This window comes from Pseudomonas sp. FW215-R2 (genome assembly GCF_058789255.1).
Genome location: NZ_JBYTBO010000005.1, coordinates 57,305 through 170,607 on the forward strand (window position 1 = coordinate 57,305; position 113,303 = coordinate 170,607).

The following is a 113,303-nucleotide window of genomic DNA, read 5'->3' on the forward strand; positions in this document are numbered from 1 at the left end:
TGGGTGTCATCAGCGATTTCGATGCAGCGCAGACCGCTTACAACAAGCTACTTGGGCCGGAGAACGTGCACCGATATACCGATCGCATATGGCTGAACTTCGGGGAAGGAGCGGATATAGAGTTGATCACAGCCGAGGAGGCTGAATCGCGCGGTGACGCTCATCCAATCAGAGGTGATGCCTATTTCGCCGCTGCCACATTATTGGTCAAAGACGTGGCTGAAACCGCCCGCGTGTTTGAAGAGAATGGTGTCGAGTTCACGCAGGTAGCGGAGGGAATACTTAAAGTGAACCCAAAAGATGCCTGTGGGGCAAATCTCTATTTCCAGCAGGCCTGACTTCCTGAGATGTCCAAAGAGTACCGCCCGGGAACTGCAGGCCATCGAGCAGGTTGTGCCAGGCGACGATTAGCAAGCACAGAGCAAACAGGATTGGCCTCGGCAGCCTGACTAAAGGGCAATCATGCTGACGCCAATGGCCCAGATCACCTGCATGTAAATCACAGTGGGTGGGAGCTGGAATGTCTAGGCAAAACTCACCAAGGTGAACTCCAGCAGTACCAGGAAGAGGGTGCTCAGCGACAACCTTTAGCGTCTCCATAATTGCTACACCCCGAGGTGCTCTACGCAACAAGGCGTGGTATCGAAGATGATATTGCTGCAATCTGTGCATTAGTGATCTGCAGTCAACCCGTCTTGTTCATCAGGGGGTCAGTTCTCACACTAGCGGTACTTATGTGAAGGCAGCTTCTGACCGAAGGGGAAATGACCATGGTATCTGCGATCCGCTTTAACCAGTTCGGTAAGCCTGACGTATTGAACCTGGAGACACTGAGCGAACAATCGCCAGGGCCAGGCGAGGTCTGGCTTGAGCAGGAAGCCATTGGTGTCAACTTCCTCGACGTCACCCAACGTAAGGGCGCAGTCCCCATTGCGTTGCCATCCGGACTTGGGCTGGAAGGAGCTGGGCGTGTCGCCGTTGTGGGTGCCGGTGTCAGCAATGTGCAAGTTGGGGATCGCGTCGCTTATGCCACCGGCCCTATTGGCTCGTATGCTTCGGCCCGGCCTTATCCAGCCGAGCGGCTGGTCAAAATTCCGGATGCACTGTCGTTCGATGATGCCGCGTCTGTCATGTTCAAGGGCATCACTGCACAGTACCTTTTGAAGGCCACCTACCCCGTAGGGCAGGGCACAACCATTCTCCTCTACGGTGTAGCTGGGGGGCTGGGGGAAATCATGGTGCCGTGGGCCAAGCACTTGGGGGCCAAGGTGATAGGCGTGGTTTCAAGGCAAGCCAGTGTCGAAAAAGCTCAGGCGTTGGGCTGCGATGAAGTTCTGGTGTTCGATGCTGACAGCCTGGCGTCGGATGTCGCTCGTATTACCGAAGGCAAAAAAGTCGACGTAGTCTATGACCCTATAGGACGTGTGTCTTTCCAAGCATCCCTGGATAGCTTGCGACCCCGTGGCCTAATGGTATCGTTCGGAGCTTCATCTGGTGCGCCGTCCGCCGTTGAGCTGTCGACGCTCAACGCCAAAGGTTCGCTGTTTCTGACACGCCCTTCGTTGGCAGCTCATACAGCGGGTGTCCCCGAGTACCAGGAACGTGCACTGGATGTTTTGGCAGCTATAGGTGCCGGTATTATCAGACCCCGGATCTGGGCTAGCTATTCGCTGGCTGACGCAGCATTGGCGCATGCTGACCTAGAGTCGGGGCGTTCATCGGGGGCGATCATTCTAAAACCATGAATCTTGATGTTCTGAATAATCAGCACAGTGACGAAATCGCTGCGTTCTTGGCCGTGGCCTCTCAAGGTTCGTTTGTGGGGGCCGGCCGACTATTGCAGCGACACCCGACTGTCGTCTCAAAGCGGCTCGCGGCCATGGAAAAGCGCCTAGGCGTCCGGCTCGTGGAGCGCTCAACCCGCCAGGTGCGCATCACTGACGTCGGCACCAAGCTGGAGCGGCGCCTTCGCTCTGCCATCGAGTTGATGAATGAAGCGCAGCAGCAGGCAGCCGAAGGTGCCAGCGAAATTCGCGGTACATTGCGGCTTGCATTGCCCGCCGCCATGGGCAGGCGCTGGCTGGGCCCGATGCTGCCCGAATTTCTCGACGCTCATCCCCATGTCTCGATCCTTGCCGACTATAGCGAACGTCTGGTCGATATCATTGATGAAGGTTTTGATGCCGCCATCCGGATTGGAGAGTTGGAAGACAACAGGTTGATCGCCAGGAAGCTCAGCGACCATCGACGGATTCTGTGCGCCTCGCCGGGTTACATCGAAAAGAACGGCATACCTGAAACGCCACAGGCATTGATTAATCACAATTGCCTTCGCTTCAGCGGACTGGCGTCATTTCCTCAGTGGAGACTTCATCGCGGCAACGAGCTTGAGACTGTCTCCCCAAAAGGAAACCTGACGGCCAATGACAGTGAATCATTACTGGCAGCGGCCCGTGCCGGTGCAGGAATACTGGGCGCCGGTGACTGGTTGATGAGTCGAGATATCGCTGCCGGGCGGCTGGTGCATGTCCTTCCTGACTGGCAACTGGATACCGCAGGCGGGGTTTATTTGGTCAGACCATCGGCAAAATTTCCTAGCGCCGTGGTCGTCGCCTTCAAACAGTGGATCGAGTCAAAGTTCATCCCTGCACCTCCCTGGGCCGTTTAACCGGCTGATCTTTAATTCTCCCCAAATAAATGGAGGCCCCTTGTTCAAAGGTGTCGCTCTTTCTATTGTCTCATCCTGCCTTTTTGCAACCCTGTATTACTACGCGACCTTGCTTGCCCCACTGGGCGGAGAGGAAATTTTCGGATGGCGGATGCTGCTGATGTTGCCTTGCATTACCGCTTTTTTGGTACTCAGAGGAGAATGGCGACATGTAAATGCAGTCTGGAAACACCTTAGGCGAAAACCTCAGATGTTTGTATTACTTTGCCTGAGCAGCGCTTTGCTGGGCATGCAGCAGTGGCTGTTCATGTGGGCACCGTTAAACGGTCATGGGCTCGATGTTTCTCTAGGCTATTTCCTTCTACCGCTCGTAATGCTCCTCGTCGGTAGGATTTTGTATGGTGACCGCCTAACACCCATACAAAAAATTGCAGCCCTTTGCGCTGCAACGGGTGCGGTTAACGAGCTTTACCAAGTCGGACGTCTTTCATGGTCGACGCTTTTGGTAGCCTTAGGATTTCCCTTGTATTTCGTGTTGCGACGTAAACTCGCTACGGCACATCTCGGCGGCCTTTGGTTTGACATACTGCTTACGTTTCCGGTTGCTGCCTATTTTGTTATGGGGCATGAACCAGCCGTGGATGTCTTCTCCCGGGCGCCGAGCTTGTATTTTCTACTTGTTCTGTTGGCGGTCATCAGTTCGGCTGCGTTTATGGCCACACCGTTGCAGGTAAGCTCCTTCCCTTCAGCCTGTTTGGTTTACTAGGTTATGTTGAACCGATATTGATGGTCGCAGTGGCCCTAGCCTTGGGTGAGCAGATCAGAGCAGAGCAGTGGATGACGTACCTCCCAATCTGGGTAGCGGTGGGCTTGCTTGTTTTTGACGGTGGTCGTTATTTATGGCGCTCGCGGGGGTTAGCAGATAGACAAAATGCGGCGAGGATTAGGGCTAATTTGAGGGCATCCGCTTGATAGTCACGAACGTCCACTTCTGGCCGATGCTGTTGAAAAAGTCGACCTGGGCTGACTACCCTGCATTGAGTGCTGAAAACGCCAATTTTCAGGTTGCTACGAAAAATCTGAGCCATGAAACTTGTGCGCAACGCACAAATTTAAATCTCAGACGCGTACTTTTCTGCGGTGGAAATTGAAGCCGGCTTTTTCATCAGAATCGACCACAAGCATCCACTCAAACGCTGGTTTGTGGGGTGTTTGTAAAATTGAGTCACCTGATGGTCGATGACTCAGCGCTTATAAAGCAACGCATCGACCACAACCCCAAACGCTGACGAATGCTCACGGCGATTGGGGTAGTAAAGATGGTAACCGGCAAAGGGTTGGCACCAATCCTCCAACACTCGAATAAGGCTTCCGTCGGCAAGTTCCTTCGCAACCATATCTTCGGGCAGGAAACCCAAGCCGCATCCCGCAACGGCAGCGCGCAGAATCGGCACACTACTGTTGAACGTCCATTGCCCTTCGACGCGTGCCTTGAGTTCGTGACCGTCCTTTTCAAAATCCCACTGCATCAAACTCCCATGGGTGGGCAGGCGCAAATTGATGCAATTGTGTGCGGCCAGATCACCCGGCTCCTTCGGGAAAGGCCGATGTTTGAAATACTCAGGTGATCCCACGACGGCGATGCGCAACGGCGGGCCAATCGGAACTGCGATCATGTCCTTGGCCACCTGATCACCCAGACGCACGCCGGCGTCGTAACGCTGGGCGACGATGTCGGAAAGGGCGTAGTCGACGGTGATTTCGACCTTGATATCCGGATAGTCCGGAAGCACCTTCAGCAGCTTGGGCCAGAGGATGTTGTTCGCCGCATGTTCGGAAGCTTGAATCCGCACGTTGCCGGCAGGGGTGTCGCGAAACTCGCTGACCGCCGCGAGTTCAAGTTCAATCTCGTCGAACCGCGGCGCCATGGACTGATACAACCGTTGTCCGGCCTCGGTAGGGGAGACGCTGCGGGTGGTTCGTGTCAGCAGCCGAACGCCGAGCCGTGTCTCTAGAGCACGCATGGTGTGGCTCAGCGCGGACTGCGAGACGCCCAACTGTGCAGCCGCGCGAGTGAAGCTGCCTTCGCGGGTAATGACCACGAAGGCTTGCAGATCGTTAAGATTGGCGCGGGACATTGATGAGAGCCTCTCATGCAGAGCGCGGGATTATCCTATGTAATCAGGTTCCGCATGGATGCGCGACCCCAACGAGCCAATCACAAGGTTCTTGCGTAGAACGGCGTCAACTTACCGAGTGCAGCATCCACATACTTGGGAACCCAGTAGGTTTCGATGTGCGTGGCGCCGTCGATAATGAACAGCTCTTTGTCCTTGGTGCCGGTAGCCTTGGGTAACGCATCCTGGGTCATGTACAGACTGTCAGCCTTGCTGCCCGCGATCATCAGCAACGGTTGATTGATCAGCTCGATCTGGTTGGTGGCATCGAAACGCATTAGGTCGAGCAAGCTGCTGGTGGTGTATTTGAAGGTTGAATTTGGATGCGCGTGGGTTTTCCAGTAGTACTCGTACCCTTGGCGATACAACTCGAACGGCAATTTGGCGATCTGTTCATCGGTGAGGTTGGCATCCCCCGAATAAAGCACCTCGCCGCCGGCAGCTTCCTGAGCACGGGCAGCGGAAGCCTGTTGCAGACGTTGCTGGACGGTGTCCAGTTGCGAGTCGTTGTAGCCATTGCGACGCACCCGCCCGGAATTAAACATGCTGATCGTCGCGACCGACTTGAAGCGCTTGTCGGTTTGCGCGGCGGCCAACGAGTAGCCACCGCCGCCGCAGATGCCGAGCAGGCCCAAACGGTTACCATCGACGCCCGCGTACTGAGTGATGAAGTCGGCCATGCTGTGGATGTCTTCGATGCGGTACGCAGGCTTGTCGATGCTGCGCGGCTGTCCACCACTTGCACCCTGATAGGCGGCATCGGCGGTGATCGTGATATAGCCTTGTTCGGCCAGGCGCTGGGCATACAAACCGGCCACTTGCTCTTTCACACCACCATTGGGGTGCGCCACCACTACAGTCGGATAGTGCTTCTTTTCATCGTAGTTGGCAGGGGTGTAGACGTTGGCGGCGATGTCCAGGCCATTGAGCTTGTAGCTGACCGGGTGGATGTTGACCTTGCCGGGCTCGTTCTTGGTAATGGCGCCATCGTAAGCCAGCGTAAACGGGTTCTTTTTGTAGTCCGCAGCCCCGGCTTCGCCAGCCGAAAGGCCGACCAGCGCCGACATGAGTGTGGCTTTTAGAATGATGTTTTTCACTTCAAACTCCTGAGTAATCAAAAGGGGGCAGTTCAAAAAAATTCGCGTGTGCTCTGGTCAGTCCAGATGTTTTTCTTTGAGGAACTCTGACACCAGATCCGCGATCTGCACGTTGTTCAAGTCCGACATGGGGAAGTGGGTGTTGCCCTTGATGCCAATCTCCGGCAAGTGGATCAGCCTCACGTCGCCGCCGTGCTGATTGACGGCATCGCGCCATAGCCGGGCCATCTTGAGGCGAGCGCGCCAACTGTCCTGGGCGGGCAGGTCGACGGCTTGTTCCGGGATGTTGTCGCCGTAGAGGATCAGGATCGGAAGACGCGTGAGCGCCATGAACTGAGCCATTGGCACCGCAGCTCCCTGCACCGTGTCGAACGCGCTGGGAATTGGTGCGGGGACTTCACCCTGCGGGAAGACGAAGCTGCTTCCAGGTTCGAAAGCCACAATGGCTTTAACCTTGTCGTTCTTGATCGCCGTCAACCAACCCGGCCCGCCACCCTGCGAGTGAGTGAACAGGATGCCGGGGCCGATTTTGTCGAAGACTGCCGACACGCCATCGGAAACCACACCCATGTCGAACGGCCCGGTGTTCGGCGTCATCGCACGGAAGAACTGGTCGCGGGTTTGCGCATCCTGAGCCACCTGCACACCTTCGAAATAGTTGGGCCACAGGCCGATGCGGAACTGATTGAACCAAAGTTGCTCGTCCGGAATGGGCTTGATCGTCGTCTCGACCATGCTGCGCCCGGCATCGCCACGACGCGGCTGGTCGATCAGGTACACACCGAAGTGGCGGCGCAGGAAAATGTTCTGGAAGCCTTCGCGGCCATCGGCGGTGGTTTCCCAGGTCTTGGAGAACTGGCCGGCGCCGTGCCACATGACGATGGGCAGTTTTCGCGCATCGACCGGGATTTGGTAGAAGGTATAGGCATGGTCACCGTGGTAGGTCTGGCCATCCGGTGTCATGGGCTTGTGCGGATTGAACGTGCCTGGTGCGGTAGTCATCGTCCCGCCGGCGGTGAAGCTGCCTTGCTTCTGAATCATCAACGGGGCGGCAGCATTGTTCGAACTGCCGGGATGGTTCGCACAGGCGGCAAGCACGCTCAGCAAAGCGATGCTCAGCAGAATTTTTCCAAGTGTCATATCAACCTCCCGAAGCAGTGAGGGCCAGTGTCAATGCCGTGTTCGCACGTTTGGCGACCTGTTCATCGCCGGCTGCCGCCAGCACCTCAATGACCTGATGCAACTGTGCCGCGCTGAGCCCCACCCGCAGGCTCGCCTGCATGTGTGAGCGCAATTGCGATTCCACACCTGGTGTAGCCGCCAACGCCCCGACGGTGGCCAGTTCGCGACTTTGCCAGTCGAGGTTGTCGCGCTCGAAGATGTCGCCGAACAAATGGGTTTGCAGAAACCGGTTGATGACCGGGGCAAAATCGAACACCGGCCCCTTGACCGGGCCACCCGAAATTTTGGTTTGATTGGCTGTGCCTGCCGCTAGCAAATCGTCACCGACCGCAATGGCGCGGGAGGGCTCCTGGCCCGGTGCGTCCTGAATGCCGCGTTGTTTGCGTGACTGCACCACCGCCATCAGTTCATTCAATGCATTGAGGCTGCGCGGGAAGCCGACGTAGGCGTAAAGCTGCACCAGAATTTCCCGGGCCTCACTGATTGTCAGGCCAGCGTCCAGGCCCTGGTTCAAGGCAGTGGTGAGCCCGGGCATGTCACTGGTCGCCATAAACGCGGCGATCAGTGGAATGGCCTGTTGCCGAGCCGACAGTGTTTCTGTCGCAAGCTGGTTGTTGGTCATGGGTTGCGATGCCTCGGCGTTGTGATTGGCAAAACCCGCCACCAGACCGAGGCTCAGACACAGAGCCGTCAGCGCGGGGAGGGCACTGGTCTTGCGAGGTTCGATCGGTGTGTCAGTGGTCATCGGGTAAGGCTCCTTCCATTGCTCATCACGGTGATGTCGCTGGATCGTACGGAGGATGGTTGTGTCGATTAACCCCAATATTGCGCAAGCACTCTTGAGCAGGGTTCATGAGTCAAACGATCAATCGCCGGTGAAAACCCGACGCTGAGCCGAAGAGCCGGGGGCTTCAGGTTTCGAGGTGCGACATTGCAGGGGTGTCGGGCGCGAGGCTTCGACACATCCCGTTACTTCATTTGCACGCCTTGAGCGGGCGTTTCACCGTCGTATTGCGCCTGCGAGACTTTTTCCGCCCAGGTGACCGTCTTGCCATCCTCGGCTTCAGCAATCGCGATGTGGGTCATGCCATTGGTGGCCGTAGCACCATGCCAGTGACGGGTTTGCGGCGGGATCCAGACGATGTCGCCCGGACGGATTTCCTGACGTGGCCCGCCCTCTTGCTGCACGTAGCCAACACCAGCGGTGACGATTAGCGTTTGCCCCAGTGGATGGGTATGCCAAGCCGTGCGTGCACCGGGTTCGAAGGTCACCGTGCCACCGCTGATGCGCGCCGGGAGATCACCTTTGAACAGGCCATCGACCCGTGCCGTCCCGGTGAAGTTTTCAGCTGCGCCTTTGATTGAAGGCTGAGACCCGTTATGGGTGATGCGGATTTCGCTGGAGGCTTGGGCTTGCGCAGTCAAGAGCGATAAGGCAACCAGCGGGGTAATCAGACGCTTCATCAAACGAACTCCTGTCAATCGGTGAGGTGACCGTGGGGCTGCTCCGCGCGCGGAGCAGCAGTAAGAGAAAATCAGAGTCCGGTCATCTTCAATGCAGGCTCGGGCAGACGTTCGCCCTGCACCTGGATTTGCGACATCTGCTCGTTGATCACACGCAGATCCTCGCCGGTCAGTGCCAGTTCGACAGCGCCCAGGTTCTCTTCCAGTCGATGTTGTTTGGTCGTGCCGGGGATCGGCACAATCCATGGTTTTTGTGCCAGTAACCAGGCCAACGCCACTTGAGCAGGCGTGGCGTCCTTGCGGTCGGCGACGGCTTTGACCACTTCAACCAGCGCCAGGTTGGCCTTGCGCGCCTCAGGGGAGAAACGGGGGACGAAGTTACGGAAGTCGCCGGCGTCGAACTGGGTGTGCTCATCAATTTTGCCGGTGAGGAAACCGGCACCGAGTGGGCTGAACGGTACGAAGCCGATACCCAGTTCTTCCAGCACGGCCAGGAGTTCGATCTCCGGGCCACGCCAGAACAGCGAATACTCGCTCTGTACTGCGGTCACCGGTTGAACGGCATGGGCCCGGCGAATGGTTTGCACGCCAGCCTCGGACAGCCCGAAGTGCTTCACCTTGCCCTCGGCGATCAGATCCTTGACGGTGCCGGCGACGTCTTCGATAGGCACCTGCGGATCAACACGATGCTGGTAAAACAGATCGATACAGTCGGTTCGCAAACGCTTCAACGAATCTTCTGCCACCGCCCGGATATGTTCTGGTCGGCTGTTGGTTCCGCCGCTACGCTCGCCGGTGATCAGGTCAATATCAAAGCCGAATTTGGTGGCGATGATGACCTGCTGGCGGATCGGTTGCAGGGCCTCACCCAACAACTCTTCGTTGCTGAAGGGGCCGTACGCCTCAGCAGTATCGAACAAGGTGATGCCTTGATCATGCGCGGAGTGAATCAGCTTGATCATGCTTTGCTTGTCTGCAGCCGGCCCGTAGGCCGACGTCATGCTCATGCATCCAAGGCCCAGGGCGGACACTTCCAGGCTGTTGCCCAGCTTGCGGGTTTTCATCGGTCTACTCCCATTCAGAAATTGATTAACGTGCGAGCTGGCTGTCGCTTAGCCAGGCGGTAACGCGTTCCATGGTCTTGCGTTCCTGTTCACCCTCCATCACAAAGCCCTCCATCACCTTAGACTTCGGCGCATGTTTTTCGACAACGCTGCGGCTATTGCCTAACCCGTAGCCGCCATGGGTGTTGAAGGGGATGATGGTTTTCCCGCTGAGATCGTGGGTCGACAGGAACGACCGCACGACCGGCGGGGCGGTTTCGCCCCAGATCGGGAAACCGAGCAGTACAACGTCGTAGTCGGCTATTGCGCGAACCTTGCTTTCGAGGGCTGGCTCGAAGCCGCTGTCGCGCTCCTGTCGAGCCTGCTCTACCGTTTCCAGGTAATCCTCGGGATAGGGACTGGCCGGGCGGATCTCGAAGAGGTCTGCACGAAGTCCTCGCTGGATGAGCCCGGCGACAACGCGGGTATTGCCCGAGCGCGAGAAGTACGCCACCAGGGTGCGCGACCCGGAACGAGGGGGGTCGTTGCTGGATTGCGTGTCGGCAAGCGACAGAAGCGGGGCGCTCGCGAGTGCGGCGATGACCGTGCGGCGAATCGGGTCGTGATCGTTGCTCATGGCAATGCTCCGTTAACGCCCGACGCGAGCCTTGAGGGCCTCGGGGTAACGCTCGCCTTCAATGGGAATCTGCGCCAGTGCCGCATCGATTGTTTTGAGCTCTACCTTGGAAAGCGTAATGTTGGCACCGCCGAGATTTTCTTCCAGACGATGTAGCTTGGTCGTTCCGGGAATAGGCACAATCCACGGTGCTTGTGCGAGCAACCAGGCCAGAGCGATCTGCGCCGGTGTCGCTTCTTTTTGCGCCGCGATCTCGCGGATCAACACCACCAGCCCTTGATTGGCTTGCAGTGCTTGGTGACTGAAACGGGGGACGATGCTCCGGAAGTCGTCGCTGCCAAAGGAGGCATCTGCCGACACGGTTCCGGTGAGAAAACCCTTGCCCAGCGGACTGAAGGGCACGAAACCGATACCCAACTCTTCGAGCGTCGGAAGAATCTCCTGCTCAGGTTCTCGCCACCACAGCGAGTACTCGCTTTGCAGCGCCGCCACAGGCTGGACGGCGTGAGCCCGTCGAATGGTTAGGGCTCCTGCTTCCGACAGGCCAAAGTGCTTGACCTTGCCTTCCCGGATGAGCTCTTTCACCACGCCAGCGACATCCTCGATAGGCACATCTGGATCAACCCGATGCTGGTAAAGCAAATCAATGAAGTCTGTCTTCAGCCTGCGCAGCGAGCCCTCGACGGCGACCCTGATGTGCTCCGGGCGACTGTTGAGAATCTGCTGTTTATTATCGGCGCCGAAGGTAAAGCCGAACTTGGTGGCAATGACCACTTGATCGCGCACCGGCGCCAGGGCTTCACCCACCACTTGTTCATTCAGGTAGGGGCCGTAAACTTCGGCGGTGTCGAAGAAGGTGACGCCTCGGTCAACGGCCGAGCGGATCAACGAGACGGCTTGTTGGGTATCGGTAGCCGGGCCATAGCCATGGCTCAAGCCCATGCACCCTAAGCCGAGGGCAGACACTTCAAGTGAGCTTTTCCCGAGTTTGCGCTTGTGCATTTCGTTCTCCCGCTTGGCTTTCAGCATTGAGCTGGTGGTTGGACTGCACGGTACCGCTGGGAAAACAGTAAGTGAGCTAACGGATGAGCACTAGATGGGTAAATCGGCAAGGGTTTATGAGGTGTGCTCATCAGTCCGGTAACAGCGGGTTGCCGGATGTTTAAGGCAGTGTGGGAGACTCATGAGCACAGCTCATTTCCCTTAGCGCAATTAAGGGATTAATCGATAGGCCAGCAATCTCTACGATGCCTGAATCCGCCACTATCAGGCTCTGCACCCATGTCTTCACTTCAACGCCCCGCAAAGGCAGCCCTAACTGCCGGCACTGAAACGCTGCGCAGAACCTCCGATCTGCGATTGCTGCTTAATCTCAGCGCACTGATGTCGTTCGCATCAATCTCCACCGATATATACCTGCCAGCACTGCCGACCATTACGCGGGCGCTTCACACCGACACGGCCAGTGTTGAGCTGACTTTTTCTGCCTTCCTGATCGGATTCAGCTCCGGGCAATTGATCTGGGGGCCGATCAGCGACCGTTACGGACGCAAGTTACCCATCGCCATCGGGATGATTCTGTTCATCATCGGCTCAGTCGGCTGTGCGCTCTCCATCAATGTCAGCCAAATGATGTTGTGGCGAGTGATTCAGGCGCTGGGGGCCTGTGTCGGCCCAGTGCTTTCGCGCGCCATGGTGCGTGACCTTTATGGACGGGAACAGTCGGCGAAGATGCTCTCGACGCTGATTCTGATCATGGGAGTGGCGCCCTTAGCGGGCCCGCTGATTGGCGGCCAGGTGCTACGTTTATGGACTTGGCAAGGCATCTTCTGGTCGTTGGCCCTGGTGGGATTGGTAACGCTCGTTTCATTCCGCCGATTGCCGGAAAGCCTGCCTCGCGAGCAGAGAACCTCCGAGCCACTCAAGCAGACTTTTATCAGCTACCTGCAACTGGTGCGTGATCCACGGTTGATCGGGTATGCGCTGTCGGGAGGTTTTTTCTATGCTGGCGCCTACGCGTTCATCGTCGGAACGCCCTTTGCCTACATCGACTATTACCACGTCTCACCACAGGCCTACGGCTGCCTGTTCGGGATCAACATTCTCGGGATGATGATCGCCAACTTCATTAATGGGCGATTATTGAACCGTATGGGTAGCGAGCGAATTTTTCATCGAGGCGCCTGGGCCCTGGCGTTCTTTGGCCTGATTCTCAGCTTGTGCGCGTGGTTTGGCCTGGGCGGAATCTGGGGGCTGGTCGTGCCGGTGTTTTTCTACATGTCCATGAACGGATTCATTGTCGCCAACTCCGTGGCCGGGGCTCTGGCTCACTTCCCGCAGCGCGCAGGCTCTGCGTCTTCGTTACTTGGCGCGATGCACTATGGGAGCGGCATTCTCAGTGCTGCGCTGGTCAGTTGGCTATCGGATGGAACACCGAGGGGAATGGCGCTTGTGATGGGACTGGCGGGCGTAGGGAGTCTGGCAACAGTACTGCTTTCTAATGCCAAAGACAGCTCTCGTTAGGTGCTGCGTAGAGAGAGCAGCCAAACATACAGATGGGTGTCCCTACCGCCCGTGCTCTCGCACTTCAACGCCTTCGCTTGTTCTGCGACGAAGGTTGAGTTCTTTTGTAGTAATGGCACAGGGCGGCCCAAAACGAACAATATTGCCAATCGGGTAAAGGAGAACACTACGTGTCTGCGCATTCTGATACCAGAATGGAATTTTTGTTGGTAAGGATGGCGTTATTGGTGAAGTTACTGGGAAGTCTCCTCAGACCGTTGCTGATTTTGTTCGTGCGAACAAGCAGGCGTTCGAGCCTTGATGTTGATTGGCGTGGGAGTGGTGACTCGCGGTATGGACGCTTGCGATGAATAGACCGCTGGCGCTCTGTATTGGTCTAAATATCGACATCGCAGTTGCACCGCTAGCCCGTCTGGCAGGTCAACTGAAAACGTCATCAGCTGATGTGAAACTGGTCATTCGACGCGTGGACTCCCTGCAAATGCCTGGTTTATTAATGTCGGGGGAGATTTCTGTTGGAGTAGGGCGTGTTCTGGAGGGCGCTCCTGATCTCGAAATGACGGCGCTCGGTAAAACGGCACTCATTGTTGTCTGGCGGCGAGCCAATGAGTCTGATTCCTTTCAGACGTGGTTCAGAAATGAACTACTGAAGTGCTTCAACGTAATGGCCCCATCCTCCAATTGTATGTAGCAAACTGCGACCAGGTCAGCACCTGGTCGCTGCATTCATATCAAGCGTTTTCTTCCTTAGGAACATCGCTCACGACCTCCGTGAGTTCGCCGGTATCAATGTTGTAGAAGAACCCGTAGATTTCCACGTGTCGGGGCACTCCCGGATGGGCACGGACAATACCAACGTCATATTTGAGTGAACTCTCGAAGTCCGAAATACAGATGCTGTCGTGGTCGAACGCGGACGAAATATCGCTGCCGTGCTCATGTTTGAACGCATCAATGATGCCATCGGTGGTGAAGGATGTGGCGCCGCAGAAAGAGTGGTGCACCACAACGACTCTCTCTATGCCGAACAGATGCACCATGGTCGCGATCGATTGTACCCCCGCGACAGCCCGCCCCCCGGCAACGGATACCGGGAACAGGGTAGTCGTATGGCCCACCCGGTTACCGGCTTCATCAAGCACGTTTTCTCCCGGGTAGACCTCGCCAAAATGCTGGGCGACAACGGCCGGAACCTCCGACGCACGTGGATCGAAACAGTGAATCAGCACGGTTCGTAGATTGACTGCCTTGGCGAAGAGAGGGCGGAACTCCGATTCGTTAAACCGTGGTTGCGCTCTGAACGAGAAATCATTGAGGTTGGGCATTTTTTGTCTCCGGTATCCTGGACGGTTCTTGTGGCCGGGCTGAGCCCGCACGCCAAAAGTACACAGATCTGTCTACCTGTTCAATAGAAAAGTAGACAGATCTGTGTACTTGCAATAGGCTGCACGCTGGAGAATTCTTATGACTATTGATGCTTCGGGTTTCAAAGACCTGCGCCTTGAGGAAATGGCCTCTCTCAAGCCCCGCGATCGTATTTTGAAAACGGCGATTACCCTGTTTAACGAAGGGGGCGTACACACGATCGGGATTGATCGAATCATTGCCGAAAGCGGTGTTTCCAAGAGGACTTTCTATAACTACTTCCCCTCGAAGTCCGATCTTGTTGCTGCCTATCTGGATTTTTCGCACTGGCTTCGGTTCACGAGCCTGAACAAGTACACCGCGCAGGCGGGTGGGGATGCGAGAGCTGAACTTCTGGCGGTTTTTGACTTCCTCGAATACTGGTTTTCCGAAGAGGATTTTCGAGGGTGTGCCTTTGCTCGTGGCCTGAATGACTTCAGCGACGAAGCTTCAAGTAACTTGCGTGCAAAGGTCAGTTTGCATTTTGACGAGTGGGCCAGTTTCATTGGCACTCGCTTGTCCCGGATCATGGAGCCGGGCAGGGCAGAGGTCATTCTTCCGCAATTTTTAAGCCTTATCACGGGCACGACCGTTGTTGCGCACGCCTCTGGTGATACCAGGATCGCGCAACTCAACAAGCGAGTTGCCGAGTTCTTGTTGAATTCTCAGGGCTGAGTCGGCTCGGAGCTCTTGTCAAAGCGGTGGGCGTATTCCAAAGGGGTTATACCGAAGTGGCGTGTAAAGGCCTTCCGTAGCACCTCGACGCTGCTATAGCCGTAGCGACGACAGATGTCGTGCATCGATTTCTCGCCAAACGCAAGTGAACGGCAGACCGCCTCCAGCCGAACGTTTTCGACGTATTTCGCGGGCGTGGTTTGCAGCTCCCGTTGAAACATCCGAATCAATGTCCTGATGCTGGTTGAGGCTCTGGCAGCCATTATCTCGACTGTGAGTTCCATATGCAGATGCTCGCTGATCCAGAGGCATAGCTCGTTCAGGTTTGAATCGCGTGCGCGTTGTGACTGCAATGCGAAGCTGAACTGCGCCTGTCCGGCTGGACGACGTAAAAACAGAACAAGGTTCTTCGCTATTTCCAGGGCAAGGTCATTTCCCAGATCCTCGGCGACAAGCGAAAGCGCCAAGTCAATTCCTGAGGAGATACCGGCGGACGTATAGACGTTGCCGTCTTTTATCCAGATGGGGGTTGGGTCAACTTTGATTTTGGGATAACGCTCAGCCAGGCGTCGAGCGACTCCCCAATGTGTCGTCGCGCTGCGCCCGTCCAGGAGACCTGCTGCCGCCAGGGCAAATGCTCCAACGCAGATGGAGCAGACGCGACGCACTGTCGGCGAGCGGGTTCGAATCCAGTCTATGGCGACTTGATCGATTTGTTCGAAGGTCATGGCGCCCGCGGTCACCAGCAGGGTGTCGATGGGTTTGTTAGAACGACACTCCTGCTCAAGTGTAACGTGCCCTTTGAGTCCAATGCCTGTTTCGCTCTCCAGGTGCACGTCAGGAGATGAGCAGACCAGTTCAAGTACGTATGGGGTCATTCCTCCGTCAGCCATTTGGTTCGCCCAAGCGAATACTTCTGCCGGCCCGATCACGTCGAGCGCGTCCACCGGTGGCAGGCCCAATATGACAACCCGCTTCTGCCCGGCATCTGTAGGCGGGGCGACTGGTTTCGTGTGCTTTGCCATTGGAATTGCGTCCGCGTATCCGGAGACAGGAAAAATATATCGGCAGAAGTCACCCGTGATTGGCAAATGAACTTCCCTCCATCCGCTGAACGGTCATCCACACACGTTGACAGTAGGAGCATGTGCTCGTAAATTAAATCACATAGGGGCATATGCTCTTATGTAAATTTTCCAGGGGCATTTGCTCCAGCTAATCGAGAGAGCCAAGATCATGAGCGCAGCTGAAATTCTTGTAAGTGGTGCAACGGGGCGTACCGGTGGGGCTACCATCGATGAGCTGCTCAAATTGGGAAAACGTGTCCGCGCTTATGTGCGCACGGACGATGAGCGAGCCGCAGCCCTTAGGGCGCGTGGCGTTGAAATTGCCATCGGCGACTTCACCAACATCGATGACATTCGCGCGGCGATGGAAGGCATCCGTTCGGCCTATTTCCTTTATCCGCTGGCATCGGGAATCATCGAAGGTGCAGCGTATTTTGCCCAGGCCGCAAAAGAGGCCGGGGTAGAGGCCATCGTGAACATGTCGCAGATTTCCGCGCGGCGTGAGTCCAAGAGTCATCTGGCACAGGATCACTGGATCTCTGAGCGTGTCTTCGACTGGTCGGGCATACCGACAACGCACCTGCGTCCCACGTTCTTCGCGGACTGGCTCGCTTACCCTCACTTCGCCAAGGAGATCTGGGCCAACAAAAAAATCGAATTCCCCTTTGCGAATGGTCGTCACGCTCCCATCGCTACCGACGATCAAGGGCGCGTTATCGCCCACATCCTGGCCAACCCGGCGGGGCACGGAGGTAAAATTTACAGCCTTCACGGCCCTGTCGAGATGAATCACACCGAAATCGCGGCGGCCATGAGCGAGGTGCTGGGTGCGAAAATCGAGTACGCCCCGACATCAATCGAAGAGTTCGAGCGTAAAATGACGCAGGAGTACAAGTTCCCGGCCGCCTTGACACAACATTTGGTTGAAGTCGCGCAGGATTACCAACAGGGAGTCTTTGCCGGTGTGAATGACATCGTGGAGAAGATCACCGGTACGGCTGCGCTGACCGTGCAGGCGTTTATCGAAAAGTACCGGGATGTCTATGCGTAAGCAGCCCGCTGGGCACTTGAAATAATCATCAGTAGTCACGAGGAAATATGCAGATGTTGCCGGTTAGCCAACCGTTAGGGATCGACCAGTGCAATTGTTCCGCGATAAGGAAGGCGAGCCGGCAGATCACTCGCTTTTACGATGCGCAGCTTGAGCCATCGGGTCTTCGAATCACCCAATACCTCACATTGGCAGCGCTCTATGAAATGGAGACTGCCGCGATCAATACGCTTGCTGAGCGTCTCGACATCGAGCGCACGGCGATGGGGAAAATGGCGGGCTTCCTGGAAAAAGGGGGATTGATCTCAATCAGTCCCTCACCCTCCGACGGTAGAAGTCGCCTCGCAGCACTAACCGAGGAGGGCAGGAACTTGTTCAAAAGAACCGCTCCACTCTGGCAAGAAGCCCAGCGTCAGTTTGAGCAATTGAATGGCACTGAAAACGTGGCTTCACTCCGGCAGGATCTGGCCCAAGTGAAAGTCGGTGATGTGAGTGGGATATCTGATGAGTGAAATGCTCCAGGGCGAGCCGGGATCCAGCGTTTACACCGTGCAAGTAGCAAGGCGGCCGATCCAGCTCACAGAGACAGTGAGCTGAATTTTTTTTGATACCAGGCGCTACCCAATTCAGGCGTCCCTCGATTCGAGAACTTCAGGATCAATGTACCCCGGTACTTTGGAGGAGAGCGATTGCTTCAATGCGCGAGTCCCCGCGTCCGCCAGAACCTCACTTTCCCCAGTTTCAATGGCGTCATAGGCTTGGCGAACTACTTCTATCGGGCTCGCCTTCGGCACATCAAAGTCCTTGGTGAGGTCAGTATCCACGAAGCCAACATGCAAGCCGACAACCTGGATGCTCCTTTCTTTGAGAGACAAACGTATGTTGTTGGTATAGCTCCATGCGGCTGCCTTCGATGCTGAATAAGGCGCAAGTATTGGCACGCTTCTCCAGGTGACATCGGACAGAACATTGATGATGCCACCGCTACCATTGTTGGGAAGGGAGGCCTGGAACGCGCCAGTCACGCGCATCAGGCCATAAAAGTTCGTCTCGAAAATACGCCGTGCCTGATCCTCTGCGTCTTCGGAAAATGGCGACTCGGTTATTTCCGCAATCCCGGCGTTGTTCACCAGCAGAGTCACATCGCAAGCGATCCGTGCCGCAGCAATGACGGACGCGGGATCGGTGACGTCGAGTTTGACTGGAACGATGCCAGGCTCGATGAAGCCTTCCGGATTACGGACGCCTGCATAGACTTTTGCAGCACCGCGAGCCAGCGCTTCACGGGCAAATGCCAGGCCGAGTCCGCGACTGGCTCCAGTCACGAACACGACTGAATCTTTGATCTTCATTTTTAAATACTCATCAGGAACCAGGAAGGAAAGGTCGTATCGCAGCAGCGGAGATATCTGGCGGCGTCAGTTGCCGATTCGTCGTTGAGCCGCCTATGTAGCGCTCGGCGATCATCCAGCCGTTATCGGTCTCGCGCAGTCGGTCAAGCATCGGCGAGTACATCCAGATCATCGGCAGGTAGTCACTCTCGGTCAGCTCGCCGTCGCTCATTTTCGGAGCGTCTTCAGGCACCGCATAGCGTACGAGCAGGTTGTGGTATCGGACTGCAACGAGCCCGTTTTCTTCTTCATCCACGATATGGCCCGAGCCGCAACGACTGACTCCAGGAACCAGATAGGGATAGATCTCAGTGAGGAAATGGCGGATGTTGGCTTCACCGCTGACTTCACCCTTGAAGTGGAAGACCTTGGCGTCGGCCGTAAACGAGTTGATCATTTCTTCGAGATCCCATGTCTCGAACAGCCAGTTCACTCGGTTGACGAAATCGATGGCACTTGCTCGCTTATCAGGATCAATCTTGCGAGCAGCAATCACTTTCGGAAAGAAGCGCATCATTACCTCCTAAACAGAACAACCAGCACTGACATCGCACAAAGCGAATGCTCGATTCGCTCATTCCGTCTTTCTCCCAATGAGGTAAACGCTCTTTATCGTGCCTGGAGCTATGTCCGCAGTTCCTGCATGAATTCATGAGTAGCTGCCGCAACCTCATTGGGATTTTCCAGGGGGGACAAGTGTCCGGTACCGGGCAGCACCTGCATTCGTGCGCCGGCTATTCGTGGCAATAATTCACTTTGAAGCGTAGCGGGTGGATCGACCTGATCGAACTCGCCTGCGATCACCAGAACGGGTACGTTGATGGACAAGACGTCTGCGGTAATGTCCTCAACCATACCGCCCAGTGGCCATGCAGCTTTGGCCTGCGGAGCGCCCCGAAGGCTGTCGACGATAACCTGCTCGTACAGCTCCGGAGTCAGGCTTTTTGCCGTGAGTACGTTATCGAGAGCCCAACTGATCGATTCCCGGCTGTCGTAGATCCTGGCCATTTCAGCCCGTTGTTCCGGTGAAAAGTTCATTGGTGACGGAGGCGACGGCGATACGAGGATCAGGCCCTGAAGTCCTGACGGCTGACCGGACGCAAATAGCTGCGCGACCTTTCCGCTCATTGAGTGGCCGACAATCACGTAGCGATCGAGGTTGAGGGTTTCAATGACGTCTTGCACGTCGTTTGCAAGATCACCCAGGGTGTAACCCTGCACGGGTGCATCCGACTCGCCCCAGCCTCGGTGATCCATGACAATCGACCGATACTGGCTATCAAGGTCACGGATCACACCGTCCCACGTCCGACTCGAACCGCCGTAGTAATGGAGAAACAGGAGCGCAGGCTCGCCGCTTCCGCTCTCGTTCACATATATCCGAGCACCTCGGGTCTTCACATGCATTTTGCTTCTCCGCGCTCAACGACGAACTCACAAACGCTGGACGTTGCGAGTCATGCAAGGTGTCAGCGAACATCAGTCTATGCCGCCTGAAGTGGGGGCAAGTGACATAACCCAGACGATTTCTGCCACTTTCTCTTTGTAGCGGCAGACGACATCCATCACGCGTGTTGGGCGACTGGTTTCTTATCCCGCTGTCTGATCGTCAATAGGGTCAAGGCCGCGATCAGGCAGAGCACGCCGCCGGTAAAGAACGCCGGTAAATAGCTAAGCAGTGCCACCCTTGACCATCCTGCCCCGAAGGCTGCGACAGCGGCCCCAATTTGATGACCGGCAAAGATCCAGCCGAACACCAGTCCCACGCGCTCTGCACCGAAGCGGGAAGCGGCAAGCCTCACCGTTGGGGGAACGGTCGCGATCCAGTCGAGTCCGTAGAACACGGCGAATAACGAAAGGCCGTAGATCGAGAAGTCAGTAAAAGGGAGCGCGATCAATGACAGGCCACGAAGGGCGTAATACCAGAACAGCAGCCGACGGTTGTCGAAGCGGTCGGAGAGCCAGCCGGACGCGACTGTTCCCATAAGGTCAAAAACACCCATCGCCGCCAACAGCCCGGCTGCTTTGACTTGCGAAATACCGAAATCGCCGCACATCGGGATCAAATGAACCTGAACCAGGCCATTGGTCGTTGCGCCGCAGATAAAGAATGTTCCGAACAGAATCCAGAAAATCCTGGTTCTCGCCGCGTCACGGAGGGCATCCAGAGAGGCCGTGATGATCGATGCGCCACTCGAAGTAACGGCAGGGATCGGGCCGGTGCCAACGTCGCCATAAGGTCGCAAGCCCATATCACTCGGACGATCCCTCATCACCAGCAGCACCGCCAGTGCAGCGATCACCAGCATGATGCACATCAAACCGAGTGCCCAGCGCCATCCGGAGTGATCGGTGATGTTCGCGAGGATTGGCAAGAAGATAAGCTGGCCTGTTGCCGTACTGGCGGTGAGAACACCGACGACAAGCCCTCGACGAGCACTGAACCATCGCGATGCGACGGTGGCACTGAGGGTCAGCGCAGTCATACCTGCGCCTATGCCGACCGCTATGCCCCACAGGATGAAAAGCTGCCAGATCTCGGTCATGCCCAGTGACAGCAAGAGGCTGATCACGATGACCAGCAGTGCCGTGAGGCTGACATTTCGTAAGCCGTATCTGTTCATCAGCGCAGCGGAGAAAGGAGCCATCAGACCGAAGAGCACGAAACGGATCGACAGCGCTGATGAGATTTCTACGGTGTTCCAGCCAAACTCCATTTGCATCGGAACGATGAAGACACCAGGTGCGCCGACCGACGCGGCGCTGATCAGGGCAGTAAAAAAGGTGACCGCGATCATGGCCCAGCCATAGTGAATATTACGGCGAGCGAGAGCAGTTGAGAGCCATCCGGAAATCATATGTTTTCTTCTTGGGGGAAGGGGATAGTGGAAAAACCGGCAGCCCTAAGCAGGTAAGCCTAAGTAATCCTCAACGATAAAAATTGACTGTTTCTGGATGATTTTTGCCAGATCTCGAAGCTGCTCACATCTGAGTGCCTGATCGTTGGGGGAGTGAAAACTGAAAATTGCGATTACGGATTCTGGAAAGCTCTCAATCCCTGTTGCACGGCAGGTCTGGCACTGACCGTGTTGAACCAGCGTGACAGGCGAGGGAGCGTCGTCCAATCCAGTTGTTCTCGTACTGATGTAGCAATGGTGAGCGCTGATATGTCTGCCATGGAGAAATGGTCGCCGGCCATGTAGGCATGGGTCAGAAAACTTTCCGAGTAGACCAGTTGTTCAATGACGCGCAGCTCGATTTTTGCGGCTGCCTCGTCCAGTCCATTTTGGCGCAAGAAGAAAGCGGCGTGGCTAGGCGCTATGACGTCAGTTACGAAAAAGAAATACCGATCGAAAACCCGATCACGTTCTGGCCCTGGTTGCACGGGAGCGAGCCGGCCGGGAACGCTGGCATCGGCGAACTGAATGATTGCGTTTGATTGGTTGATGATCCGTGCGGGTACCGATGTGTTATCAACCAGTGTCGGTACTTTCCCCGCAGGGTTGAGCGCCAGGTAAGCCGGATCGCGATGCTCCCGCGCCAACAAATCCAGTCTTCGCGCAGTGTAGCGTACACCAGCCTCTTCCAGTGCTATTGCAGCCCTCTGGCTATTGCCTGTTTGGGCGCCATACAGTTCGATGGTGGTATCCATTTGGTACTCCGTTGCTCGGAGGTGCTCGCCGAACACCATTTAGAGGAAGAGCAAACACCAACGCTATCAAGCCATGAATGCCTGCTTATTCATTCGCACGAACTCGCTGACCGTTTGAGGTGGTGTTCCGGTTACCTCGCTGATAATCTCGTCTTTGCCTTCGAAAACTCCATTTTGGTAGTCAATCGCCACTGCCATGAAGTGCTGGATCAAAAAGGCCGGCAGATTGTAGGTTTTCAAGTGTTCGCGATACTCCATCATGGTCGAGGGTGAGTAGGTGATAGTTCGACCTACAACGCTGCTGATTTCTGCAGCAATTTGCGCGTGGCCCAATTCGACAGGGCCGTGGAGTAAGTAGGTCTTCCCGACATGATCAGAAGGCTGCGTGAGCAGCGCCGCAATCAGGCGCGCCTGATCTTCTGCAGCGATTGGTGCATGTCTTCCCGTTCCATGTGGAAAGGTGATCTTGTTCTCTTTGACGATCTGATCCAACACCCATGGGAGCGTCAGCAATTCAGAAAAGAACGTCGGGCGTAAGTGGACAGTCGGGACATTTGACCAGTCGAAAATACGCTCTGCGACCCAGTGGTTGCGCGCGGCATGGCTCAACGAGTCTTCGCGAGCTGAAATCTGCGACATTTTAACGACGACTTCGAGGTTTGCTCTTTTAGCCGCATGCGCAAAGTAAGCAGCCGCCTCGACGTAGTCCGGGCGTACCGGGTAATACAGATAGGCGCCCGAAACGCCTTTCATCGCACGACTGACGTCGTCCCTGTCCAGGAGGTCACCCACAAAGATCTCAGCGCCATCGTCCTTCAGTATTTCACTGCGCTCATCTTCCTGTTGGATGAAAGCACGAACTGCGTGCCCCTCATTCAGGAGGTGGCGAATGGCACAGGTTCCTGTTTTTCCCGTGGCACCTGTGACGAGATACTTGCGTCCTTGCATGATGAAAACTCCGTAGTGATGGCGCACCGGTTGCGCGCCACACTGCACTGTCGCCCGATCTGTTGTATATCCGTCTACGGTCGCGATGTGTCAGTTGTCAAAACACAGTTTAAATACTGTTATCTGCAATAATTGACAATTTACAGGCGATTAGTGCCACGGCATCTCTTATTAGTCGCTGATTGGAGAAAAGCGGTGTGCATACTCTTTCGGACTCACACCAAGACGTCGTATGAATGCTTTCCTCAATACGTCTACGCTTTGGTATCCACTGCGACGTGCAACTTCTTCCATCGATCGAACCCCTAGCTCTATCGATCGACAGGCGGCCTCCAACCGGACGTTTTCGACGTATTTTGCAGGTGTGGTCTGCAGTTCTCGCTGGAACAGACGTATCAACGTTCTGACGCTTGTGGACAACCGGTCTGCCAGTATCTCGACTGTGAGTTCCGAAGTCAGATGCTCATTGATCCAGACACATAACTCATCCAGAGTCGAGCCAGACACATGCTGCGATTGAAGGGCGACACTGAATTGTGCCTGCCCTCCGGGGCGTCGTAGGAACAAGACGAGGTTTTTTGCCACTTCCATGGCAAAGCCATCGCCCAAGTCTTCACTGACCAACGCAAGCGCCAGATCAATCCCGGCAGAGACGCCGGCCGAGGTGTACACATTGCCGTCTTTGACCCAGATTGGATTCGGATCGACCTGCACAAGGGGATAGCGCTCGGCCAGGCTGCGTGTCATACGCCAATGAGTCGTTGCCCGTCGACCATTCAAAAGTCCCGCCTTGGCCAGGGCAAATGCACCAACGCAGATGGAACATACTCGCCGGATATTTTCGGATCTTGTCCTGATCCAGTCGATGGCGGCTTCGTCCAGCTGATCCTGCGCTTCCCAGCCTGAAACCACGATTAAGGTATCAATCGCTGCACTTTCATCACGCTCTTGCTGGAGTGTCTTGTGCGCCATAAGCGTAATGCCGGTGCAGCTTTCCAAGCGTAAGTCGGGGCCTATCCCCACCAACTCGAGGATGTAGGGCTCGTCGTCACTGCGGTGCAACTTATTCGCAAAGGCGAATACTTCTGCCGGCCCGGTGACGTCGAGAGAGTCCACGGGGGGCAGTCCCAAAATCACCACGCGCTTCTGCGCCCGACCTGAAAGCGGAGGTTTTGCTTTCGTTGTTCTGCTCAAAGCTATTTCTCACTGGAATGTGATGAATATGTTGGCATAAATCATCCGTAAATAGTCAATTGTGCCGGATGGCGATGTTTAAACTGAATGTCGAACCAACGTCATTCACAGGAAAGCAACCATGAACACTCCTATCATCATTGGCGGCTTCGGTGCCCCCGACTCTGAACTTGCCCGCAAGGCCTCCACTCTCGTCGAGCGCGTCCACCCACCGGCGCTGTTGCACCATGTACACCGGACATGGTGGTTTGCCGAATTCATCGGACAGAAGCGAGGCCTGAAATATGACCGCGAGGTGGTCTACCTCGCTGCGCTATTGCATGATTTGGGACTGACGAATGAGTTTGCTGCCGATCAGCGCTTTGAAGTCGACGGGGCCGATGCTGCTAGCCGCTTTCTGCTGGCGAACGGCTATTCGGAGTCGAAAGCTGAGCTTGTCTGGGACGCCATTGCCCTTCATTCCAGTGCAGGTATTGCTGATCGCAAGCAGTCGGAAATTGCACTTGTTTACATGGGCGCGCACGTCGATGTGATGGGGCTCTTCATTGAAGAGATCACACCTTCACTGATTGACGACACTCTTGCGCTGTACCCCCGTGTCGGGATGAAAGCGGCATTCACTGCTGCGGTCGCCGAAGTCGCTCGCAAGAAGCCCCACACGGCTATTGGCACTGGCCTTGGGGATGTCGGGCGCCGCCACATCCATGGTTTCGATTGCCCGAACGTGTGCGACCTGATCGATAACGCTCCATTCGATAGTTGAGGCGACGTTTTGCTTGCAGTGGCCAGTGACTTGCCGGCGCCATTGCTGACAAGTCAATGCACATGGGACACGCTCATGGAGGGAAGCAAAGGATTTTTAAGAAGCGGTAGTGTGTCCGGTGATATCGCGATCCACATTCCTGTCACCACCAGGAACACTGCGATCGGAGTCGCCAGCTTCTGGCCATTGGGCAGTACCTTCTCAGCGAACATCAACAGCGTCAGCAGCGCCATCCAGGTGGGGCTCATGACGCCGACAGCGAACATCACCGCCATCAGCGCCCAGCAGCAGCCGACGCAAACCATGCCGTGCCGCGCGCCCATCAGAACGGCGCCGACATTGCCGCCTCGCCAATAGCGAGCGAAAAACGAGAAAGGCGACCGACATCCCGTCAGACACACATTTTTCAGGGATGAGAGCTGAAATGCGCCGGCAACGATAAGTACAGCTCCTGCCCAGTACGGGCCCATACGGTTCCATGCAAGGAATTCCAGGCCGAATGACCGGATGGCGGAGTCCAGGAGATAGGCGGCCAGGCCGTAGCTCACCCAAGCGACACCATAGCCAGCGATGAAGCAGGTCATGCGCTGCGTTTGTGTGATGGGATTACTTCCCCGGGACTTCAGCATGCCCGCGAAGGCCGTAATGTAGTTGAGTTCTGACGGCAGCATCATTGCTGTCAGCATGACAACCCAGCCAGTAAGGTAAGTTGGCAGGTCGTGCAGTGGCGTTCCTGGCCCCTCGTCCATGTCGCCCATGACCGCGAGCATCTCGAACCAGGTTGCCAGGCTGAGCGCAACGACAACTATCGTCCATCCCAGCCCTTGTTGACCTCGTCCGAGGACTGAAGCCACCGCTCGTGAAGCGGATATGACGGTTTTCATCATGGTGCGTCCGGCCCATGCCAGTCGAAAGGAATGTGCTTGCTCGCTTGGCCGGCCGGAATATTTTGATCAAACCCGAAAGCTTTCCAGCGTCCGGCAACGCTCTTGCCCCAGGTAACAGGTGCGTCGGTCGGGCCGACTTCGCTGCCGGGAGGGTTGAAGCTCTGCAACAGCTTCGTCGGGTCGGAGGTCGGCCCCTTCAAGGCCTGGCCGCTCGCTTCGACCTTGTCATCGACCGTCACCCGCCAGCGCTCAAGTGTGCTCTCGATATCGACGGAAATATTCGCAAACTCGACGCCTCTGAGCTCACGTACATGTGTGGGCACAAACTGCGTCATCCAGCCACCGGCCGCTCCGGTGAAAATCGCTGCCAAAGCCGCTCTTTGGGCTTCATCGGCGTCTGCGTCGAGGAAAACCCCCGCATCCAGCCAGGCGCCATCCCAGAGATTGCCGGTGAAGTTGGCAAGCAGGACAACCTTCAGGCCTGCCATGGGAGTCGGGCCATAGTGACCCTCATTGATTCGGTACGCCCAAAGCACCTCGCAGTGATTGCCTGTAGGAGGCTGAGCGAATGTGCAGGGGCACGGCGAATTGCACGAACAGACATCCAGCCACTCACCTGAGATTCGCCACCGCGGAGTTTCAATTGCACCTACTTGATTTGCCATCTGCCAGCCCTTTTATTAGTCGGTAAATCTTTTGAGGATCATGGGCTGGAGAGCTGAAGGTGTCCCGTGGCGATTTCGACATAGATAGGGTTAATATCGACAAATGACATTACCTTCCAGCATTGAGATCGGCATCGTCCGATTTCCCGGCGTACAGCTCGCCGCCATCTACGGTTTGATCGATCTCTTCAAGGTTGCCGATCGCTTTGCCGTGCAGCATCACAACAAATCCTCAGCGTTCCTGCGGGTGAGCCAGTGGCATATTGAAGAAGCGAACGGGACGCCTGTCAGTGTCGATGAGGAAAGCGAGGAGGGGGATGGAGCGCCTTCCGTGTTGCTGATGCCACCTCGACTTGGTGGGCCGATATCGACACAGGAGGCCGCGCCCTTCGTTGAGTGGCTACTCAGCCATCATCGTGCAGGGACAACGTTGTGTTCCGTCTGTGGAGGCGCATTCCTGTTGGCTGAAACGGGGCTTCTATCCGGTCGGTCGGTCACTACACATTGGGATCATGCCGATCTGTTTCGGCAACGGTTTCCCGATGTGCATCTCGATACAGACAGATTGGTCATCGACGACGGCGATATCATCAGCGCGGGTGGATTGATGGCGTGGATTGATCTTGGCTTGAAGTTGGTCGACCGTTTTCTCGGGCCTGTCATCATGGCGCAAACCGCGCGCTATTTATTGGTAGATCCTCCTGGGCGAGAACAACGCTACTACAGCGCGTTTTCCCCGAACCTGACCCATGGCGATGCCGCGGTGCTCAAAACTCAACACTGGCTGCAGGCAAGTGGAGCGAAGGATGCGGCGCTTGCTTCGCTCGTAGCGCGTTCAGGGCTGGAAGAAAGAACCTTCCTTCGGCGCTTTCGAAAGGCAACGGGTTTTACGGCTATCGATTATTGTCAGAGACTGCGCGTTGGGCGGGCGCGTGAAATGCTGCAATTCAGCAACTTGAATGTGGAGTCTATTGCGTGGGATGTCGGTTACAGCGACACCAGTGCGTTCCGAAAGATCTTTATCAGGATTACGGGGCTGACGCCTGGTGAATATCGACAACGATTCAACGTGAGCCGACAGTGATTTTTGAGTCTGTGGACAGCGTTGAAATTTCAAGGCTTCAGGGTTTGCTGTTCTCCAGTGTGTGGTCACTGGTGCCGAACATGGTGTTGAGTCTGCCTTCAGTCGTCTCTACAGCACCCCCGCTTTCGCTTGCTTCGCAAAGCCAATCCTGATTGCCACCATTACAGGGGCAGCCAACGCAGCAGCAGTGTCACCGCCATGAATGCACTGTCAAAGGCAATCACCATCGACTGCTCCGACATCGCTCTCCCCCAGTAGATTCGTTGCTGCCCGATCAGCCGCTGAAGCATCCATTCCTTGGCCAGTCAGCAAAGCCGTGGCCGTTGCAGATTTCGCTCAATGACTGGCTGCTAGTTCTTGTCATGGTGAGTGTGCCCAGCACAACGTCCTTCAGTAGACCTCGTGGGCTGTGAGAGGGGTGGTTGCGTTCAAGTCGTTGTTCGAGTCATGGCGCGTCCAGAGTCTGGTTAAGGTGCTGATAGGTGCGCGTCCACCAGGAGGTACATGGACATGGCGACAACTGGTCTTATTTTCCGCTGCTGCACTACTTGATGACCGTTTTTGGGGAGAAAAAAATAAAGGAAAAAATACTAAGGACGACCGTCATAATTTCCGTACTTGAGCTCCGGCACATCATTGATGTGTGGCTTCCTGCCGCTGTCTTGTAGATGCACCGTGAATCCCGATGGATCTCTAATGATCAAGGTGTTCGCGCCATCCTCTGGTCAAGTGGAATTGCTGGTCACCGGCGTGTCGACTGCGAATCTCACATCGAGTCGAGCCATTGCTGATCTGATTGGCGAGCTTCACTCGGAGATGGCCGCGACGAGGGTTTCTTTTGCTCAGCTGGCTCGGAGCACAATCAGCAAGCGCACATTCTCAGTCACTCAATAGGTCGACAGGATCGGTACCGCGCCCAACAGGCTTCTTTCGATGCATAGGGGAATTACTCCGATGTCATCAACACAGCAAGTGTCATGTTGATGAACTCTTCATTTGTTCTGATCGTGTCCAGCGCACCACGCACGTTGCCTCCAACCTCACCCGATCCACGCTGCTCGACCCAGAGCGTCAGTTCCATGATGGCGGCTTCAAGGGCTTGCTGGTTTTCGTTGATCTTGAATAGCAGGGAAGGGAGTAGGTCAGAGTTTGGCATCGCGATTCCTCCGTGGAAAAAGGACAGCGTAGCAGTAGAAGAATTTGGTGGGATCTTTCGCTCGACTATTGATGACACACATAGTCAGAGCGTGTTTAGCAGACGCCCAAGCTGCGCGCACTCCCAGCCACTTAATAGTATGACTGGATCTTTGCCATAGCATTGCCAGTTTTCAACAGTCCCGACACGACCGTCAGGAGACCTGCAATCCCCGCAGTAATCCAAGGTGCCGCCGTCATTGAAAAGCGTGAGACGCCAGCCATCGATCTCAACAGGCATAAGGCCGTGATAGATCTCACTCCTGGACTGTCTGCTGGCCTTTGTCATGATGCGTGTGCTCTGCGCGACGTCCTTTAGTACCTGGTAGACATCGCGGGCGTTGAGAGCAGGTTTTGTGTTCAAATTTTCCATCGTCTTGATTGCCGATACTCGTCTTGAGGTGTCCTAAATTATTAGGCCAGTTCAATGAACTTCGCCGAAGTGCACTTCAGGTGCAAGGAGCTACGGGATGAAATCACAACCCAATATCGAGTTGCATACGCCATTCAAGCACGTCCTCTGGCAGTACTTCCGGCGGCAAAGTTTGGACGATGCCTCGCAGCAGATGACCGGAATGACAGTGAAGTATCGCGACTTTACTCGGGTCATCCCGAAAAAAAGCTAGCTCTGCTCCCGCCCGGCGCTGGCCCTTGCGCAGGGCTTCTAATGCCTCCTGACCGAGCCATTCGAGGCGTAGAAATCCATACATGTTCACCGCGCGTGCCCTCACATGACTCTTTAGCAGTTCAGCCACCAACTGCTCCAAGCCTTGCGCGCCGAGCGTGGCCACAGCCAATTGCCAAAGCTGCCCTTCGAGAGGGGTCGTGATCTTCATACGCACGCCAGGATGATGATGTGCTTGAGCTCCCGTTTCGACCTAAATCCGTCGCTCTGGTTTAGGGGCGACTGGAGTGCTGGCGTCTTCCAGATGCGACACCAAAGCTTCTTTCAATTCCAGCAACGCTTCTCGGAGTCGGGCGTCTTCGCGTGGGTCGTCTGAGCTCGGCTTGAATTCTTCAACGTGCCTGAACAGGGCTTCGCTGTCGTTTCTGTTGAGATCAAAAACAATCATGGTGAGTCCGGGGTATTGGAAGATGGGCTCGTGTTAGCACGCGTATCCGTGGCTGAGTTTTTCGAGTTCAGCCTTCACGAGTTCGTATCCCGCTTCAGTGAAAGCGAGCTCCAATGGAGTGACTCCACCGTAAGCAGTTTTCGGTTGAGTCAGCCAGGTGTCGGCTTTGGATTTGTTGCCAAAGACTTGCTCGGCTTGACGTTGGATCAGCTCAACGTGATTCATTTTGGGCTCTCATGAGGTTGTCGGTGAGCACACGGTTTTAGCCTATTGCTATGGTGGGGACTGACATTCAGCGCCGAGGCGCTGTGTGTATCTTGAGATCAATCTCCTGGCCTACAGTATTTCGAAGTACCAGTCGCCAAGTTCAGCTTCGGGGACTACAGATGGATGCACCAGATGATCCGTATTGATGTAACCATTCTCGCGATTGACTTTGTGCTGCATTTGGTAGGTTTTGAGTAAAATCAGGTACTCATCTGGAGGAGCGCCGCTTTTTTGTAACGCCTGATATCTCATTAGCAGCGCGAGATTGTCCCTTGCAGCTTTCGTCCTTTTTTCAATTATAGCCCTGCAGACTTCTACGAAGTTTGGATCATTGTGACCGTGTTGATGGAACGAAGTGGCCATTTCCTGAAAGATACCGAACTGTTTAGCATTAAACGTACGAATGCATCCCGTGCTGAATTTGAAGCGGTAGCTTGCGAACATAGAAATTGCAAATTCCTGCAAGCAGCAGGCGGTGGGGGAGCGCCCGGTAAGCAGTAATTTCCGATGCTGCTTGTAAGGGGATTCGTCCATAGGCGCCTCGTTGATCCTCTATATATGTTTGTAGGTCAATTCGATCGGGCGATATTTGTGAAACTTTTAACTGGGCGTAGTAAGAGATGGACTAATATGGTTGAGGGAATTATGTTGAGATTGAGGCGGCGGCATCTAAAGCGGAAAGTCATCATCGAAAAAGTCAAATGCTGACTGGCCATCTTTGGAGCCAGACTCATCAGGTTCACCTTCGGGCCCGTCGAAATCGGATTCATCCCATTCATTATCGAAAAGAGAATGCGCACTTCTGTAGTCCAGAATGTCGAGTATCTCAGTAGCGATGATACTTTTCACTTGATCATGGAGTAGGCGCCCGTCGTTATAGAGACGGTTATCTTTTTCATACATGCAGCGCAGCTCCAAATTATCGTAAGCCGCATTAAGTGCGATTTCTTGCCATGCATCGACGAAGTCATTTGGGTGTCGACGAAAAGCAGGATTAAGAATGATAGTGAGGAGGCCATTGGAATGATGAATCAGCTGAACAGGAGACAATACGGACTCAATTATGCCTTTTTCAACGATTCTGATAAGTCGACTGTCGAAGCCGTTTTGCCCCCAAAGGATTGCAAACGTCTGAATTCCTGCTTGCTCTCGGAACCCAAAATTGGCTTCCAAGGCTTGATATGTGGAGTAGATCGAGGCGACAAGATTTCCGTCCTTACGGTCAATCAGATCATGCTCAGCAAAGAACAGGCGCGAGCAGCGAGCACGTTCGGGTTCTTTGCGCTGCAGGCTGACTGATTCCACCTTTGTCATGATTACTTGCTCAATGACCGCCTTGTTCATCGATAATAATAGTTTGTTTCTTGTTTGCAAGCCAAAAATTTGGTCATTTTCATAATTGTCTTAAAGGTAGTACTTATGGTGCGTTAACCATAAATAAAGGTCTTTAAAATCAATGGCGTGCATGTTCTGGTTGACGATTTAAATATATATTGATTATGAGGTTTTCCGACGGTTGGTAGTTCGCGCTTAGTGCGCTTGGCAGCCATTGATACAAATTATCCAGTGGGGTCAAGTGGCGTGGTAATTGATGTACCTGGCTTAAATGTGGGTATGTAGATCCAAGGAATGAATCGCACCTGACTCTCTAGATATCTTGCAAGCTAATCTTGGCTCTGCGCCAAAAGCGACGAAAGGTAGTTTGGATTAAGTTGGTGTTTGCCAAACATGTCTAAACTTCAGAAAACCGCCATCCACCAAAAAAAGAGTACTAGTTCATGAATCAATCACCGTATGAGCAGTACAGCGACGTCCTCCTCAACGATAACTACGGCACCGCGCGTATTCTTCAGAGCTACGTGCTCTATCAATTCAGGAGCGGTCAGTTTCCGTTTGATATTAATCAGCATCTTGGTGGATTCGATACCCGGCATTTGAGGATTTATAACGAGCTAAAACAGTGGTACTGGGAGAACGGCCCGGGCCCAGGATTTCACGAAATCGTGGATGTCATCATAGCCAAACGAAATGCCGCTGCGCTGGACTGTGTTTGCGAGCTTGCGAAACTGCGATCCATGGATCCTGATTCTTATCCAGGTGAGGATGGGCAAGCACCTGCCGAGGCATACAAGTCCGCGCTGCGCCTTTGTGAGATATATCGAAGGGAATGGGTCGCGAAGGGTTTTCCGTTAGAGTGAGCACGCTGCTGGTTTGCAGTCCCCTCGTTACACCGCCGCAACGTCCAGATCACGGCAGCGTGTAGCCGAGGAAGCTTATTGTCAACGTCCAATTCGTTACGTAACGCGAGAGAGGTCGCATTCGCAATCAGGTGCCTCTTAGCCTGCTCCGCGCTCTTTACAGCTTCGTCGTACTGTCTTGCTGCTTCTGTTCCGCGCATGTGGTGTGGTACGGCGGTCTGGATCTGGGTCTTCTTGAATTCAAGCTGGCCGTCTACGATTTTCATTTCCTGTATTGAAAGGATCTTCTCCCTGGCAAGTCGTCGTGTGTGATTTCAAATAGATGTCATCGACTTAAAGCTAAGTAAGTCTTAGCAAACGGTCAAAAAAAATCTAAGATTCTCTTAGTCTTTAGGCGATGAGAAATGAGCACATTCACCGAGCGCTTGAAAGATGCGCGCAAGTCAGCAGGATTGTCCCAAGAACGCTTAGGCATAGAGGCGGGACTGGAGCCAGCCTCGGCCTCGGCGCGGATGAATCAGTACGAGAAAGGTGTTCACCATCCAGGTGAAAGTACAGTGCAGCAAATTGCAGCGGTGTTGAATTTGCCAGCGGCGTTTTTCTATTGCGAGGACGATGACACCGCATATTTGCTTCAATGCTTTCACTGCCTGAAAAACGATGACAGAAAACAGGTGATTGAATTGGCAGAGAGCCTTGCTTTACGCCACTGATAGCCTCGGCAATTTAGTTGACGCTTTTGTTAGATGAAGAGCTGATATGTGGGAGCACGGCCCCAGGAAACCTCACCGGCATGGACGGTAACCAATGGTGGCCTAGGCATGTATTGGCTTGGGCCAGGATAGCGCTTGGCTAGTCGAGGTTGGAATGGGGTCTGAGGTGGTTTAGCAGTCGCTCCAGCTTTGGATGGTTCAAGTGAAAGCAACGCGATTGGGCCGGTATCGTATTTCATAAGGTGCGGTAGAGACCCAGTCGTGCGCTTACCAGCGTTTTTCAATGTTGGTTCCGCTGTGGCTCGATCTGGTTCGCTTTTGGCGCAACAGCCGCCTGGTGGCCGTTTTCTGCCCCGCTGCTATATTTAATTGCCATCAACCTATGCGACTGGCCACCTAAAGACTCAGTGTGTTAGGCGACGTAGTGCCAAAGACTGATTGCGCTCATACGCTTGATGAGGTGGCGAAGATGCTGCATATCCCCAACAACAATGGCACGGCTTTAATTAACGTCTTGTCCTCCTATCCTGATCTTGATGAGCTGGAGCGAGATTTCGATATCTTGTACTTCCTCGACCTGTGTGCCGGGATCGACGCTGCCGTGATTCAGGATGAGTTGGCATATGTCGGTAAAATTAAAAGTTTCAACAGTGCGCAAGTAAACCCCATTATCAGAGCCTTGCTGGATTCAGGAACGCTGAAGCGCTACTACCCAACTGATCCTGACCCTGTGCTATATGGACGCAACCTCATAGCCTCGCCAATCGCTCAAGAAGTGCTCTCGGTACTCCCTACACGCGTCCCTTTTGGCAGTGAGCACGAGTTCATCTCATTGATGGCGTGCGGCAGTGAACTTGCTGCCGATATGGCAATGGAAAAGGAAACCGGTATTTCCCTTGTGCTGACGGCACATTCTTTGCCCTTGTATGCAAAAATACCAAGTGAAATAGAGCGAAGAGCCTCTTATCAACAGCTTAAGTATACCTTGGCTGCCACTTATCCAGGGTTTCGAGATATTTTGTGCTCTATGGGTAATTCACTCGCTCCAAAAGAGATAATAAGAATTCCACCTATTGCCTTAGAAGTATTGGAGCTCGCTGACAGCAAAGAGGACTTGGGTCAAGCAGTACTAGAGGTAAGGGGAAGATATGAAAAAATGCGTAAAAATCTAATTGAACTACAGGATTTACTCGACTCCAATGATGCTTCTTCTTCTCTAAAGTTAAGGGAGGTGGAGCGGTACAAAAAATCCCTGTCTAAACTTTTTTCGAGTTCTGAGTTGGACGGAGTAACAGTAGTGACGACCTTTACCGATGATATTAGCGAAGCAGTAGACCTTTCTGATTTCTCGACTGATGGGGTAGAAATCGACTGGCCAAAAATGCTGAGTTTTCTCGTGAAGTACGCCTACGACATCAATTGGAAATTGCGTTTTCGGCCGCTTCACGCGAGTAAGCAGCGGTATCTTGAACTTTCAACAAATAGAGTGGCAGGCATTGTCAGGAACAAATTTGGTCATCAGCTAAATAGTGCCGATGTGATCGCAGTCAATAAGTACGCTCAAGCAGTTAGAACGATATAAGGAAGTTTGGCCGAAGTCTGGCTTACGGGGGGCGTACGTCGGCTTCTTTCGCCCGTTCGAGTGCGCGGCTAAGGACATCAAATAGCAGGTATTTTGTTGGCACTACCCATCTGGCCCACCTCAGGATAGATAGGGCATGGGGAAAAATGTGCTACCGCGCTACTGAATATCACGGCTTATAAATTTGGCTATTTCTGTTTGCGAATGGGGGTGACATTTCCTGTCTCTAAAAGCGCTTTCTTAAGCTCGTCAATTTGGCGCAGTAACATCAACTCTCTGGCAATGGCGTCCTTATATAATCCTTCAAATGTTTTACTTTTCAAACGTGCTTTCTGGGCGGAAAGCTTTGCTTCCGTTAACGCTTTCGAGCTAGGTGATTTTTGACCATCGACTTGGCCCGCGCGAATTCGGATTTCTTCTATAAGTTTTGCGTAGACAGGCCTTCCGCGCTTGATGCTGCCTTTACCCCGTCCAGCCTCCAGTGCCACATTATCAAGATTCAAATTTGCGCCTTTTGGCACTATGTTGGGAATGCCACTGACAATTCGGTGTATCGCCTCGTAGTAGTCAGTCAGTGTCCCGGTCGAGTCTTGAGATACCTCGCCTATATCGACTGCATTTCCTATTTCGCCTGTGTTGCCGATATCGTCTAGCAGTTTGGTCATGGCTTTAGCTTCCAATTTTAATTTTTGCTTTGTTTGGCTTTTTGTTTTTTAATACGTACCACAAAGTTTTCCAGGTCTTGCAGATTTGCGAGTTCAGCCCGATATTCGATCGTATCTGGATTCAATGTTTTTAAGTGCATTTGCGCGACGCTAATAATATTTGAAACAGCACTCATTTTTATGACGGATTCGGAGCAAGTGTCGCAGGTCAAGAAGTTTCCGTGTGCTCTCTTGTTACACGGGGTAACTGACCCGCACCCACCTACCGGTGTCTCCTGGTAGGCTTGAAAGCCTTTTTCGACGTTAATTTTTGTTTGCTCGATAGATGTTTTCATAATGATATTGTTTCTCTTGTTATCGATCAGCATGCCATGAATGCCGTAGAGTTCTTCTTTGCTTTTTAGTACCTCTTTAATGTACATCGCTGCGTCAGCAGCTTTTTTATTTCTAAGGAAATAAGCGATGGCAAACGGGTTGTCTTCCATAAAAATAACATTGCCTGCACTGCAGCCCTTTGCGTAGTAAAGTGACATCTCTTTGGTTAAGTGTTGGAGTAAACGCTTTAACGCGGGCAGGGTAACGAGCCCGCTTTGTGCTGCGTAGACGGCAATGGAACGACGGAACTGATGGGAGGTGATCTTCCAAGGTTGACCAATTTTAAATTGCTTGTCAGCGCGCCAATCTCTGAAGGGGTCAATGGCCTCCAATTCACGCATATCGTCTTCGGTGATGAGTACCTGAGGCAGTTTTTGTTCTACTCTTGACGCGAATCCTGACGCTGATCGGCCCTTATTTTTCTTGCTTGGAGCCCCTGGTGAAAATGGCAGTTTTGCGACGGCAGCAAACAGTAAATCTTTTAATTCGTTATTGGGCTGAGCACTGTTGCAAACGATATCTTTTCTGATTTGTTCAAGTGCACTCAATGGTATGGCAATCTCTGGACAGCTGATCCATTTCGATTTCACAGCTCGGCCTTTCATTTTTGTCGTAACGCTGAGCACATAAACAGTTTTTTTATTCCAGCCTATGACTGGTTCCAAGCATTCAGGCTGTAGCGCAAGTGCTTCCTCATCTCGCATTGTAGTGAATATATGAATCATGCACTTGGAACAATATTGGACAGTGGTTAAGAAAGATGCGATTTCGGTAACGCTTGTCCAGTTATATTTATTTGACAGTTTGGTCAAATCATGGCGTTGAATGGCGGTATCAAAATCAACATGTTCCGCCATAATCAATCTGCGATGGTGGTGCGAACTGAAAGGATTTGATTTCTCGTATGGGTGATATTTTGAAAAGGTACCGCCATCTAAGGCTCTTGCGTATGAATGGTTTTCGCATATGAGTGCTAACAGGTTGCTTAGTTTGTCTTTGTTTTCAAGATAGTCATTTATTTTCTCCATGTAGTGTTGGTATTTTGTGAAAAGAATTCGCGACGGGATAATGGGGGTTTGTTTGCCCTCGGGCCTTGTTTTGGCTATTTTTTTGATCTGAGGCCTAATAGCCCCGTCAATGCAAAATCCTACCTCTTTCTCTGATAGGTGCAAAAGCTTTCGTGATAGTGAGACTAGTGACTTAAGCGAGCTCTCTCCATGATAAGTGTCAATGAATTTTTTAAAAGTTGAGCTTGATCCAAATATATTTGTTGGGGAGATATTTTGTTCGGTTGAGAATGTTTTCATTGCACTTAGGAGGAACTCTACAGAAGCTAAAGTGGTGATTCGCAGCGGCTTTCCGGTCTTGTTGGGGGAAAACATGGCAATCAATAACATTCTTTTGTAAAAATTGGCTTCTCCAATTTCAAGGTCTATCTCTCGATCCTCGATTAGTTTTAGATAGGTCTTGTCTTTATTGGTCAGACAATAGGGCTCCACATCCCAGAAAGGATCCTCAAATCTGGACAGTACGTTACCTTTTGCATCTCGGCTAATGATTAAATCAGGCGGAATATCAATAAATGACATTCCGTAATAAACTTCAGGTTCGGGTGCGAATGGAGTAAAGCTCTGAGCTTCTTCAAAGGTTGGCACGCTTTTCATTTGATAACCCCTATTTTTATATACCGATCCAATTGCTTCTGCCAGTAGTCGCTGAGTTGATTCTCTTCGTACACCTCGCGGGTGATTTTCTCCACATCATCACTTGCTGCTGGCGATGTCGCAGAAATTTCGTCTAGATGTTGATCGATACGCTGTATTGCTAGACCGTGTACTTCGTTAAAGTGTTGCGCCGAATTGCAGCTGCTAATCAACTCGCCAATGGTGTATTTCATACTCACCAGTTTTCTAATCTGTTTCGGCTCGGTATTGGTACGAAACTCATCACAAAAAATACACCCCTCCAGATTTTTGCAGTTAGGTTCATAACCTTCTGGGGGTGTTTTTTTTGTTGACGGCTTATCTGGAGATGAACATCCTCCTGCAGGTGTGGCAGAATCAATGAATACATTGGCTCTATCGGTCAATACACTAAAGAACGATGCAATCTCATCAATGGCTTGTTTTTCTTCCGCCTCAGTATAACTGTTTCTAACAGACGTCTCGCTCGTTTGTAAAACGTTGGCGACGGTTGATATTTTATGTTTTTTTGACAGTAGGTAACTGCTTTTGTATAGGCGCAATTCTCGATAATTTAATGGCTCGTGACCCGGGTCAATGAAATTGGCTATTTGAGTATTGATGTGTTGAATGGTACTGGGCTGCAACCTGGTGATTTGTTTTGACGGATTACTGCTCATGCCGATAAAAAGGTAGGGGTGTAGCGCATCTCGCACAATGTATTTTCGCAGTTTCAAGAATTTTTCAAACGTCGGCACAAATGAGGACAATATTTCGAATTCGACGGGCAAGCCGTGAGCGCGCCATTTTATTGTTCTGAAACCGTGGCGATCTTTAGAAATTGTGTATTTTTCACTCCATAACAAGTCGCGTACGGGTGTTTCATTCATAGCGGTATTTGCTACGAACAGGTATACAAAGGAGTCGTGGGCCCATTTAGCTAATCTGACTCTTGCCGGGTGATGTGTTTGATTGTTGGACGCTGTGAGGAGGTCTAGTGTTTCTTGGCGTTGACGCCTGACTTGATGAGGCGCTTGATTCGCTCTTTCCATGCACTCATCCAATGGCCTGACTTCTCCCTTAGCATAGTTCCAAAAAATGCATTCTTCGATGTAACGTTTTTTAAGGCTCAAGATCTTCTGAGTGACAAATGGGTATTGCGCAGGCAATAACCAGATGTGTTCACGTTGAAAGGGCATTTGATATGGGAATAGCTCTTGTTTGAGCAGGAAATCAGTAAACCCATCAAAAATATAATCGCATAAAGTTAGATTGGTTACGTATTTTTTGAGTTCCGGAACTTTTGTTTTATTTTTTATGTGTCCTTGAGAGCTGATGGGAGGTATATGAGCTGTGAAGTTGTAGATGGCATCTGGGAAAAACGTCGTTGCGTTATTAATCACAAATGCTTGCAAGCGATTGGCGGTGAATTGTTTAAATTCATGTTTTTCTAGTCTCTTGTTAAGATTTTGAGAATACTCATACAAGGCTCTGTGATAGTCAGGCGGGCTCTCAAAGCAGTTTTCATGGTTGGTAGCATCGCTCCAATCCGTAAAAGCCGATAATTCTCTGAGCGTTGTGGTCGCGGATTTCGGTCGGGTTCGACCGACTTTGATTTCGGTAATCTTCTCTACGACAAGCTCTCGAAAGGCCTTTTCCCTCCCAGGTCTTAAGGAGGAAATGTCTACCTGTTTGACCAAGGAACGGATGGCCTTTTTTCGTATGGAATAACAAAGCGCGCCGATATCAAATGGCGTCTCATCGTCAAAGCAAATCACAAGATCAACAATGGAAATGCCGGACAGTAAGTTCTGGCAATCAACCAATGAGTGATTAGCAATATTTAGTGTCTTCGGTTGGCGAATATGCATTGGCATGTGCAGTCTCGACTTTGTTGAGTTTTAAACGATGAGATGCCATCTCGCGGCGAAACGCTCGCAGTGCTTAATTGGTCGCGTGCAAACATTCTAGGTCGAGATAACGATGTTGAATTTGCGGCTCTTGAATGAACTCGGTTTTGCGAATGCAAGTTGATGAATGGACAGACAAAGTTAACACCTCCCTAAAGTAAGGGCGCGCCGTTCATATCATTTCTTGCGAGATCTTCGACTATTGCGCTTAGTCGAAGGGTATCGGCAACGATACTGGTGGTGCATTGGTTTCGTAGTAACCGTAACGTTATTTGTCGTCTGGGTGTTTACGAGCCTGATCATCGGAGAATCTCCTGTCATCGAGTAGGCCTTTCAGATGTACTTCGAAATCTGTTTGTGCCTGGGCAATTTCTTGTTCGTTTCGTCTGAAATTTAAGTAACTCATCGTTGTCTCGACACTGGTGTGGTTTAAACGTTTTCTAACGTAGTCCAATAGATCAACCATGTTTATTTTTCCTTCATCAATGTCTTTAGTTTTTTCTTCAATGAGGTTCATACCAAAGGTTGCTCTGAGGTCGTGGAAGCTAAACTGGAAGCCTTCCGAAGCTTCATTAATTAGCGGAAGAATGCGATCTTTGATGAACGCCCTTATAGCTGAACCATTCTCCGCTGCCGTATATCGAGTGTCAGACTTGTCACTGTTCGCTAGATAGTAGGGCTTTCCTGTGCGAGTTAAGAATATGTACTGTTCTCCCTTGGGCTTGCTACAAGCACGATCCTTCCTCGCCTGGTATTTTGGCGAAGCTAAGTAAGCTGCAAGTTTTGCGTGTACCCAGTCGGGGCATAGCACGTCTTGGTGTGTTTGGTTTTTTGTATCCACAAGAGTACCATCGCCAACTGAGATCTTAATCAACCGCCCCTCATCCTTCGCTAACATGTCAATGCAATGTTCACGCAATGTTAGAATGGTTTGAATCCTCATGCCTGTTGTCAGAGCGAGAATAAAGATAAAAAGCATCTCGATGTTATCAAGCCTGTACAGTGCATCGATAAGGAGTTCCTGTTCCTGAAGATCGAGTGGGCGCAGTTTGCCGCCATCTTGAATAAAAGCTCTGGCATGCTCCGGAGGTCGCTTGAAGGACAGATCAGTTGTAATGACTTCCTTTGTGCTTGGGAAACCAAATTTGTCGGTATAGCGGATTTGAATCTTTTCCTCTTTCCACATTTGAAATCTAGGAGTGAAGTTTCTTTCTCTCTTCATCCACCGGTAGATCCCAATCGCGCTGCTCATCTTACGTTTCGCAGTAGCCCACTTGATTGCGTCCGTAGCGACTAGGATTTCTAATTCAGCTCTGTAGAAGTAGGTCGGGCGCTCATGAGTTCTCATGCCAAAGGTGAGCCAGTCCTTGTCGGCGTTGTGTAATACCGTCATGAAGTGCGCTAAATCACTAGCAATGTTTTCCTCCGATTGATGCTTGACCGGTTTGTTTCCCGCCACCTTATCTAACAAATAGAGGTTGCCGAGCACCCAGATCTGTTGATCGGGATCCAGGATGATATGGAAGAAGGGGATGTGGGAGGCCGTGTAAGGCCATGCGGTGATCGGGTAGGCAGGCAAGCTTACGTTGTCGGTTTCGATACCGCCTTCCCAATCCATGGCAACGCTGGGTTCGCAGACTTCGAAGAACCGAAAGTTTCTGAGCTTGATCTTTTGGTAGGAGCTAGCGGTATCAGTCGACATGAGCCTGGTCCTAAGATTTGCTTAGTCCAGTGAAGATCAGCTCTCAATAACTGTCAAGGCGACGGAGCTCACACGTGGTTCTGCACCTTGACCGTGTGCAGGGTGATGTCGACCACATCGCCATCGGCGCCGACCTGCGGCATTTCGATCCAGTCACCGACCCGCAGCATGTCGTTGCTGGTCAGTTGCACGCTGGCGACGAACGACAGCAGGGTGTCCTTGTAGACCAACAGGATCACCGCCGACATCGCACCCAGACCGGACAGCAGCAACAGCGGCGAGCGGTCGATCAGGGTGGCAACGATGATGATCGCGCCGAACACGTACAAGACCATTTTTGCCAGTTGCACGTAGCCCTTGATCGAGCGGGTGCGGGCGTGTTCGGTGCGGGCGTAGATGTCCAGCAGGGCATTGAGCAGGGCGCTGACCGACAGCAGCAGGAACAGAATGGTGAACGCCAGCGCGACATTGCCGAGAAACACCGTGGCGGTCTTGCTCAGCTCCGGCACCAGGTGCAGGCCGAACTGGATCACCAGCGACGGGGTCATCTGCGCCAGACGCTGGAACACCTTGTTATGCCGAAAGTCGTTGAGCCAGTGCAGCGCGGGCTGGCGACCGAGCATGCGGCTGGCATGCAGGATCAGGTAACGCGCCACTCGTCCGAGGACCAGCGCGATCACCAGCAGCAGGATCAGCGCCAGGCCGGCGTGCAGGAGCGGGTGCTGATCGAGGGCACCCCAGAGGTCTTGGGCGTTGAGCCAGAGCTGTTTGAAATCCATGAGAGAGACGATTCTTCTGTAAGACGCGACGGGCGATTAGAGCATTTAAGACGCTGTGTATTACCGTTGGAGACAAATCGAGCAACAAAAAAGCCACTGATTACGGCTGATTTCACAAAGAAACTCGGCCTGAGCGCTCGAAACCGGTAACCTATGCAGCTGATTTTTTGCATATCTTCGAGGTAGCACCCGTGTTTTCCCAATTCGCCCTGCACGAACGCCTGCTCAAAGCCGTGGCCGAGCTGAAATTTGTCGAGCCAACGCCTGTGCAAGCCGCGGCCATTCCGCTGGCGCTTCAGGGGCGTGACCTGCGGGTGACGGCGCAAACCGGTAGCGGCAAGACCGCCGCTTTTGTCCTGCCGATCCTCAACCGCCTGATCGGCCCGGCCAAGATCCGCGTCAGCATCAAGACCCTGATCCTGCTGCCGACCCGCGAGCTGGCCCAGCAGACCCTGAAGGAAGTCGAGCGCTTTTCGCAGTTCACTTTCATCAAGTCCGGCCTGATCACCGGCGGTGAAGACTTCAAGGTCCAGGCCGCGATGCTGCGCAAGGTACCGGACATCCTGATCGGCACCCCGGGCCGGATGATCGAGCAACTGAACGCCGGCAACCTCGACCTGAAAGAAGTCGAAGTGCTGGTGCTCGACGAAGCCGACCGCATGCTCGACATGGGGTTCGCCGAAGACGTACAGCGTCTGGTCGACGAATGCCCGAACCGTCAGCAGACCATGCTGTTCTCCGCCACCACCGGCGGTTCCGGCCTGCGCGAGATGATCGCCAAGGTGCTGAACAACCCTGAGCACCTGCAGCTCAACGCGGTCAGCCAGCTGAACTCGACCACTCGTCAGCAGATCATCACCGCCGACCACAACCAGCACAAAGAACAGATCGTGAACTGGCTGCTGGCCAACGAGACCTACCAGAAGGCCATCGTCTTCACCAACACCCGGGCCATGGCCGACCGCATCTACGGTCGCCTCGTCGCCCAGGAATACAAGGCGTTCGTGCTGCACGGCGAGAAAGACCAGAAGGATCGCAAACTGGCGATCGATCGTCTGAAGCAGGGCGGCGTGAAAATTCTGGTCGCCACCGACGTGGCGGCCCGTGGTCTGGACGTTGATGGTCTGGATCTGGTGATCAACTTCGACATGCCACGCAGCGGCGACGAATACGTGCACCGCATCGGCCGTACCGGCCGTGCCGGCAACGACGGTCTGGCGATCTCGCTGATCTGCCACGGCGACTGGAACCTGATGTCGAGCATCGAGCGTTATCTGAAGCAGAGCTTCGAGCGCCGCACCATCAAGGAAGTCAAAGGCACCTACGGCGGACCGAAAAAGGTCAAGGCCTCGGGCAAGGCCGTCGGCGTGAAGAAGAAAAAGACCGACGCCAAGGGCGACAAGAAGAAAACCGCCGCCAAGACCCCGACCAAGCGCAAGAGCGCCAACCGTCCGAAGCCGGATTCTCTGGTGAGCAGCGACGGCATGGCCCCGCTCAAGCGCCGCAAGCCGGTTGCACCTGCGGCCGAGTAAGGCGTTTCAGGCAGGCAATAAAAAACCCGGACACTGTCCGGGTTTTTTTATTCCTTGAGTTTGTCAGCTGCCCAGCTGCCCACGGGTGTCGGCATCAAAGCGCTGCTTGGCCTGATCCGCTTTTGGTTTGAGCTGTGCGAGCAGGGCTGCCTCGCTGTACAAACCGGTCAGAGCCAGTTCCTTGGGTGTCGGTTCGATCGGGATCAGCACATCTTCACCCGCCGCGTGCAGCCAGATCGCTACAACGTGCAGCGCCGAAACGAACAACACTCGCAGCTCAACGGTTTTGCCCTGCAACTGTGGCGATTGCTCGGCCAGTTTCAGTGCATCGACCGTGGCCGCCGCCAGGTTGCCGTGGTTCAACGAGGCGAACTCGACGTGACCACGGACTTCGGCCAATTGCGCATCGGCAATCGACACACCGTCGGCAAACACCAGGTAATGCCAGTCGCCGAGCCGGGCGTCCTTCAGGCCTTTGCCCTGGCTCAGATCCTCCAGACTGAGCGAGTAGCCGCGATAGGCTTCGCTGAGGCTGATTTTCGCCGGTGCAGCACTGGCGAACTGGTGATTGATGCCAAAGCCCTGGGTTTGCAGCGCGGCTTGCAACACCGGACGCAAGGTCTGTACGCCGTTGGAAGGCGCCTTTGGATAAGTCAGTTGCATGATGTCGCCCTCCTAGTTTTTCGCCGTGAAGTAAGTGTGAGTCCAGTTGCCGCCACCGTTGTAGGAACCGGGGAACGAGTTCAGCGCGCGGGTCGAATAGCCGTAGATCGAATCCGCGACCAGCACGTAGTTGCCGTTGGTGCCGTAGATCGTCAGGAAGTGCGCACCGCCGCCGTACCAGGCGCAACGCAGACCGACAGGCCGGCCCATGTTGATCTGGTTCTGGATGGCCGACATCTGCAATGAACCCTGATTCATCCCGTTGTAGCTGCGGGTGGTTTGCAGGGCCGAATCCAGATAGCCGTAGACGTTGCACGGCCCCGGCTGGCTGCAGCAGTTGCGGTTCAGTTGGGTGCTGGCAACGCCGCACTGGGTCCAGGACCCGGTGCCGTAATAGTTGCCGACCGAAGCGGAAACCGCGGCCCAGCACCAGTTGGTCTGGGTCTGTTGCTGCATCGTGAAGTTGAGACTCGAGGCGGCCAGGGCCTTGGCCTGTGGGGCCGCTTCGACCTCGACCAGTTGCGCATCGAGCAGATGGCCGGTCAGGCACCCGGGCAGGGTGTTGCCGGTGAATTGCGTTGTTTCAGTGGTTAACATTTTTCAATCCTCCATGAATGAAAACAAACGTCCAACGTGTGGATATTGCGAGCGATCGGTGGTGAATGGGTTGCCATCTCCGATGGCCGGTTCCGATCAGGCTCGAGGTAACCCTAGGTCTGAATATGCATTGATGCAAATACAAAAAATGCATTAGTGCAAAAATCCAGACGAAAGGACGCGGGCTTTGGCATCGATCCCGAGCGGTTGATGCCGAAGCCTGCGGCGTTGAGCGAGATGTCAGCCCTCGGTTTTCTTCTCGGCCGAATCCAGTTCCTTCAGCCGCTGATCGATCAACTGGCATTTGTCTGGCAGGTCGGCGGCTGCCGTGCCCAGGTCCATCTTCTGCAACTCGGCGTTGATTTCCTTGGCCTTGGTCGGGTTTTGCTCGGTGAGCTTGGCGACTTCCCTGGCCAGTTGCTCGCGCTTGACGGTGGCTTCTTCCGGGGTGCAGGCCCAGACGGGCAGGGCGCAGGCGAGCGTGGCGGCGAGTGTGAGTTTGAGCAGGGTTTTCATGGCGGCAGGCCTCAGATCCGGTTAAGGCGGGTTAACCGGTTGAGGGCTGTGGCCAATGAAAAGTTCAGGATCTTTGCTGGCTCAGTCCCCGTGACAGCAACTGGATTTTTGTTCTCCGTCATACCGATCGTGATACCGCACCCACTCCATGATCTCGTCCTCGTTCCTGCCTTTTGGCGTGAGATCGAGGTAGTTGTAGGCACCGACCAGCATGTCCAGGCCTCGAGCGTAGGTCGAGTAGGTGTGGAAAATCTCGCCGTTGCTGGCGCGATAGAACACGCTCAGCCCCGGCATTTCCTCTTCGCCACTGTCAGTCTTTTCGTAGTTGTATGTAGCCTTTCCGGCTTCGGCATCATCAGCGTGGGCGCAAACGCCGAAGTCGTAGTTGAAATCGGAGCCGTCCGACGACACCCAGTCGAATTTCCAGCCCATCCGCCGCCTGAAGGCCTGGAATTCGGCGAATGGCGCATGGGACACCGCCACCAGCGCAATGTCGTGATGGGCCAGGTGTTGATTGGCGCCGTCGATGTGGTCGCTGAGGAACGAGCAGCCCGGACAGCCTTCCTCCCAGCCTTTGGCAAACATGAAGTGATAAACGACGAGTTGGCTGTTTTGGCCGAACAGGTCAGCCAGTTTCAATTCGCCGTTCGGTCCCATGAAGCGGTAGTCCTTGTCGACCCTCACCCAAGGCAGAGCGCGACGTTTGGCGCTTAGGCGGTCGCGTTCTTTGGTGAAGGCCTTTTCATCGGCCAGATGCTGCTTGCGGGCGGCGAGCCATTCTTCGCGCGACACCACCGGATGATTCTCAACGTTCATGATGATTTCTCCTGCGGGGGTTGAAACCGTCTGTCTCAGACTAGTCGCTCGCCGCTGTCGGAAATCGACAGACCGCCGGTCGGCCGGGGCGGTAAATGAAGCTGAACGGCTCTTGTCCGGTCGGGTCACAACCTTTGAAGGCGCCATTAATCACGCGCACCGGAGGTTGAATCAGGATGACGACTTATAACTGGGATTTGATTGAACGCCTGCTGCATGAAGTACAGAACGGCGCGGGCCACAGCTTCGCACCGCGCTCTTACGCAGAAGACTATGCGGCGGAAAAAGCGGCGGCGGGCGAGCCGATCGAGAATCTGGATCATCTGAAAACCATCGCCTGCCAATATGAGCAACTGTTGCTGCTGCGCGGTTACATCGGGCCCCGTGGGGAGGATGAGGGCAGCACTGGCAACAACTTCAGCCTGACCCCGCGCGGTTCAAGTCTGTTGAGCCTGATCGACAGCAGCATTCCCGGTAATGATCATCCGCGTCAGGTGCTGGATGAGCAGCAGGATGCGCTGGATGAGGCGACGTTTGATCGGGTGGCGTCCAAGGCGCAGATTGCCTGAATCCAGGAAAGCAAAAGATCGCAGCCCTCGGTAGCTCCGCAAATTCTGCAGGAGCTACCGAAGGGTGCGATCTTGTGGTTTTCTAATTCTGTTTAGCGGCCTTCAAACACTTCAAATCATTGAAGTCCTTGCGCACCCCTTCGATTTTCTTCAACAAGCGCTGGCGTTGTTGCGGTGTGCTTTCAGCCATCAGATCCACCGCCAGCGAGCGCGCCTGGGCTTCGGTGTCGGCGTAAGCCTTGCGGTAATCCGCTGTCCATAAACGCTCGCGATAGACCAGAAGCGTCTCGATCCGCTGTGGGAATTCCGGACTTTTACGCTGGGCGACGGCTGCACTGAACTGCTGTTGCCAGTGCGCGCGGTTGGCGATCCATTGAGTGTTCTGGTCGCCCAATGCTGTCGACCACGCCATCACGCGTTGTTCTTGTGTGGGACTCAGCGGCCCGAGCCAGTCGTTGAGGCGTTTGTCCATGCGTGCGCCGCGTTCGGCAATCTCCTGGGCCAGAGGTGGCTTCACATATTCCTGTTGGCGTTTGCGCAGATCCTTGGCAAACGCGTCGTTCATTTCCGCGACCTGTTTGTCATCCAGTCCTTGCAGCAACTCAATGGCCGACGGGGTGATCTCACGTGCGGTCTCGGCAATCGCCTGCTTGGCCTCCAAGGTGCGGGCCTGGAGCGCGGCGTCGGTGACCTGATTGGTCTCGACCATGGTTTGCAGGCGATCGAGCCAGTCCAGATAACCCGGCAACTGCGTGCTGCAGTGCCAGCTCAGGTGTTCCTTGAGGCGTTCGTTGAACCAGCCTTTCTGCTCGCCGTTCATGTCCAGGTAGTCGCTGAGCGTCCACGGAATGATCACGTCGAGATTGCGATAGGCGAGGCCTACACGGCTGCAGGCGCCGAGGGCGAGGGTGAAAGCCAGCAGGGCGGCAATCTGTTTGAACCAGCGAGACATGGGCGAATCCTTGCGTGAGCCTGGCTTCGAAGTCTGATGCTTATGTGAACGCAGGATGAGCCCGGCAGTTCAGCCAATCAATAGAACGCACGTTCGGCCTTTAGCGTGACCAGCCCGTCGCACTGGCTGTTGTGCCCGGAATAGGCAGAGCAATCGCTGCCGCTGAGGCTGGAGTTGCTGTAGATCAGGTCGAGGTCGACGCCCATCACCGGGCGGGAAAATTTCACCGACCAGTCGGTAAAACTGCTGACATACCCGCCGTCCACCGAGACCGGTGTATTGAGCTGATGGGTGGTGTATTTCATGCTGATCCCGATGCCGAACGGCTGGTTGCCGCGCAGATCGGCAAACAAGGTGTTGTTCTGTTTGTCCGGATCGTTGCTCAGTGCGATGCCGAAACGGCTGCCGAGCAGGGTCAGGCCGCCGAACAATTCCTGGCTGTCGAGGGTGTCGACCTTGGGATAGCTGTAATGGATCATCCCGACTTCGTAGCCGAGGGTTTGATCGAAGGGTTGTTTAAAGCCGACGTAGGAATCGATCTCCAGATTCTTGCCCGGCGTCAGTCCCATGCTCGGCGCGTACTGGCCGACGTAGAGGCCGCTGTCGTGGCTCAGATCGAGGCCACCGTGGAACGAGCCGGCGGCAGAAGGTTTGACCAGTCCCTGGGCCATGCTGCGGCTGGGCGTGGTGCCGAGCTTGAGGTCGAAGTCGCCGAGTTCACGCTGGAAAATCTGCGCGTGCGTCATCGGGCTCGCCAGCAGGCCTGCAAGAAATAAACAGAGGGGTTTGAGCATGCGTCACTCCTTGAACAGCGAGCGCAGTGCGATAAAGACTGCTGAAACGCTTGATCCAGACGCGTGCAAGGATACCGGCGAATGATCGGCATCGAGGGCCGTTCGTCGATTTCTGTTGTTTTGTCGGTTTGATTAAACGCGAGAGAGGTCTTGCGAGGGTTCCGGTCCAGACGCTTCGAAGCTCAAAGCGCCTTGGGACTGGTGTGTTGCGGGGTGTTACTTCTTGCCCAGGCTGATCTGCTTGGACGGGCCGAACGTCTGGCCGCTGACGCCCTTGGCAATTTGCTGGATTTCGCCGCCGGACTTGAGGAATGCCGCGATCTGATCGTTGATCGATTCGCTGGTTTCAACGGCTGGAGCTGGCTTTGCTTTGCTGGTGGATGCTTTTACACGCATGGCGGCCATTAACCTGTAGAAAAGTAACTCGGCCAGGCATCGTACAGGAATAACTTGACAATTGCTTGGTAAATATCCCCCGGAATAACCCAGCGTGCGGGTGGATTATTCTCGATTAATTATTCGAAATATCCCGCTAACCTGCTGTTTTAAATAACAACATTTATCGGGATCGGTGGCTTTTTCGAGGGGGCGGCGCGCCGGGGAGTCCTCCAGGTAGTCTGACGAGTGGCGCCCGCTCGGCGGCAAACCAAGGAAAATCAAGGCTTCGCGCAAATTTCCGTCGGCGGGAGGATCTGCCGGCCAACGAACCCGGCAAAACCGGGTAGAATGCCGCCCACGCAATGAGGGTATTGGAAATGGCTTTAGTCGGGCGCTACAACAGTTTGCAAGTGGTTAAACACACTAACTTCGGTTTATATCTGGACGGCGGTGCCGACGGCGAAATTCTTTTGCCCAACCGTTATATCCCTAAAGATATTCCCAGCGAAGATGAAGACTGGCTCAATGTTTTCATTTATCTGGACAGCGATGACAAACTTATTGCCACCACTGAAAAACCAAAAGTTCAGGTCGGTGAATTTGCCAGTTTGAAAGTTGTTGAAGTCAACAGCATCGGTGTGTTCCTCGATTGGGGCCTGCCGAAGGATCTGCTGCTGCCTTACTCCGAAGAAAAACGCCAGATGACCGCCGGCGAGTACTGCGTGGTGCATGTCTACCTCGACAAACACACCCGCCGCATCACCGCCACCGCGCGTCTTGATCGCTACCTCGACAAGACCCCGGCCAACTACAGCGTGGGCCAGGAAGTTGATCTGCTGGTGGCCGAATCCACCGACATGGGTTTCAAGGCCGTCATCAACAACAAGCACTGGGGTTTGATTCACAAGAACGAAATCTTCAAGTTCATGCGTTCCGGCATGCGCGAGAAAGGTTTCATCAAGGAAGTGCGTGCCGACGGCAAGATCAGCCTGAGCCTGCAACCGGTGGGGCAGGAAGCGGCCAGCAGCCTGAGTTCGAAGATCCTCGCCAAGTTGCGCGAGAACGATGGCACCCTGGCCGTCAGCGACAAGAGCGACCCGGCGCTGATCAGCAGCCTGTTCGGTGTCAGCAAGGGCAACTTCAAGAAGGCCATCGGTTCGTTGTACAAGGAAGGCAAGATCGTCATTCATGCCGATCGCATTGAACTAACCTGAGCCTGACGTGGCCCATGTTGCATGGGCTCACTTGAGGTCGGGCAGATGAAAAAAACGTTGATTGCCTACGTCGCCACGCTGCTGACGTTTCTTCTGCTCGACGGCGTCTGGCTCGGCGTGCTGATGGCGCCGACCTATCGCGAACTGCTCGGTTCGCTGATGCTCGAAAAACCGTTGCTGGTGCCAGCAGCGGTTTTTTATTGCCTGTACGTTTTCGGCTGTGTGGCGTTTGTGGTGTTGCCGGCAGTGAGCTGGCAGCGAGCCGCCCGCATGGGCGCGCTGCTCGGGCTGGTCGCTTATGGCACTTATGACCTGACCAATTGGGCGACGTTGCGCGGCTGGTCGGTGCAGGTGACATTGATGGATTGGGCATGGGGGACGTTTGCCACGGCGCTGGCCTGTTCGGTCGGATTTGTCGTGGCCAGCCGGTTTGGCAGATCAGCCATTCACCGCTGACGTTTGAGGAGCATGAAATGTCTCTTCCAGACGGCTTTTTCTGGCTGACTGGTTAATAATCCACTCATCATTTTTCGCCCCGGACGAAGAGCCGGGGCTTTGTTTTGACCTTTGGAAAAACTGCCATGTTGTGTGTGTTCGAGGTGTTGCGGTGAGCGTCAGTCGGCGCAGTGCCGACGGGTTTGCGCTGCAAGTGATGGTCGGCCTGTGCCTGATCTGGGGCGTGCAGCAGGTGATGATCAAGTGGGCGGCGACCGATATCGCGCCGGTGATGCAGGCGGCGGGGCGGTCGGGGATTTCTGCGTTGCTGGTAGGACTGCTCATCTGCTGGAAGGGCGGCTGGGATCAGGTCGGTGCTACATGGCGCGGCGGCTTGCTGGCCGGTGCCTTGTTCGGTCTGGAGTTCCTGTTTATCTCCGAAGGCTTGCAGTTGACCACGGCCGCGCACATGTCGGTGTTCCTTTACACCGCACCGATCTTCACCGCGCTGGGTGTGCATTTCCTGTTGCCCAGCGAGCGTCTGCGACCGGTGCAATGGCTGGGGATTTTCATGGCGTTCGTCGGGATCGCTGTGGCGTTTGCCGGCGGCGTGTCGTGGGACAACCTCGATCACCGCATGCTGTTGGGCGATGCCCTCGGCGTGCTGGCCGGGGCCAGTTGGGGCGCGACCACCGTGGTGGTGCGCGCCTCGCGCCTGTCGGAAGCGCCGGTGACGTTGACGCTTTTTTACCAACTGATTGTCGGCTTCATCGGCCTGCTGTTGATCGCACTGCTCAGCGGCCAGATCACCCACGTCAGCCTGACCGTCGTGGCGGTGGGCAGCGTGCTGTTCCAGGGCCTGGTGGTGTCGTTCTTCAGTTACCTGACCTGGTTCTGGCTGCTGCGCCGCTATCTGGCGGCCAATCTGGCGGTGTTTTCCTTCATGACGCCGTTGTTCGGCGTCACGTTCGGCGTGGTGTTGCTCGGTGAAAAGCTGAGCATGAACTTCATCATCGGTGCCGTGCTGGTGTTGCTCGGCATCACCTTCGTCAGCGCGGAACAGTGGGTGCGTCGGCGTTTGCGCAAAGCGCTCGGCCAGTCGTAAGCGGTTTCCACGCCAGGCCACCGGCAATCAGCAGCCCGCTGCCGGCGATCACCAGCGCCGGTTGCAGGCCGCCGCTGAAGTGGCTGCTGACCGCCGCCAGCAGCGGCCCGCTGAGCTGACCGACGGCGAAGCACGCGGTCAGCAGACCGGCGTTGCGCTGGGTGGCGTGGGGCGCCATTTCCCGGGAGCGTTGCATCACCAGTTGCATGCAGGCCAGGAACGGCGTGCCGCACAGGATCACGCCCAAAGCCAGACCGAGGCCGCTGCCCAACAGGCAGGCAAACACCCCGGCGGCCTGCAGCCACAACGTCGCCATCAACCAGTGACGGGTGGTGTCCGGATCATGCCGACGCAAACTCACCAGCAACACACCGATTGCGGCGCCAAGGCCGAAGCATGGCCAGAACAGATCGGCCTGCCATTGCCCGTGAAACTGCGCGTTGGCCATCTGCGACAGGAACGTGGCCGGGATGATGTAGCCCACGCCGTACAAGGCATACACCACCGCCAACCGCGCAATGCCGCGATTCGAATGATTGACGGCGGAAGGTGTGACGGTTGCGCCGACGCCCGGTTGCGGCAGGATCCGCACGATTCCCAGCAACATCATCAGTGCCACGGCGGCATAGATCAGCCACAGGGTGGCGGAAGTCTGCTGCGCCAGATGTGAGAACAGCGCCAGCAACCCCGTCAGAAAAATCCCAAGACCCGGTCCGGCAAATACCAGCGCTCCCAATCTCGGACGACCCGCCGCCGCAGCCAGCGGTTGACTCAGTGCGGTGATCATCACCAGCACCCACGCGCTCGCCACGCCAGTGCCGAAGCGCAGCAGCAGATGCGACCAGAAACCATTGGCCCAGAACGACGCCAGCGTCAGCAGCACGCATAACCACAAGCCACCGTGCAGACGCCGTTGCACTTGATCGGGTCGTCGGGAAAACATCGCGTCTATGGCACCGAGCAGATAGCCGAGGTAGTTGGCTGCCGCAATCAGACCGGCGGCGGTCAGGTCGATCTGCCCTTCGCTGATCAGGTGGGGAAGTTGCGGTGTAAGGGCGAAACGCCCGATGCCCATGGCCATCATCAGGGCAATGAAACTGGCGGATAAGCGAATCAGCGGCGACATGGTCTGGATTCCGTTGGAGGTTCAATGACCGTCAGGCTAGGACTGATTGACTTTCTTTAAAATTGAATAATAGTGAGTAACTTGTTCAGTTCAGGAGAATGGTTGTGGAGTTCAGCCAATTGCGGATCTTCCAGGCCGTGGCGGAGGAGGGCTCGATCACTCGCGCCGCCGAACGCCTGCACCGTGTGCCGTCGAACCTGTCGACCCGGCTCAAACAGCTCGAAGAGCAATTGGGCGTCGAACTGTTCGTCCGCGAGCGTCAGCGTTTGCAGTTGTCGCCCGCGGGAAAAGTCCTGCTGGACTACACCGGCAAACTGTTCGCCCTGCGCGATCAGGCCAGTGCGGCGGTGATGGGCGGGCAACCGGCGGGAGATTTCGTGCTCGGCACTCTGTACAGCACCGCCGCGATTCATTTGCCGGCGCTGTTGGCGCGGTATCACAAGCGATATCCGGCGGTGAATCTGCAGGTGCAGTCCGGGCCCAGTGGCGAATTGCTGGAAGGCCTGCTCACCGGGCGCCTCGATGCGGCGCTGGTGGATGGCCCGCCGCAACTGGCCGGGATCGACGGTGTGCCGCTGTGCAATGAACGGCTGGTGCTGATCAGCGAGCCGGATCACCCGCCGGTACGCAGTGCCAAGGATGTCGAGGGGCGGGCGGTGTTCACCTTTCGCCATGGCTGCGCCTACCGTGCGCGGCTGGAGTCGTGGTTCGCGCATTATCACGCGGCGATGGGCCGGGCGATGGAGATCGAGTCCTACCAAGGGATGCTGGCTTGCGTGATTGCCGGCAGCGGTGTGGCGCTGATGTCGGAGTCGATGCTCGCCAGCCTGCCGGGGCGCGAAAGTGTCGCGGTGCATCCGCTGGCCGAGCCGTTTGCCAGTGCGACAACCTGGCTCATGTGGCGCCGGGGCATGGTCGGCGCCAATCTCAATGCGTGGATTGAACAGCAGCAGGCGCTCTATCCCGTGGCTGGCGAAGACACCCGGGAAATCGCTTGAGCGATCGGTCAGGGATTCTGATCAATCTGGTAACAGATCATTGCGGATTTCACCGAGCATTGCGTAGGACTTCGGACTATTATCAGTGCGAAGCGGCCTCAGAATTCCGGACGCTCAGCACCACCCTGAAGGGGGCATGACGATGAAAGAGAAAATTCAAAACTGGCTGCACGATTTGGGTGTTGCCCTCGGCTTGATCGAACCGCCTCTGCAACCGGTCCCGATTCGCACTGATGACGAACAGCGTCGGCGTCAGCAGCGTCGGCGCTAATGCCCCGATCTGAATAACAAGGATTCGAAGATAGAGAGATCGCAGTCTTCGTCAGCGCCTGCATGAAAATGTGCAGGCGCTGACGAAGACTGCGATCTTTTGCTTTTCAGTGTCGCCCGATCTCGATCAGAAACCGGCTCAAGTCGTTCGCGGTTTTCGCGGTCTTGAGCATGTGATCTTCCTCGGCGGTGAATGCCGTCAGTCCGAATTCATCTTCCAGATGGAAGATCAGATCCTCGATATCCGCCTTCTCCAGACCCAGCTCCGCCAGGCTGGTGCGGTCATTGAATTCGCGGTTTTCCAGCAGACGCTTGATGAACCTGTGCACGGCGGCACGCACGGCAGCTCTTCTCATGGCAGATTTTCAAAAGTGGTGGGTCTGACTGGAGTACAGCAGGCCTCAGGCGTGCCGGCGCAACCATTCGTCAATCATCGAGCGCAGATGCTCCCCTGAAAAACTGCCGAAATGCCCGCCATGCACGGTGCGGATCTTCAGAGCCTGCAAACGCTGCAGGCTGGTGGCGTAATCCTCGAGATCCGAGTGGTAGGCATCTTCAATCAACGGCCCGTCGTAGATGATGTCGCCGCTGAACAGGGTTTCGCTGGCCGCTTCGTAGAGGCTGATCCCGCCCGGCGAATGCCCCGGTGTGTGCAGCACTTGCAGCGTGCGATTGCCCAGGTCCAGCACATCGCCGTCCTCGACAAATCCGGTGGCCGGCGCAGCCTTGACCCGGTATTCGGCGTAGCACAGCGGGCAATCCGGGTGCGCTTCGAACATGTCGTCGCCGACGAAGGCACGGCTCAAGTCATTCTCGCCATCCGGCGCCGCCAGAATGTCCGCTTCGGCCGGATGCACCAGTCGTTCGGTGAATTCGTGATGCCCGGCAATGTGGTCGAAGTGGCAATGACTGGCTACCGCCACCAGCGGCCGCTCGGTCAGCCACGGCAGTTGTTCGCGCAGGCTGACCAGCCCGGAACCGCTGTCGAGCAGCAGATCCTTGTCACGCCCCTGAACATGCCAGAGGTTGCAGCGGTAGAAGGGACGGATGTACGGCTCGTGAATCAGGCGAATGCCGTCGCTCAGGTGCTGCACTTCGAACCACTGATCGCGAGAAACAATCTTCATAAAGCATTTTCTCCAGACGAAAAAAAACGGGTGTGGCAACCGACGCCACACCCGTCGAAGAAAGCATCAAGTCGTTATGTTCCAGCTTAGATCGCGCTGGCCACCACGTTTGGGCGGCGGGACATCAGGCTGACCACCACGAAACTCACCAGACCCACAGCCAGGCTGTAGTAGATCGGGGTGTTGGCGTCCAGACCGTCCTTGACCATGAACAGCAGGGCGGTGGCAAAACCAGTGCCCATGCTGGCGATGGCGCCGGCGGTGGTGGCGCGCTTCCAGAAGATTGCACCGATCAGCGGGATCAGCATGCCGCCCACCAGCAGGTTGTAGGCCAGGGTCAGGGCGCTGATCACGTCGTTGACCACCAGAGCGATACCCAGCACCACGACACCGGTCAGCAGAGTGAAGAGGCGGTTGATGCCCAGGCTCGACTGTTTGCCGCCACGCAGTTTCGGCAGCAGGTCTTCGGTCAGGGTGGTGGCGGCGGCGAGCAGGCCGGCGCTGGCGGTGGACATCATCGCGGCCAGGGCGGCAGCGATCACCAGACCACGGATACCGTCCGGCAGCGACAGTTTGACGATCGCGGCGAAGGCGTTGTTGACGTTGTCCAGATCCGGGATCAGCACGTGCGCCGCCATGCCGATCAGGGCACAGGCCAGGCCGTAGAGAATGCAGTAGATACCCGCGATGCTACCGGCGTACTGAGCGACTTTGGCGGTCTTGACGGTGAACACCCGTTGCCAGATGTCCTGACCGATCAGGATGCCGAAGAAGTAGATCATGAAGTAGGTGATGATCGTGTCCCAGCCGATGGTGGTGAAGCTGAAGGCGGTGGCGGGCAGTTTCAGCACCAGCTCGTCCCAGCCGCCGACGCGGTACAGGCAGATTGGCAGGAGGATGAACATCAGGCCGACGGTCTTGATGATGAACTGGACGATGTCGGTCAGGGTCAGCGACCACATGCCGCCGATAGCCGAGTACACCACCACCACGCCACCGCCGAGCAGTACCGAGATCCAGAACGGCAGGCCGAACAGCACTTGCAGCACGGTGCCGATGGCGAGGATCGAGGTCACGCCGATCATCAGCGCGTAGGCCAGCATGATCGCCGCGCTCGCCGAGCGGGCCATCGGGTTGTAGCGTTTTTCCAGCACCTGGGTAACGGTGTAGATCTTCAGTTTCAGCAGCGGCTTGGCCAGGAACAGGTTCAGCGCCACGATGCCGCAACCCAGTGCCGCGCACAGCCAGAAACCGGAGATGCCGTGCACATAGCCCAGGCGGACGGTGCCGACGGTGGACGCGCCACCGAGAACGGTCGCAGCCATGGTGCCCATGTACAGGCTCGGGCCGAGGTTACGCCCGGCAACCAGGAAGTCCTCGTTGGTCTTGGCCTTGCGCATGCCGAAGTAGCCGAGCAAGAGCATGCCGGCGGCGTAAATGAGGACGACGAATAAATCCAAAGCCATGATGGCGTGTCTCCGATTGTCTTTTTTATGGGGTGGAACTCTGTGGGGGAAGGCTGACCCCCACAGGCGATTCGTTTATTCAGGCAGCCTGACGCAGCGCCGCTTCAGCCGGCGCATGCGCGCCTTTGCTCCGGGGATCCTTCGGGCCGTAGACCAGCGCCGGTTCCGGGAACAGGCTCAGCAGCATCAGGTACATCACCGAGGCCAGACCGAGGGTCACCAGCAGGCTGATGTCGATGCCGCCGGCCAGTTCACCCAGCGGGCCGACGAACTGCCCCGGCAGGTTGACGAAGCACAGGCCGACCGCCGCGCTCGGGATCCACGCGCCCAGGCCGCGCCAGTTCCAGCCGTGGCTGAACCAGTAGCGTCCGCCTTGCTCGCCGCGCGTGAACACTTGCAGATCGTCCGGGCAGTAGAAGCCGCGACGCACCACCAGGCCGATGATCATGATCACCATCCATGGGGTGGTGCAGGTGATGATCAGCACGGCGAAGGTCGACACGCTCTGCACCAGGTTTGCCGCGAAGCGCCCGATGAAGATGAAGGCAATCGACAGCACGCCGATCAGCAACGTCGCCTTGACCCGCGACAGCAGACGCGGGAACACGCTGGACATGTCCAGCCCGGTGCCATACAGCGACGTGGTGCCGGTGGACATGCCGCCGATCACCGCAATCAGGCACACCGGCAGGAAGAACCAGCTCGGCGATACCGCCAGCAGGCCGCCGACGTAGTTGTTGGCCGCGATGTAGTCCGGTGCCTGGATCGCCACGATGGTCGCGGTGGTCAGGCCGAACAGGAACGGAATGAACGTGGCGATCTGCGAGAAAATCACCGCTGCCATGATCCGCTGACGCGAGGTTTCACGCGGGATATAGCGGGCCCAGTCGCCGAGGAACGCGCCGAAGGAAATCGGGTTGCTCATCGCCACCAGCGCGGCGCCGATGAAGGCTGCCCAGAAGCCTGGCTGGCCGAGACTGACGGTGCCGGCGTAGTGCGAATCGAAAGGACCGGCGAAAGCGAAGATGCCCAGCAGGAACAGCAGGCTCGCGCTCCACACCGCCACCTTGTTCACCCACAACAGGAAGCGGAAGCCGTAGATGCATACGGTCAGCACCAGAATCGCGAACAGACCGTAGGCCAGGCCCAGAGTCAGGTCGGTTTCCGGCAGGCCGATCAGGCGTTTCGCACCACCAATCAACGCATCCCCCGAACTCCACACCGAGAGCGAGAAGAAGGCGATGGCGGTCAACAGCGAGAGGAACGAACCGACGATCCGCCCGTGCACGCCGAAGTGCGCACCGGACGACACCGCATTGTTGGTGCCATTGATCGGGCCGAACAGGCCCATCGGTGCGAGGATCAGCGAACCGAGCAGCACACCCGAGACAATCGCCCAGACGCCCGCCTGAAAGGACAGGCCGAACAGCACCGGGAAACTGCCGAGCACGGCGGTGGCAAAGGTATTCGCGCCGCCAAAGATCATGCGGAACAAATCCACGGGACCGGCGGTGCGTTCGTTGTCCGGGATCTGTTCGACCCCGTGGGTTTCAATCTGCGTAAGGCTTTGGTCTTTGTTGTTGTTATTCATGATCTGCTCCGATCATAAAGGCGCGCTCATCGTGCGTGAGCGTCACCTGTCTTGGCTAAGGGGATGGCAGCCCTTCCGGCATTGCGGACAAATGTTCGTGGCAGGCCAGCCAATGGCCTTGTTGTTCTAGGCTCGACGCTTGTTTCCTGAAAACAATCGTCTCGCGCTCCTGGCTGAAGTGTTGCTCCCCTTGCATGCGCAGCTCGGTGGCCACGTCATGGATGAAAATCGCCACGTCACCCTGCAGGCTGACGAAGGCGTTGCTCGAGATGCAGGACAGCACCTCGAAGCCATCCTCGGCGCGCCAGCTGTCCCACAACGCCTGATAGGCATCGCGCGACAGCAGGGGCTGTTCGAGGGTGTAGAACACGAAGCTCGCATCGGCGCTGAACGCGCCGAAGTAGGCTTCGCGATCGTTGCGGGCGAAGGCGGACACCAGATCGGCGGCCGCTTTCAGAACCTGATCGCGTTCGTTCATGACCCGACCCTCAGCGGTGGACGACGCCCGGCAGTACGCAGAGCATTTCGTACAGCAGGTTGGCGGCCAGCAGCGAGGTGTTGCCGGTGGTGTCATAAGCGGGCGAGACTTCTACCAGATCGCAACCGATCAGGTCGAGGCCCTGGCAGCCGCGAACGATTTCAATCGCCTGAATGGTCGTCAGACCACCGATTTCCGGGGTGCCAGTGCCAGGCGCCCAGGCCGGGTCGATGCCGTCGATGTCGAAGCTCAGGTACACCGGGCCGCCACCGACTTTCTCGCGCACTTCGGCCATCAGCGGTGCCAGCGACTTGTGCCAGCACTCTTCGGCTTGAACAACGCGGAAGCCCTGATCGCGGCTCCAGTTGAAGTCGTCAGCGGTGTAACCCTGCGCACGCAGACCAATCTGCACCACGCGGTCGCAGTCCAGAAGGCCTTCTTCGACGGCGCGACGGAAGGTCGTGCCGTGGGCGATCTTCTCGCCGAACATGTGATCGTTCACGTCAGCGTGAGCGTCGATGTGCACCAGACCGACCTTGCCGTGCTTCTTGTGAATGGCACGCAGGATCGGCAGGGTGATGGTGTGGTCGCCACCCAGGGTCATCGGGATGACGTTGTGCTCGAGGATGTTGTCGTAGGCTTCTTCGATGATGCGCACGGCATCGAGCAGGTTGAAGGTGTTGATCGCCACGTCACCGATGTCGGCAACCGACAGCGAGTCGAACGGCGCAGCGCCGGTGGCCATGTTGTACGGGCGGATCATCACCGATTCGGTGCGGATGTCGCGTGGCCCGAAGCGGGTGCCGGGGCGCAGCGAAGTACCGATGTCCAGTGGGACGCCAACGAAGGCAGCGTCCAGGCCGGCAGCGGTCGGTACATGGGGGAGTCGGAGCATGGTGGCGATGCCGCCGAAGCGCGGCATTTCGTTGCCGCCCAGTGGTTGGTGAAGAATCTTGTCCACGGGTAGGGCCTCATCGTCTTTGTTTTATTTATGTCGGCGCGCCGCATTCGCAAGGTCACGGGCACCGCTGTGGGGCCGATTCTGCGAAATGTAGTGAGGCGAAAGAATCGCTACGGGCAAATACTTAGTTCAGATTTTTCTAAACTAATGCCAGACTTCCCCCCTACGTGCTCGTTCCCACGCTCTGCGTGGGAATGCATCCACGGACGCTCCGCGTCCAGCCGTAATCGCAGGTGACGCAGAGCGTCACGGGCGGCATTCCCACGCAGAGCGTGGGAACGATCCTTGGAGTAGACATGGCCAACGCTTTACCCGACCTGAAACTTTTGCGCATCTTCGTCAGCGTCGTGCGCCATCAGGGTTTTGCCAATGCGCAGCAGGAACTCAACCTGTCGACCTCGGCGATCAGCACCTACATGAGCCAGCTCGAAGCCGCGCTCGGTCTGGTGCTTTGCCATCGCGGGCGCGGTGGTTTCAGCCTGACCAGCAAAGGCGAGCTGTTCCATCAGGAAACCCTGCGTCTGCTGGCCGAACTCGAAGGTTTCGAGCAATACGCCGCGGCGCTCAAGGGTGAACTGCGCGGTACGCTCAACCTCGGGGTGATCGACTCCACCGTCAGTGACAAGGCCCTGCCGTTCGCCGAAGCCATCGGCGCCTACAGCCAGGAACACCCGGCGGTGCATTTGCACCTGTCGGTGATGAGCCCCTACGAATTGCAACTCGGCGTACAGGACAACCGCCTCGACCTGGCCATCGGTGCGTTCTCCACGCGCATGAGCGGTCTGGTGTACATGCCGCTGTACCGCGAACAGCACTGGCTGTATTGCAGTAATCGTCACCCGTTGTTCAACGAGCGGCGGATTCCCGAGCAGGTCATCACCCAGCAACGCATGGTCGGGCGCGGCTACTGGAGCCAGGCGGAGCTGGCCCGTCACGGTTTCAAACACAGCGCCGCGACCGTGGAAAGTATGGAGGCGCAGCTGATTCTGGTGCTGTCCGGTGCCTACATCGGTTATCTGCCGGAGCACTACGCTCAGGCCTGGGCCGACAAGGGTGATTTGCGGGTGCTGCTGTCGGCGACCTTCGGTTATCAGGCGCCGTTTTCCATGATCATGCGCCGTGGCCGCAGCCGCGAGCCGCTGATCCAGACCTTTCGCGATCTGCTCAAAGCGCAGCTCAATCAGGCCTAGCTTTCAGGAACAAGAAGTATGTCCAGACCTCAATGCCCGCGCTGCCTGCGCCCACAAACCCACTGCCTGTGTCCGCTGATCCCGAGCCTCGACAGCCGAACTCGGGTGTTGCTGTTGCAGCACCCGAGCGAGGTCAATCACGCGCTCAACACTGCACGGCTGGCAGCGCTCGGTTTGAACAATGCCGAGCTGATTGTCGGCGAGGTGTTCGAGGATTTGCCTGCGCTGTTGAATCGGCCGGGGCATCGGGCGCGGTTGTTGTTCCCGGCGGAGGATGCGCAGCCGATGCAGACTTACACCGCGACCGATGAACCACTGTTGTTGGTGGTGCCGGACGGCACGTGGCGCAAGGCACGCAAGATGCTGCACCTGAATCCGCTGTTGGCGGCGTTGCCACGGGTGACGCTGGCGGAGGGCGGGGTTTCGCGGTATCGGCTGCGCAAGGCACCGGGGCCGGGGGCGTTGTCGACCATCGAGGCGATCGTTCAGGCGTTGCAGACCCTGGAAGCGCCGGTCTCTTTCGATCCGTTGCTCAAGCCGTTTGAGGCGCTGATTGAAGGGCAGATTGCGGCGATGGGGGAGGAGACTTTCCAAAAGAATCACGGATACTGATCGTTCCCACGCGGAGCGTGGGAACGATCAGATGAGGCTAGCGTTCGCGCATCGCCTCGGTGCGCGCCTTCAGCACCGGTTTGAGCAAGTAATCCAGCACGCTTTTCTCCCCGGTGATGATGTCCACCGTGGCAACCATCCCCGGAATGATCAGCAGCGGTTTCACATCCCCGCCCAAATGGTTTTTGTCGGTGCGCACCTGGATCAGGTAGAAGCTGTTGCCCTTGTCATCGGTAATCGTGTCGGCACCGATCAGCTCAAGTTTGGCGCTGAGTCCGCCGTAGATCGTGTAGTCGTAGGCACTGAACTTGACCATGGCTTTCTGGCCCGGATGCAGGAACGCCACGTCCTGCGGACGGACCTTGGCTTCGATCAGCAGGTTGTCTTCCAGCGGCACGATTTCCACCATGTCGCTGCCCGGCTGGACCACGCCGCCGATGGTGTTGACCTTCAACTGCTTGATCACCCCGTGTACCGGCGAGGTCACGGTGGTGCGGCTGACGCGGTCGTCGATGGCGATGCTCGACGCCGTGATTTTCGACAGGTCGGTGCGCTTCTGGTTGAGGTCCTTGGCCGCGTCGGAGCGGAAGGTCTGTTCCGATTCGTCGATCTTGCTCTTGATCTCGTTGATCGCCGATTCGGCCCGGGGAATGGCCAGGGTCGTGGCGTTCAACGAGCCACGAATTTCCACCGCACTGCGCTTGAGTCGCAAGATCTCCACTGGCGACACCGCCCCGGTGCCTACCAGTGGCGATGACATGTTCATTTCTTGCTGGAGCAGCGCCAGGCTGGAACTGTACTGACCCTGCTTGGAGCGAAACTCCGCCAGCTCCTGGGTCTTCTGCCGCAACTGTTCGGTGAGGGTGCGTTGTTCGCTGGCCAGCCGCCGCTGACGCTGGTCGTACAGCGCACGTTCGTCTTCGGCCACTTGTGGCGCCTTGCTGACGACTTCGTCCGAGAGTTTCATCGGCCGGCCTTCTGACTCGGCGGATAGTCGCTCGACCTGGGCCATCAATGCATAGCGATCCGCCTCGCTCTCACCCTTGTTCGACAGAAACCGCGTGTCATCCAGGCGCAGCAGGGTGTCGCCCTTGTTCACCATTTGCCCTTCACGCACGAAGATCTCGGTGACGATCCCGCCCTCGAGGTTCTGGATCACCTGGACCTTGCTCGACGGAATCGCCTTGCCTTCGCCCATGGTCACTTCTTCGAGCACCGCGAATTTGGCCCAGACCAGCGCGCTGATCAGCAGTGCCGCCGCCAGCCACACGGTGATGCGCGACCAGCGCGGCGAATCCTGCAACGAAGCGCCGGCAGTTTCCGGCATGAATTCGGCTTCGGCGCTTTTGCCGAAACTGTCGAAGTAACCGCGCTGTTTTGACGATGAGGAAGCAGACATGGGCAACTCCTAGACCGCCGCCGAGCCGACCCGGCCCTTGCGCAGTGCATCGATGACCGCTTCTTTCGGACCGTCGGCGACGATCCGGCCGTTGTCCAGCACCAGCAACCGGTCCACCAGGCTCAGCATCGAGGTGCGGTGCGTGACCAGCAGCAAGGTTTTGCCCTGCACCCAGCCGTGAAGCTTCTGGCGCAGGACGTCTTCGCTGCTGTTGTCCATGGCGCTGGTGGGTTCGTCGAGCAGCATGATCGGCGGATCGAGCAACAGCGCCCGGGCCAGCAGGACTGCCTGGCGTTGACCGCCGGAAAGCAATTGTCCACGTTCACCCACCGGTCGGTCGAAGCCTTGCGGGTGCTGGCGGGCAAGCTCGGTGACGCCGGTCAGTTCGGCGACTTCGAGCATCCGCGAATCGCTGACATAACGGGCGCCGAGGGTCAGGTTGTCACGCAGGCTGCCGGCCAGTAGCGGCAGGTCATGGGCGACGTAACCGATCTGCTGGCGCAGGTCGGCGACATCCAGTTGCCGCAGGTCGAGGCCGTCGAGCAGCAATTGGCCTTCTTCCGGTTCGTAGAAACCCATGACCAGCCGTGCGAGGGTGCTCTTGCCGGAACCGCTGCGGCCGATGATGCCGATCCGCTCGCCGGGCTTGACGCTGAAACTGATGTTGCTCAGGGCCGGGGCGTTCTGGCCGTTGTAATGGAAGGTCACCGCATTGGCGTCCAGCGCCCCTTGCAATTGCGTGCGCTCCAGCGGCCGTTGTTTGCCGTCGCGCTCCTGGGGCAAAGACATCAGGGCGTCGGTACTTTTCATCGTCAGTTGCGCTTGCTGGTAGCGGGTTATCAACCCGGCGATCTGGCCCAGTGGCGCGAGCACGCGGCTGCCGAGCATGTAACTGGCTACCAGCGCACCGACGCTCAGGTTGCCGGCGATGATGCTGTAAACCCCGGCGACGATGGTCGCCATCCCCGAGAACTGCTGGATGAACAGCGTGCCGTTGGTGGCCAGCGCCGAGAGGTTGCGTGCGTGGCTGTCGAGGCGGGTGAGGGCGCCGTGGGTGCTTTCCCACTTGTGCTGGCGCTCGCTTTCGGCGCTGCACGCCTTGAGGGTTTCCAGTCCGCCGAGGGTTTCGATCAGCAATGCCTGACGCTCGGCACCGAGGCTCAGGCTTTTCTGCACGGTGTCGCGCAGGCGAACCTGAATGATCATCGCGAACACGATCGTGATCGGAAACGCCAGCAGCGGAATCACCACCAGCCAGCCGCCCAGCAGGCCGATCACCACCAGCATCAGCACCACGAAGGGCAGGTCGATCAGGCTGGTCAGGGTCACGGCGGTGAGAAACTCCCGCAGGCCCTGAAAGTCATGAATGCTCTGGGCGAATCCGCCGATGGTCGCCGGCCGGGCCTTCATCGCCATGCCGGTGATGCGTTCGAATAAAGTCGCGGAAAGGATCACGTCGGTCTTCTTGCCAGCGGTGTCCAGCAGGTGAGCGCGCACCACCCGCAGCACCAGTTCGAAACCGGTGCCGATCAGCAGTCCGATGGCCAGCACCCACAGGGTCGACGTCGCCTGGTTCGGCACCACGCGGTCGTAGGTCTGCATGACGAACAGCGGCACCATCAGGCCCAGCAGGTTGATCAGGAAACTGGCGAGGATCGCGTCGCTGTAGAGCCATTTCGACAGCTTCAGGGTGTCGCGAAACCACGCTTGCACCCTTGGCACCAACGGTGAACGCAGGTCCTCCAGTTCATGCCGTGGCCGGGCGAACAGGGCCTGGCCGGTGTAGTGTTCGGTGAGCTCTTCGTGGCTGACCCACTGTTCGCCGCCATCGGCTTCACTGGGCAGAATCAGGGCTTTGCCGTCATCGGCAAAACGTCGCAGCACGGCGGTGCGGCCATTGCCCAACAGCAACAGCACCGGCAGGTTGAGCGGGGAAATGTCCTTGAGGTCGCGGCGCAGCAGTCGCGCCTGCAAACCGGCCCGGGCCGCCGCACGGGGCAGCAGGTCCAGGCTCAGGCGTTGTTTGTCCAGGGGCAGCCCGGCACTCAGACTGGCGCGACTGACCGTCGCGCCATGGAGTTTGCAGAGGATCAACAGACCGTCGAGTAACGGATCATCGAAGCTCAGCCGCGGATCGACCCCGGAAACACCGGGTTCCATGCTGGTCATATTGATCGCTCCCTGGCTACATCATCGGGACTACTTCAGTTCGGGCAAGCGCGCCTCGTTCTTCACTTCGGCAGCGGCAATCGCGTCGGCCGGCAGCACCACCCGTTGCTTGCTCAGCAACTGACCCATGTTCGCCAGCACGCGGTACATCGAAAACTCCTCGGTGTAGCGGATTTCCGTGTAGCGGCGATTGGCGTTGTACAGCTCGTTTTCACTGTCGAGCAGGTCGAGCAGGGTGCGTTGGCCGAGGCCGAACTGATCCTGATACGCGGCGCGTACACGCTTGGTGGTTTCGGCGTATTCGCGGGCGGTCGGGGTCTGCTTCTTGGCGTTGACCATGGCGTTCCAGGCCAGGTGAATGTTCTCGTTGAGCTGGCGCAGGGCGTTGTTGCGGATGTCCATGGCCTGGTTGATCTGGTGCGCATCGGAGGCCAGTCGCGCCTTGTCGCTGCCGCCACGGAACAGGTTGTAGTTCATCACCACGCCGACGCGCCATTCATTGTCGTGGCCCTCGTCGCCCTGCACGTTGTTGTTGGCGCCGACCGCCGCTTCGGCATCGAAGCGCGGGTAGAACGGCGACTTGGCGACTTCGTACTGACTCTCGGCCGATTGCACGTCGGCCTGGGCGGATTTCAGATACGGGTTGTTCTCGACCATGCTCTGCTGGGCTTCGGGCAGGCTGGTGGGCAATTCACCACGGGTCGAAGCCGGCGCTTCCAGTTCATCGGGCATGCGCCCGACCACGGCGTAGAAGTTCGATTCGGCATCCGCCAGATCGACTTCGGCGGTGTCGAGGTTGTTCTGCGCCAGCGCCTTACGGGCGACCGACTGATCGGAGTCGGCGGTGCTGCCGATGCCGCGCTGGGTGCGCAGGCCGATCTGGTCATTGACGCGCAAATGCGCCTGCAGGTTGTTCTTGGCCAGGGTCACCAGTTCGCGGCGCTTGAGCACTTCGAGATAGACCTCGATGGTGCGCAGGGCCAGGTCCTGGGCGGTGCCTTGCGCGTAGTACGCGCGCGAGTTGGAAACGCCCTTGGTGCGCTCGACTTCGTTGGCGGTATTGAAACCGTCGAACAGCATCTGCCGCAGACGCAGCTCGGACTGGGTGTAGTTGAGAATTTCGGTGTGGTGGTTACCGAGGGCCCGGGTGTTGGTGTTGTCGCTGTAACCGCGCCCATAAGCGGCGTTCAGATCCACCGATGGATAGAAGCCGCCCTTGGCGACTTTCACCTGTTCATCGGCCGACAGTTTGGCGTCTACGCGCGAAGCCAGTTCCGGGTGGGTCGCGATGGTGCTTTGTATCGCTTCGGTGAGGTTCATGGCCTGGGCTTGAGAAGTGCAAGCCATGGCCAGCAAAACCGCACTGCAAAGGGGGGTTAAAACGCGCATGGGTGCATCTCCCTGAGTCCTGATGGTGTATTGCTGTCGCCAATTTATTGACGATATTTTTTAGGTTTGGCGTTTCATCGCTGTTACAACAGAGCTAAGAACATCCTGAAGCGTAGCTAAGAAAAAATTTTCATATGGCTTATGCCAAAAAAAACTTATGCGCTTCGCCAAATCCAGCACATTGTTCCTCTCGAAAGCCTTTGTTTTATGTGCTTTAGGGAGTGCAGAAAGGCTTGAGGAAAGTTCCACTCACTTTGCGACATACGGGCGAAGTACTGCTAAAGGGGAGGGACGCGTAGCGGCCAATGAGCGACAGTTTTTTGTCACTCGGGTGATTCACCACCGTTACGTAGCGCTAGTGGGCGTGCTGCATCGATCAGGGATTCCAAGTGCTTGATGGCGCTGGGGTTTCTGAATTTGCATACCCTGCGAAACGAACTGTCGAGGTGCGAGCGTCGCCCCGACAACCCGCTTGAGCCATGGGCTGCTTCGCGAACCAGTGCCGACGGTGGTCGGCAGCGGAGGAAATGCACATGGCAACGCTCATCGGGATCGTCACTAAAGTCATCGGTCAGGTTTTCGCTCAATCGGCTGACGGAAGTCGGCGCGCATTGGTTGAAGGCGATCGACTGTTTGCCGGAGATCAATTGATCACGGGCGCGGAGGGGGCGGTCGCCGTCCATCTGCAAAACGGCCAGGAACTGACCCTGGGCCGGGACAGCAGCCTGACCATGACCGGACAATTGCTGGCCAACCATGCGCCGCATGTGGATGCCCCGGAAGCGCTGACCCCGAGCGATGCTCAACTCACCGATGTCGCCCAGATCCAGAAAGCCATCGCCGCCGGTGAAGACCCGACCAAATCTGCCGAAGCCACTGCCGCAGGCCCCGATGCCCCCGGTGACACCAACGGCGGCAAGGGTGGCGGCCACAGTTTCGTATTGCTGACCGAAGTGGGTGGCCGGGTCGATCCGGTCATCGGTTTCCCCACGGCCGGTTTTGGTGGCATTCCCGAGTTTCCGGAAGAACGCCACAACGCGGTCATCGACAACGGTGACAACACGCCTGCGCCGGTCATCCCGCCACCGGTCAACAACCTGGTCACCCTCACGGGCCTCGACGTGCCGGGGGGGGAACTGACGCTCAATGAAGCCAATCTGCCGGATGGCTCCGCCGCCAATCCCGGCGCGCTGACCCAGGCTGGCAGCTTCAGCATTTCGGCGCCTGACGGTCTGACCAGCCTTAGCATCGGTGGCATCAGCGTGATTGTCGGCGGCGTGCCCGTCGGTTTCCCGCAATCGATCACCACGCAATTGGGCAACACCTTGACCATCACCGGTTACAACCCGGCGAACGGCACGGTCACTTACAGCTACACCCTCAACGGCAACGACGCCCATCCGGCAGGTGACGGCGCCAACAGCCTCAGCGAACATTTCACGGTGATTGCTGGCGATAGCAATGGCGACACCGCCACCGGCTCGCTGGATGTGAACATCACTGACGATGTGCCAAAAGCGGTCGGTGACAGCAACGCCAGCACCGCGTCGGAAACCAACCTGACGCTGACCGGTAACGTCCTGACCAATGACGTACAAGGCGCCGACCGCGTCCCAACCGGCCCCAATGCCGGCCCGATTACTGCGGGCACTTTCACCGGGACTTACGGCACCTTGGTGCTGAATGCCAATGGCACTTACACCTACACGCTGAACACCAACGATGCGGACTTCAAAAACCTGCACGGCGGTGGCAACGGCACCGAGAACTTCACCTACACCATCACCGATTCGGACGGCGACACCAGCACCGCGAATCTGGTGTTGCAGATCCACAACAACGACGATCCGGTGCTCATCAACGGCTTGAACGTCGAGGGTGGCGAACTGACGGTTTTCGAGAAAAACCTTTCCCTCGGTAGCGCCCCGGATTCGGCGGCGTTGACTCAGAGCGGCACGTTTACCATCACAGCTCTCGATGGCGTCACGACGCTGACCATTGGCGGAATCGCCGTGGTCACCAATGGCGTGGCAGCGGGTTTCCCGCAATCCGTCACTACACCTTTGGGCAGCACGCTGACGATTACAGGCTTCAACGCTACGACGGGTGTCGTGAGCTACAGCTACACCCTGGATCACAACGATGCTCATCCGACTGCCAACGGCGCCAACACCCTGAGCGAGCAATTCGCCGTCACCGTGGTGGATGACAACGGCACCACCGCCAATGCGTCGCTGGACGTGAATATCGTCGACGACCTGCCGAAAGGCGTGGACGACAGCAATACCGGCACCGCCTCTGAAACCAACCTGACCCTGACCGGCAACGTCCTGACCAACGACGTGCAGGGCGCCGACCGCGTCCCAACCGGACCGAATGCCGGGCCGATCACCGCCGGCACTTTCACCGGGACTTACGGCACCCTGGTGCTGAATGCCGACGGTTCTTACACCTACACGCTGAACACCAACGATGCGGACTTCAAGAATCTGCACGGTGGCGGCAATGGCACAGAAACCTTCACCTACACCATCACCGATTCCGACGGCGATATCAGCACCGCGAATCTGGTTTTGCAGATTCACAACAACGACGATCCGGTGACCATCAGCGGCCTCGACGTCAACGGCGGCGAGCTCACTGTTTTCGAGAAAAACCTCAGCACCGGCAGTGCGCCGGACGCCACAGCTTTGACCCAAAGCGGCACGTTCACCATCACAGCTTTGGACGGCGTGACCACGCTGACTGTTGGCGGCATCGCCGTCGTCACCAACGGTGTAGCCGCAGGCTTTCCGCAATCGGTCACGACTCCGCTGGGCAGCACGCTGACCATCACCGGCTTCAACGCCACGACCGGCGTCGTCAGTTACAGCTACACCCTGGATCACAACGATGCGCACCCAACCGCCAACGGCGCGAACAGTCTGAGCGAGCAGTTCGCCGTCACCGTAGTGGATGACAACGGCACTACCGCCAATGCGTCGCTGGACGTGAACATCGTCGACGATCTGCCAAAAGGCGTGGACGACAGCAACGCCGGCACCGCTTCGGAAACCAACCTGACGCTGACCGGCAACGTCCTGACCAACGATGTACAAGGCGCCGACCGCGTCCCAACTGGACCGAATGCCGGGCCGATCACTGCTGGCACTTTCACTGGGACTTACGGCACCTTGGTGCTCAACGCGAATGGCACTTACACCTACACCCTCAACACCAACGATGCAGATTTCAAGAATCTGCACGGTGGTGGCAACGGGACCGAAACCTTCACCTACACCATCACCGATTCCGACGGCGATACCAGCACCGCGAATCTGGTTTTGCAGATTCACAACAACGATGATCCAGTGGTTATCAGCGGCCTCGACGTGAACGGCGGCGAACTCACTGTCTTCGAGAAAAACCTCAGCACCGGTAGCGCGCCGGATGCCACCGCCCTGACTCAGAGCGGCACGTTCACCATCACGGCGCTGGACGGTGTGACCACGCTGACCGTGGGTGGCATTGCCGTCGTCACCAACGGTGTCGCCGCAGGCTTCCCGCAATCGGTCACGACTCCGCTGGGTAGCACGCTCACCATCACCGGGTTCAACGCCACGACGGGCGTCGTCAGCTACAGCTACACCCTCGACCACAACGACGCCCACCCAACCGCCAACGGCGCCAACACCCTGAGTGAGCAGTTCGCCGTCACCGTGGTCGATGACAACGGCACCACCGCCAATGCGTCGCTGGACGTGAACATCGTCGACGACTTGCCGAAAGGCGTGGATGACAGCAATGCTGGCACTGCCTCGGAAACCAGCCTGACGCTGACTGGCAACGTTCTGACCAACGATGTGCAAGGTGCCGACCGCGTCCCGACCGGCCCCAATGCTGGCCCGATCACTGCCGGAACCTTCACCGGGACATACGGCACGCTGGTGGTGAACGCCAACGGCACCTACACCTACACCCTCAACACCAACGATGCGGACTTCAAAAACCTGCACGGCAATGGCAACGGCACCGAGACTTTCACCTACACGATCACTGACTCGGACGGCGATACCAGCACCGCAAACCTCGTGCTGCAAATCCACAACAACGACGATCCAGTGACCATCAGCGGCCTCGACGTAAACGGCGGTGAACTCACCGTCTTCGAGAAAAACCTCAGCACCGGTAGCGCACCGGATGCCACCGCCCTGACTCAGAGCGGCACGTTCACCATCACTGCACTGGACGGTGTCACCACGTTGACTGTCGGCGGAATCGCCGTCGTCACTAACGGCGTAGCCGCAGGCTTCCCGCAATCGGTGACCACTCCATTGGGAAGCACGCTGACCATCACCGGCTTCAACGCCACGACCGGCGTCGTCAGTTACAGCTACACCCTCGACCACAACGACGCCCACCCAACCGCCAACGGCGCGAACAGTCTGAGCGAGCAATTCGCCGTCACCGTGGTCGATGACAACGGCACTACCGCCAACGCCAACCTTGACGTGAACATCGTCGACGACCTGCCAAAAGGCGTAAACGACACCAACGCCGGCACCGCCTCGGAAACCAACCTCACCTTGACCGGCAACGTCCTGACCAACGACGTGCAAGGCGCTGACCGCGTCCCAACCGGCCCCAACGCTGGCCCGATCACCGCCGGCACTTTCACCGGGACTTACGGCACCCTGGTGCTGAACGCCAACGGCACCTACACCTACACCCTCAACACCAACGATGCGGACTTCAAAAACCTGCACGGCAATGGCAACGGCACCGAGACCTTCACCTACACCATCACCGATTCGGACGGCGATACCAGCACCGCAAACCTCGTGCTGCAAATCCACAACAACGACGATCCGGTGACCATCAGTGGCCTCGATGTGAACGGTGGTGAACTCACCGTCTTCGAGAAAAACCTCAGCACCGGCAGTGCGCCGGATGCTACTGCGCTGACTCAGAGCGGCACGTTCACCATCACGGCGTTGGACGGTGTGACCACGCTGACTGTCGGTGGAATCGCTGTCGTCACCAACGGCGTGGCCGCAGGCTTCCCGCAATCGGTCACGACTCCGTTGGGAAGCACGCTGACCATCACCGGCTTCAACGCCACGACCGGCGTCGTCAGCTACAGCTACACCCTGGATCACAACGACGCCCACCCAACAGCCAACGGCGCGAACACGTTGAGTGAGCAATTTGCTGTGACGGTGGTGGATGACAATGGCACCACCGCGAATGCATCGCTGGACGTGAACATCGTCGACGACCTGCCAAAAGGTGTAAACGACAGCAACGCCGGCACCGCCTCGGAAAGCAATCTGACCTTGACCGGCAACGTCCTGACCAACGACGTGCAAGGCGCTGACCGCGTCCCAACCGGTCCCAATGCTGGCCCGATCACTGCCGGTACTTTCACAGGGACCTACGGCACGCTGGTGTTGAACGCCAACGGCACCTACACCTACACCCTCAACACCAACGATGCGGACTTCAAGAACCTGCACGGCGGTGGCAACGGCACCGAGAACTTCACCTACACCATCACTGATTCGGACGGCGATACCAGCACTGCGAATCTGGTTTTGCAGATTCACAACAACGACGATCCGGTGACCATCAGCGGCCTCGACGTGAACGGCGGCGAGCTGACGGTTTTCGAAAAAAACCTCAGCACCGGCAGTGCACCGGATGCCACCGCACTGACCCAAAGCGGTACCTTCACCATCACCGCGTTGGATGGTGTCACGACGTTGACTGTCGGCGGTATCGCCGTGGTTACTAACGGCGTAGCCGCAGGGTTCCCGCAATCGGTCACGACTCCGTTGGGAAGCACCCTGACCATCACCGGCTTCAACGCTACGACAGGTGTTGTGAGCTACAGCTACACCCTCGACCACAACGACGCCCACCCAACCGCCAACGGCGCGAACAGTCTGAGCGAGCAGTTCGCCGTCACCGTGGTCGATGACAACGGCACCACCGCCAACGCCAACCTCGACGTCAACATCGTCGACGACCTGCCAAAAGGCGTAAACGACACCAACGCCGGCACCGCCTCGGAAACCAACCTCACCTTGACCGGCAACGTCCTGACCAACGACGTGCAAGGCGCCGACCGCGTCCCAACCGGCCCCAATGCCGGCCCGATCACCGCCGGCACTTTCACCGGGACTTACGGCACGCTGGTGCTGAACGCCAACGGCACTTACACCTACACCCTCAACACCAACGATGCGGACTTCAAAAACCTGCACGGCAATGGCAACGGCACCGAGACTTTCACCTACACCATCACCGATTCCGACGGCGATACCAGCACCGCGAATCTGGTGTTGCAAATCCACAACAACGACGATCCGGTGATTCTCAATGGCCTGGACGTAAACGGCGGCGAGCTCACTGTCTTCGAGAAAAACCTCAGCAACGGCACTGCGCCGGATGCGACGGCGTTGACTCAGAGCGGCACCTTCACCGTCACCGCCCTCGACGGTCTGCAAACCCTCACCGTCGGCGGTATCGCCGTGGTGACCAATGGCGTAGCCGCAGGCTTCCCGCAATCGGTCGTCACGCCGCTGGGCAGCACGCTGACCATCACCGGTTACAACCCGGCCACGGGCGTGGTGAGTTACAGCTACACCCTGGTGGATCACGAAACCCACCCGACCGGCAACGGCGCCAACAGCATCACCGAGAACTTCAACGTGGTGGCTACCGATGGCGATGGCAGCACCGCGTCCGGGCAGATCAACGTCAACATCGTCGATGACCTGCCGACCGCCAAGGCCGACACCGGCTCGGTGGTGGAGGGCGGCACGGTCAATATCAGCGTGCTGGGCAACGACGTCACCGGTGCCGATGGCCCGGCGGCGGGCGGTGCGGTGGTGGGCGTGCGGGCCGGCAGCAACACCGCGACTTCGGCCATCGGCGGCCTCAACAGCAACATCAACGGCACCTACGGCTACCTGACCCTGGATGCGGCCGGCAACGCCGTTTATCACAGCAATCCGAACTCGGTGAGCCCAGCGGGCGCCACCGACACCTTCACCTACACCATCCGCGACAGTGACGGTGACGAAAGCACCACCACCATCACCGTCAACGTCGCCGACAGCAAACTCGTGGCCTCGGTCGATCAGGACGTGACCGTCTACGAAAAAGCCCTCGACCTGACCAAGGACGGGCAAGACCTGGCCCCCGGCACGGTCACCGGCAGCGATCCGACCAATACCGGCGAAACCGCCACCGGTACGCTGGTCGGCGCGGTCACCGGTGGCAGCGGTGCGATCACCTACACCCTGGTCGGCAGCGCCACCGGCACCTACGGACAGATCTTGCTCAACCCCGACGGCACCTACACCTACACCCTGACCTCGGCGCCGAAAACAACGCCGAACGCCAACGACGGGCCGAACACCCTGAGCGAAAGTTTCACCTACAAAGCCACCGATGCGCTGGGCAACAGCACCACCAGCACCATCGTGGTCAACATCGTCGACGACGTGCCAAAAGCGGTGGCGTCGGATCGTTCGGTGGCGGCGGTGGAGATCGACTCCAACATCCTGATCGTGCTCGACATCTCCGGCAGTATGGCCGACGCCTCCGGTGTGCCGGGCCTGTCGCGGCTGGACCTGGCCAAGCAGGCGATCAGTGCCTTGCTCGACAAGTACGATGATCTGGGCGATGTGAAAGTGCAGCTCGTTACCTTCAGCAGCAACGCCACCGACCGCACGACGGTATGGGTCGATGTGGCGACGGCCAAGACCCTGCTCGCCGGCCTCAGCGCCGGTGGCGGCACCAACTACGATGCGGCCGTGGCGACCATGCAGACCGCGTTCAACACCTCGGGCAAACTCACCGGGGCGCAGAACGTCGGCTACTTCTTCTCCGACGGCAAACCTACCACCGGCCAGGAAATCGGCACCGCCGACGAGACCGCGCTGAAAAACTTCCTCGATGCCAACAACATCAAGAACTATGCGATCGGCCTGGGCAACGGCGTCAGCAACGCCAACCTCGATCCACTGGCCTACGACGGCATCAGCCACACCAACACCAATGCGGTGGTGGTCACCGACCTCAATCAACTGAACTCGGTGCTGTCCGGCACCGTGGTCGGCGCGCCGGTCACCGGTTCGCTGCTGGGTGACAGTGGTTCGTTCGGCGCCGATGGCGGTTTCATCAAATCCATCGTGGTGGACGGCACCACCTACACCTACGACCCGAAAGCCAACAGCGGCCAGGGTTCGCTGACCGCCAGCGGCGGCACCAACCACGGCACCTTCGACACGGTGAACAACACCCTGAGCATCGCCACCAACAACAGCGGCACCCTGGTGATCAACCTCGACACCGGCGACTACAGCTACACCTCGCAAAAAACCACCACGACGGTGATCACCGAGAACATCGGCTTTACCCTCAGCGACAACGATGGCGACCTCGCCAGCTCGACGCTGACGGTGAAAGTGATCCCCAACTCGCCTCCGGTGGCGGTGGACGACCACATCATCACCAACGTGCTGTCGAGCAATGTCGTGGTGCCGGGCGAGTTGCTGCTGGCCAACGACACCGATCCGGACAACGACACACTCAACGCCTCGCCAACCACCTTCAACACCGGTTGGGTCGCCAAGGGGGCGGACTTCACCGGCAGCGGCGCGATCAGCTTCACTGGCACCAGCAACACCGTCGCCAACCAGAACCTGGCGGATGTACGCAATTCCTTCGCAGCCAACACGGCGGCCATGACGGCGGTGCTGGTGGTCAGCGGCTACCTCGGTGCGGTGACCAACGCCAATGCCAACGATGAAGACCTCATCACCGTCAAACTGAAACAAGGCGAGACCCTCAACCTCGACCACAACCTGGCGGCCGGCCACATCACCATGGAGTACTCGGTGAACGGCGGGGCGTTCGTCAGCATCGCCGACGGCGGTACCATCACCGCCAGCGCCGATGGCACGTACCAGATCCACGTGACCAACATCACCAACACCAGCGGCAGCAACACCAATGCCGCGGAAAACTATCAACTGACCATGACGGTCAACTACGCCGGGGCCCACGACATCACCCCGGACTACCACGGCACCTACACCGCCAACGACAACCACGGCGGCAACGACACCGCCAACGTGACCATCAGCTATCAGGACGGCCACACCCTCACCGGGACTTCCGGCGATGACGTGCTGGTGGCGGGCAGCGGCGACAACATCCTCAACGGTGGCGACGGCAACGACGTGCTCACCGCCGGCTCCGGCAACAACGAACTGCACGGCGGCGCCGGCAACGACTTGCTCTACAGCGGCCCGGGCAACGACATCCTCGATGGCGGCACCGGAATCGACACGGTCAGCTACGCACACGCGACGGCCGGGGTTACGGTCAACCTGAGCCTGCTCGGTGCGCAAAACACCCTCGGCGCTGGCATCGATACCCTCAGCAACGTCGAAAACCTCGTCGGCTCGAACTTCAACGACACCCTGACCGGCGACAACAATAACAACGTCATCAATGGAGGTCTGGGCAACGACATCCTCAACGGTGGCGGCGGTGACGACCTGCTGATCGGCGGGATGGGCAACAACACCCTGACCGGCGGGCCGGGCGCCGACACCTTCCAGTGGCTCAAGGGCAACAGCGGCCACGACACCGTCACCGACTTCACTCCCGGCACCGACAAGCTGGATCTGTCGCAACTGCTGCAAGGTGAAAACGGCACGTCGGCGTCACTGGATGACTACCTGCACTTCACCGTCACCGGCAGCGGCGCCTCGGTGGTCACCAGCATCGACGTCAGCGCCATGGCCGGTGCCACGCCGAACCAGACCATCGACCTGGCCGGCGTCAACCTCGCCAGTCACTACGGTGTAACGCCGGGCGCGGGTGGGTTGATCGCCAGCGGGCATGACACGGCGACGATCATCAACGGGATGCTGAATGATCATTCGTTGAAGGTGGATACGGTGTGAGCGGGGGCTGAAACGACAAAACCCGCCGTCCCGATCAACCGGGGCGGCGGTTTTTTTGCGCGTTGATCGTTAGATCGTTCCCACGCTCCGCGTGGGAATGCAGCCCGGGACGCTCCGCGTCCCAAAGAGCGGACGCAGAGCGTCCATTGAGGCATTCCCACGCAGAGCGTGGGAACGATCAGGCGGCGGTCAAACTACAGCGGACGCGTCAGCCTTCAACTCCAGATTATCCAGCACCCGATTCACCGCCAGCTCACTCAGCATGATCAACTGCGCAATCCCCAACAGCACATGCCGCTGCGGCGTATCGATCATCCCGGCGAAATCATTGGCCATGGTTTTGGCCGAGGTCAGGGTTTCGCAGGCGTCGGCCAGCAGTTCTTCGCTGTCGATACCGGGGGCGATGAGGTAGCGGGTGTTGGATTTGAGCAGCGGTTTTCGGGGGAGGAGGGGATTGAGGTAGTGATCGAGGGCGCGTTCGGCGGCTTCGTGGAATTTCTTGGAATCGAGGGTTTCGTAGGGCGAAGTCGAATCGACTTCCGGCGGGTTTGGCGTGGGTTTGATCATGGGTAAAGCCTCTAGAGTAGTGGAGGCGCCACGCTTCGCTGCTAAACGAAAGAGGTGGCGGCCGTACGCGGGTTAGCAGACCAGGACTCTAGAACCCGGCGCACCGAAGTGCCCCACGCAAAGCCGCCATAACGTGAACGGACAGGCGTGAGCCTGATCACGAACGAACGGCATTGTGCGTCTAGAGTAGATCCGGGCTGCTAAACCCGATCGCTGCTTTTCAGCGACCGCCAAACAATAGAACCCGCCCCCAAAGCGCACAAGCCGGCGGATTCTGGCGGATGCGTAGGCAAAGGCGCAAGGTTGCGTGGCTTTGTGGACATAACATTCAACACTCTTCAACGAGGGTTTCCGAATGCGCGGAATCGACAAAATACGCGCTCCCGGTTGACCGGAAGCGCGGGTTTTCGTGTGGGGACTGTTAAATAAATGCGTCCCCATTTCTCTTTTCTTTATTCAGACCTCAAACCAGAGGTGATCCAAAAGGAAACCGTCATTTATTGAGAGGATCTGAATTGATGTAATTTCAGGAAAAGAACCTTCAAAGTACGTGATTTGTGAGCTGTGCGAAAGTGGTTTTTGTCCTAGTAGTCCGCCAGTACCATAGAATAAAACCACCGTATTTGCATCGTTTACTCCGTAGTGCCAAAAACTCAATTTATTGATTTTTAAATTAAATAGAATGCTTACGTTGTTTTGAGTTGTTGGATCCTTTGGCACAATTTTTAAGATATTTCCACTCATTTTTCCAGGTTGAGGTGGCGGAGGAAGACTTGTTTTGCTCAGGTCAACTATTTTTATGGTCGCGTTCCCGGATAGTAAGAGGATGGTCAATAAGTTAGTTTTTATGTATTGGCCGAATTCAACAGATTGTTCCGGTTCAGAATCGAAGTCTTCAGAGTTTATGTTGCCTACCGTCAATGACCATTCGTCAGAGGGCAACGAACTGGAGTTTGGACGTAAACCGAAGGTGTGCATCCCTTCAGACAGCCCCTCCACGCGCATAAAGAACCGACCACTGTCGTTGTACTCGGCATTGGCTGGGCTTAGAACTTTAAGGGTGCCGTTATGTGTGTCGGTTATTTGCAATGGAGTTTTCGGCGGTCCGTCGGCACCGATTTCAATGTCTCTGGATAACGTGGTGTCAGGGGGCTTCAGAGGCTTCCCGCTGGGATGTTCAGTAGCATAGGAGAAATACGGATTCTGCATTTTTGGCCTTTTCTTCATGGCAAACGCTCCTTCGTGGGTTCAGCCATGTCTGCCGGAGCAGCAGCGGGCATGTCCCATGAAGCGCCATCAGTAGAACGTTACACACCTGTCAACTCTGACAGTCCCGACAAGCGGTCAAGACTTGCGCAACGTCTTCTGCCGCAAGATATAAACCGTCACCAGCACCGCACTGGTCAGCATGAACCCCCGCGCCCAAGGCAGTGGCACGAGGTAGCACGAAAACAGAATGCTCGCCCACATCAGCCCGATCGCATGGACCTTGCCTTGAAACGACAAAACCCGCCATCCCGGTTATACGGGACGGCGGGTTTTTCATGTCTGGTGAAACTGTGGCGAGGGAGCTTGCTCCCGCTGGGTTGCGAAGCAGCCCCCAAAAGCATTGCGAGCGCTTCGCACTCGAGCGGGAGCAAGCTCCCTCGCCACAATCGCTCACTTGCCTAGAGGTTTGCGTCAGCCTTCACTTCCAGATTATCCAGCACCCGATTCACCGCCAGCTCACCCAGCATGATCAACTGCGCAATCCCCAACAGCACATGCCGCTGCGGCGCATCGAGCATCCCGGCGAAATCGCTGGCCATGGTTTTGGCCGAGGTCAGGGTTTCGCAGGCGTCGGCCAGCAGCTCTTCACTCGGGATGCCGGGGGCGATGAGGTAGCGGGTGTTGGGTTTGAGCAGCGGTTTTCTGGGGTGGAACGGATTGAGGTAGTGATCGAGGGCGCGTTCGGCGGCCTCGTGGAATTTCTTTGAATCGAGGGTTCCGTAGGGCGAAGTCGAATCGACTTCCGGCGGGTTTGGCGTGGGTTTGATCATGGCGAATCTCCGTGATTGGACTGAGCCGCCACGACTCATCGCTAAACAAGTAAAGGTGGCGGCTGTACGCAGGTTAGCGATCCGGGTCACAGAAACCCCGGGTAGACCCGAAGGTCTCCCACGCACAGCCACCATTACGCCAAGTGCAGAGAAGAGACTGCAATCGGGATTGGGCGTTGTTGCGTCTGTCTGGAGCCGGATCGCTAAACCCGATCGCTGTTTTTCAGCGACCGCCAAACAATAGAACCCGCCCCCAAGGCGCACAAGCCGGCGGATTCTGGCGGATGCGTAGGCAAAGGCGCAAGGTGATGTGGCTTTGCGGACATAGCATTCAGCACTATTCAACAAATGTTACCGAAGGCGCGGAAACGACAAAACCCGCCTTCCCGATCGAACAGGAGGGCGGGTTTATCAGGGTTGGTGCTGGTAAATAAATGCGTCCCCTTTTATTTTCTTTTATTTCTGGTAAATAAGTACCTCTCCTTTTCTCTTTTAATGGGCATCCCTTTTTGCATTAGCTCCACTCAATGTTGTCTATGTGAATAGAATATCCTATAACATCAAAATATGATGCGCGAGAGCTTGTTGAAGCCTCAAATGTATATGTATCTATACGGGGGTGTGTGTATTGTTCATCTAACTTATTCCCTGATGAGTCATAAACAATAACGCCCAGGGAGCCACCGTGTGTGTTGAAAAACGGAAAGTTAATTTTACTTGCGGTATTGGGTAGTCTGAATCTACAAGTGCTTTGGGCCATGTATAAGTACTTTCCTTCCATGTTGGGTATTGGTTGTGATTGGACGGTGAATATCCCTGTTAAATTACTACCTAATATTGTCGTGGTGATTATGAGTCCACTCCTGCACGTGAGTGGTACATTGAGTCTGAGTAATTGGTCGGCCTCGTTACTGAAATTCTCTCTTCTGATCACCTGCTCAATGACACTCAGCGTGCGCACGTTTGAATATATCGGATTCGAAGGGTACAGCGACTTGGCATACAACCGATGAGCACCTGGCTCGACAGAAATCGAGAGTTCCCAATCACCACTGGCACTGACGGTCGCTTTGCCCTTGGGCACTGCACTTGCGCCGCTGTCGTCTAATACTTCGACCTGCTGGCCAGGACTTGCCTTGCCTTTAGGTGTCAACTGAGTGCTGGCAGTGCTTGTACCTTCTGGAACCTCCACATTGTTGGCGTCCAGCACGTTAATCAAGGTCGGGACAATCAACGTCGTGCCCACAATCAATGTTCTCGGCGGGGTCGACACTGGACCCGAATCATAGTTGCCTTCGATCGTGTAACTACGTAGCCCCGCTGCTTGAGTACCGGTGTTATAGGCCCAGTCGCCATTTCCATCCACGGCGATCAGCCCCGGTTGCCTGACCCCGTCGATACGTAGATAAATGGTAGAGTTCGGCTTGGCTTTTCCACTCATCGCAAACAACGTTTCGGGAGTGGTGGCGCCTTCAGGAATAACGGCCCCGCTGATCAAACCTCTGAGCCAATTAATCGTCAGCGTCACGGCTGCACCCACGGTCAATATAAAAACATCGGTCTCAGGCAAACTGGCATTTCCCCGCAATTCAAAACGATGCAGTCCCTGAACCAGATTCACCAGTTGCTGGATGAATGCGCTGCTTGGATTGAACACTCCACTAGCCACTACCGCGCCATTATCCGTAATCACAAATGGAGCACCCGCCGGCCCGCTTCCGCCAAACTCGACACCCGTGGAGGGGGTCGTGTCGCCAGGACTCAACGGGGATCCGCCGGGATACGTCGTGCAATAGCTAAAGAAAGGATTTTGAGTGCTCATGGGGAACGCTCCTTCGCAGGTTCAGCCGTTTTTGCCGGAATGGCAGCGGGCATGCACTATGAAGCGCCATCAAACGAACCTTACACACCTGTCAACTCTGACAGTCCCGACAACCGGTCAAGACTTGTGCAACGTCTTCTGCCGCAAGATATAAACCGTCACCAACACCGCACTGGTCAGCATGAACCCACGCGCCCACGGCAGCGGCACCAGGTAGCACGAGAACAGAATGCTCGCCCACATCAGCCCGATCGCGTAGACCTTGCCCTTGAGCGGTATGCCGTTGCCATCGAGGTAATCGCGGATCCATGGCCCGAGCCGGGGATGCTCGACCAGCCATTGATAGAAGCGCGGAGAGCTGCGGGCGAAGCAGGCGGCCGCCAGCAAGAGGAAAGGGGTAGTGGGGAGAACAGGCAGGAATATCCCGATCACCCCCAATGCCACGCTGAGCCAGCCGATGGCCAGCAGGATGTAGCGCAACATCAGGGGGCGGTTGCCTATGGGGTTGTCCATAGGCCGGAGCTTAGTGGTGACGTGGCTTGAGGATCGCCGGTTTTTCGTCGGGTGCCTGGCACAGCAGGTACAGCGCGGTCAGGGCTTCCGGGATCTGCACGATCATGTCGTCCATCAGGTTGGCGTCCTTGGCGATGTCTTCGAACTCGGGCTGTTCGTCGAACAGACCCGAACCGACCATGATCGGCAGGAGCATTTCGCTGACTTCTTCTTCGGCGGTTTCGAACCAGGCCGCTTCGCGCAGGAACACGCCTTCCATGAAGCCGATGCACCAGCCGCGCAGTTCGGAATCGTCCGGCTCGTCGCCCAGGTCCAGCTCGCATGGCAGCTCGAATTCTTCATCGGAGGCCAGTTGGCGGGCGATGTGGGCTTTCAGGCCGATCAGCGTGGCTTCGATCTCTTCGCGCTGGGCTTCGCTGCTGTAGTGCGGCTCTTCGGCGAACAGGGCGTCGATCCACTCACGATCCGGCACCACGTCGGCGCAGATCGACAGCGCGGTCAGGTAACCGTGAGCGGCCACGTAGTCCAGCGCCTCTTCATGCAGCTCGTCGGCGTCGAGGAAGACTTGCAGGCGGGTTAGTTGCTCGGCGAAGGACATTAAAGGGCTACCTTGGGGGAATAAACAATGCGGGAATTCTAGGCCTTCTTGAGCCCTCAAGCCAGCCGCACGGCAGATTTGCGCCCACAAGCTTCTTATCGGCGGTGCCCTTTGCCGGGGAGGGCTCGGGTATACTGCCGCGCTTTGCGATCCCTGCCGGTGTCGCGGCTGAAACTGTACGGCGTCATGCAATGCGCCCTTACGTTTTGTTTAAAGCAGCCTCGGCTGTCTTGAACCAGCCTGTGCAGGGATGTTTCGGTGGATTTTTGGAGTTTTTATGCTCGAACAGGCTCAACGCGTCCTCAAGGACATCTTCGGCTACGACAGTTTCCGTGGCCGTCAGGGTGCAATCATTGAGCGCGTGGCCAGTGGCGGTGATGCCCTTGTCCTGATGCCGACCGGCGGCGGCAAGTCCCTGTGCTTCCAGGTGCCGGCGCTGCTGCGCGACGGCCTGGCGGTGGTGGTGTCGCCGCTGATCGCGCTGATGGACGATCAGGTCGCCACCCTCGAAGAGCTGGGCGTGGCCGCCGCCGCGTTGAACTCCACCCTGAGCGCCGAACAGCAGCGCGACCTCGCCAACCGGATCAAGCGCGGCGAAGTGAAAATGCTCTATCTGGCGCCGGAGCGTCTGGTGCAGCCGCGGATGCTGTCGTTCCTGCAAGGCTTGAACATCGCGCTGTTCGCCATCGACGAAGCACACTGCGTATCGCAATGGGGCCATGACTTCCGCCCGGAATACCTGCAACTGGGGCAGTTGGCGGAAATGTTCCCCGACGTGCCGCGTATTGCCCTGACCGCCACCGCCGACAAGCGCACCCGCGAAGAAATCGTCACCCGCCTGCATCTGCAGAATGCCGAGCGTTTTCTGTCGAGCTTCGACCGACCAAACATCTTCTACCGCATCGTGCCCAAGGAGCAGCCGCGCAAGCAGTTGCTGGCGTTCCTGGCCGAGCGGCGCAGCGACGCCGGCATCGTCTACTGTCTGTCGCGCAAGAAGGTGGAAGAGGTGGCCGCGTTTCTCACCGAGCAGGGCTTCCCGGCGCTGCCGTACCACGCCGGTCTGCCCAACGATCTGCGCGCCTATCACCAGAAACGCTTCCTCAACGAGGAAGGCCTGATCATGGTCGCCACCGTGGCGTTCGGCATGGGCATCGACAAACCCAACGTGCGTTTCGTCGCTCACCTCGACCTGCCGAAATCCCTTGAGGCGTATTACCAGGAAACCGGACGCGGCGGCCGTGACGGTCTGCCGGCGGACGCGTGGATGGCCTACGGTCTGCAAGACGTGGTGATGCTCAAGCAGATGCTGCAGAACTCCGAAGGCGACGAGCGCCACAAGCGTCTGGAGCAGCACAAGCTCGACGCCATGCTCTCGCTCTGCGAAGAAACCCGCTGCCGTCGTCAGGCGTTGCTGGCGTATTTCGACGAAGACATGCCCGAGCCATGCGGGCACTGCGACAACTGCACCGACGGCGTGCAGACCTGGAACGCCACCGAGCCTGCACGTCAGGCGCTGTCGGCGATCTATCGCACCGGCCAGCGTTACGGTGTCGGCCATCTGGTGGACGTGCTGCTGGGCAAGGACAACGAAAAGGTCCGCAGTTTCGGCCATCAGCACCTGTCGGTGTACGGCGTGGGCAAGGCGCTTAGCGAGAGCGAATGGCGCTCGCTGTTTCGCCAATTGGTTGCTCGCGGCCTGGCGGATGTCGATCACGAAGGCTACGGCGGGCTGCGTCTTAGCGACACTTGCCGGCCGCTGCTCAAGGGTGAAGTGAGCCTGGAGCTGCGCCGCGACCTCAAGCCGCAAGTCACCGCCAAGAGCGGCAGCAAGAGCCCGGCCAGTCAACTGGTGCGCTTTGAGGAACGCGAACAGTGGGAAGCGCTGCGTGCCCTGCGCCGCAAACTGGCGGAAGAACACGGCGTGCCGCCGTACGTCATCTTCCCCGATTCGACGCTGCTGGAAATGCTCCGCAGTCAGCCGACCTCGCTGGCGGAAATGGCGCAGGTCAGCGGCGTCGGCGCACGCAAGCTGGAGCGCTACGGCGAGGCCTTCCTCGAAGTGCTCGGTGGCGAGGCCGAAACGCCGAAGGTGGTGGCCGACGTACGCCACGAATTGATTACCCTGGCCCGTGCCGGCATGACGCCGCTGCAGATTGCCGGTCAGTTGCAGTGCTCGGAAAAGAACGTCTACACCATGCTTGCTGAAGCCATCGGCAAGCAGCAATTGTCGCTGGAACAGGCGCTGGACTTGCCGGAGGACCTGATGGGCGAAGTCCAGGATGCGTTCCTCGACGGCGAGGGCGAGTTGCCGTCGGTCGCTGAAGTGGCGGAGCTGTTTGCCGGTCGCGTACCGGAAGGCGTGCTGTATTGCGTAAGGGCTGCGCTGCAATCTGAATTCGAGATGTGAGCCTGGGCTTACACAAACCGTTGTACAGATGTAACGATTCAGTACAGGGCGGCTCTTGCCTATAGCCAAATGTCATGCTTAGCTGACTAATAATTAGTTTTTCTCTATTTCTTCAGTCTAACCATGAGTGTTTTATGCCGTTAACCGATCAACACCGCTTTGGCATGCAACTGGCCCAGATGTCCCGTGGCTGGCGTGCCGAACTGGATCGCCGGCTGGCCGGCCTGGGTTTGTCCCAGGCGCGCTGGCTGGTGCTGCTGCATCTGGCGCGTTTCGAAGACGCCCCGACCCAACGGGAGCTGGCGCAAAGCGTTGGCGTCGAAGGGCCGACCCTTGCCCGCCTGCTCGACAGCCTGGAAAGCCAGGGCCTGGTGCAACGCCAGTCCGTGATGGAAGACCGGCGGGCGAAAAAAATCGTGTTGTGCGCACCGGCACTGCCGCTGATCGAACAGATCGAGACCATCGCCACGCAACTGCGTCACGAATTGTTCGAAGGCGTCGACGAAGCGGATTTGAAGGTGTGCATGCGGGTTCACGGGCACATTCTGGCCAACCTGGAAAAGTCTTGAGGCACAACCGCGTGCCGTTTTTTTGAGAGATCGCGCTGGGCAGACTATAAGAACTACTGGGCAATATCGTGTTCGTACCGGATGTGCGAACCCATAGAAGTCGGTTTTGCTTATTTAAGGGATGCTCATGCTCGACAGTCGGCACGTGGTACTGCGTTGCGCCAACTCACTGCTGGTGGCCGGTGTTCTCACCTGGTCCACGGCGTCACTGGCGCTGGGGCTCGGTGACATTACCGTGCACTCGGCCCTCAATCAGCCGCTCAAGGCCGACATCGCGCTGGTGGATGTCGCCGGGCTCAGCGAAAGCGAGCTCTCGGTCCGTCTGGCCACGGCGGACGAATTCGGCCGTGCCGGGGTCGAGCGGGTGTTCTTCCTCAATGACCTCAAGTTCACCCCGATCCTGCGTGGCAATCGCAACCTGATCCGGGTGACCTCCAGCAAACCGGTCAACGAACCCTTTCTGAATTTCCTTGTGCAGCTCAATCAGCCCAACGGCCACCTGCTGCGCGAATACACGGTGCTGATTGATCCGCCGGGTTCGCCGGGCATCGTGCCGGCCACCGACGAGCCTGACGTCCGTGCGCAATCGTCGGAGTTTCCAACGCCTGAGGCACCTGCTGCCGGCACCCAAAGCAAGCCTGCTGCGCCACCCGCCGCGCCAGTGCCGCAAACGGCTGCGACCAACGACGCGCAAGCCGAGCAGTTGGCCGCCAGCGTGCTGCAGAACCAGCAACTGCAGAAAACCATCGATGAGCTGAACGTGAAGCTTCAGGCGCAGGAAATCCTGATCGCCGACGGCAAGAAACAGCTGGGTGATTTGCAGGCCCGTCTGGCGGAAGTGCAACAGGCGCCGCCGGCTCCGGTAGCACCTGTGCAAGCCCCGGCTCCGGTTGCTGCACCGGTAGAGTCGCAGGAAGACTCCGTCAGCTGGCCGCTGCTTGGCGGTTTGCTGGTGTTGTTGGGCCTGTTGGGGGCGGTGTTGTATGTACGCCGCCGACGCCAGTCTGAAGCGAATCTTGTCGGGCTTGCGGCGGTGGCACCCCAGCGAAGCGAACCCGCGCTCAATGAACCCGAGGTCGTTCGTCAGAACGTGGTTCAGGAGGCTGTCGAGCACCGTGACGAACAGGCCGCAGGCGATGTACTGGAGGCGGTCGGCATTTATCTGGCATATGGGCGGCTCGGTGAAGCGCTCGGTCTGCTGCGCGACGCCTTGCAAAAAGAACCGGAGCGCATCGATCTGGGTGTGCAGATGCTCGAGGTGCTGGGGCGCCAGGGCGACCAGTCAGCCTATGACGAACAGGAAAACCACCTGCGCCAGCTCGGTGTCGAGGAACAGCGATTGCTCGATATCCGGGCCCGCTACCCGAAACTGACCAGGACTGAACCTCCGGCTGCGGCGGCTCCGGTCATTGCCGCGCTGCCCGTTGAGCAAGCTGCACCCGCCACACCGTTGGCCGAGGATGATTTCGAGCTGAATCTGGAGCAGCTGTCGATGGATTCCAGCTGGGATCTGGAAGACAGTCGCCCGGCAACGGACACACCTTCGTCGGCCCCGTCGGCACTGGGTTCCAGCCTGCAAGTGCTGCCACAGGATTTCGAGCTGCCGCAAACCGCCAACGATGACGCTGAGGCGACGGAGCTGGAGTGGATCGCCGAACCGGATGTGCAGCCGATAGACGATGACTTCCTCAACGAATTTGGCGATCCCGGTCAGTCGCTGAAACTGGAGCCACTGAATCTGCAATTACCGGAAGCCGAGCCGGGCCCGACCGAGGCGGCCAACGCCGGAAAGCTCGAGCAGGCCCAGACCTGCATCGACGACGGCGACCTCGACAGTGCGATCGCCTTGCTCAATGAGCTGCTGAAGGAAGGCGATGAGCCTCTCAGGCAAACGGCCCGAACCCTGTTGGCCGGGATTCGCTGATCCGGGTCAGAAGGTCTGCCCCAGATTCAGGTAAACCGCCTGTTCGTTGGCATCGTTCAGGCCATAACTAAAGTTCAGCGGCCCCAGCGGTGTGTCGAAACCGATGAATACGCTGGCGGCATTGATGTAGCCGCTGTCGAACTCGTTGTCGTTGTTCCAGGCCCGGCCGCGCTCCAGCGAGCCGCCGGCATACAGCGGGAAATCCAGCGGCAGATAAGCGCGCGGCGTCAGACGGCGGTAATACACCGCCCGCATCAGGCTGACGTTCTGCCCGGAGATGGCATCTTCGCGGAAACCGGACAGTTGTCGGGCGCCGCCCAACAGGAAGCTCGACGTCACCACATTCGCATCGTCCAGCGTGCGCCCGTAACGACCGCCCAGAATCAGCGTATTCGGGCCGCTGCTCATGGCCTTGTCCAATTTGAACTCCCATTGCCGGTAGCGCGTGTCGGAACCCAGGCTCGGTTCGAATTGCATCAGGGTCAGGCTGATGTCCTTGCCGTCGTGGGGGAAGTACACATTGTCCAGTGAGTCGAACGAGTATTTCAGCGCATAGAAGCCTTCGTTGAAGTGTTCGCTCGGCAGATTCTGATCGCCGATTCGCACATCCGCTTTGCCCCAGGCCTCGCCGACACCAAAGCGGATTTCACCGTTGTTGCCGATCTGGCGGCCGACATTGAGGCCGAAGCCATAGCGCTCGACGCGATATTGGGCGATCGGGTCATTGTCGAGCACCGAGTCGACGTTCTGGGCTTCAAACGCTGCATACGGTGCGACGAAGTAGCGCGAGCCGACGTCCAGCGGCTGATAGAACTCGGTATAGAGCTCCTGCTTGTCGCCGATCTGCGCCCGGGTCAGCCATTCAGCGCCGAGGCGGTTGATCCCGTTCATTCGGTAGCTGGCACCGAGGTTGAAGGCGCTGTCGCCGCGCATGTCATCCGACAGGTTCAAGCCGACCCGAAGGTAGTCGGTGCCGCTGCGCTTGCCCCGGGCGCTGATCACCAGTGTATGTTCCTGGCCCTTGTGTACCACGCGGTACTGCACCTGTTCGAAGTAATCCAGGCCGTACAAGGTGCCCATGTCCGAGTGCAGACGCCCAAGGTCAAGCGGCTCGCCGATGGGCTGACGGATGTAGTAACGGATCACGTCGTCGCCGACTTTCGAGTCGTTCTCGACCCTGATCGCGGTGATGATCGGCGTGCGCTGGCCCGGTGCGCGTGCGGCGTTGAGCTCGGCGTCCTGAGACACGGCGGGTTTCAATCGGGCGAGGCGGGCGTCGAGGGCCTTGGCGGCGCGGTAACCGGCATCGATCATTTCCTCGGCACGACCGAAATCGGTGGCGCCGAAACTGGCCAGCGGCGGTTGGATCAGGACGTCATTCGGGTGCAGCGCCGCCAATTGTTCTTCGGAGTTGCGCCGGGTCATCAGGGTGATCGACTGGTTCAGTACATCGACCACGGTGGTCAGTTGCTTGCGGTTGCGCAGCGGGGTGCCGATGTCGACCACGATGGCCACGTCGACGCCCATTTCCCGGGCCACATCGAGGGGAATGTTATCGGTCATGCCGCCGTCCACCAGCAGCCGGCCATCAAGCTCGACCGGGGCGAACACGGCCGGGATCGACATGCTGGCGCGAATCACCTGGGGCAGGTGGCCTTTGCGAAACACCACTTTTTCGCCGTTGGCGATGTCGGTGGCCACGGCGCGGAACGGGATCGGCAGCTTGTCGAAATCACGGGTGTCGCTGGTGTGGGCCAGCAGGCTTTCCAGCAGTAACGCCAGGTTCTGTCCCTGAATCACCCCCAGCGGCAGGCCGAGGCTGCCGTCGTCGCGAAAGCTCAGTTTCTGCTTCACCAGAAAATCGCGGTCATCCTGTTTGCGTCGAAACGGTACGTCTTCCCGGGGCGGGGCATCGGACAGGGCCTGCTGCCAGTCGATGCTCAGGGCGAGTTTTTCCAGTTCGTCGATCTTGTAACCCGAGGCGTAGAGGCCACCGACCACTGCACCCATGCTGGTGCCGGCAATCGCATCGATCTTGATGCCTTGCTCTTCCAGCGCCTTGAGCACGCCGATGTGTGCCAGCCCGCGGGCCGCACCGCCGGACAGCACCAGGCCGACTTTCGGTCGCGGCGCTTCACTGGCATGAACGAACAGCGGAAGGAAACCAAGCAAAAGGCAGATCAGCAGACGACGCATTGTGAGTCTCGGGGCAAGCGTTAAAGCCGGCTATTATAGCGGCGCCCTCTGGCTCAGGAGTTTCAACGATCATGACCGCCACAAAACCGGAAATCGTCATTACTTATTGCACGCAATGCCAGTGGCTGTTGCGCGCGGCGTGGCTGGCGCAGGAGTTGCTCAGCACCTTCGGCGACGATCTTGGCAAAGTGTCACTGGTGCCGGGCACCGGCGGGATCTTTCACATCAGTTGCAACGATGTGCAGATCTGGGAGCGCAAGGTCGACGGTGGCTTCCCCGAGGCCAAGGTGCTCAAGCAGCGAGTCCGCGACCAGATCGACCCTGACCGCGACCTCGGCCATAACGACCGCACTCAATGAGACGCAGCCTCGGCCTCCACCGTTTTTTTGCTGGCGCTGCCTGACATCTGGCTCGACACAACGATGGCGACGATGATCAGCGCGCCGCCGAGCAGCATCCGCAGGGTCGGGTTTTCATCGAACAGCAGCCACGCGACGGTAATGCCGTAAACCGGCTCCATGGCGAACACCACCGCCGCAGTTCGCGCCTTGATCACGGCGAGACTGGCGACGAACAGGCTGTGGGCGACGCCGGTGCAGAATACCCCCAGCAGGGCGATCCACAACCAGTCGATGGCGCGCACTTCACTCAGTTGCGGCGCCGCCACCGGCAGCAGACACAGCGCTACCACCACGTTCTGACACAGCGCTGCCTGCACTGCCGGGATGCGCCCGGAACTGGCACGGTTGGTCAGCGACAACAGTGAAAACAGCAGGCCGGAAAGAATCGCCCAGAGCAGCCCGGTGGTGGCGCCGCTGGCCAGGTCGAACGCCGGGGTCACCAGCACCAGGCCGACACTGACCAGCGCCACCAGAATGATTTCGTTGGCACGGATGCGTTCGCGGAAGATCAACCCTTCGAGGATGACCGTGAAGGCCGGAAAACTGGCGAAACCCAGGGTGGCCACCGCGACGCCGGCCACCTTCACGGCAATGAAGAAACTCACCCAGTGACCGGCCAGCAGCACACCGCTCAGGGCCAGTCGTCGCCAGTCCACGGCTTGCAGTTTTTGCCAGCCGTGCTGGCTGGCGAAACGGGCAAAGAACGCCAGCGCAAGAACGGCAAACGCGGCCCGTCCAAAGACGATGACCGCCGGCGTTGCGGCGGCGAGTTTGCCGAAGACGCCGGTCAGGCCGAACATCAATGCGCCGATATGCAGGGCGCCAAGGGCAGTACGGGGAGTCATTGCAGTCCTTTTTCCAAACACCATTTCAGGCACACATTGAAGCGTGTAGCGGCCGAAAAGTCTGTCGGCAGACTATCGACTTTTGTCGTCAGCCTCGCGTCGCAATTGTGTAGGAGAGGTACCGAATTCACGCAGGACGGCGGCCGAGAACGCACTTTGCGATCCATAGCCTACACGGCTGGCCACTTCCCCGATGGCTAGCGTGGTGTCCCGCAACAGCGTGACGGCCTTATGCAGCCGTCGACTGCGAATGTAATCCATGGGTGTCTGCCCGCATTCGGCGACGAACCGCGCATGCAATCGGGCGCTGGATAGTCCGGCGACACGCGCCAGATCCGCGACCTGCAGCGGATAGGCCGCGTATTGCTCGATGTGCGCATCGAGGGCCGCGTAGGGCAGGCGACGGGCGCAGACCTCGGCAGGTTGCGCGTGATTCAGGCTCGCCAGCAACAGCACCGCGCCCTGTTGCGCAATCAGCGGATCGTCCACCGGGCTGTTCGCCAGCCAATTGACCAGTTGGCCCTGGCCGGCATCCAGCGACAGACGCGCGGCGTTGTCCAGCAGGCGGCGGCTGGCGTCGGCGTGATCGCCCAGTGAGCGTGACAACCATTGATCGTCCGGCACGTCCAGCACCAGACAACGGCTGCCCTTGGGGCTGCCGCACGCGTGATGCGCGCCGGAGGGAATCACCACGAAACTCTGCTGCAATACCTGGCTGCCATGCCCTTCGACCTCGAAATCCAGCGCACCCGACAGGCCGAACACCAGTTGGGCGTGGTCGTGACTGTGGGCGATCAGGTCGTGGCTGTAATGGCGCAGGGTCAGGATCGGTGGCATGGCGGTCTCCGGGCGAGCTGCCAGTCTACACCGGCGCAGGGGCGACGCGTTTGTCACAAGACTGACGCACGCCTGTCATGGTCGATTAACCGGGCTCGCGCACAGTGGCGAAAACATCGCAGAGGGTTGCCCATGACCAGCGCCGAGCTCGCCAGACCCAGCCGTAAACAAAGGGTTCGCACCTTGTGGATTTCCGACGTGCATCTGGGCACGCGGGATTGCCAGGCCGAGCATCTGTCGCAATTTCTCAAGGGCTATCACGCCGACAAGATCTACCTGGTCGGTGACATCATCGACGGCTGGAAACTGCGCGGCGGCATGTACTGGCCCCAGGCGCACACCAACGTGATCCGCCGCTTGCTGACCATGAGCAAGCGCGGCACCGAGGTGATCTACGTCACCGGCAACCATGACGAATTCCTGCGTCGCTATTCGAAACTGATCCTGGGCAACATCCAGTTGGTCGACGAAGCGGTGCACGTCACGGCCGATGGCCGGCATTTGCTGGTGATCCACGGCGACCAGTTCGACGTGATCACCCGTTATCACCGCTGGCTGGCGTTCCTTGGCGATTCGGCCTACGAATTCACCCTGACCCTCAATCGCTGGCTCAATCACTGGCGGGCGAAATACGGTTACGGCTATTGGTCGCTGTCGGCCTATCTCAAGCACAAGGTGAAGACAGCGGTGAGCTTCATCAGCGACTTCGAAGAAGCCATCGCTCACGAGTGCGTGAAGCGCGAATTGCACGGCGTGGTCTGCGGGCACATTCACCATGCCGAGATACGCAAGGTCGGCGAGGTGGATTACCTCAATTGCGGTGACTGGGTGGAGTCGTGCACGGCGCTGATCGAACACTGGGACGGCACGATCGAGCTGTATCGCCTGGCGGATGCGCAGGCGCGGGAGGCCGAACTGAAAGCGGCCAAGGTTGCCGAGCTGGCCTGAGTTTTCAAATCAGCTCAGGCCGGGGCGTGTTCTTCCATCGCAGCCTTGTAGATGGAGTTCTTCGGCCGGGCGAACAGGCGCTCCATCATCGGTTCGAAGAAGCTCAGCGGCAGGGTGTCGTAATCCGGGTCGAATGCCGCCGCGTCGTATTTCGCGCAGAATTCCGCGGTCGCCTGATACTGCGGATGACCGCTGAACTGCTCGCGCAGGTGCCGATCCATGCCCAGGTGATGGAAGAAGTAGTAGCCCTGGAAGATCCCGTGCTTTTCCACCATCCACAGGTTCTCGGCGCTGACGAACGGCTTGAGAATGGCGGCGGCGATGTCCGGGTGATTGTAGGAGCCCAGCGTGTCGCCGATGTCGTGGAGCAGGGCGCAGACCACGTATTCCTCGTCGCGTCCGTCGCGATATGCACGGGTCGCGGTTTGCAGCGAGTGGGTCAGGCGATCCACCGGAAACCCGCCGAAATCACCTTCGAGCAATTTCAGGTGCGCCATGATCCGGCCCGGCAGTTGACGGGCGTAGGCGCTGAAGTCCGCCGCGATGATCGCCCAGTCTTCCTGCGTGCCGTCCTTCATATGAGTGAAACGGGCATTGGCATTCATCGGCAATCCTCTTGGTCAGGGTTTCTAGAACGCCACGCGGCCCAGGATCATGTCGCGGTACATGACGAAATCCCCCAGCAGGCTGTAGAGCGGATGCTGGAATGTCGCCGGCCGGTTCTTCTCGAAAAAGAAATGGCCGACCCAGGCAAAGCTGTAGCCGGCCAGCGGCAGGGCCAGCAACAGCAGCCAGGCGCCCTTGGCGATGGTCATCGCGAGAATGAAGATCACCAGCGTCGTGCCGATGAAATGCAGGCGACGGCAGGTGCTGTTGCTATGTTCGCTGAGGTAATACGGATAGAACTCGGCGAAGCTGTTGAAAGGCTTGATGGTTTCCACGACCGCGATCTCTGTGGTTATTGTTCTGATTGCAAGTTGTTCGGCGGGTAGCTTATTTGAGTCTAGAGTGATCATTGGCGTCGGCCAGTGACAATCGGCGCCACTTTACTATCCTTGGGAAATCGGCCGTAGTATGCGGCTCACCATGTCATCCAAGAAAAAACGCCATGAGCGAACGAACGACATCTGCAAGCTGGGCGATGGGGATTGTCAAGGCACTGGAAATGGACGGCCTGGATTGCCGGGTTCTGTTCAAACAGCTGGGGCTCGACTACGCGGCGCTGGAGGATCCGGACGCACGCTTCCCGCAGGATTCAATGACCCGACTCTGGCAACGGGCGGTCGAGCTGTCCGGCAATCCCGCCATCGGTCTGAACATGGGCAAGGTGGTGCGACCGGCGTCGTTCCATGTGGCGGGCTACGCGCTGATGTCCAGCAACACCCTGGCCGAAGGCTTTCAGCGACTGGTGCGTTATCAGCGGATCATTGCCGAAAGTGCCGACTTGAGTTTTCGCCTGCTCGACGAAGGTTATGCGCTGATTCTGACGGTGCACGGCGATCATCTGCCGCCGACCCGGCAAAGTGCCGAAGCCTCGCTGGCCTGCGCGCTGGCGCTGTGCGGCTGGCTGACCGGGCGCACGCTGCACCCGCGCAAAGTGCTGGTGCAGGGCGACGAGCCCGATGATCTTCAACCTTACAGGCAAGCCTTTCATGCACCGCTGGTGTTCAACGCGCCGTATGACGCGCTGATCTTCGAGCGCGCGGACATGGAAGCGCCGCTGCCCACCGCCAACGAGGCGATGGCGCTGCTGCACGACCGGTTTGCCGGGGAATATCTGGCGCGGTTTTCCGAAAGCCGCGTGACCCACAAAGCGCGCCAGGTGTTGTGCCGTCTGTTGCCTCAGGGCGAGCCCAAGCGCGATACGGTGGCGCAGACCCTGCACTTGTCGCAGCGCACCTTGCAACGGCGTTTGCAGGAGGAGGGCACCAGTTTTCAGCAGTTGCTCGACGACACGCGCCGAGAACTCGCCGAGCAATACCTGGCGCAGCCGAGCATGACCTTGCTGGAGATTGCCTATCTGCTGGGGTTTGCCGATCCGAGCAATTTCTTCCGTGCCTTCCGCCGCTGGTTCGACACCACGCCCGGCGATTATCGGGCGCGGTTGCTGGAGGCGCCAAACGCGATCAGTGACGCCAGAACGCCGGAATACACAGCACAAACACCGTAATGATCTCCAGTCGGCCGAGCAGCATGCCGAACGACAGAATCCACTTGGCCGCATCCGGCAGACTGGCGAAGTTGCCGGCCGGGCCGATGGTTTCGCCCAGTCCCGGGCCGACGCCGGATACGGTGCTGGCGGCGCCGGTCAACGCGGTCATCCAGTCCACGCCCAGCAGCGACAGCAGCAGGGCGATCACGCAGATGGTAATGGCGAAGAAGAACGAGAACGTCAGGATCGACCGGACGATTTCCTCGTCGAGGCGATGACCGTTGTACTTCTGCTTGATTACCGCCCGTGGGTGAATCAGCTGATTAAGGTTGGCCTTGAGCAGGATGTAGGCGACCTGGAATCGGAAGATCTTGATCCCGCCCGCCGTCGAGCCGGAGCAGCCACCGACGAAGCCCAGATAGAAGAACAGCATCAGTGAGAAATTCCCCCACAGGCTGTAATCCCCCAATGCGAATCCGGTGGTGGTGACCACTGACGTCACGTTCAGCGCCACATGGCGAAGGGCGTCCAGCCAATGCAGGTTGGTGGTCCACCAGTACCACGTGCCGAGCACCAGCCAGGTCACCAGCAACATGCCGAGCAAACCCTGCACCTGTTGATCCTTGATCAGCGCCCGACGGTTGCCGCGCAGCGTCGCCACGTACAGGGTGAACGGCAGGCTGCCGAGGATCATCACCACCACTGCCACCCAGTGCACCGCCGGTTGCGTCCACTTGGCCAGAGATTGGTCGGAGGTCGAGAAACCGCCGGTGGAGATTGCCGACATCGCGTGGTTGATCGCATCGAACGGGCTCATGCCCGCCCACCAGAACGCCAGGCTGCCGAGAATGGTGATGCCCACGTATGCCGCCACGATCAGCCGCGCCACCATGTGCGAGCGGGGCATGACCTTTTCCGAGCGGTCCGAGGATTCGGTCTGGAACAGGCGCATGCCGCCGATGCGCAGCAGCGGCAGAATCGCCACCGCCATGCCGATGAAGCCGATGCCGCCGAGCCAGTGCAGCAGCGAGCGCCACATCAGGATGCCCGGGGACATGGTGTCCAGCCCGCTCAATACGGTCGAGCCGGTGGCCGTGATGCCGGACATGCTTTCGAAGAACGAGTCGGTGTAGCTGATGTGCTGGGTCAGCAAAAACGGCAGCGCGGCGAAGATGCACACCACCAGCCAACTGGTGACGGTCAGCAGGTACATGTCGCGGGGACGCAGGTGAATGTGTTCCGGGCGTCCGGGAATCACCAGCGCAAGGCCGGCGAGGAAGGTGATCATGCTCGCCCAGAGGAACGACGGCAGATCGCCGGTGCGGTCGAAAATCACCAGGGTGGCCATGGGCACGACCATGGCGATGGCCAGGGTGATCAGGAAGATGCCGATGATGAAACCAATGATCCGTAAGGTCGGCAACGCCATGAAGTCCGCTCGGGCTGATGTGGGAAGGGCGCCATTCTACCTGCGGGGCAAGGCATGTAAACCGACGCGGCCGGATCACTTGCAGCTAGAATAGCCGGACATTTTTTTCAGGAGGTGGCCGATGCAGGCTCTCGACGCTTTGCTCAACCGTGTTTCCGTTCCACGACTGATCGATCCGGCCCCCACCGCCGAACAGCGCGAAGTGCTGTTTGCCGCCGCGACCCGTGCACCGGATCACGGGCATTTGCAGCCGTATCGCTTCCTGACCGTCGAAGGCGCGGCGCGTGAGCAGATGGGCGAGTTGCTGGCCGAAGCGGCGCAGATGCAGGAAGGCGAAGTCACCGAAGCGATGATCGACAAGGCCCGCAACGGCCCGCTGCGGGCGCCGCTGGTGGTGGTGGTCATCGCCAAGTTGCAGGAACACGTCAAATACCCGAAGGCCGAGCAGTTGCTGGCGGCGGGCTGTGCGGCGCACGGGATTCTGCTGGCGGCCTACGCGCAGGGGATTGGTGCGGTGTGGCGTACGGGTGATCTGGCGTACTCGAAGCATGTCGCCAAGGGTTTGGGGCTGACGGATGGCGAAGAGGTGATTGCGTTCCTGTACCTCGGCACCCCGCAGAAAGAACCGCGAGTGGCCGAGAAGGTTGATCTGGCGGAGTTTGTCAGTGCCTGGCCGGGTAAGGCATGACACTGAGGATCATCAGGGCTGAACAACGGCCCCCGGCTCCAGCGGCAATTCAAGACTGGCCACAAACCCGCCCTGCGGGTGATTGGCCAGCACCAGCGTCCCGCCATGTCGCTCCGCCGCTCTCCGGGCGATCGCCAGGCCCAGGCCATGTCCGGCCGCAGTCTGCCCCGGTGCCCGATAAAACGGTTCGCCCAACTGATTCAAATGTTCGGCCTGCACCCCCGGCCCGTGGTCGCGCACGCTGACCACGATCCGCTCGCCCTGACGTGAAGCCTGCATTTCGATCGACTGCCCTACCGGGTTGAAGCGCTGGGCATTGCGCAGCAGGTTGTCCACGGCGCGCTCGATCATGGTCGGCCATCCCGTCATGTTGAGTTGCGGCTCGGCCTCCAGGCGGACGGTCTGCTCCGGCGAGCCGAGTTGCGCGTCCTTTTGCAAAGAGCCCAGCAGGGCATTCAGATCCACGGCTTCGGCACTGGCGTTGTCAGCATCGACCCGCGCCAGCACCAGAATTTCACTGATCAACGCTTCCAGCCGATCGCACTCGCGGGTCAGGCGTGGCCAGAGTTTTTCCCGTTCTTCCGGGCTCGCCCGTTCGGCCAGTGCCAGCGCGATACGCAGCCGTGCCAGCGGTGAGCGCAGCTCGTGGGACACGTCTCGCAGCAACTGGCGCTGACTGCCGATCAGGCTTTGCAGGCGTGCGCCCATGCGGTTGAAATCGTTGGCGAGCACGCCGAACTCATCGCGACGGTTGGCCAGTTTCGCCAGGCTGTTCTGCTGATAGGTGGTCTGCCCCAGATCGTGCACCGCGCCGCGCAAACGGCTGAGCGGACGGGTGATGGAGAAGGTCACCAGCAGGCTGAACAGGGTCAGCACCACCAGTGCGATCCCCAGCGCACTCAATGGCCAGAGCAGGCTTTCGCGGTGCCAGGCGTCGAGTTCCGGGTGCGGGATGCGGTAGATGAAGAGGTAGGTGTCGCCGCTTTTTTCGCTGGTGAATTCATCGGTCAGACGTCGCCATGGCAGGCGTCGGTCGTCATTGTTCTGCCGTGCTTCGAAAGCGGCCGCGCGACGGGGGAAGGTGCCACGCACCACCGGGTCGCCGCTCTCGTTCAGCACTTGCACGTCGATGTGGTATTGGCGTTTGCGTTGTTCGAGGATGTCCTGGGCGGCGTCTTCGCCCTGGGTTTCGTAGGTCTGCGTCCAGTCGGCGGCCAGGGTGTTGAGGCCCGGATGGCGGCTGAGGATCCACGCGTCCTGGTTGAGCATGTGCCCCAGCAGAATGGAAAGCCCTGCAACCAGAGCGATGGCCAGCCAGAAGCTCGCGAGAATACGCCAGAACAATGAACGCACGGAAAGTCCTCAAACAAAGAAAACCCAACGGCGGCGAGCCGTTGGGTCGGGGCGTGACGCTAGAACATTATTGCGCCTTTTGCGGTTGTTGCGCTTTCCAGGCCTTGAATTCAGCCCATTCGGCGCGACGCTCGTCCTGTTTCTTCTGGATCTCGTCGAATTTCTTCTGTTGATCCGGCTTCAGCACGGCGCGGACATCGGATTCGGCTTTCTTGTGGTTGGCCGCCATCTCGTCCTTCATGGCTTTCTGGTCGGCTGGCGAGAGTTTCTCCAGGTATTTCTCGACCGTCTGCTTACGTTCGTGCATCTGTTCGCCCATGATCTTGCGGATCTGCTCGCGCTGTTCACGGGACAGGTCCAACTGGCTGTACGGGCCTTTGCCGTGCATGCCGTGCATCTGACCGCCGTGGCGCCAGCCACCGTCCGGCCCACCCATCGGGCCACCATCCTGCGGCACGGCCATGGCGACGGTTGGCAGAGCGGCAGCGAACATCAGAGCGATAAGAGTCTTGCGCATGGTGTATCTCCTTGTCTCGTTCCCGGTACGTTCCGGATGAGTCCAGATTACGGAGATCAAGGTCAGCGGCGGTCAGCGCTGGGTAAAGCTTGGGTAAAGACGCTTTGTCATCAAACTGACAAAGCGTCCGGGTGCGGGGATTCAGAGGCTGTAATAGTAGCCGCGGCTGCGCAGGGCGACGATGCGCGGGCGGCCGTCGGCGTGGGGGCCGATCTTCTTGCGCAGGTTGCTGACGTGCATGTCCAGGCTGCGGTCGTACAAGGTCAGCTTGCGGCCGAGGGCGATCTGCGCCAGTTCCTGTTTGTCCAGCGGCTCGCCGGGTTGCTTGAGCAGGGCTTCGAGCAGGCGGCTTTCGGAAACGGTGAGGGTGAATTCCTTCTCGTCGATGCTGACCACGCCACGCACCGGGCTGAAACTCAAATCACCCAACTCAAGTTGGGTCGAGACGGCGGCCGGGTGACTGCGGCGCAGCACAGCGCGCAGGCGCGCGGTGAGCTCGCGCGGGTCGCACGGTTTGGCCAGGTAATCGTCGGCACCCAGTTCCAGGCCGAGGATGCGATCCAGCGGCTCGCCGCGAGCCGAGAGCATCAGCACCGGCAGATCGGGGTGGTCGTTGCGCAGTTGCTTGAGCAGTTCCAGACCGCTGCCGTCAGGGAGCATCACGTCCAGCACCACGGCGGCAGGCGCGGTCTCGGCCAGTGCCTTGCGGGCGCTCTGGCCGTCGTGACACGCACGGACCTGAAAGCCTTCCTGGCTCAGCCAACTGCTCAGGAGCTCACACAGCTCCTCGTCATCATCAATCAGTAACAGCTCGCTCATGACTCACTCAATTTAGCCATTGTCGACGTTTTCGACTTGCACCACTGGCAAAGATACCGCAGAGCAGGGCCAATAGCGCTACCCCGGCACCGGTGACGAACCATTGCTGCTGTTCGGTCAGCAGGCGCGGCAGCGGGCTGGCCTGGGCTTCCTTGAGTTGCAGCTTCAGGCGCTGGTTCTCTTGGCGCAACCGGGCAAGCTGGGCGCTTTCGCGGGTGTTGTCGGCATCTTGCAGTTGTTTGCTCAGTTCTTCCCGCTGCTGCTCGCTGGCCTTCAGGCGCTGCTGCAACTCGGTGATCTGGCTGCCGGCGCTCAACGAAAGCGGCGTGGAGTTGCCGCTTTCGGTGGTTTCTACACCATGGGCGGGCGCCACGATCGACAACGTGACCAACATCAGACACAACGGACCCTTGCGCATCGCGACTCCTGTTACCAAATGGATATTGGGCAGGTTGTCGGCCGGCAAACGAGAATAATGAGCGATTGAGAACGCGATGAACCGACAAGGTTCATCGCGTGGGGACACGGGCGGGGGAAAGTTACGGCAGGACTTGCTTGAACGGCTTCACGACAACATTGGCGTAGACACCGGCGGCGATGTACGGATCGGCATCGGCCCAGGCTTGCGCAGCGCTCAGGGAGTCAAATTCGGCGACGATCAGGCTGCCGGTGAAACCCGCAGCGCCCGGATCATTGCTGTCGACGGCCGGGTGCGGGCCGGCCAGGACGATGCGGCCTTCGCCCTTGAGCACTTGCAGGCGTTCAAGGTGGGCCGGGCGGGCGGCGAGGCGCGCGTCCAGGGAGTTGGCGACGTCGGTGGCAATGATTGCGTAGAGCATGTCAGTCCTCGGTTTTTGGCGTTGTGGTATCGGCGTCGTGCAGGTGACGGGTCAGGTAGATGCCCTGAGCGACCAGGAACAGCACGGTCAGGCCCAGGCTGCCGAATACCTTGAAGTCCACCCAGTAGTCCTGGAAGGTGAAGGCGACGAACAGGTTGGCGGCGCCGCAGAACAGCAAGAAAGCGATCCAGGCGATGTTCAGGCGCGCCCAGATCGGTTCCGGCAGCGTCACTGCGTGACCCATGATGCGTTTGATCAGCAGGCGGTCACCGATGAAATGGCTGCCGAGGAAGGCCAGGGCGAACAGCCAGTTGACCACCGGGGCTTTCCATTTCAGGAAGGTTTCGCTGTGGAAGGCCAGGGTCAGGCTGCCGAACACGAGGCAGGCGATCAGGGTCAGCCACTGGCTCTTTTCCAGCTTGCGCTGCTTGATGAAGAGCGCGCCATAGACCACCAGGGAGCTGATGATCAGCACGGCGGTGGCGCTGTAAATGCCGCCAACCGTCAACTCATGACCGGCGACGTCGACGGTGCGTGGATCGAGTTTGTAGACGATGAAGAACAGCAGAAGCGGGATGAAATCGATGAATTGTTTCACAGTGAGAGCCAGAAGCTGGATGTGGCGGCATAATAACAAACATATGGGCGCGCGATAGCGCCAGCTGATTTGAGGTTACACATCCCCGTGAATGTTGATTTGCACTGCCATAGCACGGCCTCCGATGGCGCCTTGGCGCCTGCGGCACTGGTTGCGCGTGCGTTCGAGAACGGCGTGCGAGTCCTGGCCCTGACCGATCACGATACCCTCGAAGGCCTGGCCGAGGCGCGCATCGCGGCCACGGAACTGGGGATGCAACTGGTCAACGGCGTCGAGCTGTCCTGCACCTGGGGCGGTGCCACCATTCACGTGCTGGGCTACGGTTTCGACGTCAACGCCGCGCCATTGGTTGAGGCGATTGCGAAGCTGCACGATGGCCGCTGGCTACGGTCTGAAGAAATAAGCCGCAAGCTCGCCCTCAAGGGCATGCCGAATGCGCTCGACGGCGCACGGCAGATCCAGCAGGAACTGGGCGACAGCGGCAACGCGCCGGCCCGTCCGCATTTCGCCGACTGGATGGTGCGTGAAGGTTTCGTCAAGGATCGCGCCGAGGCGTTCCGCAAATGGCTCGGCGCCGGCAAGCTGGGGGACGTCAAGCAACACTGGCCGACCCTCGAAGACACCGTTGGCACGCTGCGTGCCGCCGGGGCGTGGGTCAGCCTGGCGCATCCCTGGCACTACGATTTCACGCGCAGCAAGCGCCGAAAGCTGATTGCCGACTATATTCAAGCGGGCGGGCATGCGATCGAAGTGGTCAACGGTCATCAGCCTGCGGAACAGGTGGGCAGCCTTGCAATCCTTGCCCGTGAGTTCGGTCTGCTGGTCAGCGCCGGCAGTGATTTCCATGGCCCTGGTGGCTGGTCCGAGATCGGCCAGTACCGGCCGGTGCCGGAGGACCTTCCACCCCTGTGGTGTCGGTTCAAACATGACACAGTTATTGCCGCCGTCTGAACAGGTAGAGAATGTGAGTCAATTTTTCCAGATCCATCCGGAAAACCCGCAAGCGCGCCTGATCAAACAGGCGGTCGAAATCATCCGCAAAGGCGGGGTGGTGGTCTATCCAACGGACTCTTCCTACGCAATCGGTTGCCAGATCGGCGACAAGAACGGCATCGAGCGCGTTCGACGCCTGCGTCAGCTCGACGAAAAGCACAACTTCGCGCTGATCTGCAGCGACCTGTCGCAACTGGGCAATTACGCCAAGATCGACACCGGCACCTTCCGTATTCTCAAGGCTCATTTGCCGGGGCCTTACACGTTCATTCTCAACGCCACCCGCGAAGTGCCACGGCTTTTGCTGCACCCGAAGAAGCGCACCATCGGCCTGCGGGTGCCGAGCCATCCGATCGCTTTGGCGTTGCTTGCCGAACTGGGCGAGCCGCTGATGAGCGTGACCCTGATCATGCCGGGCGATGAAGACCCGCTGAGCGATCCGTACGAAATGCGCCAGTTGCTCGAGCATCAAGTGGACCTGATCATCGACGGCGGTTTCGGTGGCATCAAGGCCTCCACCGTGATTGACCTGACCGGCGACGATCCGGAAGTGGTCCGCGTCGGTTGCGGCGATCCGGCTCCGTTCATGGTCGAGGCCTGAATGTCCGCAGTGGAAACCGTTGATCCCCAGGCCGGTGCCCAGCAGGAACTGCCGTTTGCGATGGTCTATGGCCAGGCCGTCACGGAAATGCCGCTGGACCTGTACATCCCGCCGGACGCCCTGGAAGTCTTCCTCGAAGCCTTCGAAGGCCCGCTCGATCTGCTGCTGTACCTGATCCGCAAACAGAACATCAACATCCTCGACATCCCGGTGGCGGAAATCACCCGCCAGTACATGGGCTATGTCGAGTTGATGCAGTCGGTGCGCCTGGAACTGGCCGCCGAGTATCTGGTGATGGCGGCGATGCTGGCCGAGATCAAGTCGCGGATGCTGCTGCCCCGGGCCGAAACCGTCGAAGAGGAAGAGGACGACCCGCGCGCCGAACTGATCCGTCGCCTGCAGGAATACGAACGCTTCAAGGCCGCTGCCGAAGGCATCGACGGCCTGAGCCGGGTCGGCCGCGACGTGATCGTGCCCAAGCTCGATGCCCCGGAAGCCCGGGCGCGCAAGCTGTTGCCGGACGTGGCGCTGGAAGAGATATTGATGTCCATGGCCGAAGTGCTGCGCCGTGGCGACATGTTCGAAAGCCATCAGGTCAGCCGCGAGGCACTGTCCACCCGCGAACGCATGAGCGATGTGCTGGAACGGCTCAAGGGTGCCGGGTTTGTGCCGTTCGTCGAGCTGTTCACTGCCGAGGAAGGCAGGCTCGGTGTGGTGGTGACCTTCATGGCGATCCTTGAACTGGTCAAGGAATCCTTGGTCGAGCTGGTGCAGAATGAGCCGTTCGCCGCGATCCACGTGCGAGCCCGAGCCGAATAACGAGTCCCGATATGAACCTGAGTGAACCCCGCGAGCTGGCGCCCCTGCTTGAAGCCTTTCTGTTGGCCTCGGGAAAGCCGCAAACCCTTGAACGCCTGTACGAGTTGTTCGAGGAAGGCGAACGGCCGGAACCGCCGGTCTTCAAGAAAGCCCTGACCCTGCTCGGCAAGTCCTGCGAGGGGCGTGCGTTCGAGCTCGTGGAGGTTGCCTCCGGCTATCGCCTGCAGATTCGCGAGAAGTTCGCGCCATGGGTCGGCCGACTGTGGGAAGAGCGCCCGCAGCGTTATTCTCGGGCCCTGCTGGAAACCATGGCGTTGATTGCCTATCGCCAGCCGATCACCCGCGGCGAGATCGAAGACGTGCGTGGCGTGGCGGTCAACACCAACATCGTCAAGACGCTGATGGAGCGTGAGTGGATCCGCATCGTTGGTTACCGCGATGTGCCGGGCAAACCGGCGATGTTCGCCACCACCAAGCTGTTTCTCGATCACTTCAACCTCAAGAGCCTCGACGAGTTGCCGCCGCTGGCCGAACTGCGCGAGATCGAGCCGGATCCGGTGCTCGACTTCGACGACGCTCCAGTGCCGCCGGGCTTGCAGGAATTGGCCGATGCCAGCGCCGAACCGGAAGAGCCGAAAGAGGAAACCAGTTTCCACACGCTGCTGCTGGAACTGGACAGCATGGAGGAGGGGATCAAGACCGACTTCGACGATTTGCTGCGTGATGTCGCGGATGGCGAGCCGATGCGGTCGGGGTTTGAGTCCGATTCGGTCGAAGCGCCGGTCGAGGCTGAGCCCGAAGCAGAACCGGAGGACGATTTTGAACCTGAATCAGAATTTGAGCCTGAGTTTGAGCCCGAGCCTGAGCCCGAGCAGGAAGACGATGTGCTCGGTGTTGCCGAAGCCCGGGAGAAACTGCTGGCCGCCGTCGCCCGGCTTGAACAGCCTGCTCCGGAACCCTCCGCAGAGGAAGAACTGAGCGAAGAAGAAGCCGAAGCCCGCGCCCTGGCCGAGGCCATCGAAGCCGAGCGCCGCGAGTTCGAAGATTGAGCATGAGCTCAGCCAAGGACCCGTGCATCAGCCTCTGCAAGTTCAGCGACGACGTCTGCCTTGGCTGCGGTCGCAGCAAGCGCGAGATCAGGGCCTGGAAGAAACTCGACAAGGACGACAAGCGCACGGTGCTCGCCGAAGCTTCGCTGCGCCTGATCAAGCTCGGTGCCACCGGTCGGCGGAAAAAGAAATAACCTTGCCTCGATCGACTAGTCTCTGATGCGCGAACGAACACATCCGCGTATGATTCGCGACCCTTCGGCGATCCCTTCGCCCGAAAACCCAGATTTCAACGTTTCAGCGGGCTCAATCCTGAGCCGCTGAACAGACCACACCGGGAGGTGCCCAGATGAGTGACAACCAGAAAGACGACCAGGAAATCGGCCCAGCAGGCGAAAAACTGCAGAAAGTCCTCGCCCGTATCGGCGTCGGCTCGCGCCGTGACGTGGAAGCGTGGATCAGCCAGGGCCGGATCAAGGTCAACGGCAAAGACGCCACCCTCGGCCTGCGCGTCGACATGCACGATGCAATCACCATTGATGGCAAGGTCATCAAGCGTGAAGAGGCTGCCGAGTCGGTCCGCCGCGTGATCATGTACAACAAGCCCGATGGCGAGATCTGCACCCGTGACGACCCGGAAGGCCGTCCGACCGTGTTCGACAAGTTGCCGCGTCCGAAAGAAGGGCGCTGGATCAACATCGGTCGTCTCGACATCAACACCACCGGCCTGCTGATGTTCACCACCGACGGTGAGCTGGCCAACCGCCTGATGCACCCGTCCTACGAGATGGACCGTGAGTACGCGGTCCGTGTTCGCGGCGAAGTCGATGACGAGATGATCGAACGTCTGAAGGCCGGCGTTGTGCTGGAAGACGGCCCGGCGCGTTTCACCGACATCAAACAGGCACCGGGTGGCGAAGGCTTCAACCACTGGTACCACTGCGTGGTGATGGAAGGTCGCAACCGTGAAGTGCGTCGTCTGTGGGAATCCCAGGGTCTGGTGGTCAGCCGCCTGAAGCGCGTGCGTTTCGGTCCGGTGTTCCTCAACTCCGACCTGCCGATGGGCCGCTGGCGCGAAATGAGCCAGTACGAAGTCGATATTCTGAGTGCTGAAGTCGGCCTGACCCCGGTAGCCATGCCGCAACTGAACGCCAAGAGCAAAGACAAGCTCGACCGCATGCAGCGCAAGTCGTCGCGCCCGATGGCCCGTACCGAGCGCGTGCGCACCCTGCGTCCTGCCAATGGCGCACCGGCGGCTGCCGGCCCGCGTCAAGTGCGTGAGCCACAGATCGAAGGCGAGCGTCCAGGTCGTAAGCCTGCAGCACGTGACGGCGAGCGCGCTCCGCGTCCGGCCAATGGCCGTACCGAGCGTGGCGAGCGGGGTGCTCCGGCCGGTCGCGGTACGCCGGTGGCGGATCGTCCAGCCGACACCAAGCGCCCGGCCAAGCCTGCGCCGAAGCGTCCAGGCATCAAACTGGCTGACGATGACAAGTCGTCGGGCAAGCGTCGTGGCGCACCGGCCGGTTCCGGCCAGCGTCCGGGTTTCGGTCGCAAGAAGCCTGAATGATCGTATTCAGCGCTGAATGAAAAAACGCCAACCTTCGGGTTGGCGTTTTTTTTTGGATTTTTTATTTCTTTTTTTCAGCGGTTTTTTCTGATTTGAAAACAAAAAACCTGAAGCACTTTCAAATAGTTAGTGAGCTAACAGCCACGGGTGGACCCCTTCTCGATTCGTCTGCTGTGGAAACTTTACGTTACGCGCTGTCAGTAAATATTTACGGAAATAGCCCCGGAGTCCCATGGATCGTGCGCCTTTGCAAGGCTGTAAGGAAAACCTGCCGAAGCCCTGTCGATATGGGCCGGCGCAGGGCTCTGGCGTGCTTGTTTCAGGCTCGTTTGAGAGGTGAGATGCGCCCCATGCCTGTCGTGCAGGTGCATAACAAGAAGGAGGCGCAATGAACGCCGATATCCATTTTCACTTCTCTACGTGGGACGGATTTTTCATCGTCCACGCCGATGGCCTGCAAAGGCCTGACTCAATTTTTGCAGCCGCCCGAGCCTCTCGGGGCGGACACACGCAATCCCGGCAACCGACACGCTGATCCAGCGGGGTCTGGCAGCAGGGGGTTAGCGGTGTACAATGCGCCGCGTTTTAACTGTGACCCTCTGCGTAATCGCGCATACCTCAAGGCTATCCGCCTTGTTCACTCCGTCGCGTCACGAGCGTGTCGGGTTCGATTTCGTCACAGATAAAAACAAACAGGTGACGCATGACCGTTGTAAAAAAGCTGAATTCCTGGTGCCTGCGCTGGGGTTTGATCAAGGTTGGTTGAAATCGCAACCTTGCAGCAACGTCTACTGAACATCATCAAACCTTGCGTGAGACCTTTTTCATGAGTGGACAAAACTCGCAATCAGGCGAGCTGAAACGCGGCCTGAAAAATCGCCACATTCAACTGATCGCCCTCGGTGGCGCGATCGGTACCGGATTGTTCCTCGGCTCGGCCGGGGTGCTGAAATCCGCCGGCCCGTCGATGATCCTCGGCTATGCCATCTGCGGCTTCATCGCTTTCATGATCATGCGCCAGCTCGGCGAGATGATCGTCGAAGAGCCGGTGGCCGGCTCCTTCAGCCACTTTGCGCACAAGTACTGGGGCGGCTTCGCCGGTTTCCTGTCGGGCTGGAACTGCTGGATCCTGTACATTCTGGTGGGCATGTCGGAGCTGACTGCGGTCGGCAAGTACATCCACTACTGGGCGCCGGAGATCCCGAGCTGGGTCACCGCCGCCGCCTTCTTCCTTCTGATCAACGCGATCAACCTGGCCAACGTCAAAGTCTTCGGTGAAGCCGAATTCTGGTTCGCGATCATCAAGGTCGTGGCGATCGTCGGCATGATTGCCCTGGGCAGCTATCTGCTGGTCAGCGGCCATGGCGGCCCGCAGGCTTCGGTCAGCAACCTGTGGTCCCACGGCGGCTTCTTCCCGAACGGCGTCAGCGGTCTGGTGATGGCCATGGCGATCATCATGTTCTCATTCGGTGGTCTGGAAATGCTCGGTTTCACCGCCGCCGAAGCCGACAAGCCGAAAACCGTGATCCCGAAAGCGATCAATCAGGTGATCTACCGGATCCTGATTTTCTACATCGGCGCACTGGTGATCCTGCTGTCGCTGACCCCATGGGACAGCCTGCTGGAAACCCTCAATGCGTCGGGCGACTCCTACAGCGGCAGCCCGTTCGTGCAAGTGTTCTCGATGCTCGGCAGCAGCACCGCCGCGCACATCCTCAACTTCGTGGTGTTGACCGCCGCGCTGTCGGTGTACAACAGCGGCACCTACTGCAACAGCCGCATGTTGCTGGGCATGGCTGAGCAGGGTGATGCGCCGAAAGGCCTGGCGAAGATCGACAAGCGTGGCGTGCCGGTACGTTCGATCCTGGCGTCGGCGGCGGTCACGCTGGTGGCCGTGCTGCTCAACTACCTGATCCCGCAACACGCGCTGGAACTGCTGATGTCGCTGGTGGTTGCAACGCTGGTGATCAACTGGGCGATGATCAGCTTCTCGCACTTCAAGTTCCGCCAGCACATGAACAAGACGAACCAGAAGCCGCTGTTCAAGGCGCTGTGGTACCCGTACGGCAACTACATCTGCCTGGCGTTCGTGGCGTTCATTCTGGGTGTGATGCTGCTGATCCCGGGCATCCAGATCTCGGTGTATGCGATTCCGGTGTGGGTCGTGTTCATGTGGGTCTGCTACGTGATCAAGAACAAGCGTGGTGCGCAGCAAGCGCTGACTGCAGCAGGCGCTTCCAAATAAGCGACTCTGCAGAAACAACAAACCCGGCCAAGTGCCGGGTTTTTTGTTTCTGCAGAGTCTGGAGGCTTTTCCGAGTTACGAGCCACTCCAGCTGCTATGCGTAGTCAGCGATGGGATACAGCGTGCACAGCGCTTCGGTCTGTAGGCGGAATTGCTCCCTCAGCGTGGGTTCCAGCGTGTAGTCCTGCTCGCCGAGCGGCGTCACGTTGTCCAGAATCCGGCACATCAGATCGACAATCTGCCGGCATCCCCGGGCGTCGATGTGGCGTTGCGCGATGGAGCCAGTGCCGATGCGCAGCCCACTGGTCACGAGGGATGATCGGGTCTCGCCGGGGACGCGGTGTTTGTTGACGATGATCCCGCAGTGCTCCAGCGCTGACTCCGCAATGGCGCCGGTGATACCGCTGCGCAACCGAAGCAGAATCGCGTGGTTCTCACTGCGCCCGCCCACGACCTCGTAGTCATGTGCCTGAAACGCACTGGCGAGTTCATCGGCCGTGCTCCGGATCCGCGCCATGTAGGCGTCGAACTCGGCCGACCTTGCATAGCCCAGTGCCGCCGCCTTGGCCGCGATCATGTTGACGGCCGGTGCGCCCTGCATTCCGGGAAACACGGCTTGATCAAGGGCGCGACTGAAGGTTGTCCGCAGGCCGGGTACCTTGGTGTTCGCGTCCCGGCCGGAAAGGATCAGGCCGCCGCGGGGGCCCATGAGTTGCTTGTGCGTGCAGGTCGTGGTGACGTGTGCAACGTTGATCGGGCTCGGATGTCGCCCGGTGGCAACCAGTCCGGCGATGTGCGAAATATCAGCGAGCAGAATCGCTCCGGCCTCATCGGCAATCTCACGGAACCGTTCGAAGTCCACAACCTGTGAATAGGCGGTGGCGCAGCACATGATGATGCGCGGGCGGTGGTCGAGGGCCAGTCGGCGTACGTTGTCGTAATCGATCAGGCCGTCGGCGGTCGTGCCGTACTGGATCGCCTTGTAGTGGTCGCCCGAAAACGCGGCGGTGCTGCCGTGGGTGAGATGACCTCCGTGTTCGACGGCCATTCCCAGCAGCGTATCTCCCGGTTCAAGCAGGCCGGTGAGCACCTGGTAGTTGGCGTTCGACGCCGAGTGTGACTGCACGTTGGCGTACTGGGCGTCGAACAGCTCCCGGGCTCTTCGGATGGCCAGCGACTCGACCCGGGTGACGTTCTCGCACCCGGCGTTATAGCGCCTGCCGGGCATGCCCTCGGCCGTCACGTTGACCAGCGCCGACGCCGATGCCACCAAGGTGCGAGGCTTGACTGCGCAAGAGGAGGAGACCAGCGAGAGAGTCCGGTGTTGACGCGTGACTTCAGCGTCGAGGATCTGTGCGAGTTCGGCGTCTTCCGCCCGGAGATCCGCCAGGCCACGTCGCAATAAGTCGGCCTGGTTCGTAAGCTGTTCGGTATTGACTGGCATTGTCTGTATTCCTTCCCTGTTTGTTGCGCGCAACGAACAACCGCGCGTCTTCCCTGGTCCTGCGTGTGCGTACCTGCGTCCATGTTCTGCCAAGCGCCATACAGGCCGATCCGTGTTCTGGCGGCGATGCGCGCAAAACTAAAGCCTGTTTAAACAGCCGGTTTTCATGACCTCTGCTCGTAACCGTGAGGAGAGAATCACCGGATGCATCATAGATTTTTTGCTTGGGAACGCCACAAGATTAATCAGAAAAATGAACATTGTTCAAATAAAATGATTCTTTTTGTCCCCCTGAAGGGTGTAAAACTGCAGCTCGGCAGGCGTGATTTTTCAGGTGTCACGGGTGACGACAAGGAGAACTAACAAGTCAGTACAGATTTGCTGACCTGGACTATGCGGTGTCGTTTAGTCACTCAAGGAGGGAGGATGCTATGATCGCGCGCGGCTTTGATACGGATAAAACTGTAATGACCCACTTGACTTGAGTGATCCATGAGTGAGCGCTCGGGGTGTGATGTCAATTACAGTTATAAATGGATGGTAAGCACTTCATGCACAGAAGAGAAAGATCGGAGAATCTGAAAAACAACATCAAGTACTTGATTAAAAGTCGTGGGGAGACGCAGCTGTCCTTGTGCAACTCCAGTGGCCTGACCCGAACCACCATCTATAATATTCTCGAAGGGAAGGTGGTCAACGTACAGCAGTCCACGGTTCGCAAGATTTCTGATTTTTTCGGCGTTTCCTATGAGGAAATAGAAACGATCGATTTTGAAGAGAAGGAAATAATAGAAAGCAGTATTTCTCCGCAGGGTAATATGAATCCGGCGGCAGTGCCTATCATAAAAGAGAGCCTGGTTATCCAGAGTCTGGATAAAAGGATAGGCGAGTTGGCCACGATTTACCCGTTGACTTACTATTTCGGCACCTCCTTCAACTTGATAGGTGTGCTGCTGGAGAACGAGATCAATGGTTTACATGAGCCAGGCGATCTATTGATCGTGCAGAAAGGTTCGTCGACCGGCGACAGGGAAAAGCTGGTGTATGACAAGATCACAAACAGGCTGCTTATAACCAAAGAGATCAGCGTTGCTACGGATCGCATTTGTGTTGTCGGGGATATAATCGAGGAACGATTTAATGGGTTGTAGTGTTGAAATGGAAAACAGCAAGTACAAGCTATTGGGGTTTGAAAATGGAAAAAGCCTGGCCGTCATCATGGTCATCGCGACCGGCAAGATTATTAAAATAAAACTGAGTGAAGTGTTGAATAGTGAGATTATGGACAATCTGAACAAGATAGAAGTCAAAAACCTGTACAAGAAGTTTTATTCCCAGGGAGAGACGCTCACCGCCTATGATCTGAATGATCGTCATGAGAGTTCCTGGATGATCTATATCATTCTGAACCTCATGTTGTTTACGCTGTACATCTTTACCAGTATCGCCGCGACCAAGCCGATCTATCTGGAATACTTTGATATTATCGTAACGCCGGGTACCTTTCTTTATCCGTTGACCTTTCTGATCGTCGATTTGTTGAATGAGACGTTCGGTCTCAGGCTTGCGCGAAAAGCGATACTTTTTGCTTTTATCAGCAACGCGGCCATCATCATTTTGCTGGCCATCACGACTCATCTCCCCGGGCTGCCGGGCTGGAAGCTCGATGGGCCTTACAATGACGTTATCAGTCAGTTGTCTTCTGTCCTGGTAGCCTCTTCTGTTTCATTTCTGGTTTCCGAGAATATCAACTCGTATCTGTTGTGCAAAATCAAGGAGCTCACGAACTCCAGATTCCTGTTTTTGCGCGTGTTTTTAAGTACGTTGTTTGCGGTGATCATCGACAGCTTTCTTTTCTGCTTCATCGCATTTTATGGCGCGATGGAAACCAGCGCGATACTGAACATGATCTACGTCCAGATTGCGATAAAGGTAGGCTTCGCTTTCTTTAATGTCTTGCCTGCCTACGGGGCAAGGGCATTGTTCAAGAAGTACCTGACTGGCGGTCAGACGCAATAATGCAGGATGGCGCTCACCGGGTGTGTTGTTGCTGTCATGCCGGGTGAGCGCTTGATGTGTCGTTATATACTCAGTTCAGATTCAGTTTTGCTTTCAGGCTGTGCGCAACCTGTTCTTTGTTGTTCAGGAACTCGTTGAGGCCTTTGGCACGAAGATTACAGGCATCGCAATTGGAGCAGCCGTTACCTTTGATGCCGTTGTAGCAGGTCAGTGTCTGGTCGCGAATGAACTCCAGCCGGTTATGGTAATCGGCCAGCGCCCAGGTTTCCGCTTTGTTCAGCCACATCAGCGGAGTGTCCAGGGTCAATTTGTAATCCATACCCAGTTCAAGGGCTTTGTTCAGTGCCTTTACAAAGTCATCTCGGCAATCCGGGTAGCCAGAGAAGTCTGTTTCACAAACACCGGTAATGACGGTCTTGGCCTGAACCTGGTACGCATATATGGAAGCCAGGGTCAAAAACAGGATATTTCTGCCCGGCACAAATGTACTCGGCAGGCTTTCTCCTGAACTATTGATGGTCGGGACTGGAATGTTGTCGCGCGTCAGGCTGCTGATGGCCAGTTCATTCAGCAGTGACACGTCCATGGTCTTGTGTACGGTCACACCAAGTTCTTTTGCCAGTTGCTGTGCAACTTCAATTTCTGCGCGATGGCGCTGGCCATAGTCAAACGTGATGCAGTGGATTTCATCGTAGTGGGTCAAGGCATGGATCAAACAGGTTGTTGAATCCTGCCCGCCGCTAAAAACGATAACTGCTTTATTGCTCATGGTTATGCTTCCTGCATTGATCGAGTAAGTGCAATGTTTGAACAATAATCGAGGAGGTTCTTGTCTCGGTTGCTCATTGCCGTGGCGATATTCTACGTAGTACGGCGCTCGTTGGCACTGATTAATGCCCCCCATGTTGACGGGGCATTTCTCCCGGAAGTTTTTCCGTTTCGCCTGCCCGTTTCGCCTGATAGTCGCCGTGTATAGTGAAAAGGCGCGACACTGAAAGCACACCCAAGGTCAAGCTGTCCGTAGCCGCTACAGGTACGGCGAAACAGGCTCTACGATGAGAATGCAATGCTGAAGATTTCCAATAACGTGCATCTGCCGGATGCCGAGATCGAACTGACTGCCATCCGCGCCCAAGGGGCCGGCGGGCAGAACGTCAACAAGGTCTCCAGCGCCGTGCACCTGCGCTTTGATATTCCCGCCTCGTCCTTGCCCGAGTTCTACAAGGAGCGGCTGTTGGCGCTTCGCGACACTCGCATCACCAGCGACGGCGTGTTGATCATCAAGGCTCAGCAATACCGCACGCAGGAACAGAATCGCGCCGATGCACTGGAGCGTCTGACCGAGCTGATCCTCAGCGCCACCAAGATCGAAAAGAAGCGCCGTCCAACCAAGCCGACGCTGGGGTCGAAGAAGCGTCGGCTGGAGTCGAAGACCAAGCGCGGCAGCATCAAGGCCGGGCGCGGCAAGGTGGATTTCTAGTCTTCGCGGTACTTCGAGGTGTGGCGGTACAGATAGACGCTCAACGCCAGGCCGCTCAGCGCGGCAATCGCGGCGAACAGGAAGATCGAGGCAAAACCGAAGCCCGCCGCAATCGCTCCGGCCAGCGGTCCGGTGATCCCCAGCGACAGATCGATGAACAACGAATAGGCGCCAACCGCCGCGCCACGGCTGGAAGCCGGCACCAGGTTCACCGCTTCCACGCCCAGCGCCGGGAACACCAGCGAGAAGCCGAAACCGCTCAGCGCCGCACCCGCCAATGCCCAGTGCGCATCCGGCGCCAGCCATAGCAATAGCAGCCCCAGTGTTTCCACCGACAGGCAGGCAATCGCCACGCGAAAACCGCCGAGACGGTTGATCAGGTTGCCGAACAGTAGTCGCGCGCCGATGAAGCTGGCACCGAACAGGCTCAGGCACAGCACCGCGTTATCCCAATGCTGGGTGGCGTAATACAACGTGATGAAGGTAGCGATGGTGCCGAAACCGATCGAGCCCAGCGCCAGTCCGCAGCCGTGGGGAAAGACGCGCCCCAGCACATGCATGAACGGCAAGCGCTCGCCAGCGACAATCGGCGCGGCGGTTTTCGGCCAGGCCAGCAGCAGGCCCAGCGTTGCAAGCAACAGAATGCTGACGCCCATGCTCCAGAGGCCGAAACGGCTGACCAGCCACACGCCCAGCGGCGCACCGATCGCCAGCGCGCCGTAACTGGCGATGCCGTTCCACGAGATGACTTTGGCCGTGTTGGCCGCGCCGACGCGGCCGATGCCCCAGCCGATCGATCCAGAGCCGACAAGACTTTCCGCGCTGCCGAGCACCAGACGGCCGATGAACAGGCTGATCAGGCTGAGCATCGGCAGGTTCGGGGTCCAGGCCGAAATCAGCATGAACACACCGCTCAAGCCACAACCGGCCAGACCAATCATCACCGCGCGTTTGCTGCCCTTGTTGTCGATGATCTTGCCGGCATATGGGCGGCTGAGCAG

Annotated in this window: 109 protein-coding genes and 4 pseudogenes (2 of these 113 running past the window's edge); 42 read left to right on the forward strand and 71 right to left on the reverse strand. The window is 57.7% G+C overall.

Annotated features, from left to right (window positions below):
* On the forward strand, positions 1-338 hold the 3' end of the coding sequence (locus AC3WRD_RS08680; protein ID WP_102620251.1) for a VOC family protein. It extends 511 nt beyond the left edge of the window; 338 of the gene's 849 nt are visible here — the last part of the coding sequence; the start codon falls outside the window, past its left edge; the stop codon is at positions 336-338.
* A 19-nt stretch (positions 339-357) separates the two neighbouring features.
* Here the strand turns inward: AC3WRD_RS08680 and AC3WRD_RS08685 are convergent.
* Positions 358-569: pseudogene (locus tag AC3WRD_RS08685) on the reverse strand (hypothetical protein); the annotation flags it as partial.
* 201 nt (positions 570-770) lie between these two features.
* Here AC3WRD_RS08685 and AC3WRD_RS08690 point away from each other — a divergent pair.
* From AC3WRD_RS08690 to rarD, 3 genes and pseudogenes are all read left to right on the forward strand, one after another.
* Complete coding sequence (locus AC3WRD_RS08690) at positions 771-1,745, forward strand: quinone oxidoreductase family protein (RefSeq protein ID WP_102620389.1); 975 nt, start codon at positions 771-773, stop codon at positions 1,743-1,745.
* Positions 1,742-2,668, forward strand: a complete 927-nt coding sequence (locus tag AC3WRD_RS08695) for a LysR family transcriptional regulator (protein WP_102620252.1) — start codon at positions 1,742-1,744, stop codon at positions 2,666-2,668. Before AC3WRD_RS08690 ends, AC3WRD_RS08695 begins: the two co-directional genes overlap by 4 nt.
* A gap of 40 nt (positions 2,669-2,708) precedes the next feature.
* Positions 2,709-3,640: pseudogene (rarD, locus tag AC3WRD_RS08700) on the forward strand (EamA family transporter RarD).
* A 272-nt stretch (positions 3,641-3,912) separates the two neighbouring features.
* On the opposite strand, the gene AC3WRD_RS08705 reads toward rarD, so the two are convergent.
* The 8 genes from AC3WRD_RS08705 to AC3WRD_RS08740 form a co-directional block, all read right to left on the reverse strand.
* On the reverse strand, positions 3,913-4,806 hold the full coding sequence (locus tag AC3WRD_RS08705) for a LysR family transcriptional regulator (RefSeq protein ID WP_102620253.1): 894 nt from the start codon (positions 4,804-4,806) through the stop codon (positions 3,913-3,915).
* Positions 4,807-4,886: 80 nt separating this feature from the next.
* On the reverse strand, positions 4,887-5,942 hold the full coding sequence (locus tag AC3WRD_RS08710; RefSeq protein ID WP_102620254.1) for an alpha/beta hydrolase: 1,056 nt from the start codon (positions 5,940-5,942) through the stop codon (positions 4,887-4,889).
* A 57-nt stretch (positions 5,943-5,999) separates the two neighbouring features.
* Positions 6,000-6,944: an alpha/beta hydrolase gene (locus tag AC3WRD_RS08715; RefSeq protein ID WP_173861376.1), complete on the reverse strand. Its 945-nt coding sequence runs from the start codon at positions 6,942-6,944 to the stop codon at positions 6,000-6,002.
* Between the two features lie 139 nt (positions 6,945-7,083).
* Positions 7,084-7,869, reverse strand: a complete 786-nt coding sequence (locus tag AC3WRD_RS08720) for a carboxymuconolactone decarboxylase family protein (RefSeq protein ID WP_102620256.1) — start codon at positions 7,867-7,869, stop codon at positions 7,084-7,086.
* Positions 7,870-8,093: 224 nt separating this feature from the next.
* Positions 8,094-8,588, reverse strand: a complete 495-nt coding sequence (locus AC3WRD_RS08725; protein WP_102620257.1) for a (R)-mandelonitrile lyase — start codon at positions 8,586-8,588, stop codon at positions 8,094-8,096.
* Between the two features lie 71 nt (positions 8,589-8,659).
* Positions 8,660-9,652 (reverse strand): aldo/keto reductase, encoded by a 993-nt coding sequence (locus AC3WRD_RS08730; RefSeq protein WP_102620258.1) that lies wholly within the window; start codon positions 9,650-9,652, stop codon positions 8,660-8,662.
* A gap of 25 nt (positions 9,653-9,677) precedes the next feature.
* The gene (locus tag AC3WRD_RS08735; protein ID WP_102620259.1) at positions 9,678-10,268 is read right to left on the reverse strand and encodes a flavodoxin; all 591 of its coding nucleotides are present in this window, start codon (positions 10,266-10,268) and stop codon (positions 9,678-9,680) included.
* Positions 10,269-10,280: 12 nt separating this feature from the next.
* Positions 10,281-11,270: an aldo/keto reductase gene (locus AC3WRD_RS08740; RefSeq protein WP_102620260.1), complete on the reverse strand. Its 990-nt coding sequence runs from the start codon at positions 11,268-11,270 to the stop codon at positions 10,281-10,283.
* Positions 11,271-11,549: 279 nt separating this feature from the next.
* Here AC3WRD_RS08740 and AC3WRD_RS08745 point away from each other — a divergent pair, with 279 nt between their 5' ends.
* Together AC3WRD_RS08745 and AC3WRD_RS08750 are read left to right on the forward strand one after the other, a co-directional pair.
* Positions 11,550-12,791, forward strand: a complete 1,242-nt coding sequence (locus AC3WRD_RS08745) for a Bcr/CflA family multidrug efflux MFS transporter (protein WP_102620261.1) — start codon at positions 11,550-11,552, stop codon at positions 12,789-12,791.
* Between the two features lie 346 nt (positions 12,792-13,137).
* Positions 13,138-13,482 carry a type 2 periplasmic-binding domain-containing protein gene (locus AC3WRD_RS08750; RefSeq protein ID WP_102620262.1) on the forward strand — a complete coding sequence of 115 codons (345 nt, stop codon included), beginning with the start codon at positions 13,138-13,140 and terminating at the stop codon, positions 13,480-13,482.
* Positions 13,483-13,522: 40 nt separating this feature from the next.
* Here AC3WRD_RS08750 and AC3WRD_RS08755 read toward each other — a convergent pair whose 3' ends face one another.
* Positions 13,523-14,116, reverse strand: a complete 594-nt coding sequence (locus tag AC3WRD_RS08755) for a carbonic anhydrase (RefSeq protein ID WP_102620263.1) — start codon at positions 14,114-14,116, stop codon at positions 13,523-13,525.
* A 139-nt stretch (positions 14,117-14,255) separates the two neighbouring features.
* On the opposite strand from AC3WRD_RS08755, the gene AC3WRD_RS08760 reads away from it, so the two are divergent.
* Positions 14,256-14,870 (forward strand): TetR/AcrR family transcriptional regulator, encoded by a 615-nt coding sequence (locus tag AC3WRD_RS08760; RefSeq protein ID WP_102620264.1) that lies wholly within the window; start codon positions 14,256-14,258, stop codon positions 14,868-14,870.
* On the opposite strand, the gene AC3WRD_RS08765 is transcribed toward AC3WRD_RS08760, so the two are convergent.
* Positions 14,861-15,895 carry a GlxA family transcriptional regulator gene (locus AC3WRD_RS08765; protein ID WP_102620265.1) on the reverse strand — a complete coding sequence of 345 codons (1,035 nt, stop codon included), beginning with the start codon at positions 15,893-15,895 and terminating at the stop codon, positions 14,861-14,863. The genes AC3WRD_RS08760 and AC3WRD_RS08765 overlap by 10 nt on opposite strands.
* A 211-nt stretch (positions 15,896-16,106) precedes the next feature.
* On the opposite strand from AC3WRD_RS08765, the gene AC3WRD_RS08770 reads away from it, so the two are divergent.
* Entirely contained in the window at positions 16,107-16,988 is an 882-nt protein-coding gene (locus AC3WRD_RS08770; protein WP_102620266.1) for an NmrA family NAD(P)-binding protein, read from the forward strand.
* Positions 16,989-17,035: 47 nt separating this feature from the next.
* Positions 17,036-17,500, forward strand: coding sequence for a MarR family winged helix-turn-helix transcriptional regulator (locus AC3WRD_RS08775; protein WP_256580637.1), 465 nt, complete (start codon positions 17,036-17,038; stop codon positions 17,498-17,500).
* Between the two features lie 114 nt (positions 17,501-17,614).
* On the opposite strand, the gene AC3WRD_RS08780 is transcribed toward AC3WRD_RS08775, so the two are convergent.
* The 7 genes from AC3WRD_RS08780 to AC3WRD_RS08810 form a co-directional block, all read right to left on the reverse strand.
* A complete protein-coding gene (locus tag AC3WRD_RS08780) occupies positions 17,615-18,340 on the reverse strand; it encodes an SDR family oxidoreductase (protein WP_102620267.1) in 726 nt (241 codons plus the stop codon).
* 13 nt (positions 18,341-18,353) lie between these two features.
* Positions 18,354-18,893 (reverse strand): hypothetical protein, encoded by a 540-nt coding sequence (locus AC3WRD_RS08785; protein WP_102620268.1) that lies wholly within the window; start codon positions 18,891-18,893, stop codon positions 18,354-18,356.
* Between the two features lie 110 nt (positions 18,894-19,003).
* Entirely contained in the window at positions 19,004-19,786 is a 783-nt protein-coding gene (locus AC3WRD_RS08790) for an alpha/beta fold hydrolase (protein ID WP_102620269.1), read from the reverse strand.
* 158 nt (positions 19,787-19,944) lie between these two features.
* Complete coding sequence (locus AC3WRD_RS08795; protein ID WP_256580636.1) at positions 19,945-21,177, reverse strand: MFS transporter; 1,233 nt, start codon at positions 21,175-21,177, stop codon at positions 19,945-19,947.
* Positions 21,178-21,410: 233 nt separating this feature from the next.
* Positions 21,411-22,031 carry a glutathione S-transferase family protein gene (locus tag AC3WRD_RS08800; protein ID WP_102620271.1) on the reverse strand — a complete coding sequence of 207 codons (621 nt, stop codon included), beginning with the start codon at positions 22,029-22,031 and terminating at the stop codon, positions 21,411-21,413.
* A 66-nt stretch (positions 22,032-22,097) separates the two neighbouring features.
* Positions 22,098-22,979 carry an NAD(P)H-binding protein gene (locus AC3WRD_RS08805; protein ID WP_102620272.1) on the reverse strand — a complete coding sequence of 294 codons (882 nt, stop codon included), beginning with the start codon at positions 22,977-22,979 and terminating at the stop codon, positions 22,098-22,100.
* A gap of 171 nt (positions 22,980-23,150) precedes the next feature.
* Positions 23,151-24,173: a GlxA family transcriptional regulator gene (locus AC3WRD_RS08810; protein WP_102620273.1), complete on the reverse strand. Its 1,023-nt coding sequence runs from the start codon at positions 24,171-24,173 to the stop codon at positions 23,151-23,153.
* A gap of 121 nt (positions 24,174-24,294) precedes the next feature.
* On the opposite strand from AC3WRD_RS08810, the gene AC3WRD_RS08815 reads away from it, so the two are divergent.
* Positions 24,295-24,936 carry an HD domain-containing protein gene (locus tag AC3WRD_RS08815; RefSeq protein ID WP_102620274.1) on the forward strand — a complete coding sequence of 214 codons (642 nt, stop codon included), beginning with the start codon at positions 24,295-24,297 and terminating at the stop codon, positions 24,934-24,936.
* A 53-nt stretch (positions 24,937-24,989) separates the two neighbouring features.
* On the opposite strand, the gene AC3WRD_RS08820 is transcribed toward AC3WRD_RS08815, so the two are convergent.
* A complete protein-coding gene (locus tag AC3WRD_RS08820) occupies positions 24,990-25,823 on the reverse strand; it encodes a DUF2182 domain-containing protein (protein WP_102620275.1) in 834 nt (277 codons plus the stop codon).
* Positions 25,820-26,488 carry a DUF1326 domain-containing protein gene (locus AC3WRD_RS08825; RefSeq protein WP_256580635.1) on the reverse strand — a complete coding sequence of 223 codons (669 nt, stop codon included), beginning with the start codon at positions 26,486-26,488 and terminating at the stop codon, positions 25,820-25,822. The genes AC3WRD_RS08820 and AC3WRD_RS08825 overlap by 4 nt, the downstream gene beginning before the upstream one ends.
* 103 nt (positions 26,489-26,591) lie before the next feature.
* On the opposite strand from AC3WRD_RS08825, the gene AC3WRD_RS08830 reads away from it, so the two are divergent.
* Together AC3WRD_RS08830 and AC3WRD_RS08835 are read left to right on the forward strand one after the other, a co-directional pair.
* Entirely contained in the window at positions 26,592-27,572 is a 981-nt protein-coding gene (locus tag AC3WRD_RS08830) for a GlxA family transcriptional regulator (RefSeq protein ID WP_102620276.1), read from the forward strand.
* A gap of 696 nt (positions 27,573-28,268) precedes the next feature.
* Entirely contained in the window at positions 28,269-28,466 is a 198-nt protein-coding gene (locus AC3WRD_RS08835; protein ID WP_371858311.1) for a DUF1652 domain-containing protein, read from the forward strand.
* Positions 28,467-28,518: 52 nt separating this feature from the next.
* On the opposite strand, the gene AC3WRD_RS08840 is transcribed toward AC3WRD_RS08835, so the two are convergent.
* From AC3WRD_RS08840 to AC3WRD_RS08870, 7 genes are all read right to left on the reverse strand, one after another.
* Entirely contained in the window at positions 28,519-28,728 is a 210-nt protein-coding gene (locus tag AC3WRD_RS08840) for a hypothetical protein (protein WP_102620277.1), read from the reverse strand.
* An 84-nt stretch (positions 28,729-28,812) separates the two neighbouring features.
* The gene (locus AC3WRD_RS08845; RefSeq protein WP_492574038.1) at positions 28,813-29,139 is read right to left on the reverse strand and encodes a DUF7693 family protein; all 327 of its coding nucleotides are present in this window, start codon (positions 29,137-29,139) and stop codon (positions 28,813-28,815) included.
* 103 nt (positions 29,140-29,242) lie between these two features.
* Positions 29,243-29,602 (reverse strand): hypothetical protein, encoded by a 360-nt coding sequence (locus AC3WRD_RS08850; protein ID WP_102620278.1) that lies wholly within the window; start codon positions 29,600-29,602, stop codon positions 29,243-29,245.
* Positions 29,603-29,644: 42 nt separating this feature from the next.
* Positions 29,645-29,839: a hypothetical protein gene (locus AC3WRD_RS08855; RefSeq protein WP_102620279.1), complete on the reverse strand. Its 195-nt coding sequence runs from the start codon at positions 29,837-29,839 to the stop codon at positions 29,645-29,647.
* A 33-nt stretch (positions 29,840-29,872) separates the two neighbouring features.
* A complete protein-coding gene (locus AC3WRD_RS08860) occupies positions 29,873-30,064 on the reverse strand; it encodes an MbcA/ParS/Xre antitoxin family protein (protein WP_102620280.1) in 192 nt (63 codons plus the stop codon).
* A 111-nt stretch (positions 30,065-30,175) separates the two neighbouring features.
* A complete protein-coding gene (locus AC3WRD_RS08865) occupies positions 30,176-30,640 on the reverse strand; it encodes a hypothetical protein (RefSeq protein WP_102620281.1) in 465 nt (154 codons plus the stop codon).
* Positions 30,641-30,775: 135 nt separating this feature from the next.
* On the reverse strand, positions 30,776-31,420 hold the full coding sequence (locus tag AC3WRD_RS08870; protein WP_146013082.1) for a hypothetical protein: 645 nt from the start codon (positions 31,418-31,420) through the stop codon (positions 30,776-30,778).
* 464 nt (positions 31,421-31,884) lie between these two features.
* Here AC3WRD_RS08870 and AC3WRD_RS08875 point away from each other — a divergent pair, with 464 nt between their 5' ends.
* The 3 genes from AC3WRD_RS08875 (at position 31,885) to AC3WRD_RS08885 (ending at position 34,599) form a co-directional block, all read left to right on the forward strand.
* On the forward strand, positions 31,885-32,304 hold the full coding sequence (locus AC3WRD_RS08875) for a hypothetical protein (protein ID WP_102620283.1): 420 nt from the start codon (positions 31,885-31,887) through the stop codon (positions 32,302-32,304).
* Positions 32,305-32,708: 404 nt separating this feature from the next.
* Positions 32,709-33,017, forward strand: coding sequence for a helix-turn-helix domain-containing protein (locus AC3WRD_RS08880; protein ID WP_102620284.1), 309 nt, complete (start codon positions 32,709-32,711; stop codon positions 33,015-33,017).
* A gap of 469 nt (positions 33,018-33,486) precedes the next feature.
* Positions 33,487-34,599, forward strand: a complete 1,113-nt coding sequence (locus tag AC3WRD_RS08885) for a hypothetical protein (protein ID WP_102620285.1) — start codon at positions 33,487-33,489, stop codon at positions 34,597-34,599.
* Positions 34,600-34,787: 188 nt separating this feature from the next.
* On the opposite strand, the gene AC3WRD_RS08890 is transcribed toward AC3WRD_RS08885, so the two are convergent.
* The 5 genes and pseudogenes from AC3WRD_RS08890 to AC3WRD_RS08910 all read right to left on the reverse strand — a co-directional run.
* The gene (locus AC3WRD_RS08890) at positions 34,788-35,264 is read right to left on the reverse strand and encodes a hypothetical protein (protein WP_102620286.1); all 477 of its coding nucleotides are present in this window, start codon (positions 35,262-35,264) and stop codon (positions 34,788-34,790) included.
* Positions 35,265-35,281: 17 nt separating this feature from the next.
* Positions 35,282-37,303, reverse strand: a complete 2,022-nt coding sequence (locus AC3WRD_RS08895) for a site-specific integrase (protein ID WP_102620287.1) — start codon at positions 37,301-37,303, stop codon at positions 35,282-35,284.
* Positions 37,300-39,198: a hypothetical protein gene (locus AC3WRD_RS08900; RefSeq protein ID WP_102620288.1), complete on the reverse strand. Its 1,899-nt coding sequence runs from the start codon at positions 39,196-39,198 to the stop codon at positions 37,300-37,302. Before AC3WRD_RS08900 ends, AC3WRD_RS08895 begins: the two co-directional genes overlap by 4 nt.
* A 301-nt stretch (positions 39,199-39,499) precedes the next feature.
* The gene (locus AC3WRD_RS08905) at positions 39,500-40,933 is read right to left on the reverse strand and encodes a tyrosine-type recombinase/integrase (RefSeq protein WP_102620289.1); all 1,434 of its coding nucleotides are present in this window, start codon (positions 40,931-40,933) and stop codon (positions 39,500-39,502) included.
* Positions 40,934-41,010: 77 nt separating this feature from the next.
* Positions 41,011-41,712: pseudogene (locus AC3WRD_RS08910) on the reverse strand (mechanosensitive ion channel family protein); the annotation flags it as partial.
* A 191-nt stretch (positions 41,713-41,903) separates the two neighbouring features.
* Between AC3WRD_RS08910 and AC3WRD_RS08915 the strand changes: the two are divergent.
* The gene (locus AC3WRD_RS08915) at positions 41,904-43,244 is read left to right on the forward strand and encodes a DEAD/DEAH box helicase (RefSeq protein WP_096819350.1); all 1,341 of its coding nucleotides are present in this window, start codon (positions 41,904-41,906) and stop codon (positions 43,242-43,244) included.
* Positions 43,245-43,307: 63 nt separating this feature from the next.
* Here the strand turns inward: AC3WRD_RS08915 and AC3WRD_RS08920 are convergent, their stop codons facing one another.
* The 4 genes from AC3WRD_RS08920 to AC3WRD_RS08935 all read right to left on the reverse strand — a co-directional run bounded on the left by AC3WRD_RS08920 (position 43,308) and on the right by AC3WRD_RS08935 (position 45,836).
* The gene (locus AC3WRD_RS08920; RefSeq protein WP_102620290.1) at positions 43,308-43,907 is read right to left on the reverse strand and encodes a hypothetical protein; all 600 of its coding nucleotides are present in this window, start codon (positions 43,905-43,907) and stop codon (positions 43,308-43,310) included.
* Between the two features lie 12 nt (positions 43,908-43,919).
* On the reverse strand, positions 43,920-44,504 hold the full coding sequence (locus AC3WRD_RS08925; RefSeq protein ID WP_102620291.1) for a C39 family peptidase: 585 nt from the start codon (positions 44,502-44,504) through the stop codon (positions 43,920-43,922).
* Positions 44,505-44,744: 240 nt separating this feature from the next.
* Positions 44,745-45,020, reverse strand: coding sequence for a hypothetical protein (locus tag AC3WRD_RS08930; protein ID WP_102620292.1), 276 nt, complete (start codon positions 45,018-45,020; stop codon positions 44,745-44,747).
* A gap of 81 nt (positions 45,021-45,101) precedes the next feature.
* The gene (locus tag AC3WRD_RS08935) at positions 45,102-45,836 is read right to left on the reverse strand and encodes a DUF899 domain-containing protein (RefSeq protein WP_102620293.1); all 735 of its coding nucleotides are present in this window, start codon (positions 45,834-45,836) and stop codon (positions 45,102-45,104) included.
* A 176-nt stretch (positions 45,837-46,012) separates the two neighbouring features.
* On the opposite strand from AC3WRD_RS08935, the gene AC3WRD_RS08940 reads away from it, so the two are divergent.
* Positions 46,013-46,405 (forward strand): transcriptional regulator, encoded by a 393-nt coding sequence (locus tag AC3WRD_RS08940; RefSeq protein ID WP_096819344.1) that lies wholly within the window; start codon positions 46,013-46,015, stop codon positions 46,403-46,405.
* An 82-nt stretch (positions 46,406-46,487) separates the two neighbouring features.
* On the opposite strand, the gene AC3WRD_RS08945 is transcribed toward AC3WRD_RS08940, so the two are convergent.
* The 3 genes from AC3WRD_RS08945 to AC3WRD_RS08955 form a co-directional block, all read right to left on the reverse strand.
* Entirely contained in the window at positions 46,488-47,357 is an 870-nt protein-coding gene (locus tag AC3WRD_RS08945) for a DUF6279 family lipoprotein (RefSeq protein WP_102620294.1), read from the reverse strand.
* A 77-nt stretch (positions 47,358-47,434) separates the two neighbouring features.
* On the reverse strand, positions 47,435-48,151 hold the full coding sequence (locus AC3WRD_RS08950) for a TorF family putative porin (RefSeq protein ID WP_096819342.1): 717 nt from the start codon (positions 48,149-48,151) through the stop codon (positions 47,435-47,437).
* Positions 48,152-48,367: 216 nt separating this feature from the next.
* The gene (locus tag AC3WRD_RS08955) at positions 48,368-48,556 is read right to left on the reverse strand and encodes a PFL_1563 family small protein (RefSeq protein ID WP_016985943.1); all 189 of its coding nucleotides are present in this window, start codon (positions 48,554-48,556) and stop codon (positions 48,368-48,370) included.
* Positions 48,557-48,906: 350 nt separating this feature from the next.
* Here AC3WRD_RS08955 and AC3WRD_RS08960 point away from each other — a divergent pair, with 350 nt between their 5' ends.
* The 3 genes from AC3WRD_RS08960 to AC3WRD_RS08970 all read left to right on the forward strand — a co-directional run bounded on the left by AC3WRD_RS08960 (position 48,907) and on the right by AC3WRD_RS08970 (position 51,283).
* Positions 48,907-49,743: a CvfB family protein gene (locus AC3WRD_RS08960; protein WP_096819341.1), complete on the forward strand. Its 837-nt coding sequence runs from the start codon at positions 48,907-48,909 to the stop codon at positions 49,741-49,743.
* Between the two features lie 45 nt (positions 49,744-49,788).
* Positions 49,789-50,199, forward strand: coding sequence for a DUF2177 family protein (locus tag AC3WRD_RS08965; protein WP_102620295.1), 411 nt, complete (start codon positions 49,789-49,791; stop codon positions 50,197-50,199).
* Positions 50,200-50,350: 151 nt separating this feature from the next.
* Positions 50,351-51,283: a DMT family transporter gene (locus AC3WRD_RS08970; RefSeq protein WP_102620296.1), complete on the forward strand. Its 933-nt coding sequence runs from the start codon at positions 50,351-50,353 to the stop codon at positions 51,281-51,283.
* Here the strand turns inward: AC3WRD_RS08970 and AC3WRD_RS08975 are convergent.
* Positions 51,228-52,409, reverse strand: a complete 1,182-nt coding sequence (locus AC3WRD_RS08975; protein ID WP_102620297.1) for an MFS transporter — start codon at positions 52,407-52,409, stop codon at positions 51,228-51,230. The two genes, AC3WRD_RS08970 and AC3WRD_RS08975, sit on opposite strands and share 56 nt — an antisense overlap.
* A 104-nt stretch (positions 52,410-52,513) precedes the next feature.
* Here AC3WRD_RS08975 and ptrR point away from each other — a divergent pair, with 104 nt between their 5' ends.
* Together ptrR and AC3WRD_RS08985 are read left to right on the forward strand one after the other, a co-directional pair.
* Positions 52,514-53,407, forward strand: a complete 894-nt coding sequence (gene ptrR, locus AC3WRD_RS08980) for a putrescine utilization regulator PtrR (RefSeq protein WP_102620298.1) — start codon at positions 52,514-52,516, stop codon at positions 53,405-53,407.
* Positions 53,408-53,549: 142 nt separating this feature from the next.
* Positions 53,550-53,678, forward strand: coding sequence for a PA1414 family protein (locus tag AC3WRD_RS08985; protein WP_007914492.1), 129 nt, complete (start codon positions 53,550-53,552; stop codon positions 53,676-53,678).
* Between the two features lie 106 nt (positions 53,679-53,784).
* Here AC3WRD_RS08985 and AC3WRD_RS08990 read toward each other — a convergent pair whose 3' ends face one another.
* The 6 genes from AC3WRD_RS08990 to speB form a co-directional block, all read right to left on the reverse strand.
* Positions 53,785-54,033, reverse strand: coding sequence for a phosphopantetheine-containing protein (locus AC3WRD_RS08990; RefSeq protein WP_096819337.1), 249 nt, complete (start codon positions 54,031-54,033; stop codon positions 53,785-53,787).
* 45 nt (positions 54,034-54,078) lie between these two features.
* A complete protein-coding gene (locus AC3WRD_RS08995) occupies positions 54,079-54,804 on the reverse strand; it encodes an MBL fold metallo-hydrolase (RefSeq protein ID WP_102620299.1) in 726 nt (241 codons plus the stop codon).
* Between the two features lie 86 nt (positions 54,805-54,890).
* Complete coding sequence (locus AC3WRD_RS09000) at positions 54,891-56,270, reverse strand: sodium:solute symporter family protein (RefSeq protein ID WP_096819335.1); 1,380 nt, start codon at positions 56,268-56,270, stop codon at positions 54,891-54,893.
* A 79-nt stretch (positions 56,271-56,349) separates the two neighbouring features.
* Positions 56,350-57,861: a purine-cytosine permease family protein gene (locus AC3WRD_RS09005; protein WP_096819334.1), complete on the reverse strand. Its 1,512-nt coding sequence runs from the start codon at positions 57,859-57,861 to the stop codon at positions 56,350-56,352.
* A gap of 55 nt (positions 57,862-57,916) precedes the next feature.
* Positions 57,917-58,339, reverse strand: a complete 423-nt coding sequence (locus AC3WRD_RS09010) for a YybH family protein (protein ID WP_096819333.1) — start codon at positions 58,337-58,339, stop codon at positions 57,917-57,919.
* Between the two features lie 10 nt (positions 58,340-58,349).
* Positions 58,350-59,300 carry an agmatinase gene (gene speB / locus AC3WRD_RS09015; RefSeq protein WP_003222717.1) on the reverse strand — a complete coding sequence of 317 codons (951 nt, stop codon included), beginning with the start codon at positions 59,298-59,300 and terminating at the stop codon, positions 58,350-58,352.
* Between the two features lie 296 nt (positions 59,301-59,596).
* Between speB and AC3WRD_RS09020 the strand changes: the two genes are divergently transcribed.
* Positions 59,597-60,490, forward strand: a complete 894-nt coding sequence (locus tag AC3WRD_RS09020; protein ID WP_102620300.1) for a LysR family transcriptional regulator — start codon at positions 59,597-59,599, stop codon at positions 60,488-60,490.
* 18 nt (positions 60,491-60,508) lie between these two features.
* A complete protein-coding gene (locus tag AC3WRD_RS09025) occupies positions 60,509-61,102 on the forward strand; it encodes a tRNA-uridine aminocarboxypropyltransferase (protein ID WP_102620301.1) in 594 nt (197 codons plus the stop codon).
* Between the two features lie 37 nt (positions 61,103-61,139).
* On the opposite strand, the gene AC3WRD_RS09030 is transcribed toward AC3WRD_RS09025, so the two are convergent.
* From AC3WRD_RS09030 to AC3WRD_RS09040, 3 genes are read right to left on the reverse strand one after another with little or no spacing between them, the layout of a single operon-like run.
* Positions 61,140-62,501, reverse strand: a complete 1,362-nt coding sequence (locus AC3WRD_RS09030) for an HlyD family type I secretion periplasmic adaptor subunit (protein WP_102620302.1) — start codon at positions 62,499-62,501, stop codon at positions 61,140-61,142.
* A gap of 9 nt (positions 62,502-62,510) precedes the next feature.
* The gene (locus AC3WRD_RS09035) at positions 62,511-64,670 is read right to left on the reverse strand and encodes a type I secretion system permease/ATPase (RefSeq protein WP_096819330.1); all 2,160 of its coding nucleotides are present in this window, start codon (positions 64,668-64,670) and stop codon (positions 62,511-62,513) included.
* Between the two features lie 30 nt (positions 64,671-64,700).
* The gene (locus tag AC3WRD_RS09040; protein ID WP_096819329.1) at positions 64,701-66,059 is read right to left on the reverse strand and encodes a TolC family outer membrane protein; all 1,359 of its coding nucleotides are present in this window, start codon (positions 66,057-66,059) and stop codon (positions 64,701-64,703) included.
* 533 nt (positions 66,060-66,592) lie between these two features.
* On the opposite strand from AC3WRD_RS09040, the gene AC3WRD_RS09045 reads away from it, so the two are divergent.
* Positions 66,593-76,024, forward strand: coding sequence for a retention module-containing protein (locus AC3WRD_RS09045; protein ID WP_102620303.1), 9,432 nt, complete (start codon positions 66,593-66,595; stop codon positions 76,022-76,024).
* Between the two features lie 189 nt (positions 76,025-76,213).
* Here the strand turns inward: AC3WRD_RS09045 and AC3WRD_RS09050 are convergent, their stop codons facing one another.
* From AC3WRD_RS09050 to AC3WRD_RS09080, 7 genes and pseudogenes are all read right to left on the reverse strand, one after another.
* The gene (locus AC3WRD_RS09050) at positions 76,214-76,591 is read right to left on the reverse strand and encodes a DUF6124 family protein (protein ID WP_102620304.1); all 378 of its coding nucleotides are present in this window, start codon (positions 76,589-76,591) and stop codon (positions 76,214-76,216) included.
* Positions 76,592-77,047: 456 nt separating this feature from the next.
* On the reverse strand, positions 77,048-77,818 hold the full coding sequence (locus AC3WRD_RS09055) for a hypothetical protein (RefSeq protein WP_102620305.1): 771 nt from the start codon (positions 77,816-77,818) through the stop codon (positions 77,048-77,050).
* A gap of 117 nt (positions 77,819-77,935) precedes the next feature.
* A pseudogene (locus AC3WRD_RS09060) lies at positions 77,936-78,097 on the reverse strand (YbaN family protein); the annotation flags it as partial.
* 161 nt (positions 78,098-78,258) lie between these two features.
* Positions 78,259-78,630 (reverse strand): DUF6124 family protein, encoded by a 372-nt coding sequence (locus AC3WRD_RS09065; RefSeq protein WP_102620306.1) that lies wholly within the window; start codon positions 78,628-78,630, stop codon positions 78,259-78,261.
* A 514-nt stretch (positions 78,631-79,144) separates the two neighbouring features.
* Complete coding sequence (locus AC3WRD_RS09070; protein WP_102620307.1) at positions 79,145-80,452, reverse strand: hypothetical protein; 1,308 nt, start codon at positions 80,450-80,452, stop codon at positions 79,145-79,147.
* 117 nt (positions 80,453-80,569) lie between these two features.
* The gene (locus AC3WRD_RS09075; protein ID WP_102620308.1) at positions 80,570-80,965 is read right to left on the reverse strand and encodes a YbaN family protein; all 396 of its coding nucleotides are present in this window, start codon (positions 80,963-80,965) and stop codon (positions 80,570-80,572) included.
* Positions 80,966-80,975: 10 nt separating this feature from the next.
* Positions 80,976-81,563 (reverse strand): UPF0149 family protein, encoded by a 588-nt coding sequence (locus tag AC3WRD_RS09080; RefSeq protein ID WP_085710385.1) that lies wholly within the window; start codon positions 81,561-81,563, stop codon positions 80,976-80,978.
* A gap of 277 nt (positions 81,564-81,840) precedes the next feature.
* On the opposite strand from AC3WRD_RS09080, the gene recQ reads away from it, so the two are divergent.
* The 3 genes from recQ to AC3WRD_RS09095 all read left to right on the forward strand — a co-directional run bounded on the left by recQ (position 81,841) and on the right by AC3WRD_RS09095 (position 86,463).
* The gene (gene recQ, locus AC3WRD_RS09085; RefSeq protein WP_102620309.1) at positions 81,841-83,970 is read left to right on the forward strand and encodes a DNA helicase RecQ; all 2,130 of its coding nucleotides are present in this window, start codon (positions 81,841-81,843) and stop codon (positions 83,968-83,970) included.
* Between the two features lie 134 nt (positions 83,971-84,104).
* The gene (locus AC3WRD_RS09090; protein ID WP_007962151.1) at positions 84,105-84,539 is read left to right on the forward strand and encodes a MarR family transcriptional regulator; all 435 of its coding nucleotides are present in this window, start codon (positions 84,105-84,107) and stop codon (positions 84,537-84,539) included.
* A 127-nt stretch (positions 84,540-84,666) separates the two neighbouring features.
* Positions 84,667-86,463 carry a motility hub landmark protein FimV gene (locus AC3WRD_RS09095; RefSeq protein ID WP_102620310.1) on the forward strand — a complete coding sequence of 599 codons (1,797 nt, stop codon included), beginning with the start codon at positions 84,667-84,669 and terminating at the stop codon, positions 86,461-86,463.
* A gap of 6 nt (positions 86,464-86,469) precedes the next feature.
* On the opposite strand, the gene AC3WRD_RS09100 is transcribed toward AC3WRD_RS09095, so the two are convergent.
* Complete coding sequence (locus AC3WRD_RS09100) at positions 86,470-88,659, reverse strand: patatin-like phospholipase family protein (RefSeq protein ID WP_102620311.1); 2,190 nt, start codon at positions 88,657-88,659, stop codon at positions 86,470-86,472.
* A gap of 71 nt (positions 88,660-88,730) precedes the next feature.
* Between AC3WRD_RS09100 and AC3WRD_RS09105 the strand changes: the two genes are divergently transcribed.
* Complete coding sequence (locus AC3WRD_RS09105; RefSeq protein WP_102620312.1) at positions 88,731-89,018, forward strand: Rdx family protein; 288 nt, start codon at positions 88,731-88,733, stop codon at positions 89,016-89,018.
* Here AC3WRD_RS09105 and AC3WRD_RS09110 read toward each other — a convergent pair.
* On the reverse strand, positions 89,012-89,905 hold the full coding sequence (locus AC3WRD_RS09110; protein WP_096822236.1) for a DMT family transporter: 894 nt from the start codon (positions 89,903-89,905) through the stop codon (positions 89,012-89,014). The two genes, AC3WRD_RS09105 and AC3WRD_RS09110, sit on opposite strands and share 7 nt — an antisense overlap.
* Before the next feature lie 72 nt (positions 89,906-89,977).
* Positions 89,978-90,742 (reverse strand): helix-turn-helix transcriptional regulator, encoded by a 765-nt coding sequence (locus AC3WRD_RS09115; protein ID WP_102620313.1) that lies wholly within the window; start codon positions 90,740-90,742, stop codon positions 89,978-89,980.
* Positions 90,743-90,874: 132 nt separating this feature from the next.
* On the opposite strand from AC3WRD_RS09115, the gene AC3WRD_RS09120 reads away from it, so the two are divergent.
* Positions 90,875-91,690, forward strand: a complete 816-nt coding sequence (locus AC3WRD_RS09120) for a UDP-2,3-diacylglucosamine diphosphatase (protein WP_007958385.1) — start codon at positions 90,875-90,877, stop codon at positions 91,688-91,690.
* A 14-nt stretch (positions 91,691-91,704) separates the two neighbouring features.
* On the opposite strand, the gene AC3WRD_RS09125 is transcribed toward AC3WRD_RS09120, so the two are convergent.
* Both AC3WRD_RS09125 and AC3WRD_RS09130 read right to left on the reverse strand, forming a co-directional pair.
* On the reverse strand, positions 91,705-92,295 hold the full coding sequence (locus AC3WRD_RS09125) for an HD domain-containing protein (RefSeq protein WP_096822234.1): 591 nt from the start codon (positions 92,293-92,295) through the stop codon (positions 91,705-91,707).
* A gap of 24 nt (positions 92,296-92,319) precedes the next feature.
* Positions 92,320-92,631, reverse strand: coding sequence for an Mpo1-like protein (locus AC3WRD_RS09130; RefSeq protein WP_102620314.1), 312 nt, complete (start codon positions 92,629-92,631; stop codon positions 92,320-92,322).
* Between the two features lie 167 nt (positions 92,632-92,798).
* Between AC3WRD_RS09130 and AC3WRD_RS09135 the strand changes: the two genes are divergently transcribed.
* The gene (locus AC3WRD_RS09135; protein ID WP_207267951.1) at positions 92,799-93,860 is read left to right on the forward strand and encodes an AraC family transcriptional regulator; all 1,062 of its coding nucleotides are present in this window, start codon (positions 92,799-92,801) and stop codon (positions 93,858-93,860) included.
* Here the strand turns inward: AC3WRD_RS09135 and AC3WRD_RS09140 are convergent.
* On the reverse strand, positions 93,817-95,271 hold the full coding sequence (locus AC3WRD_RS09140) for a TrkH family potassium uptake protein (protein WP_096822231.1): 1,455 nt from the start codon (positions 95,269-95,271) through the stop codon (positions 93,817-93,819). The two genes, AC3WRD_RS09135 and AC3WRD_RS09140, sit on opposite strands and share 44 nt — an antisense overlap.
* 121 nt (positions 95,272-95,392) lie before the next feature.
* On the opposite strand from AC3WRD_RS09140, the gene AC3WRD_RS09145 reads away from it, so the two are divergent.
* A complete protein-coding gene (locus AC3WRD_RS09145; RefSeq protein ID WP_096822230.1) occupies positions 95,393-95,959 on the forward strand; it encodes a nitroreductase family protein in 567 nt (188 codons plus the stop codon).
* A gap of 12 nt (positions 95,960-95,971) precedes the next feature.
* On the opposite strand, the gene AC3WRD_RS09150 is transcribed toward AC3WRD_RS09145, so the two are convergent.
* The 6 genes from AC3WRD_RS09150 to AC3WRD_RS09175 form a co-directional block, all read right to left on the reverse strand.
* Positions 95,972-97,312 carry a sensor histidine kinase gene (locus AC3WRD_RS09150; protein ID WP_102620316.1) on the reverse strand — a complete coding sequence of 447 codons (1,341 nt, stop codon included), beginning with the start codon at positions 97,310-97,312 and terminating at the stop codon, positions 95,972-95,974.
* Between the two features lie 67 nt (positions 97,313-97,379).
* The gene (locus tag AC3WRD_RS09155) at positions 97,380-97,829 is read right to left on the reverse strand and encodes a Spy/CpxP family protein refolding chaperone (RefSeq protein WP_102620317.1); all 450 of its coding nucleotides are present in this window, start codon (positions 97,827-97,829) and stop codon (positions 97,380-97,382) included.
* Between the two features lie 141 nt (positions 97,830-97,970).
* The gene (locus tag AC3WRD_RS09160; RefSeq protein ID WP_096822228.1) at positions 97,971-98,648 is read right to left on the reverse strand and encodes a response regulator transcription factor; all 678 of its coding nucleotides are present in this window, start codon (positions 98,646-98,648) and stop codon (positions 97,971-97,973) included.
* 7 nt (positions 98,649-98,655) lie between these two features.
* Positions 98,656-99,066 (reverse strand): SH3 domain-containing protein, encoded by a 411-nt coding sequence (locus AC3WRD_RS09165; RefSeq protein ID WP_096822227.1) that lies wholly within the window; start codon positions 99,064-99,066, stop codon positions 98,656-98,658.
* A gap of 121 nt (positions 99,067-99,187) precedes the next feature.
* The gene (locus AC3WRD_RS09170) at positions 99,188-99,487 is read right to left on the reverse strand and encodes a YciI family protein (RefSeq protein ID WP_096822226.1); all 300 of its coding nucleotides are present in this window, start codon (positions 99,485-99,487) and stop codon (positions 99,188-99,190) included.
* A 1-nt stretch (position 99,488) separates the two neighbouring features.
* Positions 99,489-100,085: a septation protein A gene (locus AC3WRD_RS09175; protein WP_102620318.1), complete on the reverse strand. Its 597-nt coding sequence runs from the start codon at positions 100,083-100,085 to the stop codon at positions 99,489-99,491.
* Positions 100,086-100,172: 87 nt separating this feature from the next.
* On the opposite strand from AC3WRD_RS09175, the gene AC3WRD_RS09180 reads away from it, so the two are divergent.
* The 7 genes from AC3WRD_RS09180 to AC3WRD_RS09210 all read left to right on the forward strand — a co-directional run bounded on the left by AC3WRD_RS09180 (position 100,173) and on the right by AC3WRD_RS09210 (position 107,359).
* Positions 100,173-101,036: a PHP domain-containing protein gene (locus tag AC3WRD_RS09180; protein WP_096822224.1), complete on the forward strand. Its 864-nt coding sequence runs from the start codon at positions 100,173-100,175 to the stop codon at positions 101,034-101,036.
* A 13-nt stretch (positions 101,037-101,049) separates the two neighbouring features.
* Complete coding sequence (locus tag AC3WRD_RS09185) at positions 101,050-101,679, forward strand: L-threonylcarbamoyladenylate synthase (RefSeq protein ID WP_096822250.1); 630 nt, start codon at positions 101,050-101,052, stop codon at positions 101,677-101,679.
* Positions 101,680-102,498, forward strand: a complete 819-nt coding sequence (locus tag AC3WRD_RS09190) for a segregation and condensation protein A (RefSeq protein WP_096822223.1) — start codon at positions 101,680-101,682, stop codon at positions 102,496-102,498.
* A gap of 11 nt (positions 102,499-102,509) precedes the next feature.
* On the forward strand, positions 102,510-103,547 hold the full coding sequence (gene scpB, locus AC3WRD_RS09195) for an SMC-Scp complex subunit ScpB (protein ID WP_102620319.1): 1,038 nt from the start codon (positions 102,510-102,512) through the stop codon (positions 103,545-103,547).
* Positions 103,548-103,549: 2 nt separating this feature from the next.
* Positions 103,550-103,741 carry a DUF1289 domain-containing protein gene (locus AC3WRD_RS09200; RefSeq protein WP_102620320.1) on the forward strand — a complete coding sequence of 64 codons (192 nt, stop codon included), beginning with the start codon at positions 103,550-103,552 and terminating at the stop codon, positions 103,739-103,741.
* 155 nt (positions 103,742-103,896) lie between these two features.
* Complete coding sequence (gene rluB, locus AC3WRD_RS09205) at positions 103,897-105,114, forward strand: 23S rRNA pseudouridine(2605) synthase RluB (RefSeq protein WP_102620321.1); 1,218 nt, start codon at positions 103,897-103,899, stop codon at positions 105,112-105,114.
* Positions 105,115-105,940: 826 nt separating this feature from the next.
* Positions 105,941-107,359, forward strand: a complete 1,419-nt coding sequence (locus tag AC3WRD_RS09210) for an amino acid permease (protein WP_102620322.1) — start codon at positions 105,941-105,943, stop codon at positions 107,357-107,359.
* Between the two features lie 94 nt (positions 107,360-107,453).
* On the opposite strand, the gene glyA is transcribed toward AC3WRD_RS09210, so the two are convergent.
* Positions 107,454-108,803 carry a serine hydroxymethyltransferase gene (glyA, locus tag AC3WRD_RS09215; RefSeq protein ID WP_096822219.1) on the reverse strand — a complete coding sequence of 450 codons (1,350 nt, stop codon included), beginning with the start codon at positions 108,801-108,803 and terminating at the stop codon, positions 107,454-107,456.
* 551 nt (positions 108,804-109,354) lie between these two features.
* Here glyA and AC3WRD_RS09220 point away from each other — a divergent pair.
* Positions 109,355-109,954 carry a helix-turn-helix transcriptional regulator gene (locus AC3WRD_RS09220; RefSeq protein ID WP_096822249.1) on the forward strand — a complete coding sequence of 200 codons (600 nt, stop codon included), beginning with the start codon at positions 109,355-109,357 and terminating at the stop codon, positions 109,952-109,954.
* Positions 109,944-110,822, forward strand: coding sequence for a queuosine precursor transporter (locus AC3WRD_RS09225; RefSeq protein WP_096822218.1), 879 nt, complete (start codon positions 109,944-109,946; stop codon positions 110,820-110,822). Before AC3WRD_RS09220 ends, AC3WRD_RS09225 begins: the two co-directional genes overlap by 11 nt.
* A 70-nt stretch (positions 110,823-110,892) precedes the next feature.
* Here AC3WRD_RS09225 and queC read toward each other — a convergent pair whose 3' ends face one another.
* The gene (gene queC, locus AC3WRD_RS09230; protein ID WP_096822217.1) at positions 110,893-111,591 is read right to left on the reverse strand and encodes a 7-cyano-7-deazaguanine synthase QueC; all 699 of its coding nucleotides are present in this window, start codon (positions 111,589-111,591) and stop codon (positions 110,893-110,895) included.
* A 297-nt stretch (positions 111,592-111,888) separates the two neighbouring features.
* Here queC and arfB point away from each other — a divergent pair, with 297 nt between their 5' ends.
* Complete coding sequence (arfB, locus tag AC3WRD_RS09235) at positions 111,889-112,302, forward strand: alternative ribosome rescue aminoacyl-tRNA hydrolase ArfB (RefSeq protein WP_096822216.1); 414 nt, start codon at positions 111,889-111,891, stop codon at positions 112,300-112,302.
* On the opposite strand, the gene AC3WRD_RS09240 is transcribed toward arfB, so the two are convergent.
* On the reverse strand, positions 112,299-113,303 hold the 3' portion of the coding sequence (locus tag AC3WRD_RS09240) for an MFS transporter (protein WP_173861344.1). 183 nt of this gene lie beyond the right edge of the window; the window shows 1,005 of its 1,188 coding nt (coding positions 184-1,188); the start codon falls outside the window, past its right edge; it ends in the stop codon at positions 112,299-112,301. The two genes, arfB and AC3WRD_RS09240, sit on opposite strands and share 4 nt — an antisense overlap.

Coding starts and splice junctions, on each gene's coding strand:
- AC3WRD_RS09000 (WP_096819335.1), bottom strand. CDS start 56,270: ATGGCTTTGGATTTATTCGTCGTCCTCATTTACGCCGCCGGCATGCTC.
- AC3WRD_RS09070 (WP_102620307.1), bottom strand. CDS start 80,452: ATGAGCACTCAAAATCCTTTCTTTAGCTATTGCACGACGTATCCCGGC.
- AC3WRD_RS09075 (WP_102620308.1), bottom strand. CDS start 80,965: ATGGACAACCCCATAGGCAACCGCCCCCTGATGTTGCGCTACATCCTG.
- AC3WRD_RS08995 (WP_102620299.1), bottom strand. CDS start 54,804: ATGAAGATTGTTTCTCGCGATCAGTGGTTCGAAGTGCAGCACCTGAGC.
- AC3WRD_RS09095 (WP_102620310.1), top strand. CDS start 84,667: ATGCTCGACAGTCGGCACGTGGTACTGCGTTGCGCCAACTCACTGCTG.
- AC3WRD_RS09050 (WP_102620304.1), bottom strand. CDS start 76,591: ATGATCAAACCCACGCCAAACCCGCCGGAAGTCGATTCGACTTCGCCC.
- AC3WRD_RS08735 (WP_102620259.1), bottom strand. CDS start 10,268: ATGAGCAACGATCACGACCCGATTCGCCGCACGGTCATCGCCGCACTC.
- AC3WRD_RS08965 (WP_102620295.1), top strand. CDS start 49,789: ATGAAAAAAACGTTGATTGCCTACGTCGCCACGCTGCTGACGTTTCTT.
- AC3WRD_RS08850 (WP_102620278.1), bottom strand. CDS start 29,602: ATGAAGATCACGACCCCTCTCGAAGGGCAGCTTTGGCAATTGGCTGTG.
- AC3WRD_RS08845 (WP_492574038.1), bottom strand. CDS start 29,139: ATGGAAAATTTGAACACAAAACCTGCTCTCAACGCCCGCGATGTCTAC.
- AC3WRD_RS09025 (WP_102620301.1), top strand. CDS start 60,509: ATGTCCAGACCTCAATGCCCGCGCTGCCTGCGCCCACAAACCCACTGC.
- AC3WRD_RS08865 (WP_102620281.1), bottom strand. CDS start 30,640: ATGGACGAATCCCCTTACAAGCAGCATCGGAAATTACTGCTTACCGGG.
- AC3WRD_RS08900 (WP_102620288.1), bottom strand. CDS start 39,198: ATGCCAATGCATATTCGCCAACCGAAGACACTAAATATTGCTAATCAC.
- AC3WRD_RS09040 (WP_096819329.1), bottom strand. CDS start 66,059: ATGCGCGTTTTAACCCCCCTTTGCAGTGCGGTTTTGCTGGCCATGGCT.
- AC3WRD_RS09145 (WP_096822230.1), top strand. CDS start 95,393: ATGCAGGCTCTCGACGCTTTGCTCAACCGTGTTTCCGTTCCACGACTG.
- arfB (WP_096822216.1), top strand. CDS start 111,889: ATGCTGAAGATTTCCAATAACGTGCATCTGCCGGATGCCGAGATCGAA.
- AC3WRD_RS08930 (WP_102620292.1), bottom strand. CDS start 45,020: ATGAAAACCCTGCTCAAACTCACACTCGCCGCCACGCTCGCCTGCGCC.
- AC3WRD_RS09155 (WP_102620317.1), bottom strand. CDS start 97,829: ATGCGCAAGACTCTTATCGCTCTGATGTTCGCTGCCGCTCTGCCAACC.
- scpB (WP_102620319.1), top strand. CDS start 102,510: ATGAACCTGAGTGAACCCCGCGAGCTGGCGCCCCTGCTTGAAGCCTTT.
- AC3WRD_RS08855 (WP_102620279.1), bottom strand. CDS start 29,839: ATGATTGTTTTTGATCTCAACAGAAACGACAGCGAAGCCCTGTTCAGG.
- AC3WRD_RS09045 (WP_102620303.1), top strand. CDS start 66,593: ATGGCAACGCTCATCGGGATCGTCACTAAAGTCATCGGTCAGGTTTTC.
- AC3WRD_RS08730 (WP_102620258.1), bottom strand. CDS start 9,652: ATGAAAACCCGCAAGCTGGGCAACAGCCTGGAAGTGTCCGCCCTGGGC.
- AC3WRD_RS08745 (WP_102620261.1), top strand. CDS start 11,550: ATGTCTTCACTTCAACGCCCCGCAAAGGCAGCCCTAACTGCCGGCACT.
- AC3WRD_RS08840 (WP_102620277.1), bottom strand. CDS start 28,728: ATGCCAAACTCTGACCTACTCCCTTCCCTGCTATTCAAGATCAACGAA.
- AC3WRD_RS08725 (WP_102620257.1), bottom strand. CDS start 8,588: ATGAAGCGTCTGATTACCCCGCTGGTTGCCTTATCGCTCTTGACTGCG.
- AC3WRD_RS09035 (WP_096819330.1), bottom strand. CDS start 64,670: ATGACCAGCATGGAACCCGGTGTTTCCGGGGTCGATCCGCGGCTGAGC.
- AC3WRD_RS08925 (WP_102620291.1), bottom strand. CDS start 44,504: ATGTTAACCACTGAAACAACGCAATTCACCGGCAACACCCTGCCCGGG.
- AC3WRD_RS08720 (WP_102620256.1), bottom strand. CDS start 7,869: ATGACCACTGACACACCGATCGAACCTCGCAAGACCAGTGCCCTCCCC.
- AC3WRD_RS08830 (WP_102620276.1), top strand. CDS start 26,592: ATGACATTACCTTCCAGCATTGAGATCGGCATCGTCCGATTTCCCGGC.
- AC3WRD_RS09190 (WP_096822223.1), top strand. CDS start 101,680: ATGTCCGCAGTGGAAACCGTTGATCCCCAGGCCGGTGCCCAGCAGGAA.
- AC3WRD_RS09140 (WP_096822231.1), bottom strand. CDS start 95,271: ATGGCGTTGCCGACCTTACGGATCATTGGTTTCATCATCGGCATCTTC.
- AC3WRD_RS09110 (WP_096822236.1), bottom strand. CDS start 89,905: ATGACTCCCCGTACTGCCCTTGGCGCCCTGCATATCGGCGCATTGATG.
- AC3WRD_RS09135 (WP_207267951.1), top strand. CDS start 92,799: ATGAGCGAACGAACGACATCTGCAAGCTGGGCGATGGGGATTGTCAAG.
- AC3WRD_RS08760 (WP_102620264.1), top strand. CDS start 14,256: ATGACTATTGATGCTTCGGGTTTCAAAGACCTGCGCCTTGAGGAAATG.
- AC3WRD_RS08880 (WP_102620284.1), top strand. CDS start 32,709: ATGAGCACATTCACCGAGCGCTTGAAAGATGCGCGCAAGTCAGCAGGA.
- AC3WRD_RS08920 (WP_102620290.1), bottom strand. CDS start 43,907: ATGCAACTGACTTATCCAAAGGCGCCTTCCAACGGCGTACAGACCTTG.
- AC3WRD_RS08885 (WP_102620285.1), top strand. CDS start 33,487: ATGCTGCATATCCCCAACAACAATGGCACGGCTTTAATTAACGTCTTG.
- AC3WRD_RS08695 (WP_102620252.1), top strand. CDS start 1,742: ATGAATCTTGATGTTCTGAATAATCAGCACAGTGACGAAATCGCTGCG.
- AC3WRD_RS08940 (WP_096819344.1), top strand. CDS start 46,013: ATGACGACTTATAACTGGGATTTGATTGAACGCCTGCTGCATGAAGTA.
- AC3WRD_RS09160 (WP_096822228.1), bottom strand. CDS start 98,648: ATGAGCGAGCTGTTACTGATTGATGATGACGAGGAGCTGTGTGAGCTC.
- AC3WRD_RS09120 (WP_007958385.1), top strand. CDS start 90,875: ATGACCAGCGCCGAGCTCGCCAGACCCAGCCGTAAACAAAGGGTTCGC.
- AC3WRD_RS08825 (WP_256580635.1), bottom strand. CDS start 26,488: ATGGCAAATCAAGTAGGTGCAATTGAAACTCCGCGGTGGCGAATCTCA.
- AC3WRD_RS08935 (WP_102620293.1), bottom strand. CDS start 45,836: ATGAACGTTGAGAATCATCCGGTGGTGTCGCGCGAAGAATGGCTCGCC.
- AC3WRD_RS08770 (WP_102620266.1), top strand. CDS start 16,107: ATGAGCGCAGCTGAAATTCTTGTAAGTGGTGCAACGGGGCGTACCGGT.
- AC3WRD_RS08805 (WP_102620272.1), bottom strand. CDS start 22,979: ATGCAAGGACGCAAGTATCTCGTCACAGGTGCCACGGGAAAAACAGGA.
- AC3WRD_RS08835 (WP_371858311.1), top strand. CDS start 28,269: ATGATCAAGGTGTTCGCGCCATCCTCTGGTCAAGTGGAATTGCTGGTC.
- AC3WRD_RS08945 (WP_102620294.1), bottom strand. CDS start 47,357: ATGTCTCGCTGGTTCAAACAGATTGCCGCCCTGCTGGCTTTCACCCTC.
- AC3WRD_RS09090 (WP_007962151.1), top strand. CDS start 84,105: ATGCCGTTAACCGATCAACACCGCTTTGGCATGCAACTGGCCCAGATG.
- AC3WRD_RS08890 (WP_102620286.1), bottom strand. CDS start 35,264: ATGACCAAACTGCTAGACGATATCGGCAACACAGGCGAAATAGGAAAT.
- AC3WRD_RS08800 (WP_102620271.1), bottom strand. CDS start 22,031: ATGGATACCACCATCGAACTGTATGGCGCCCAAACAGGCAATAGCCAG.
- AC3WRD_RS08775 (WP_256580637.1), top strand. CDS start 17,036: ATGCAGATGTTGCCGGTTAGCCAACCGTTAGGGATCGACCAGTGCAAT.
- AC3WRD_RS08870 (WP_146013082.1), bottom strand. CDS start 31,420: ATGACAAAGGTGGAATCAGTCAGCCTGCAGCGCAAAGAACCCGAACGT.
- AC3WRD_RS09115 (WP_102620313.1), bottom strand. CDS start 90,742: ATGCCACCGATCCTGACCCTGCGCCATTACAGCCACGACCTGATCGCC.
- AC3WRD_RS09105 (WP_102620312.1), top strand. CDS start 88,731: ATGACCGCCACAAAACCGGAAATCGTCATTACTTATTGCACGCAATGC.
- AC3WRD_RS09010 (WP_096819333.1), bottom strand. CDS start 58,339: ATGAACGAACGCGATCAGGTTCTGAAAGCGGCCGCCGATCTGGTGTCC.
- queC (WP_096822217.1), bottom strand. CDS start 111,591: ATGAGCAATAAAGCAGTTATCGTTTTTAGCGGCGGGCAGGATTCAACA.
- rluB (WP_102620321.1), top strand. CDS start 103,897: ATGAGTGACAACCAGAAAGACGACCAGGAAATCGGCCCAGCAGGCGAA.
- AC3WRD_RS08740 (WP_102620260.1), bottom strand. CDS start 11,270: ATGCACAAGCGCAAACTCGGGAAAAGCTCACTTGAAGTGTCTGCCCTC.
- AC3WRD_RS08860 (WP_102620280.1), bottom strand. CDS start 30,064: ATGAATCACGTTGAGCTGATCCAACGTCAAGCCGAGCAAGTCTTTGGC.
- AC3WRD_RS08750 (WP_102620262.1), top strand. CDS start 13,138: ATGAATAGACCGCTGGCGCTCTGTATTGGTCTAAATATCGACATCGCA.
- AC3WRD_RS08790 (WP_102620269.1), bottom strand. CDS start 19,786: ATGCATGTGAAGACCCGAGGTGCTCGGATATATGTGAACGAGAGCGGA.
- AC3WRD_RS09165 (WP_096822227.1), bottom strand. CDS start 99,066: ATGCGCAAGGGTCCGTTGTGTCTGATGTTGGTCACGTTGTCGATCGTG.
- AC3WRD_RS08785 (WP_102620268.1), bottom strand. CDS start 18,893: ATGCGCTTCTTTCCGAAAGTGATTGCTGCTCGCAAGATTGATCCTGAT.
- AC3WRD_RS09100 (WP_102620311.1), bottom strand. CDS start 88,659: ATGCGTCGTCTGCTGATCTGCCTTTTGCTTGGTTTCCTTCCGCTGTTC.
- AC3WRD_RS09080 (WP_085710385.1), bottom strand. CDS start 81,563: ATGTCCTTCGCCGAGCAACTAACCCGCCTGCAAGTCTTCCTCGACGCC.
- AC3WRD_RS08705 (WP_102620253.1), bottom strand. CDS start 4,806: ATGTCCCGCGCCAATCTTAACGATCTGCAAGCCTTCGTGGTCATTACC.
- AC3WRD_RS08765 (WP_102620265.1), bottom strand. CDS start 15,895: ATGGCAAAGCACACGAAACCAGTCGCCCCGCCTACAGATGCCGGGCAG.
- AC3WRD_RS08990 (WP_096819337.1), bottom strand. CDS start 54,033: ATGAGAAGAGCTGCCGTGCGTGCCGCCGTGCACAGGTTCATCAAGCGT.
- AC3WRD_RS09200 (WP_102620320.1), top strand. CDS start 103,550: ATGAGCTCAGCCAAGGACCCGTGCATCAGCCTCTGCAAGTTCAGCGAC.
- AC3WRD_RS08905 (WP_102620289.1), bottom strand. CDS start 40,933: ATGTCGACTGATACCGCTAGCTCCTACCAAAAGATCAAGCTCAGAAAC.
- AC3WRD_RS08755 (WP_102620263.1), bottom strand. CDS start 14,116: ATGCCCAACCTCAATGATTTCTCGTTCAGAGCGCAACCACGGTTTAAC.
- AC3WRD_RS08960 (WP_096819341.1), top strand. CDS start 48,907: ATGGCTTTAGTCGGGCGCTACAACAGTTTGCAAGTGGTTAAACACACT.
- AC3WRD_RS09220 (WP_096822249.1), top strand. CDS start 109,355: ATGCACAGAAGAGAAAGATCGGAGAATCTGAAAAACAACATCAAGTAC.
- AC3WRD_RS08815 (WP_102620274.1), top strand. CDS start 24,295: ATGAACACTCCTATCATCATTGGCGGCTTCGGTGCCCCCGACTCTGAA.
- AC3WRD_RS08780 (WP_102620267.1), bottom strand. CDS start 18,340: ATGAAGATCAAAGATTCAGTCGTGTTCGTGACTGGAGCCAGTCGCGGA.
- AC3WRD_RS08715 (WP_173861376.1), bottom strand. CDS start 6,944: ATGACTACCGCACCAGGCACGTTCAATCCGCACAAGCCCATGACACCG.
- AC3WRD_RS08985 (WP_007914492.1), top strand. CDS start 53,550: ATGAAAGAGAAAATTCAAAACTGGCTGCACGATTTGGGTGTTGCCCTC.
- AC3WRD_RS08875 (WP_102620283.1), top strand. CDS start 31,885: ATGAATCAATCACCGTATGAGCAGTACAGCGACGTCCTCCTCAACGAT.
- recQ (WP_102620309.1), top strand. CDS start 81,841: ATGCTCGAACAGGCTCAACGCGTCCTCAAGGACATCTTCGGCTACGAC.
- AC3WRD_RS08820 (WP_102620275.1), bottom strand. CDS start 25,823: ATGATGAAAACCGTCATATCCGCTTCACGAGCGGTGGCTTCAGTCCTC.
- AC3WRD_RS09210 (WP_102620322.1), top strand. CDS start 105,941: ATGAGTGGACAAAACTCGCAATCAGGCGAGCTGAAACGCGGCCTGAAA.
- AC3WRD_RS08795 (WP_256580636.1), bottom strand. CDS start 21,177: ATGATCGCGGTCACCTTTTTTACTGCCCTGATCAGCGCCGCGTCGGTC.
- AC3WRD_RS09030 (WP_102620302.1), bottom strand. CDS start 62,501: ATGTCTGCTTCCTCATCGTCAAAACAGCGCGGTTACTTCGACAGTTTC.
- AC3WRD_RS08895 (WP_102620287.1), bottom strand. CDS start 37,303: ATGAAAAGCGTGCCAACCTTTGAAGAAGCTCAGAGCTTTACTCCATTC.
- AC3WRD_RS09170 (WP_096822226.1), bottom strand. CDS start 99,487: ATGCTCTACGCAATCATTGCCACCGACGTCGCCAACTCCCTGGACGCG.
- AC3WRD_RS09065 (WP_102620306.1), bottom strand. CDS start 78,630: ATGATCAAACCCACGCCAAACCCGCCGGAAGTCGATTCGACTTCGCCC.
- AC3WRD_RS09055 (WP_102620305.1), bottom strand. CDS start 77,818: ATGAAGAAAAGGCCAAAAATGCAGAATCCGTATTTCTCCTATGCTACT.
- AC3WRD_RS09020 (WP_102620300.1), top strand. CDS start 59,597: ATGGCCAACGCTTTACCCGACCTGAAACTTTTGCGCATCTTCGTCAGC.
- AC3WRD_RS09225 (WP_096822218.1), top strand. CDS start 109,944: ATGGGTTGTAGTGTTGAAATGGAAAACAGCAAGTACAAGCTATTGGGG.
- AC3WRD_RS08975 (WP_102620297.1), bottom strand. CDS start 52,409: ATGTCGCCGCTGATTCGCTTATCCGCCAGTTTCATTGCCCTGATGATG.
- glyA (WP_096822219.1), bottom strand. CDS start 108,803: ATGCCAGTCAATACCGAACAGCTTACGAACCAGGCCGACTTATTGCGA.
- AC3WRD_RS08955 (WP_016985943.1), bottom strand. CDS start 48,556: ATGGCCGCCATGCGTGTAAAAGCATCCACCAGCAAAGCAAAGCCAGCT.
- AC3WRD_RS09125 (WP_096822234.1), bottom strand. CDS start 92,295: ATGAATGCCAATGCCCGTTTCACTCATATGAAGGACGGCACGCAGGAA.
- AC3WRD_RS09005 (WP_096819334.1), bottom strand. CDS start 57,861: ATGAATAACAACAACAAAGACCAAAGCCTTACGCAGATTGAAACCCAC.
- AC3WRD_RS08950 (WP_096819342.1), bottom strand. CDS start 48,151: ATGCTCAAACCCCTCTGTTTATTTCTTGCAGGCCTGCTGGCGAGCCCG.
- AC3WRD_RS08690 (WP_102620389.1), top strand. CDS start 771: ATGGTATCTGCGATCCGCTTTAACCAGTTCGGTAAGCCTGACGTATTG.